At 63.8% G+C, this 112,974-nt stretch carries 104 protein-coding genes and 1 pseudogene (1 of these 105 only partly in view); 35 read left to right on the top strand and 70 right to left on the bottom strand.

Annotation, left to right across the window (positions count from 1 at the left end):
- From CKW35_RS08755 to rpsB, 9 genes and pseudogenes are all read right to left on the bottom strand, one after another.
- Positions 1 to 235: pseudogene (locus tag CKW35_RS08755) on the bottom strand (outer membrane assembly protein); the annotation flags it as partial.
- Positions 236 to 308: 73 nt separating this feature from the next.
- Positions 309 to 1,661, bottom strand: a complete 1,353-nt coding sequence (gene rseP, locus CKW35_RS08760; protein ID WP_016485213.1) for an RIP metalloprotease RseP — start codon at positions 1,659 to 1,661, stop codon at positions 309 to 311.
- Between the two features lie 70 nt (positions 1,662 to 1,731).
- Complete coding sequence (gene ispC, locus CKW35_RS08765; RefSeq protein ID WP_060517529.1) at positions 1,732 to 2,922, bottom strand: 1-deoxy-D-xylulose-5-phosphate reductoisomerase; 1,191 nt, start codon at positions 2,920 to 2,922, stop codon at positions 1,732 to 1,734.
- Positions 2,919 to 3,734: a phosphatidate cytidylyltransferase gene (locus CKW35_RS08770; protein WP_016485211.1), complete on the bottom strand. Its 816-nt coding sequence runs from the start codon at positions 3,732 to 3,734 to the stop codon at positions 2,919 to 2,921. Before CKW35_RS08770 ends, ispC begins: the two co-directional genes overlap by 4 nt.
- Complete coding sequence (uppS, locus tag CKW35_RS08775; RefSeq protein ID WP_016485210.1) at positions 3,734 to 4,489, bottom strand: polyprenyl diphosphate synthase; 756 nt, start codon at positions 4,487 to 4,489, stop codon at positions 3,734 to 3,736. Before uppS ends, CKW35_RS08770 begins: the two co-directional genes overlap by 1 nt.
- Positions 4,490 to 4,504: 15 nt before the next feature.
- On the bottom strand, positions 4,505 to 5,062 hold the full coding sequence (gene frr, locus CKW35_RS08780; RefSeq protein WP_060517531.1) for a ribosome recycling factor: 558 nt from the start codon (positions 5,060 to 5,062) through the stop codon (positions 4,505 to 4,507).
- The gene (gene pyrH / locus CKW35_RS08785; RefSeq protein ID WP_012270836.1) at positions 5,059 to 5,802 is read right to left on the bottom strand and encodes a UMP kinase; all 744 of its coding nucleotides are present in this window, start codon (positions 5,800 to 5,802) and stop codon (positions 5,059 to 5,061) included. The genes frr and pyrH overlap by 4 nt, the downstream gene beginning before the upstream one ends.
- A gap of 179 nt (positions 5,803 to 5,981) precedes the next feature.
- Positions 5,982 to 6,845 (bottom strand): translation elongation factor Ts, encoded by an 864-nt coding sequence (gene tsf / locus CKW35_RS08790; RefSeq protein WP_016485208.1) that lies wholly within the window; start codon positions 6,843 to 6,845, stop codon positions 5,982 to 5,984.
- Positions 6,846 to 7,030: 185 nt separating this feature from the next.
- The gene (rpsB, locus tag CKW35_RS08795) at positions 7,031 to 7,768 is read right to left on the bottom strand and encodes a 30S ribosomal protein S2 (RefSeq protein WP_016485207.1); all 738 of its coding nucleotides are present in this window, start codon (positions 7,766 to 7,768) and stop codon (positions 7,031 to 7,033) included.
- 345 nt (positions 7,769 to 8,113) lie between these two features.
- On the opposite strand from rpsB, the gene map reads away from it, so the two are divergent.
- The 3 genes from map to dapC are packed head-to-tail and all read left to right on the top strand — an operon-like array spanning position 8,114 to position 12,867.
- A complete protein-coding gene (map, locus tag CKW35_RS08800) occupies positions 8,114 to 8,896 on the top strand; it encodes a type I methionyl aminopeptidase (protein ID WP_016485206.1) in 783 nt (260 codons plus the stop codon).
- A 41-nt stretch (positions 8,897 to 8,937) separates the two neighbouring features.
- Positions 8,938 to 11,640 (top strand): [protein-PII] uridylyltransferase, encoded by a 2,703-nt coding sequence (locus tag CKW35_RS08805; protein WP_016485205.1) that lies wholly within the window; start codon positions 8,938 to 8,940, stop codon positions 11,638 to 11,640.
- Between the two features lie 30 nt (positions 11,641 to 11,670).
- Positions 11,671 to 12,867: a succinyldiaminopimelate transaminase gene (dapC, locus tag CKW35_RS08810; RefSeq protein ID WP_016485204.1), complete on the top strand. Its 1,197-nt coding sequence runs from the start codon at positions 11,671 to 11,673 to the stop codon at positions 12,865 to 12,867.
- Positions 12,868 to 12,986: 119 nt separating this feature from the next.
- Here the strand turns inward: dapC and CKW35_RS08815 are convergent, their stop codons facing one another.
- Positions 12,987 to 14,633 (bottom strand): Na+/H+ antiporter, encoded by a 1,647-nt coding sequence (locus CKW35_RS08815; RefSeq protein ID WP_023047678.1) that lies wholly within the window; start codon positions 14,631 to 14,633, stop codon positions 12,987 to 12,989.
- Positions 14,634 to 14,966: 333 nt separating this feature from the next.
- Here CKW35_RS08815 and CKW35_RS08825 point away from each other — a divergent pair, with 333 nt between their 5' ends.
- The 4 genes from CKW35_RS08825 to CKW35_RS08840 all read left to right on the top strand — a co-directional run bounded on the left by CKW35_RS08825 (position 14,967) and on the right by CKW35_RS08840 (position 18,070).
- Complete coding sequence (locus CKW35_RS08825) at positions 14,967 to 15,314, top strand: ArsC family reductase (RefSeq protein ID WP_031311924.1); 348 nt, start codon at positions 14,967 to 14,969, stop codon at positions 15,312 to 15,314.
- 31 nt (positions 15,315 to 15,345) lie between these two features.
- The gene (dapD, locus tag CKW35_RS08830; RefSeq protein ID WP_016485200.1) at positions 15,346 to 16,380 is read left to right on the top strand and encodes a 2,3,4,5-tetrahydropyridine-2,6-dicarboxylate N-succinyltransferase; all 1,035 of its coding nucleotides are present in this window, start codon (positions 15,346 to 15,348) and stop codon (positions 16,378 to 16,380) included.
- 77 nt (positions 16,381 to 16,457) lie between these two features.
- A complete protein-coding gene (locus CKW35_RS08835) occupies positions 16,458 to 17,663 on the top strand; it encodes a cysteine desulfurase (protein ID WP_095115722.1) in 1,206 nt (401 codons plus the stop codon).
- Positions 17,660 to 18,070, top strand: a complete 411-nt coding sequence (locus CKW35_RS08840; RefSeq protein WP_060517535.1) for a SufE family protein — start codon at positions 17,660 to 17,662, stop codon at positions 18,068 to 18,070. The genes CKW35_RS08835 and CKW35_RS08840 overlap by 4 nt, the downstream gene beginning before the upstream one ends.
- 160 nt (positions 18,071 to 18,230) lie before the next feature.
- Here the strand turns inward: CKW35_RS08840 and tcdA are convergent, their stop codons facing one another.
- Entirely contained in the window at positions 18,231 to 19,040 is an 810-nt protein-coding gene (gene tcdA, locus CKW35_RS08845) for a tRNA cyclic N6-threonylcarbamoyladenosine(37) synthase TcdA (protein ID WP_161775553.1), read from the bottom strand.
- Positions 19,041 to 19,159: 119 nt separating this feature from the next.
- On the opposite strand from tcdA, the gene CKW35_RS08850 reads away from it, so the two are divergent.
- The 4 genes from CKW35_RS08850 to CKW35_RS08865 all read left to right on the top strand — a co-directional run bounded on the left by CKW35_RS08850 (position 19,160) and on the right by CKW35_RS08865 (position 24,311).
- Complete coding sequence (locus CKW35_RS08850; RefSeq protein WP_095115724.1) at positions 19,160 to 21,751, top strand: glycosyltransferase; 2,592 nt, start codon at positions 19,160 to 19,162, stop codon at positions 21,749 to 21,751.
- Positions 21,752 to 21,952: 201 nt separating this feature from the next.
- Positions 21,953 to 23,104, top strand: coding sequence for a succinyl-diaminopimelate desuccinylase (gene dapE, locus CKW35_RS08855; protein ID WP_016485195.1), 1,152 nt, complete (start codon positions 21,953 to 21,955; stop codon positions 23,102 to 23,104).
- Positions 23,104 to 23,916: a putative RNA methyltransferase gene (locus CKW35_RS08860; RefSeq protein WP_060517539.1), complete on the top strand. Its 813-nt coding sequence runs from the start codon at positions 23,104 to 23,106 to the stop codon at positions 23,914 to 23,916. Before dapE ends, CKW35_RS08860 begins: the two co-directional genes overlap by 1 nt.
- Before the next feature lie 17 nt (positions 23,917 to 23,933).
- Positions 23,934 to 24,311, top strand: coding sequence for a hypothetical protein (locus tag CKW35_RS08865; protein WP_095115726.1), 378 nt, complete (start codon positions 23,934 to 23,936; stop codon positions 24,309 to 24,311).
- A 122-nt stretch (positions 24,312 to 24,433) separates the two neighbouring features.
- Here the strand turns inward: CKW35_RS08865 and CKW35_RS08870 are convergent, their stop codons facing one another.
- Positions 24,434 to 24,643 (bottom strand): cold-shock protein, encoded by a 210-nt coding sequence (locus CKW35_RS08870; RefSeq protein ID WP_003252255.1) that lies wholly within the window; start codon positions 24,641 to 24,643, stop codon positions 24,434 to 24,436.
- Between the two features lie 232 nt (positions 24,644 to 24,875).
- On the opposite strand from CKW35_RS08870, the gene plsB reads away from it, so the two are divergent.
- The 3 genes from plsB to CKW35_RS08885 all read left to right on the top strand — a co-directional run bounded on the left by plsB (position 24,876) and on the right by CKW35_RS08885 (position 28,560).
- Entirely contained in the window at positions 24,876 to 27,362 is a 2,487-nt protein-coding gene (gene plsB, locus CKW35_RS08875; RefSeq protein WP_070086573.1) for a glycerol-3-phosphate 1-O-acyltransferase PlsB, read from the top strand.
- Between the two features lie 76 nt (positions 27,363 to 27,438).
- The gene (locus CKW35_RS08880; protein WP_016485191.1) at positions 27,439 to 27,837 is read left to right on the top strand and encodes a YbaY family lipoprotein; all 399 of its coding nucleotides are present in this window, start codon (positions 27,439 to 27,441) and stop codon (positions 27,835 to 27,837) included.
- A 33-nt stretch (positions 27,838 to 27,870) separates the two neighbouring features.
- Positions 27,871 to 28,560 carry a DUF4197 domain-containing protein gene (locus CKW35_RS08885; RefSeq protein WP_016485190.1) on the top strand — a complete coding sequence of 230 codons (690 nt, stop codon included), beginning with the start codon at positions 27,871 to 27,873 and terminating at the stop codon, positions 28,558 to 28,560.
- Between the two features lie 66 nt (positions 28,561 to 28,626).
- Here the strand turns inward: CKW35_RS08885 and CKW35_RS08890 are convergent, their stop codons facing one another.
- A complete protein-coding gene (locus CKW35_RS08890; protein ID WP_016485189.1) occupies positions 28,627 to 31,692 on the bottom strand; it encodes an efflux RND transporter permease subunit in 3,066 nt (1,021 codons plus the stop codon).
- A gap of 6 nt (positions 31,693 to 31,698) precedes the next feature.
- A complete protein-coding gene (locus tag CKW35_RS08895) occupies positions 31,699 to 32,799 on the bottom strand; it encodes an efflux RND transporter periplasmic adaptor subunit (RefSeq protein ID WP_095115728.1) in 1,101 nt (366 codons plus the stop codon).
- A 166-nt stretch (positions 32,800 to 32,965) separates the two neighbouring features.
- Here CKW35_RS08895 and CKW35_RS08900 point away from each other — a divergent pair, with 166 nt between their 5' ends.
- The gene (locus tag CKW35_RS08900; protein WP_024717681.1) at positions 32,966 to 33,607 is read left to right on the top strand and encodes a TetR/AcrR family transcriptional regulator; all 642 of its coding nucleotides are present in this window, start codon (positions 32,966 to 32,968) and stop codon (positions 33,605 to 33,607) included.
- A 194-nt stretch (positions 33,608 to 33,801) separates the two neighbouring features.
- Here the strand turns inward: CKW35_RS08900 and CKW35_RS08905 are convergent, their stop codons facing one another.
- On the bottom strand, positions 33,802 to 34,578 hold the full coding sequence (locus tag CKW35_RS08905) for a class I SAM-dependent methyltransferase (protein WP_016485186.1): 777 nt from the start codon (positions 34,576 to 34,578) through the stop codon (positions 33,802 to 33,804).
- Positions 34,579 to 34,681: 103 nt separating this feature from the next.
- On the opposite strand from CKW35_RS08905, the gene CKW35_RS08910 reads away from it, so the two are divergent.
- A complete protein-coding gene (locus tag CKW35_RS08910; protein ID WP_016485185.1) occupies positions 34,682 to 35,302 on the top strand; it encodes a hypothetical protein in 621 nt (206 codons plus the stop codon).
- A gap of 2 nt (positions 35,303 to 35,304) precedes the next feature.
- On the opposite strand, the gene CKW35_RS08915 is transcribed toward CKW35_RS08910, so the two are convergent.
- The 7 genes from CKW35_RS08915 to ppc form a co-directional block, all read right to left on the bottom strand.
- Positions 35,305 to 35,994, bottom strand: a complete 690-nt coding sequence (locus CKW35_RS08915; protein ID WP_016485184.1) for an extensin family protein — start codon at positions 35,992 to 35,994, stop codon at positions 35,305 to 35,307.
- Positions 35,994 to 36,824 (bottom strand): oxaloacetate decarboxylase, encoded by an 831-nt coding sequence (locus CKW35_RS08920; RefSeq protein WP_016485183.1) that lies wholly within the window; start codon positions 36,822 to 36,824, stop codon positions 35,994 to 35,996. Before CKW35_RS08920 ends, CKW35_RS08915 begins: the two co-directional genes overlap by 1 nt.
- 28 nt (positions 36,825 to 36,852) lie before the next feature.
- Complete coding sequence (locus CKW35_RS08925; RefSeq protein ID WP_023049120.1) at positions 36,853 to 37,722, bottom strand: DUF72 domain-containing protein; 870 nt, start codon at positions 37,720 to 37,722, stop codon at positions 36,853 to 36,855.
- A 3-nt stretch (positions 37,723 to 37,725) separates the two neighbouring features.
- Positions 37,726 to 38,016, bottom strand: coding sequence for a hypothetical protein (locus CKW35_RS08930; protein WP_016485181.1), 291 nt, complete (start codon positions 38,014 to 38,016; stop codon positions 37,726 to 37,728).
- A gap of 131 nt (positions 38,017 to 38,147) precedes the next feature.
- A complete protein-coding gene (gene tsaB / locus CKW35_RS08935) occupies positions 38,148 to 38,822 on the bottom strand; it encodes a tRNA (adenosine(37)-N6)-threonylcarbamoyltransferase complex dimerization subunit type 1 TsaB (RefSeq protein WP_095115730.1) in 675 nt (224 codons plus the stop codon).
- A gap of 210 nt (positions 38,823 to 39,032) precedes the next feature.
- A complete protein-coding gene (adk, locus tag CKW35_RS08940) occupies positions 39,033 to 39,683 on the bottom strand; it encodes an adenylate kinase (RefSeq protein WP_095115731.1) in 651 nt (216 codons plus the stop codon).
- 257 nt (positions 39,684 to 39,940) lie between these two features.
- Entirely contained in the window at positions 39,941 to 42,568 is a 2,628-nt protein-coding gene (gene ppc / locus CKW35_RS08945) for a phosphoenolpyruvate carboxylase (protein WP_095115733.1), read from the bottom strand.
- A 165-nt stretch (positions 42,569 to 42,733) separates the two neighbouring features.
- Here ppc and CKW35_RS08950 point away from each other — a divergent pair, with 165 nt between their 5' ends.
- The 3 genes from CKW35_RS08950 (at position 42,734) to CKW35_RS08960 (ending at position 44,610) form a co-directional block, all read left to right on the top strand.
- Positions 42,734 to 43,078: a type 1 pili tip component gene (locus tag CKW35_RS08950; RefSeq protein WP_016485177.1), complete on the top strand. Its 345-nt coding sequence runs from the start codon at positions 42,734 to 42,736 to the stop codon at positions 43,076 to 43,078.
- Positions 43,079 to 43,354: 276 nt separating this feature from the next.
- Positions 43,355 to 43,768 carry a DUF4398 domain-containing protein gene (locus CKW35_RS08955; RefSeq protein ID WP_014592166.1) on the top strand — a complete coding sequence of 138 codons (414 nt, stop codon included), beginning with the start codon at positions 43,355 to 43,357 and terminating at the stop codon, positions 43,766 to 43,768.
- Positions 43,769 to 43,818: 50 nt separating this feature from the next.
- Positions 43,819 to 44,610, top strand: coding sequence for an OmpA family protein (locus CKW35_RS08960; protein WP_016485176.1), 792 nt, complete (start codon positions 43,819 to 43,821; stop codon positions 44,608 to 44,610).
- Between the two features lie 140 nt (positions 44,611 to 44,750).
- Here the strand turns inward: CKW35_RS08960 and CKW35_RS08965 are convergent, their stop codons facing one another.
- The 15 genes from CKW35_RS08965 to CKW35_RS09035 all read right to left on the bottom strand — a co-directional run bounded on the left by CKW35_RS08965 (position 44,751) and on the right by CKW35_RS09035 (position 61,063).
- Positions 44,751 to 45,077, bottom strand: a complete 327-nt coding sequence (locus CKW35_RS08965) for a hypothetical protein (protein ID WP_016485175.1) — start codon at positions 45,075 to 45,077, stop codon at positions 44,751 to 44,753.
- The gene (locus tag CKW35_RS08970) at positions 45,074 to 45,997 is read right to left on the bottom strand and encodes an alpha/beta hydrolase (RefSeq protein ID WP_060517548.1); all 924 of its coding nucleotides are present in this window, start codon (positions 45,995 to 45,997) and stop codon (positions 45,074 to 45,076) included. The genes CKW35_RS08965 and CKW35_RS08970 overlap by 4 nt, the downstream gene beginning before the upstream one ends.
- Entirely contained in the window at positions 45,969 to 47,246 is a 1,278-nt protein-coding gene (locus CKW35_RS08975) for a flavohemoglobin expression-modulating QEGLA motif protein (RefSeq protein WP_016485173.1), read from the bottom strand. Before CKW35_RS08975 ends, CKW35_RS08970 begins: the two co-directional genes overlap by 29 nt.
- Positions 47,247 to 47,400: 154 nt before the next feature.
- Entirely contained in the window at positions 47,401 to 47,949 is a 549-nt protein-coding gene (locus CKW35_RS08980; RefSeq protein ID WP_016485172.1) for a hypothetical protein, read from the bottom strand.
- A 29-nt stretch (positions 47,950 to 47,978) separates the two neighbouring features.
- Complete coding sequence (locus tag CKW35_RS08985) at positions 47,979 to 48,683, bottom strand: TetR/AcrR family transcriptional regulator (RefSeq protein ID WP_016485171.1); 705 nt, start codon at positions 48,681 to 48,683, stop codon at positions 47,979 to 47,981.
- Positions 48,684 to 48,892: 209 nt separating this feature from the next.
- Complete coding sequence (lysS, locus tag CKW35_RS08990; RefSeq protein WP_012270790.1) at positions 48,893 to 50,395, bottom strand: lysine--tRNA ligase; 1,503 nt, start codon at positions 50,393 to 50,395, stop codon at positions 48,893 to 48,895.
- A gap of 93 nt (positions 50,396 to 50,488) precedes the next feature.
- Positions 50,489 to 51,584 (bottom strand): peptide chain release factor 2 gene (gene prfB, locus CKW35_RS08995; protein WP_096425666.1). Its coding sequence is split into 2 segments (ribosomal slippage): positions 50,489 to 51,511 and positions 51,513 to 51,584, totalling 1,095 coding nucleotides; the frame shifts between segments, so codons are not numbered across the junction.
- Positions 51,585 to 51,707: 123 nt separating this feature from the next.
- Positions 51,708 to 52,712 carry a Wsp signal transduction system regulator diguanylate cyclase WspR gene (gene wspR / locus CKW35_RS09000; protein ID WP_016485169.1) on the bottom strand — a complete coding sequence of 335 codons (1,005 nt, stop codon included), beginning with the start codon at positions 52,710 to 52,712 and terminating at the stop codon, positions 51,708 to 51,710.
- 51 nt (positions 52,713 to 52,763) lie between these two features.
- Positions 52,764 to 53,777: a Wsp signal transduction system protein-glutamate methylesterase WspF gene (gene wspF, locus CKW35_RS09005; protein ID WP_095115735.1), complete on the bottom strand. Its 1,014-nt coding sequence runs from the start codon at positions 53,775 to 53,777 to the stop codon at positions 52,764 to 52,766.
- Positions 53,774 to 56,074: a hybrid sensor histidine kinase/response regulator gene (locus CKW35_RS09010; protein ID WP_016485167.1), complete on the bottom strand. Its 2,301-nt coding sequence runs from the start codon at positions 56,072 to 56,074 to the stop codon at positions 53,774 to 53,776. The genes wspF and CKW35_RS09010 overlap by 4 nt, the downstream gene beginning before the upstream one ends.
- Positions 56,071 to 56,736 carry a chemotaxis protein CheW gene (locus tag CKW35_RS09015; RefSeq protein WP_016485166.1) on the bottom strand — a complete coding sequence of 222 codons (666 nt, stop codon included), beginning with the start codon at positions 56,734 to 56,736 and terminating at the stop codon, positions 56,071 to 56,073. Before CKW35_RS09015 ends, CKW35_RS09010 begins: the two co-directional genes overlap by 4 nt.
- Entirely contained in the window at positions 56,733 to 58,007 is a 1,275-nt protein-coding gene (locus tag CKW35_RS09020; RefSeq protein WP_070086569.1) for a protein-glutamate O-methyltransferase CheR, read from the bottom strand. Before CKW35_RS09020 ends, CKW35_RS09015 begins: the two co-directional genes overlap by 4 nt.
- Positions 58,004 to 58,510: a chemotaxis protein CheW gene (locus CKW35_RS09025; RefSeq protein ID WP_016485164.1), complete on the bottom strand. Its 507-nt coding sequence runs from the start codon at positions 58,508 to 58,510 to the stop codon at positions 58,004 to 58,006. Before CKW35_RS09025 ends, CKW35_RS09020 begins: the two co-directional genes overlap by 4 nt.
- A 5-nt stretch (positions 58,511 to 58,515) precedes the next feature.
- Positions 58,516 to 60,138, bottom strand: coding sequence for a methyl-accepting chemotaxis protein (locus CKW35_RS09030; RefSeq protein WP_016485163.1), 1,623 nt, complete (start codon positions 60,136 to 60,138; stop codon positions 58,516 to 58,518).
- Between the two features lie 241 nt (positions 60,139 to 60,379).
- Entirely contained in the window at positions 60,380 to 61,063 is a 684-nt protein-coding gene (locus tag CKW35_RS09035; RefSeq protein ID WP_060517554.1) for a tellurite resistance TerB family protein, read from the bottom strand.
- 216 nt (positions 61,064 to 61,279) lie between these two features.
- Between CKW35_RS09035 and ydcS the strand changes: the two genes are divergently transcribed.
- The 5 genes from ydcS to CKW35_RS09060 all read left to right on the top strand — a co-directional run bounded on the left by ydcS (position 61,280) and on the right by CKW35_RS09060 (position 66,744).
- Positions 61,280 to 62,431 carry a putative ABC transporter substrate-binding protein YdcS gene (gene ydcS, locus CKW35_RS09040; protein WP_095115737.1) on the top strand — a complete coding sequence of 384 codons (1,152 nt, stop codon included), beginning with the start codon at positions 61,280 to 61,282 and terminating at the stop codon, positions 62,429 to 62,431.
- 130 nt (positions 62,432 to 62,561) lie between these two features.
- The gene (locus CKW35_RS09045) at positions 62,562 to 63,593 is read left to right on the top strand and encodes an ABC transporter ATP-binding protein (RefSeq protein WP_095115739.1); all 1,032 of its coding nucleotides are present in this window, start codon (positions 62,562 to 62,564) and stop codon (positions 63,591 to 63,593) included.
- A 1-nt stretch (position 63,594) separates the two neighbouring features.
- Complete coding sequence (locus tag CKW35_RS09050; RefSeq protein ID WP_095115741.1) at positions 63,595 to 64,506, top strand: ABC transporter permease; 912 nt, start codon at positions 63,595 to 63,597, stop codon at positions 64,504 to 64,506.
- Entirely contained in the window at positions 64,496 to 65,302 is an 807-nt protein-coding gene (locus tag CKW35_RS09055) for an ABC transporter permease (RefSeq protein WP_016485158.1), read from the top strand. The genes CKW35_RS09050 and CKW35_RS09055 overlap by 11 nt, the downstream gene beginning before the upstream one ends.
- Before the next feature lie 17 nt (positions 65,303 to 65,319).
- A complete protein-coding gene (locus tag CKW35_RS09060; RefSeq protein WP_024717678.1) occupies positions 65,320 to 66,744 on the top strand; it encodes a gamma-aminobutyraldehyde dehydrogenase in 1,425 nt (474 codons plus the stop codon).
- Positions 66,745 to 66,860: 116 nt separating this feature from the next.
- Here CKW35_RS09060 and CKW35_RS09065 read toward each other — a convergent pair whose 3' ends face one another.
- The 3 genes from CKW35_RS09065 to CKW35_RS09075 all read right to left on the bottom strand — a co-directional run bounded on the left by CKW35_RS09065 (position 66,861) and on the right by CKW35_RS09075 (position 70,702).
- Complete coding sequence (locus CKW35_RS09065) at positions 66,861 to 67,967, bottom strand: NADH:flavin oxidoreductase/NADH oxidase (RefSeq protein ID WP_016485156.1); 1,107 nt, start codon at positions 67,965 to 67,967, stop codon at positions 66,861 to 66,863.
- A gap of 474 nt (positions 67,968 to 68,441) precedes the next feature.
- Positions 68,442 to 70,151, bottom strand: a complete 1,710-nt coding sequence (gene recJ, locus CKW35_RS09070) for a single-stranded-DNA-specific exonuclease RecJ (RefSeq protein ID WP_095115743.1) — start codon at positions 70,149 to 70,151, stop codon at positions 68,442 to 68,444.
- 8 nt (positions 70,152 to 70,159) lie between these two features.
- Positions 70,160 to 70,702, bottom strand: coding sequence for a YaeQ family protein (locus tag CKW35_RS09075; RefSeq protein ID WP_016485154.1), 543 nt, complete (start codon positions 70,700 to 70,702; stop codon positions 70,160 to 70,162).
- A 131-nt stretch (positions 70,703 to 70,833) separates the two neighbouring features.
- Here CKW35_RS09075 and CKW35_RS09080 point away from each other — a divergent pair, with 131 nt between their 5' ends.
- Entirely contained in the window at positions 70,834 to 72,033 is a 1,200-nt protein-coding gene (locus tag CKW35_RS09080) for a CaiB/BaiF CoA-transferase family protein (protein ID WP_095115745.1), read from the top strand.
- Positions 72,034 to 72,054: 21 nt separating this feature from the next.
- Positions 72,055 to 72,930 (top strand): TIGR02285 family protein, encoded by an 876-nt coding sequence (locus CKW35_RS09085; protein WP_016485152.1) that lies wholly within the window; start codon positions 72,055 to 72,057, stop codon positions 72,928 to 72,930.
- Positions 72,931 to 73,102: 172 nt separating this feature from the next.
- Here the strand turns inward: CKW35_RS09085 and CKW35_RS09090 are convergent, their stop codons facing one another.
- From CKW35_RS09090 to ffh, 12 genes are all read right to left on the bottom strand, one after another.
- Positions 73,103 to 73,384, bottom strand: a complete 282-nt coding sequence (locus tag CKW35_RS09090; protein WP_016485151.1) for a DUF3509 domain-containing protein — start codon at positions 73,382 to 73,384, stop codon at positions 73,103 to 73,105.
- A gap of 78 nt (positions 73,385 to 73,462) precedes the next feature.
- The gene (locus CKW35_RS09095) at positions 73,463 to 73,882 is read right to left on the bottom strand and encodes a response regulator (protein ID WP_095115747.1); all 420 of its coding nucleotides are present in this window, start codon (positions 73,880 to 73,882) and stop codon (positions 73,463 to 73,465) included.
- A 131-nt stretch (positions 73,883 to 74,013) separates the two neighbouring features.
- Positions 74,014 to 75,423, bottom strand: a complete 1,410-nt coding sequence (thrC, locus tag CKW35_RS09100) for a threonine synthase (protein WP_095115749.1) — start codon at positions 75,421 to 75,423, stop codon at positions 74,014 to 74,016.
- A gap of 60 nt (positions 75,424 to 75,483) precedes the next feature.
- Positions 75,484 to 76,788, bottom strand: coding sequence for a homoserine dehydrogenase (locus CKW35_RS09105; protein ID WP_016485148.1), 1,305 nt, complete (start codon positions 76,786 to 76,788; stop codon positions 75,484 to 75,486).
- 83 nt (positions 76,789 to 76,871) lie between these two features.
- Positions 76,872 to 77,615 (bottom strand): thioredoxin fold domain-containing protein, encoded by a 744-nt coding sequence (locus tag CKW35_RS09110; protein ID WP_016485147.1) that lies wholly within the window; start codon positions 77,613 to 77,615, stop codon positions 76,872 to 76,874.
- Positions 77,616 to 77,768: 153 nt separating this feature from the next.
- Positions 77,769 to 78,665: a site-specific tyrosine recombinase XerD gene (xerD, locus tag CKW35_RS09115; protein WP_016485146.1), complete on the bottom strand. Its 897-nt coding sequence runs from the start codon at positions 78,663 to 78,665 to the stop codon at positions 77,769 to 77,771.
- Positions 78,666 to 78,837: 172 nt separating this feature from the next.
- Positions 78,838 to 79,248: an acyl-CoA thioesterase gene (locus CKW35_RS09120; RefSeq protein WP_016485145.1), complete on the bottom strand. Its 411-nt coding sequence runs from the start codon at positions 79,246 to 79,248 to the stop codon at positions 78,838 to 78,840.
- A 128-nt stretch (positions 79,249 to 79,376) separates the two neighbouring features.
- Positions 79,377 to 79,727 (bottom strand): 50S ribosomal protein L19, encoded by a 351-nt coding sequence (gene rplS / locus CKW35_RS09125; RefSeq protein WP_003252148.1) that lies wholly within the window; start codon positions 79,725 to 79,727, stop codon positions 79,377 to 79,379.
- Positions 79,728 to 79,769: 42 nt separating this feature from the next.
- Positions 79,770 to 80,522 (bottom strand): tRNA (guanosine(37)-N1)-methyltransferase TrmD, encoded by a 753-nt coding sequence (gene trmD / locus CKW35_RS09130; RefSeq protein ID WP_003252146.1) that lies wholly within the window; start codon positions 80,520 to 80,522, stop codon positions 79,770 to 79,772.
- A gap of 3 nt (positions 80,523 to 80,525) precedes the next feature.
- Positions 80,526 to 81,062, bottom strand: a complete 537-nt coding sequence (rimM, locus tag CKW35_RS09135) for a ribosome maturation factor RimM (RefSeq protein WP_023047325.1) — start codon at positions 81,060 to 81,062, stop codon at positions 80,526 to 80,528.
- 5 nt (positions 81,063 to 81,067) lie between these two features.
- Positions 81,068 to 81,319: a 30S ribosomal protein S16 gene (gene rpsP, locus CKW35_RS09140; protein WP_008094480.1), complete on the bottom strand. Its 252-nt coding sequence runs from the start codon at positions 81,317 to 81,319 to the stop codon at positions 81,068 to 81,070.
- 246 nt (positions 81,320 to 81,565) lie between these two features.
- The gene (gene ffh, locus CKW35_RS09145) at positions 81,566 to 82,942 is read right to left on the bottom strand and encodes a signal recognition particle protein (protein ID WP_012270758.1); all 1,377 of its coding nucleotides are present in this window, start codon (positions 82,940 to 82,942) and stop codon (positions 81,566 to 81,568) included.
- 312 nt (positions 82,943 to 83,254) lie between these two features.
- Between ffh and CKW35_RS09150 the strand changes: the two genes are divergently transcribed.
- The 3 genes from CKW35_RS09150 to CKW35_RS09160 all read left to right on the top strand — a co-directional run bounded on the left by CKW35_RS09150 (position 83,255) and on the right by CKW35_RS09160 (position 86,851).
- On the top strand, positions 83,255 to 84,064 hold the full coding sequence (locus CKW35_RS09150; RefSeq protein ID WP_016485143.1) for an inner membrane protein YpjD: 810 nt from the start codon (positions 83,255 to 83,257) through the stop codon (positions 84,062 to 84,064).
- A 9-nt stretch (positions 84,065 to 84,073) separates the two neighbouring features.
- A complete protein-coding gene (locus CKW35_RS09155) occupies positions 84,074 to 85,279 on the top strand; it encodes a transporter associated domain-containing protein (protein WP_016485142.1) in 1,206 nt (401 codons plus the stop codon).
- Positions 85,280 to 85,552: 273 nt separating this feature from the next.
- Positions 85,553 to 86,851 (top strand): MFS transporter, encoded by a 1,299-nt coding sequence (locus CKW35_RS09160; protein ID WP_016485141.1) that lies wholly within the window; start codon positions 85,553 to 85,555, stop codon positions 86,849 to 86,851.
- Positions 86,852 to 87,772: 921 nt separating this feature from the next.
- Here CKW35_RS09160 and purT read toward each other — a convergent pair.
- From purT to CKW35_RS09185, 5 genes are all read right to left on the bottom strand, one after another.
- Positions 87,773 to 88,954, bottom strand: coding sequence for a formate-dependent phosphoribosylglycinamide formyltransferase (gene purT / locus CKW35_RS09165; protein WP_016501237.1), 1,182 nt, complete (start codon positions 88,952 to 88,954; stop codon positions 87,773 to 87,775).
- 76 nt (positions 88,955 to 89,030) lie between these two features.
- Positions 89,031 to 89,498 carry a VUT family protein gene (locus CKW35_RS09170; protein WP_010952556.1) on the bottom strand — a complete coding sequence of 156 codons (468 nt, stop codon included), beginning with the start codon at positions 89,496 to 89,498 and terminating at the stop codon, positions 89,031 to 89,033.
- Between the two features lie 89 nt (positions 89,499 to 89,587).
- The gene (locus CKW35_RS09175) at positions 89,588 to 89,785 is read right to left on the bottom strand and encodes a DUF1289 domain-containing protein (RefSeq protein WP_016485139.1); all 198 of its coding nucleotides are present in this window, start codon (positions 89,783 to 89,785) and stop codon (positions 89,588 to 89,590) included.
- Entirely contained in the window at positions 89,775 to 90,299 is a 525-nt protein-coding gene (locus CKW35_RS09180) for a gamma carbonic anhydrase family protein (protein ID WP_016485138.1), read from the bottom strand. The genes CKW35_RS09175 and CKW35_RS09180 overlap by 11 nt, the downstream gene beginning before the upstream one ends.
- A gap of 44 nt (positions 90,300 to 90,343) precedes the next feature.
- Positions 90,344 to 90,943, bottom strand: coding sequence for a CoA pyrophosphatase (locus CKW35_RS09185; protein ID WP_016485137.1), 600 nt, complete (start codon positions 90,941 to 90,943; stop codon positions 90,344 to 90,346).
- A 123-nt stretch (positions 90,944 to 91,066) separates the two neighbouring features.
- Between CKW35_RS09185 and CKW35_RS09190 the strand changes: the two genes are divergently transcribed.
- The 4 genes from CKW35_RS09190 to CKW35_RS09205 all read left to right on the top strand — a co-directional run bounded on the left by CKW35_RS09190 (position 91,067) and on the right by CKW35_RS09205 (position 98,601).
- Positions 91,067 to 91,624 (top strand): NUDIX hydrolase, encoded by a 558-nt coding sequence (locus CKW35_RS09190; protein ID WP_016485135.1) that lies wholly within the window; start codon positions 91,067 to 91,069, stop codon positions 91,622 to 91,624.
- A 25-nt stretch (positions 91,625 to 91,649) separates the two neighbouring features.
- Positions 91,650 to 92,204: a murein L,D-transpeptidase family protein gene (locus CKW35_RS09195; protein ID WP_016485134.1), complete on the top strand. Its 555-nt coding sequence runs from the start codon at positions 91,650 to 91,652 to the stop codon at positions 92,202 to 92,204.
- 160 nt (positions 92,205 to 92,364) lie between these two features.
- Entirely contained in the window at positions 92,365 to 94,047 is a 1,683-nt protein-coding gene (locus CKW35_RS09200) for a ShlB/FhaC/HecB family hemolysin secretion/activation protein (protein ID WP_016485133.1), read from the top strand.
- Between the two features lie 27 nt (positions 94,048 to 94,074).
- Positions 94,075 to 98,601, top strand: coding sequence for a hemagglutinin repeat-containing protein (locus tag CKW35_RS09205; RefSeq protein ID WP_095115751.1), 4,527 nt, complete (start codon positions 94,075 to 94,077; stop codon positions 98,599 to 98,601).
- 85 nt (positions 98,602 to 98,686) lie between these two features.
- Here CKW35_RS09205 and CKW35_RS09210 read toward each other — a convergent pair whose 3' ends face one another.
- The 12 genes from CKW35_RS09210 to CKW35_RS09265 form a co-directional block, all read right to left on the bottom strand.
- Positions 98,687 to 99,346: a hypothetical protein gene (locus CKW35_RS09210; protein WP_060517564.1), complete on the bottom strand. Its 660-nt coding sequence runs from the start codon at positions 99,344 to 99,346 to the stop codon at positions 98,687 to 98,689.
- On the bottom strand, positions 99,343 to 99,729 hold the full coding sequence (gspM, locus tag CKW35_RS09215) for a type II secretion system protein GspM (RefSeq protein ID WP_060517566.1): 387 nt from the start codon (positions 99,727 to 99,729) through the stop codon (positions 99,343 to 99,345). Before gspM ends, CKW35_RS09210 begins: the two co-directional genes overlap by 4 nt.
- A complete protein-coding gene (gspL, locus tag CKW35_RS09220; RefSeq protein ID WP_095115944.1) occupies positions 99,726 to 100,802 on the bottom strand; it encodes a type II secretion system protein GspL in 1,077 nt (358 codons plus the stop codon). The genes gspM and gspL overlap by 4 nt, the downstream gene beginning before the upstream one ends.
- Positions 100,799 to 101,389 carry a type II secretion system protein gene (locus CKW35_RS09225; protein ID WP_016485128.1) on the bottom strand — a complete coding sequence of 197 codons (591 nt, stop codon included), beginning with the start codon at positions 101,387 to 101,389 and terminating at the stop codon, positions 100,799 to 100,801. Before CKW35_RS09225 ends, gspL begins: the two co-directional genes overlap by 4 nt.
- Positions 101,390 to 101,451: 62 nt before the next feature.
- Positions 101,452 to 101,820, bottom strand: a complete 369-nt coding sequence (locus CKW35_RS09230) for a type II secretion system protein GspI (protein ID WP_095115753.1) — start codon at positions 101,818 to 101,820, stop codon at positions 101,452 to 101,454.
- Positions 101,817 to 102,254, bottom strand: coding sequence for a type II secretion system minor pseudopilin GspH (gene gspH / locus CKW35_RS09235; RefSeq protein WP_095115755.1), 438 nt, complete (start codon positions 102,252 to 102,254; stop codon positions 101,817 to 101,819). The genes CKW35_RS09230 and gspH overlap by 4 nt, the downstream gene beginning before the upstream one ends.
- A gap of 2 nt (positions 102,255 to 102,256) precedes the next feature.
- On the bottom strand, positions 102,257 to 102,691 hold the full coding sequence (gene gspG, locus CKW35_RS09240; RefSeq protein ID WP_016485125.1) for a type II secretion system major pseudopilin GspG: 435 nt from the start codon (positions 102,689 to 102,691) through the stop codon (positions 102,257 to 102,259).
- A 17-nt stretch (positions 102,692 to 102,708) separates the two neighbouring features.
- Positions 102,709 to 103,911, bottom strand: a complete 1,203-nt coding sequence (gene gspF / locus CKW35_RS09245; protein ID WP_095115757.1) for a type II secretion system inner membrane protein GspF — start codon at positions 103,909 to 103,911, stop codon at positions 102,709 to 102,711.
- A 3-nt stretch (positions 103,912 to 103,914) separates the two neighbouring features.
- Positions 103,915 to 105,363, bottom strand: a complete 1,449-nt coding sequence (locus CKW35_RS09250) for a GspE/PulE family protein (protein WP_095115759.1) — start codon at positions 105,361 to 105,363, stop codon at positions 103,915 to 103,917.
- Positions 105,363 to 107,129 carry a type II secretion system secretin GspD gene (gene gspD, locus CKW35_RS09255; protein ID WP_177434962.1) on the bottom strand — a complete coding sequence of 589 codons (1,767 nt, stop codon included), beginning with the start codon at positions 107,127 to 107,129 and terminating at the stop codon, positions 105,363 to 105,365. Before gspD ends, CKW35_RS09250 begins: the two co-directional genes overlap by 1 nt.
- A gap of 3 nt (positions 107,130 to 107,132) precedes the next feature.
- A complete protein-coding gene (locus tag CKW35_RS09260) occupies positions 107,133 to 107,558 on the bottom strand; it encodes a pilus assembly protein PilZ (protein ID WP_095115761.1) in 426 nt (141 codons plus the stop codon).
- Positions 107,555 to 109,195 carry a lipoprotein UxpA gene (locus CKW35_RS09265; RefSeq protein ID WP_095115763.1) on the bottom strand — a complete coding sequence of 547 codons (1,641 nt, stop codon included), beginning with the start codon at positions 109,193 to 109,195 and terminating at the stop codon, positions 107,555 to 107,557. The genes CKW35_RS09260 and CKW35_RS09265 overlap by 4 nt, the downstream gene beginning before the upstream one ends.
- A gap of 223 nt (positions 109,196 to 109,418) precedes the next feature.
- Between CKW35_RS09265 and CKW35_RS09270 the strand changes: the two genes are divergently transcribed.
- The gene (locus tag CKW35_RS09270) at positions 109,419 to 111,494 is read left to right on the top strand and encodes a PhoX family phosphatase (RefSeq protein ID WP_095115765.1); all 2,076 of its coding nucleotides are present in this window, start codon (positions 109,419 to 109,421) and stop codon (positions 111,492 to 111,494) included.
- 147 nt (positions 111,495 to 111,641) lie between these two features.
- Here CKW35_RS09270 and gspK read toward each other — a convergent pair whose 3' ends face one another.
- Positions 111,642 to 112,607 carry a type II secretion system minor pseudopilin GspK gene (gspK, locus tag CKW35_RS09275; protein ID WP_070086996.1) on the bottom strand — a complete coding sequence of 322 codons (966 nt, stop codon included), beginning with the start codon at positions 112,605 to 112,607 and terminating at the stop codon, positions 111,642 to 111,644.
- A gap of 145 nt (positions 112,608 to 112,752) precedes the next feature.
- Between gspK and tatA the strand changes: the two genes are divergently transcribed.
- A protein-coding gene (gene tatA, locus CKW35_RS09280) for a twin-arginine translocase TatA/TatE family subunit (protein ID WP_016485117.1) crosses the window boundary here: on the top strand, positions 112,753 to 112,974 show its 5' portion. Its footprint extends 12 nt past the window's final position; 222 of the gene's 234 nt are visible here — the first part of the coding sequence; the start codon lies at positions 112,753 to 112,755; its stop codon lies off the right edge, out of view.

Here is a 112,974-nt window from a genome sequence, read left to right on the forward strand (position 1 = left end):
CGCGGTTCAGCTGGATGTCCTGAAAGAAGCCGGTCTTGAACAGGGAACGGGTCGAGTCCACCAGGCGGCGATCATCGGCCTGGTCGCCGACGTTCAGCGGCAAGGCACCGAAAACACTGCCAGCGGAAACCCGCTGCAGGCCGTTGACGCGAATATCGGAGATGGTGAAGGACTCGGCGTGAACTTCAGCGATCATCAGTGCGGACATGACCGCAGTTAGCAGCAGACGTTTCATGAAGTCCTTTTATTCCAACTGGCAATAAACAACCTGCCGCGAAAAAGCGGCAGGTTCGCAATTGAGCGAAGCTTTATAGTCGACCCAGATCGTTGATCAGGGCGAGCAACATCACCCCTATGACCAAACTGATACCGATCTGGACCCCCCAACCTTGCACCCGATCCGACAGCGGACGACCGCGCGCCCACTCGACCAGGTAAAACAGCAAATGCCCCCCATCCAGTACCGGGATGGGCAGCAAGTTAAGAACCCCCAGGCTTATGCTCAGGTAGGCCAGGAAATTCAGGAAATCCCCCACGCCGGACTGGGCTGAAGCGCCCGCCACTTTAGCAATGGTTATCGGTCCACTCAAGTTTTTTACCGAGAGCTCCCCGAACAGCATTTTCTTCAGCGATTCGAGGGTCAGCACGCTCATGCTCCAGGTGCGTGACAAGCCCTCACCCACCGCTTCAAGCGGGCCGTAGCTGATTTCGCGGAGCATGCTGGCAGGCCATTCGCCACCTTTTACTCCGGCACCCAGATAACCACCGGCAGCCTTGCCCTCCCCCTTGCGCGCCAGGGTTACCCGCACGTCCAGGGCCGCGCCGTCACGCTCGACACGCACTACCACATTGGCAGCCGGGCGGGCACGCACACTGTCGACCACCTGCTGCCATTGCGTCACGGCAACACCGTCGATGCTCAGCAGCTTGTCACCCGTCCTGAGGCCCGCAGCGGCAGCCGGCCCCTTCGGATCGATCTCGGCCAGCACCGGCTCAATCGCCGGGCGCCAAGGGTGCAGCCCCAGGGACTGGATAGGGTCCGGCTCGTCAGCGCCCTTTAGCCAGCTGTCCAGCTTGACCGGCAGTTGGCGCTCGGCGGACGCGCCTTCGTCGCGCACCCCAACCTGCAAGGTGCCGCTCTCGCCAAGGCGACGAACAAGCTGCAAGTTGACCGCCGACCAACCGCTGGTCGGCTTGCCGTCGATAGAGACGATTTCCTGACCTGCGGTCAGCCCGGCCGATGCAGCCAGGCTGCCAGCATCGACCGCACCGATCACCGGCCGCACTTGCTGGGTACCCATCATTGCCAGCACCCAGAAGAACAGGATGGCCAGCAGGAAGTTGGCGATCGGGCCCGCCGCGACGATCGCGATACGCTGCCCCACGGGCTTTCGGTTGAACGACTGATCAGCCAGCGCTGGCGGTACATCACCCTCGCGCTCGTCGAGCATCTTCACGTAGCCACCCAGCGGGATGGCGGCGACCACAAACTCAGTGCCATGGCGATCGTGCCAGCGCAACAGCGGTGTGCCGAAGCCCACCGAGAAGCGCAGCACCTTGACGCCGCAGCGGCGCGCCACCCAGAAGTGGCCGAATTCGTGGAAGGTGACCAGCACACCCAAAGCCACAAGGGTGCCGATAATCATGTAGAGCGCTGTCATGTCCATCTCCGAATGATGTTCAGCGGGCCGGCTGTATGCCAGCCCCCTCAGAAACCTGGGTGGGTTTGCATCAGCGACCGTGACGCCTCAGCCACTCACGGGAAAGCTCCCGGGCACGCTGGTCGGCGGCGAACACCGCGTCCAGCGACGGCAGCGGCACGACGGGCTCCTGATCGAGCACCTGTTCGATCATACCCGCGATCTCCGGAAAGCGGATACGCCGCTCAAGAAATGCTTCGACCGCCACCTCATTGGCTGCATTGAGTACGGCGGGTGCGCTGTTGCCCGCCTCGGCAGCCTGCCGCGCCAGGCGCAGGCAAGGGAAGCGCTGTTCGTCGGGCGCATGGAAATCCAGACGGGCGATGGCGAACAGGTCGAGCGGGGCCACCCCGGAATCGATACGTTCAGGCCACGCCAGGGCATTGGCGATCGGCGTACGCATGTCCGGATTACCCAGCTGCGCCAGCACCGAACCGTCCACGTAATCGACCAGGGAGTGAATGACACTCTGTGGGTGCACCACCACCTCGACCTTGGCCGGAGGGGCATCGAACAACCAGCAGGCCTCGATCAGCTCGAGCCCCTTGTTCATCATGCTGGCCGAATCCACGGAAATCTTGCGCCCCATCGACCAGTTGGGATGCGCACAGGCCTGCTCCGGCGTCACATCCAGCAAAGCTTCGACCGGCGTTTCACGGAACGGGCCACCGGAAGCCGTCAGCAGTATCCGGCGCACGCCAACCGCGCTCAGGCCACGCGCGTAGTCGCCGGGCATGCACTGGAAGATCGCGTTGTGCTCGCTATCGATCGGCAACAGCACGGCACCGCTGCGCCGCACGGCCTCGATGAACAGCGCACCGGACATTACCAAGGCTTCCTTGTTGGCCAGCAGCACCTTCTTGCCCGCCTCGACGGCAGCCAAGGTGGGGCGCAGGCCGGCAGCGCCGACAATCGCTGCCATCACCGCATCCACTTCCGCTGCCGAAGCCACCTGACAAAGCCCGGCCTCGCCTTCCAGCACCTCGGTGGTGCAGCCGGCAGCCGCCAGGTTTTCGCGCAGTCGCACAGCTGCTTCGGCACTCGGCACTACAGCGAAGGCCGGGCGATGGCGCATGCACAGGGCCAGCAACTCGTCGATGCGCGAATAACCGCTGAGGGCGAACACCTGATAGCGATCGGGGTGGCGCGCGATCACATCCAGCGTGCTCAGACCGATGGAGCCGGTGGCCCCGAGTACGGTAATACGTTGCGGACGGCTCACATCACACCCCATTCGGCAGCCCACAACAACACGGCAAAAATCGGGATCGCCGCAGTAAGGCTGTCAATGCGGTCGAGTACACCACCATGGCCGGGCAGCAGATTACTGCTGTCCTTGATACCGGAGCGGCGTTTGAACATGCTCTCTGTCAGGTCACCGACCACCGAGGACATGACCAGCAGCGCGGCACCCAGCAGGCCCAGCAGGATCTGACCGAAACCCCAGTCACGGCTGATGCCAACCGCCAACGTAATCGCAAGGCTCACCGCCAGGCCGCCATACACGCCTTCCCAGCTCTTGCCTGGGCTGACCTGCGGGGCCAGCTTGCGCTTGCCGAAGGCCCTGCCAGAGAAGTAAGCGCCAATGTCGGCGGCCCACACCAGCACCATGACCGACAGGATCAGCCAATTGCCCAGCGGCCAGTGCTTGAGCAACACCAGCCCCTGCCAGGCAGGCAGCAATACCAGCAGGCCGATCAGCAACCGGCAGGCGGCACTGGCCCACAGCTCGCTGCTACGCGGGTAGGTAAGCACCAGCCAGGTGGCCAGCCCCCACCAGATCACTGCAGCACCCAGCACCCAGGGCGCCAGCTCCGGAAGGATGTACAGCAACATCAGCGCTCCGGCGACCACCGCGGCATAGGCGATACGCAGCGGCTGGGCCATCAACCCGGCCAGACGTGCCCACTCCCAGGCGCCAAGGGTCACCACGAAGCCGATGAACAGGGCGAAATCCCCGCCGTTGAGCAGGAAGAAGCCACCCAGCGCGATCGGCAGCAGGATCAGCGCAGTCATGATGCGTTGTTTAAGCATTAAGCACGAGCTCCAGCCTCGACCTGCTCGCTGGTCTTACCGAAGCGGCGCTGGCGCGAAGCGAAATCGGCCAGGGCATTGCGCATGGCCTCGTGTTTGAAGTCCGGCCAGTACAGGTCGGAGAAATACAGCTCGGCGTAGGCCAGCTGCCACAACAGGAAATTGCTGATGCGGTGCTCGCCACCGGTGCGAATGCACAGGTCCGGCAGCGGTAGCTCGCCGGTTGCCAGGCAGGTCTGCAGCAGGCCCGGGGTAATGTCTTCCGGGCGCAGGTGCCCGGCTTGCACTTCCCGCGCCAGCCGCTGAGCGGCCTGAGCGATGTCCCACTGGCCACCGTAGTTGGCCGCAATCTGCAGGATGAAGCGGTTGTTGCCGGCGGTCAGCGCCTCGGCCTCGCGCATGGCAGCTTGCAGTTCGGGATGGAAACGCGAACGGTCACCGATGATGCGCAAGCTGATGTTGTTCTCGTTGAGGCGCTTCGCCTCGCGGCGCAGGGCCGAGAAGAACAGCTCCATCAGCGCACCGACCTCTTCGGCGGGGCGCTGCCAGTTTTCGCTGGAGAACGCGAACAGGGTCAGTACCTCGACCCCGGACTTGGCACACACTTCGATGACCGCGCGAACGGCGTCTACACCCGCCTTGTGCCCGGCAACGCCGGGCAGCAGGCGTTTTTTCGCCCAGCGGTTGTTGCCATCCATGATGATCGCGACGTGACGCGGCACCGAGGACGGCGCCACTGGCTTGGTCTTTTCCATTAAGAAACCCCGGCCTTAGACGGCCATCAGGTCCTTTTCCTTGGCTTTGAAGGCAGCATCGACTTCGGCAACGAACTTGTCGGTCAGCTTCTGGATCTCGTCAGCGGCGCGACGTTCTTCGTCTTCGCTGATTTCCTTGTCCTTGGTCAGCTTCTTCAGGTCGGCAAGGGCGTCGCGGCGTACGTTGCGCACGGCAACCTTGGCATCCTCGCACACGCCACTGGCCTGCTTGGTATAGTTCTTGCGGGTTTCCTCGGTCAGGGCTGGCATTGGCACACGAATGGTAGTGCCGGCGCTGGACGGGTTCAGGCCCAGGTCAGAGGTAAGAATGGCCTTTTCGATGGCAGCGCTGAGGTTTTTGTCATGAGCGACAATTTTCAGGGTGCGGGCATCTTCGACGCTGATCGCAGCCACCTGGTTCAGCGGCATTTCGCTGCCCCAGGCAGTGACCTTGACGCTATCCAGGATGCTTGGGTGGGCACGACCGGTGCGGATCGCCGCCAGGTTACGGCTCAGGGCCTCAAGGGACTTGGTCATGCGCTCCTGCGCGTCTTTCTTGATGTCGTTGATCATGCTTGGCCTTCCTCGATCAGAGTACCTTCAGCGCCACCCACCACGATGTTCAGCAGGGCGCCAGGCTTGTTCATGTTGAATACCCGCAATGGCATCCCGTGGTCGCGGCACAGGACGATTGCGGTCAGGTCCATCACACCCAGCTTGCGATCCAGGACCTCATCGTAGGTCAGGTGATCGAACTTCTCGGCGTGTGGGTCCTTGAATGGATCGGCAGTGTACACACCATCGACCTTGGTCGCCTTCAGCACGACGTCGGCATCGATTTCGATGGCGCGCAGGCAAGCGGCGGAGTCGGTGGTGAAGAACGGGTTGCCGGTACCGGCGGAGAAAATTACCACATCCCCGGAGTTGAGGTGGCGAATAGCTTTGCGGCGATCATAATGATCGGTGACGCCGACCATGGAGATGGCGGACATGACCAGGGCCGGGATGTTCGAGCGCTCCAGCGCATCGCGCATGGCCAGGCCGTTCATCACGGTGGCCAGCATACCCATGTGGTCACCGGTGACGCGGTCCATGCCGGCTGCGCTGAGTGCAGCGCCACGGAACAGGTTGCCACCGCCAATCACCAGGCCGACCTGGACACCAATCCCTACCAACTGGCCAACTTCAAGGGCCATGCGATCCAGCACCTTCGGGTCGATCCCGAAGTCTTCCGAGCCCATCAGGGCCTCGCCGCTAAGTTTGAGCAAAATGCGTTTATAGCGAGGTTGGCGACCACTCACCTGCTGAGCCATTGCGAGTCTCTCCTGCGGCGTACTTTAGAAAATTCGTGCGGGCTGTTTTCAGCCTGCTAACTGTAGCGTGGCACCGCTTTGGTGCCAGCGGCGGCGGGTTTCATAAACCCTTCGCCGTTTTGACAAAGAGGCTGCGCGCGTGAGCGGGCAGCCTCTTTGGGGCGACAGACGGGGCTGTCTTACTGCTTGGCGGCAGCTACCTGAGCGGCAACTTCAGCAGCGAAGTCGTCGACTGGCTTCTCGATGCCTTCGCCTACTTTGAAGTAGGTGAAGGAAACGATTTCAGCGCCGGCTTTCTTGGCCAGCTCGCCAACCTTGACTTCTGGGTTCATGACGAAGGCCTGCTCTTTCAGCGAAGCTTCAGCCTTGAACTTGGTGATACGGCCGTTGATCATGTTCTCAACGATGTTTTCCGGCTTGCCGGCAATCTTGTCGGCGTTCAGCTGCAGGAAGACATTCTTCTCGCGCTCGATGGCCTCGGCGGAGATTTCCGACGAATCCAGGAACTCAGGGTTCGACGCTGCAACGTGCATGGCGATGTTCTTCGCCAGCTCGACGTCACCGCCTTTCAGAACGACGACTGCGCCGATCTTGTTGCCGTGCAGGTAGGCACCGACAACGTCACCTTCAACGCGCACCAGGCGACGGATGTTGACGTTCTCGCCACACTTGGCAACCAGGGCTTCACGAGCTGCTTCACGCGAGGCGATCAGCGGAGCGGCGTCGGTCAGTTTCTGGGCGAAGGCTTCTTCAAGGCTTTCGGCAACGAAGTTCTTGAAGTCGTCTTGCAGGGCCAGGAAGTCGGTCTGCGAGTTCACTTCCAGCAGAACGGCGGATTTACCGTCGGTCTTGACGGCGATAGCGCCTTCAGCAGCGACGTTGCCAGCCTTTTTGGCGGCCTTGATGGCGCCCGAGGCACGCATGTCGTCAATGGCTTTCTCGATGTCGCCGCCAGCCTTTTCCAGGGCTTTCTTGCAATCCATCATGCCTTCGCCAGTACGCTCGCGCAGTTCTTTTACCAGCGCTGCAGTAATTGCTGCCATTTCAAAATCCTCTTGGAAAGTTTTTCAACCATTCCACCCGTTCGTCACGGGCGTTAAATTCTGCGAATCCGCTGTTGTTATCTCAGCCAACCCATAATGCGGGGCCCTTGCTGACAGCAGGATTTCAAGGTGGCAAAAAGGGGGCAAAGCCCCCTTTTTGCGTGCCAAGTAGACGCTAGCGCCTATTACTCAGCAGCAGGTGCAGCCGCTTCTTCAACATAGACTTCGGTGCCGCCAGCAACGTTGTTGCGGCCGCGGATGATGGCGTCAGCCATCGAAGTCATGTACAGCTCGATGGCGCGGATGGCGTCGTCGTTGCCTGGGATGATGTAGTCAACACCTTCCGGGCTGCTGTTGGTATCGACAACGCCGATAACCGGGATGCCCAGCTTGTTAGCTTCGGTGATAGCAATGCGCTCGTGGTCAACGTCGATCACGAACAGGGCATCAGGCAGACCGCCCATGTCCTTGATACCACCCAGGCTGCGGTCCAGCTTTTCCAGATCGCGCGAACGCATCAGGGCTTCTTTCTTGGTCAGCTTGGCAAAGGTGCCGTCTTCGGCCTGGGCTTCCAGGTCGCGCAGACGCTTGATCGAAGCGCGGATGGTCTTGTAGTTGGTCAGCATGCCGCCCAACCAGCGGTGGTCAACGTATGGCGAACCGGCACGAGCAGCTTGCTCGGCGACGATCTTGCCGGCGGAACGCTTGGTGCCGACGAACATGATCTTGTTCTTGCCCTGAGCCAGACGCTCTACGAACGCCAGGGCGTCGTTGAACATTGGCAGGGTTTTTTCCAGGTTGATGATGTGGATCTTGTTACGCGCGCCGAAAATGTACTTGCCCATTTTCGGGTTCCAGTAACGGGTCTGGTGGCCGAAGTGCACACCGGCCTTCAGCATATCGCGCATATTGACTTGGGACATGATAGTTCCTTGGTAAGTCGGGTTGGGCCTCCACGCGTCCCAATGACCAACCCGCAAATTCGAGAATCCGGGGCACCCAGGTCATCGTGTCGACACGTGTGTGGGTTTAGGCTTACGGGGTCGTCCCCGAAAGCGGCGCATGTTATACCACAGACCGCCAGCGAACGAAACCCGAATGAGGTTGCGTCTGTCAGCGGTTTTTGCAGCGCCCCGCCAAACAGGCCAGAATGCCTCCTGTAGACAGCAGCATGGCCGCCTTTATCCCGACAGAATGCCGCCCTGCTCTGCTAGAATCCGGCCTTTCCCGTTTGTTCGCGCCGCGTGCGGCGCCGTAGAGAGCCTGTAATGACCGTCAACATCAAGACCGCAGAAGACATCGAGAAGATGCGCATCGCCGGCCGCCTGGCCGCCGAGGTGCTGGAAATGATCGAGGAGCACGTCAAGCCCGGTGTTACCACCGAAGAGCTCGACCGCTTGTGCCACGACTATATCGTCAACGTCCAGCAGGCCATCCCGGCGCCGCTCAACTACAAGGGCTACCCGAAGTCGATCTGCACCTCGATCAACCATGTGGTCTGCCACGGCATCCCCAACGACAAGCCGCTCAAGGACGGTGACACGCTCAACATCGACGTCACCGTGATCAAGGACGGCTACCACGGCGATACCAGCCGCATGTTCCACGTGGGCAACGTGCCGGTGTGGGCCGAGCGCCTGTCCAAGGTTACCCAGGAGTGCATGTACAAGGCCATCGAGCTGGTCAAGCCGGGCTGCCGCCTGGGCGATATCGGCGAAGTGATCCAGAAGCACGCGGAAAAGAACGGCTTCTCGGTGGTACGCGAGTTCTGCGGCCACGGCATCGGCAAGGTGTTCCACGAAGAACCGCAGATCCTGCACTACGGCCGCGCCGGCACCGGCATGGAGCTTAAAGAAGGCATGACCTTCACCATCGAGCCGATGATCAACCAGGGCAAGGCCGACACCAAGGTGCTGGGCGACGGCTGGACCGCCATCACCAAGGACCGCAAGCTCTCGGCCCAGTGGGAACACACCCTGGTGGTGACCGCGACCGGTTATGAGATCTTCACCCTGCGCAAGGACGACACCATCCCGCGCACCTCGGCCTGACCGCACTCCCACAGGCCACCCGACGACAGGAACGTGACGCGATGCCCCAGGTGGACCCCGAGCTGTTCGACCGCGGCCAGTTCCAGGCGGAACTGGCCCTCAAGGCGAGCCCCATCGCCGCCTTCAAGAAAGCCATCCGCCAGGCCGGCGAGGTGCTCGACAAGCGTTTCCGCAGTGGCGACGATATCCGTCCACTGATCGAAGCCCGCGCCTGGCTCGTCGACAATATCCTGCAACAGGCGTGGAACCAGTTCGACTGGGGCGACCAGAATGGCATCGCCCTGGTCGCGGTGGGTGGCTACGGGCGCGGTGAGCTGCACCCGCATTCAGACATCGACCTGCTGATTTTGCTGGGCGCCGCCGAGCACGAACAATACCGCGACGCCATCGAACGCTTTCTCACCCTGCTGTGGGACATCGGCCTGGAAGTGGGCCAGAGCGTGCGCACCGTCGACGAGTGCGCCGAACAGGCCCGCGCGGACCTGACGGTGATTACCAACCTGATGGAAAGCCGCACCATCGCCGGCCCCGAGGCCCTGCGCCAGCGCATGCTGGAGGTGACCAGCACCGCGCACATGTGGCCGAGCAAAGACTTCTTCCTGGCCAAACGCGCCGAACTCAAGGCCCGTCACCACAAGTACAACGACACCGAGTACAACCTCGAACCTAACGTCAAGGGCTCGCCCGGCGGCCTGCGCGACATCCAGACCGTGCTGTGGGTGGCCCGCCGCCAGTACGGCACCCTGAACCTGCACGCGCTGGCCGGCGAGGGTTTCTTGCTGGAAAGCGAGAACGAACTGCTGGCCTCGTCCCAGGATTTTCTGTGGAAGGTACGTTACGCCCTGCACATGCTGGCCGGTCGCGCCGAGGACCGCCTGCTGTTCGACCACCAGCGCAGCCTCGCCGCGCTGCTTGGGTACAGCGACGACAACCCCAAGCGGGCAATCGAGCAGTTCATGCAGCAGTACTACCGGGTGGTGATGAGCATCAGCCAGCTGTGCGACCTGATCATCCAGCACTTCGAAGAGGTCATCCTCGCCGACGAAGACAGCGGCACCACCCAACCGCTGAATGCACGCTTTCGCCTGCACGACGGCTATATCGAGGCCACCCACCCGAACGTGTTCAAGCGCACACCGTTCGCCATGCTGGAAATCTTCGTGCTGATGGCCCAGCACCCGGAAATCAAGGGCGTGCGCGCCGATACGGTGCGCCTGCTGCGTGAGCACCGCCACCTGATCGACGACACTTTCCGCACCGATATCCGCAACACCAGCCTGTTCATCGAGCTGTTCAAGTGCGAAATCGGCATCCACCGCAACCTGCGGCGGATGAACCGCTACGGCATCCTTGGCCGCTACCTGCCGGAGTTCGGCCTGATCGTCGGGCAGATGCAGCATGACCTGTTCCACATCTATACGGTCGATGCACACACCCTCAACCTCATCAAGCACCTGCGCAAGCTGCAGTACACACCGGTGTCCGAGAAATTCCCGCTGGCCAGCAAGCTGATGGGGCGCCTGCCCAAGCCCGAGCTGATCTACCTTGCCGGCCTTTACCACGACATCGGCAAAGGTCGCCAGGGCGACCATTCCGAGCTGGGCGCGGTGGATGCGAAGAAGTTCTGCGAGCGACACCAGTTGCCGGCCTGGGACAGCCGGTTGATCGTCTGGCTGGTGCAGAACCACCTGGTGATGTCGACCACAGCCCAGCGCAAGGACTTGTCCGACCCGCAGGTAATCAACGACTTTGCCCTGCACGTGGGCGACGAGACGCGCCTGGACTACCTGTACGTGCTGACCGTGGCCGACATCAATGCCACCAACCCCAGCCTGTGGAACTCGTGGCGGGCCAGTCTGTTGCGCCAGCTCTACAGCGAGACCAAGCGCGCCCTGCGCCGCGGCCTGGAAAACCCGCTGGACCGCGAAGAGCAGATCCGCCAGACGCAGTCCTCAGCACTGGATATTCTGGTGCGCGAGGGTACCGACCCGGACGACGTCGAGCAGCTGTGGTCGCAACTGGGTGATGACTACTTCCTCAAGCACACCGCCGCCGACGTAGCCTGGCATACGGATGCGATCCTGCAGCAACCGGCTGATGGCGGGCCCCTGGTGCTGATCAAGGAAACCACCCAGCGGGAGTTCGAAGGCGGCACGCAGATCTTCATCTACGCCCCCGATCAGCACGATTTCTTTGCCGTGACGGTGGCGGCCATGTCGCAGCTGAACCTGAACATCCATGACGCGCGGATCATCACGTCGAGCAGCCAGTTCACCCTCGACACCTACATTGTGCTGGACAACGACGGCGGCTCGATCGGCGACAACCCGCAGCGGGTCAAGCAGATTCGCGATGGCCTGACCGAAGCGCTGCGCAACCCTGAAGACTACCCGACCATCATCCAGCGCCGGGTGCCGCGCCAGCTCAAGCACTTCGACTTCCCGCCGCAGGTGACCATCCTCAACGATGCCCAGCGGCCAGTGACCATCCTCGAAATCACCGCACCCGACCGCCCGGGCCTGCTGGCCCGGCTGGGGCGCATTTTCCTGGAGTTCGACCTGTCGCTGCAGAACGCCAAGATCGCCACTCTGGGCGAACGGGTGGAAGACGTGTTCTTCATCACTGATGCCGACAACCAGCCGCTGTCCGACCCGCAGCTGTGCAGCCGCCTGCAGGAGGCCATCGTGCAGCAGCTACAAGCCGGCCAAGGTAGCGACACCAGCCCGACCCGCGTGACCATTTAACGATTAGACGATTGACGAGACCTTGCGCCGATGAACCATGCCTTGACCCAGCTTCAGCCCTACCCGTTCGAAAAGCTCCGCGCCCTGCTGGGCAGCGTGAAGCCTGCGGCGGACAAACGCGCCATCGCCCTGTCGATCGGTGAGCCGAAGCACGAATCGCCGGCGTTCGTGGCCCAGGCCATGGCCGACAACCTTGACAAGCTGGCGGTGTACCCCAGCACCATCGGCGTGCCGGCCCTGCGCCAGGCCATCGGCCAGTGGTGCGAGCAGCGTTTTGGTGTGCCGGCCGGCTGGCTGGATGCCGAGCAGCACATCCTGCCGGTCAATGGCACCCGTGAAGCGCTGTTTGCCTTCACCCAGGCGGTGGTCAACCGTGCAGATGACGGCCTGGTAATCAGCCCAAACCCGTTCTACCAGATCTACGAAGGCGCAGCACTGCTGGCCGGGGCTACACCGCACTACCTGCCCTGCTTGGAAAGCAACGGTTTCAACCCCGATTTCGATGCCGTAACGGCGGACGTGTGGAAGCGCTGCCAGATCCTGTTCCTGTGCTCGCCGGGCAACCCCACCGGTGCATTGGTGCCGATGGACACCCTGAAAAAGCTGATTGCCCTGGCTGACGAACACGACTTCGTGATCGCCGCCGACGAGTGCTACAGCGAGCTGTACTTCGACGAAGATGCGCCACCACCGGGCCTGCTGACCGCCTGCGCCGAGCTTGGCCGTAGTGATTTTGCCCGCTGCGTGGTGTTCCATAGCCTGTCCAAGCGCTCCAACCTGCCGGGCCTGCGTTCGGGCTTTGTGGCTGGCGACGCCAAGATCATCAAGCCGTTCCTGCTGTACCGCACCTACCACGGCTGTGCCATGCCGGTGCAAACCCAGCTGGCCAGCATTGCCGCGTGGCAGGACGAGGCGCATGTGCGCGAGAACCGTGACCAGTACCGCGCCAAATACGATGCCGTGCTGGACATCCTGCAGCCGGTGCTGGACGTGCAGCGCCCGGATGGCAGCTTCTACCTGTGGGCCAAGGTGCCGGGCTGCGATGCCGAATTCACCCGCGACCTGTTCGAAGCCCAGCATGTGACCGTGGTACCAGGCTCGTACCTGTCGCGTGAAGTGGAGGGTGTGAACCCAGGCGCCGGGCGCGTACGCATGGCGCTGGTTGCACCGCTGGCCGAGTGCATCGAGGCGGCAGAGCGGATTCGTGCCTTCCTGCAAAACCGCTAATTGAGCTGGGGGCGCTGTGCGCCCCATTCGCGGGACAAGCCCGCGCCCACAGGCCTCCAGCAACCTCAAATGGAGGACCTGTGGGAGCGGGCTTGTCCCGCGAATGGCAACAAGGAGATCTACTTGACCTGCCCCAGGTTGGCCTCACTCATATCCAGCTCCCCAAGCACCTGCCGCACCACCTCATCGCCCACCTGGTGCTGGCGATGCAGGTTATACAGCTCCAGCCGCTGCGCCCTCAGCGCACGCAAGCGCAAACGCCGCTCCAGCAAGTCCATCTGTTCGGCCAGGGCCTTGGCCTCGGCACTGTCGTTGTAGCTGTCCAGTTCATCCCGATACTCAGCCATCAACCGTGCCTTCAGCTCGGTCGCCAGGGTCGCCTGCGCAGCATCTTGCGGGGCATTGGCGTCGATCACCTCCTCTGCTTCCAGGGCATGAATCGCTGCCTCGGCCGTGCGCCGCCAGGCTTCCTGCACCTCTTGGTGCAAGCGTTCGTCCGGGCTCTTGGTCACCCCGCGCAGCAATATCGGCAGCGCGATGCAGGCGCTGATCAACGACAGCAGGATCACCCCGGCGGCAATGAAAATCAGCAAATCACGCTCAGGGAAGGCCTTGCCCGCCCCCATCAGCAACGGCACCGACATCACACCCGCCAGGGTCACCGCCCCGCGCACGCCGCCCAAGGTCAGCAGCCAGCAGGAGCGCGCCGTAGGCATCAGCACCAGCGCCGGTTTGCCGCGCCAGCGGCGCACCACGCCGATCGACCGCCAGATGCTCTGCACCCAGATGAACCGCAGCAGGATCAGTGCAGCAAAGATCGCCACCACGTCCAGGCAGCGGTAGGCCAGGGTCGGCCACACGGTGGCTTCGTGGCTGACCACCGCCTTGATGATGTCTGGCAACTGCAGGCCCAACAGCAGGAAGATCAGGCCATTGAAGGCGAACTCCAGCAACGACCAGACGCTCCGGTTAAGCAGGCGGGTGCTGGTCTGGCGTGGCAGCAGGTCGAGCCAGCTTTGCATCATGCCGGCCGCTACCGCCGAAAGGATGCCCGAAACGCCCAGGCGCTCGGCCAGCACGTAGGCCGCGAACGGCAGCAGCAGCATGAACACCACGTGGGTGGCCGGGTCGTCCCAGCCGCGGGCGATCATCCAGGCGCGCAGGCGGCCGACCAGCCAGCTCAGGCCCACCCCCACCGCCAGACCGCCAAGCGCGACCAGCACAAAGCTGAAGCTGGCATCGGCCAGCGAAAACACCCCGGTGATCGCCGCCGCAAGGGCGAACTTGAAGGTCACCAGGCCCGATGCATCGTTCATCAGGGCCTCCCCCTGCAGCATGTGCATCAGCGGGGTGGGCAGGCGGTCCTGGGCGATGGCCGAAACCGCCACGGCATCGGTCGGCGACAGCACCGCCGCCAAGGCGAAAGCCACCGGCAGGGGGATGCTCGGCAGCAGCCAGTGAATGAAATAGCCGGCCCCGACCACAGTGAACAGCACCAACCCTACGGCCAGCGCCACCACTGGCCCGCGAATGCGCCACAACTCACGCTTGGGGATGCGCCAACCGTCGGCAAAGAGCAGGGGCGGCAAAAACAGGAACAGGAACAACTCGGGGTCCAGGGCCACATGCAGCCCCAGTGTCGGCAGGGCCAGCAAGGCACCGGCAGCGATCTGCACCAGCGGCAAGGGCAGCGGGATCATGCGGCCGACCAGCTTCGACAGGCTGACCAGCGTCAGCAGGATGAGGACGGTGTAGGCGGACTGCATCCGGGAAAGCTTCCTTTGTGAACCAGAAACGGTAGCAAGGCGAACCATCGCCATTGAAACAATATGTTAGCGGCGACCGACGGTTCGGGGCCGCTGCACGATAGTCGCAGGTGACGGCGGAATATGTAACATGATGATACTTCAGAAGGTGCAGGCCTTGATTCTTGCAGCGCCCATGAGATCGAGCACCGCCCGCGCGGCGCTCGATCTCATGGGCGCTGCAAGGCTCAAGGCAAGTACACCCGTGGCGCTCACTGTTTCGTTCCCGCATAATCCCGCGACTGACATCGAAAGACGGAGAGATTGGGGCGACTTGTAACCCCAATGTACACAATGACCTACACGCTCTACGGCATCAAAGCCTGTGACACCATGAAAAAAGCGCGTACCTGGCTCGAAGACAAAGCCATCGCCTACGAATTTCACGATTACAAGACCCAAGGCATCGACCGCGACCGCCTGAACCGCTGGTGCGACGAACACGGCTGGGAAGTCATCCTCAACCGTGCCGGCACCACCTTCCGCAAGCTGGACGACGCCAGCAAGGCAGACCTCGACCAGGCCAAGGCCGTCGAGCTGATGCTGGCCCAGCCGTCGATGATCAAACGCCCGGTGCTGGACCTTGGCGCGCGCACCCTGGTCGGCTTCAAGCCGGACCTGTACGCCGCTGCCCTGGCCTGAGCCCCCACCCTATTTCGCACGAGGTAATCACATGTCCAATACCCTGTTCAGCCTGGCCTTCGGTGTCGGCTCCCAGAACCGCCAGGGCGCCTGGCTGGAAGTGTTCTACGCGCAACCGCTGCTCAACCCGAGCGCCGAGCTGGTTGCCGCTGTAGCCCCTGTTCTCGGTTACGAAGGTGGCAACCAGGCCATCGCCTTCAGCAACGGCCAGGCCTTGAAATTGGCCGAAGCCCTGAAAGGCGTGGATGCGGCCCAGGCCGCCCTGCTGACCCGCCTGGCCGAAAGCCACAAGCCGCTGGTCGCTACCCTGCTGGCCGAAGACGCTGCCCTGACCTCCACCCCAGAGGCCTACCTCAAGCTGCACCTGTTGTCGCACCGCCTGGTCAAGCCACACGGCCTGAGCCTGGCTGGCATCTTCCCGCTGCTGCCGAACGTAGCCTGGACCAACCAGGGCGCGGTCGACCTGGCCGAACTGGCCGAGCTGCAACTGGAAGCGCGCCTGAAGGGCGAGCTGCTGGAAGTGTTCTCGGTGGACAAGTTCCCGAAGATGACCGACTACGTGGTCCCGGCCGGCGTGCGCATCGCCGATACCGCCCGTGTGCGCCTGGGCGCCTACATCGGCGAAGGCACCACCATCATGCACGAAGGCTTCGTCAACTTTAACGCGGGCACCGAAGGCCCGGGCATGATCGAAGGCCGCGTGTCCGCCGGCGTATTCGTTGGCAAAGGTTCCGACCTGGGCGGCGGTTGCTCGACCATGGGTACCCTGTCCGGTGGCGGCAACATCGTCATCAAGGTGGGCGAAGGCTGCCTGATCGGCGCCAACGCTGGTATCGGCATTCCGCTGGGCGACCGCAACACCGTTGAAGCCGGCCTGTACATCACCGCTGGCACCAAGGTGAACCTGCTGGACGAGAACAACGAGCTGGTCAAGGTGGTCAAGGCCCGCGACCTGGCCGGCCAGACCGACCTGCTGTTCCGCCGCAACTCGCTGAATGGCGCGGTAGAATGCAAGACCCACAAGTCGGCCATCGAGCTGAACGAGGCGCTGCACGCTCACAACTGAGCATGCTTGGCGTTTGAAATGTTAAGATCGGGTCTGGCACCACGCCAGACCCGATTTTCATTCCAGGCCCCGTGAACATGTTCCAGCCCTCCCCCTGGCGTGCCGACTTCCCCGCCATCGCCGCCCTGCAACGGCAGCACCAGACCTACCTGGACAGCGCCGCTACCACCCAAAAGCCGCAAGCCCTGATCGATGCCTTGAGCCATTACTACAGCCATGGCGCGGCCAACGTACACCGTGCCCAGCACCTGCCCGGTGCACTGGCGACCCAGGCTTTCGAAACCAGCCGAGACAAGGTCGCCGCCTGGTTGAATGCTGCGGACTCACGGCAGATCGTGTTCACCCACGGTGCCACCTCGGCCTTGAACCTGCTGGCCTACGGCCTTGAGCACCGCTTCGAAGCCGGTGACGAAATTGCCATCAGCGCGCTGGAGCACCATGCCAACCTGCTGCCCTGGCAACAGCTGGCACGCCGGCGCAACCTGCGCCTGGTGATACTGCCGCTGGATGCCTTTGGCCGCATCGACCTGAACCAGGCACTGCAACTGATAGGCCCGCGCACCCGGGTGCTCGCCGTCAGCCAGCTGTCCAACGTACTGGGTACCTGGCAACCGCTGCCGGCCCTGCTTTCCCATGCCCGCGCACAAGGCGCGCTGACCGTGGTCGACGGTGCCCAGGGCGTGGTGCATGGTCGCCACGATGTGCAGCAACTGGGCTGCGACTTCTATGTGTTCTCCAGCCACAAGTTGTACGGCCCGGATGGGGTTGGCGTGCTGTACGGCCACACTCGGGCGCTGGAGCTGCTGCGCCATTGGCAGTTCGGTGGCGAGATGGTGCAACTGGCCGAGTACCAGAGCGCCAGCTTTCGCCCTGCACCGCTGGGGTTCGAGGCGGGTACGCCGCCAATCGCCGGGGTGATAGGCCTGGGGGCGACCCTGGATTATTTGGCCAGCCTCGACGTCCAGGCTGTCGAAGCCCACGAAACCAGCCTGCACCAGCGCCTGCTGCGCGGCCTGGCTGACCGTGAGGGCGTGCGGGTATTGGGGGCACCGCAGACGGCGCTGGCCAGCTTCGTCATCGAGGGCGTGCACAACGCAGATATCGCCCACCTGCTCACCGAGCAAGGGATAGCCGTGCGTGCCGGACACCACTGCGCCATGCCGCTCTTGCAAGGGCTGGGGCTGGAGGGCGCAATCCGCGTATCGCTGGGCTTGTACAACGACAGCGACGACTTGCAGCGCTTCTTCGCTGCGCTTGATCAGGGCCTGGAGTTGCTGCGATGAGCATGCCGGAACAGGCGCGCCAGGCGCTGGAAGCGTTTGAACAGGGCAAGGGCTGGGAACAGCGCGCCCGGCTGCTGATGCAGTGGGGCGACCGCCTGGAGCCGCTGGCCGAGACTGACAAGACCGAAGCCAACCGGGTGCATGGCTGCGAAAGCCTGGTGTGGCTGATGGCCGAACTCGTCGATGGGCAGTGGCGGTTCAAGGCCAGCAGCGATGCACGCTTGTTGCGCGGGCTGCTGGCGTTGTTGCTGGTGCGGGTGCAGGGGTTGACCAGTGAACAGCTGGCCGGCCTTGATCTGCGTGGGTGGTTCACCCAACTGGGCCTGGAGCGCCAACTGTCGCCGTCGCGCAGCAATGGGTTGCATGCGGTGTTGCAGCGAATGGCGGAGTTGGCGTCCAACCACTAAATCCAAGGCATACGCTGCTCCCTGTAGGAGTGGCCTTGTGCCGCGAAAGGGCCGCCCAGCGGCCCCAGCAATCTTCGTGGAGAGGCTGAAATGGGGCCGCTACGCGCCCCTTTCGCGGCACAAGGCCGCTCCTACAAGGAGCGAGTTGGCCTGTGAATGATTACTCAGGCTTGATCCGCTCCGAAGGCCGCCGCGCACCCGCCACCAATTTCTCGATCGCCTTGCTCGCCGCCACCATGCCAAAGGTCGCGGTCACCATCATCACTGCACCAAAGCCACCCGAGCAGTCCAGCCTTACCCCCTCCCCTACAAAGCTTTTTTGCAGGCAAACGCTGCCATCACCCTTGGGATAACGCAGCTGTTCGCTTGAGAACACGCACGGCACACCATAGTTGCGGCTGACATTGCGCGAGAAGTTGTAATCGCGGCGCAAGGTGGAGCGCACCCGCGAGGCCAGTGGGTCGTTGAAGGTCTTGTTCAGGTCGGCGATCTGGATCTGGGTCGGGTCGATCTGCCCACCAGCGCCACCCGTGGTAACGATGGCAATCTTTCGCCGCCGGCACCAGGCAATCAACGCCGCCTTGGCCATGACGCTGTCGATGCAGTCGATCACACAGTCCAGGTGCTCGTGGATATGCTCGGCCATGGTTTCACGGGTAACGAAGTCCGCTACCGCATGCACCGTGCATGCCGGGTTGATCGCACGCAAGCGTTCAGCCATGACGTCGACCTTGGGCCGCCCCACCTGGCCTTCCAGGGCATGGGCCTGGCGGTTAGTGTTGCTGACGCAGACGTCGTCCAGGTCAAACAGGCTGATTTCGCCCACGCCACTGCGGGCCAGCGCTTCAGCCACCCAGGACCCTACCCCGCCAATACCGACCACAGCCACATGGGCCTGCCCCAGGCGCTGCAGCCCCTGGTCGCCATACAGCCGGGCAACGCCGGCGAAGCGTGGATCTTCTGTGCTCATGTTCATACCCCAAAAAACCGGCGCGCATTATATGCCAGCGGGCCCATGGCCTGCATCGTTAGGAAAGAGACTACTAACCCTGCTTTAATGTCCTATCACTTCGACACAAATGGACGACAATGTCTTCACGTAAATTCGGCCTGAACCTGGTTGTGGTGCTGGCCATCGCCGCGTTGTTCACCGGGTTCTGGGCACTGATCAACCGCCCGGTCTCCGCCCCTGCCTGGCCAGAACAGATCTCTGGCTTTTCGTATTCGCCGTTCCGCCTGGGTGAAAGCCCGCAGAAGGGCCAGTACCCCACTGACGACGAGATGCGCCAGGACCTGGAGCAGTTGAGCAAACTGACCGACAGCATCCGAATCTATACCGTGGAGGGCACCCAGGCCGACATCCCGCGCCTGGCCGAGGAGTTTGGCTTGCGGGTGACGCTGGGGATCTGGATCAGCCCGGACCTGGAACGCAACGAGCGCGAAATCGCCACGGCCATCCAGTTGGCCAACACCTCGCGCAGCGTGGTGCGGGTAGTGGTCGGCAACGAGGCGCTGTTCCGTGAAGAAGTCACCCCGGAAAACCTGATCAAATACCTGGACCGGGTACGCGCAGCCGTCAAGGTACCGGTGACCACCAGTGAACAATGGCACATCTGGAAGGAAAACCCGGAGATCGCCAAGCACGTCGACCTGATTGCCGCGCACATCCTGCCCTACTGGGAATTCGTCCCGATGAAGGATTCGGTCGAGTTCGTGCTCGACCGCGCCCGGGAGCTGAAGCACCAGTTCCCGCGCAAACCCCTGCTGTTGTCCGAGGTCGGCTGGCCGAGCAACGGCCGCATGCGCGGTGGTGCCGATGCCAGCCAGGCCGACCAGGCCATCTACCTGCGCACCTTGGTCAATACCCTCAACCGCCGTGGCTACAACTACTTTGTCATCGAAGCCTATGACCAGCCGTGGAAGGCTAGCGACGAAGGCTCGGTAGGCGCCTATTGGGGCGTGTACAACGCCGAGCGTCAGCAAAAATTCAACTTCGATGGGCCCGTGGTGGCGATCCCGCAGTGGCGAGCCCTGGCGGTGGCCTCGGTGGTGCTGGCGATGATTGCGCTGATGGTGCTGTTCATCGACGGCTCGGCCCTGCGCCAGCGCGGCCGCACATTCCTGACCTTCATCACCTTTTTGTGCGGGTCGGTACTGGTGTGGATTGCCTACGACTACAGCCAGCAGTACAGCACCTGGTTCAGCCTGACCGTGGGCGTACTGCTTGCTCTTGGCGCGCTGGGCGTGTTCATCGTGCTGCTTACCGAGGCCCATGAACTGGCCGAGGCCGTATGGATACACAAGCGCCGACGCGAGTTCCTGCCGGTACAGGCCGACAGCGCCTACCGGCCCAAGGTATCGGTGCATGTGCCGTGCTACAACGAGCCACCTGAGATGGTGAAGCAGACCCTCGACGCCCTGGCCGCGCTGGACTACCCCGACTACGAAGTGCTGGTGATCGACAACAACACCAAGGACCCGGCCGTGTGGGAGCCGCTGAAGGCTCACTGCGAGAAGCTCGGCGAGCGCTTCAAGTTTTTCCACGTCGCGCCACTGGCCGGCTTCAAGGGCGGCGCGCTCAACTACCTGATCCCGCACACGGCCAAGGACGCTGAGGTGATTGCGGTGATCGACTCGGACTACTGCGTCGACCGCAACTGGCTCAAGCACATGGTGCCGCACTTCGCCGATCCGAAAATTGCCGTGGTGCAGTCGCCGCAGGACTACCGCGACCAGCACGAAAGCGCCTTCAAGAAGCTGTGCTACAGCGAGTACAAGGGCTTCTTCCACATCGGCATGGTCACCCGCAACGACCGTGACGCAATCATCCAGCACGGCACCATGACCATGACCCGGCGCACGGTACTGGAAGAGCTGGGCTGGGCCGAATGGTGCATCTGCGAGGACGCCGAGCTGGGCCTGCGCGTGTTCGAGAAAGGCCTGTCGGCCGCCTACGCCCACAACAGCTACGGCAAGGGCCTGATGCCTGACACCTTCATCGATTTCAAGAAGCAGCGCTTCCGCTGGGCCTACGGCGCCATTCAGATCATCAAACACCACGCCAGTGCCCTGTTGCGCGGCAAGGGCAGCGAGCTGACCCGTGGCCAGCGCTACCACTTCCTGGCCGGCTGGCTGCCGTGGGTCGCCGACGGCATGAATATCTTCTTTACTATCGGTGCGCTGCTGTGGTCAGCGGCAATGATCATCGTGCCGCACCGCGTCGACCCGCCGCTGATGATCTTCGCCATCCCGCCGCTGGCGCTGTTCTTCTTCAAGGTCGGCAAGATCATTTTCCTTTACCGCCGTGCGGTGGGGGTCAACCTCAAGGACGCCTTCGCCGCAGCGCTGGCCGGCCTGGCGCTGTCGCATACCATTGCCAAGGCGGTGCTTTACGGCTTTTTCACCAGCAGCATGCCGTTTTTCCGCACGCCCAAGAATGCCGACAGCCATGGGCTGTTGGTGGCACTTTCCGAAGCGCGCGAAGAGCTGTTCATCATGTTGCTGCTGTGGGGCGCGGCGTTGGGTATCTACCTGGTGCAAGGGCTGCCGAGTTCGGACATGCGCTTCTGGGTGGCGATGTTGCTGGTGCAGTCGTTGCCTTATGTGGCAGCGCTGGTGATGGCGTTGCTGTCTTCGCTGCCCAAGCCAGTGGAGAAGGCTGCCGAGCCGCAACAGGCTTGAGATTGCCGGGGCTGCTTTGCAGCCCTGTCGCGGCACAAGGCCGCTCCCACAAGGATGACCGCAGCCCATCAGGCATGTGCATGACCTGTGGGAGCGGCCTTGTGCCGCGAATGGGCCGCAACGCGGCCCCACTGCCACATCGGTTTGATATAAGATAACGCCCCTCAGATTTCCCCGCCTTGCCTTGCCCCGGAGTCCCCCATGACGGCCCCTGCCGAGCTCTCGCCTACCCTTCAACTGGCCTGCGACCTGATCCGTCGCCCCTCGGTCACCCCTGTCGACGCCGACTGCCAGGCGCAGATGATGAAGCGCCTGGGCGCCGTGGGCTTCGCGCTCGAGCCGATGCGCATTGAAGACGTAGACAACTTCTGGGCCACCCACGGCAGCCAGGACGGCCCGGTGCTGTGCTTTGCCGGCCACACCGACGTGGTGCCCACCGGCCCGGTGCAGCAATGGCAGCACGAACCATTCGAAGCGCTGATCGACGCTGACGGCATGCTCTGCGGCCGTGGCGCCGCCGACATGAAAGGCAGCCTGGCCTCCATGGTGATCGCCAGCGAGCGCTTCGTGCACGACTACCCGAACCACCGCGGCAAGGTCGCCTTCCTGATCACCAGCGACGAGGAAGGCCCGGCCCACCACGGCACCAAGGCAGTGGTCGAGCGCCTCAAAGCACGCAACGAACGCCTGGACTGGTGCATCGTCGGCGAACCCTCCAGCACCACCCTGCTGGGTGACGTGGTCAAGAACGGCCGCCGTGGTTCGCTGGGTGCCAAGCTGACCGTGCGCGGCAAGCAGGGCCACGTGGCCTACCCGCACCTGGCACGCAACCCGATCCACCTGGCCGCCCCGGCCCTGGCGGAACTGGCAGCCGAGCACTGGGACGAAGGCAACGCGTTCTTCCCGCCGACCAGTTTCCAGATCTCCAACCTCAATTCCGGCACCGGCGCCACCAACGTGGTACCGGGCGAGCTGACCGCGCTGTTCAACTTCCGCTTCTCCACCGAGTCGACCGTCGAAGGCCTGCAGGCGCGAGTGTCGGCGATTCTCGACAAGCATGAACTGGACTGGTCGATCGACTGGGCGCTTTCAGGCCTGCCGTTCCTCACTGAACCGGGCGAACTGCTCGACGCGGTGGCACACAGCATCAAGGGCGTCACCGGCCGCGACACCCAGCCGTCTACCAGCGGGGGTACCTCCGATGGCCGCTTCATCGCCACCATGGGTACCCAGGTGGTCGAGCTTGGCCCGGTCAACGCCACCATTCACCAGGTGGACGAGCGGATTCTGGCCAGCGACCTCGACCTGCTGACCGAAATCTACTACCAGACCCTGGTTCGGTTGCTCGCCTGATGCTCGCCTGCCCTCTTTGCCAGGCGCCGCTGAGCCGGCTCGACAACAGTGTGGTGTGCCCGGCCGGTCACCGCTTCGACCGAGCGCGCCAAGGTTACCTGAACCTGCTGCCGGTGCAGCACAAGAACAGCCGCGACCCGGGTGACAACCAGGCCATGGTCGAGGCCCGCCGCGACTTTCTCGACGCGGGCCACTACGCCCCTGTCGCCCACCGGCTGGCCGAGCTTGCCGCCGAGCGCCGGCCCGGCGCCTGGCTGGACATCGGCTGCGGCGAGGGCTACTACACCGCGCTGCTCGCCCAGGCGCTGCCAGCTGCCGAGGGCTATGCCTTGGACATCTCCCGCGAGGCGGTCAAGCGTGCCTGCCGCCGCGCGCCACAGGTCACCTGGATGGTCGCCAGCATGGCCCGGGTGCCGCTGGCTGACGCCAGTTGCCAGTTCATCGCCAGCGTGTTCAGCCCGCTGGACTGGGCCGAAGCCAAGCGCCTGCTCAGCCCCGGCGGCGGCCTGATGCGGGTCGGCCCGACCAGCGGCCACCTGATGGAGTTGCGTGAGGTGCTCTACGATGAAGTACGCCCTTACGCCGACGACAAGCACCTGGCCCTCGTCCCCGAAGGCATGGCCCACGCCCATAGCGAAACCCTCGAGTTCCGCTTGAACCTGGCCGTGCCCAAGGCGCGCGCCGACCTGCTCGCCATGACCCCGCACGGCTGGCGCGCCAGCGCCGAAAAACGCGCCCGGGTGATCGACCAGCCCGAGCCGTTCGAGGTTACGGTTTCCATGCGTTATGACTATTTCGTGCGCCAAGACTGAGCACACCCGGAGCCCTTATGCGCCAACCAGATATCGAGATTTACCTGAAGGACGCCGACGTCGACCACAAGCAGATTGCCCAGTGGCTCGCCCAGGCGATTGGCCCATGCAGCGACTGGCAGCAGAAAGGCCAGACATTCAAATGCAAGGTCGGTAACATTCCGGTCACCTGGTTACCCAAGGCTGTAGGGAAATGGAACAGCCTGTACCTGGAAAGCGACCAGACGCCATGGGCCGATGATGTCGCTTGCGCCCGCGCTGCATTTGCCGCACTGGGTGTGGAAGTGCGCTGCGCGCCGGGTGGCTGGGTAGAGGAAGACGGCGAAGAAGATGCCGACCGCTGGGTGCGCATAAGCGCCGACGGTGAAGAGGAAATTACCTGGCGCACAACCTGAAAATACAGCGTTGCTCGTTTCTGTAGGAGTGGGCTTGCCCGCGAACACGGGCCATGCCCGTGGCAGCCACCGTGGTGGCTGCTTCGCGGGCAAGCCCGCTCCTACGGCTTGAAACTAGAGGCTCAGAGCCCTACTACGTCTTCGGCTTGCAGGCCTTTCTGGCCCTGCACGCAGGCGTATTCCACCCGCTGCCCTTCGACCAGGGTACGATGCCCCTCACCGCGGATCGCCCGATAGTGGACGAACACATCCGCACCACCTTCGCGCTGAATGAAGCCATAACCCTTGGCATCGTTGAACCACTTTACATTCCCAGTCTCACGAGACGACATCTGAACTACTCCGGATTTTTATTGTGAAGATCGCCTTGCAGGCACGAGCTCACGGCCCCGTGCCAACGCCGCTTGCTGAAATATCCTGCAAGTGGCAGGCCGAGTATATGACACAGAACAAAAAAAATTGATGACGGTCCCGCAGTTGGCCGATTTTTGCTGAACTTACGCCGATACGGCAGACTAAATTGCTGGATACTCACCTGAAAATCACACCCAGGGCACACACCCCATGACCCGTTCCCCTCTGCGCCGCCTGATCTTCGGCGCCCTGCGTCGCCTGTTGTACCTGTGGGTGCGCTCCGAGACCATCAACCAGTCTTCCATGACCCTCAACCTCGACCGCAGCCGGCCGGTGTTCTATGCGCTGCCCTCCCCCGCGCTCACCGACCTGGCCGTGCTCGACCACGAGTGCACCAAGGCGGGGCTGCCGCGCCCGGTGCTGCCGGTGGCGGTCGGCCAACTGCAGGAGCCGGCCGGGTTCTTCTACCTGACCCCCGACCCTGACTGGCTCGGCCGCCAGGACAAAAGCGGCGCCCCGCCCACACTTGAGCGCCTGGTAGCTGCCGTCAGCCAGCATGCCGAAGAAGATGCGCAGATCATTCCGGTCAGCGTGTTCTGGGGGCAGACCCCGGCCAGCGAATCCAGCCCATGGAAGCTGTTGTTCGCCGACAGCTGGGCGGTGACCGGGCGCCTGCGCCGGCTGCTGACCGTGCTGATCCTGGGGCGCAAGACCCGGGTGCAGTTCTCCGCCCCCATCCACCTGCGCGAACTGGTGCAGCACAACAAGGGCCACGAGCGCACCGTGCGCATGGCCCAGCGCCTGATGCGCGTGCATTTTCGCAACCTCAAGACCGCCGTCATCGGCCCGGACATCTCGCACCGGCGCAACCTGGTCAAAGGCCTGATCCATGCCCCGCAGGTGCGCCAGGCCATCGCCGACGAGGCCCAACGCGAGAACCTGCCGTTGGCCAAGGCCGAAGCCCAGGCACTGCGTTATGGCAACGAGATCGCCTCGGACTACACCTACACGGTCATCCGCTTTCTCGAAGTGGTGCTCAGCTGGTTCTGGAACAAGATCTACGACGGCATCAAGGTCAACCATATCGAACAGGTTCAGGGCATAGCTCCCGGCCACGAAGTGATCTACGTGCCGTGCCACCGCAGCCACATCGATTACCTGCTGTTGTCGTACCTGCTGTTCCGCAACGGCCTTACCCCGCCGCACGTGGCGGCAGGCATCAACCTCAACATGCCGGTGGTGGGTAACCTGCTGCGCCGTGGCGGTGCCTTCTTCATGCGCCGCACGTTCAAGGGCAACCCGCTGTACACCGCCGTGTTCAACGAGTACCTGCATACTCTGTACACCAAAGGTTTTCCGGTCGAGTACTTCGTCGAAGGTGGCCGCTCGCGTACCGGGCGCATGCTGCAGCCGCGTACCGGGATGCTGGCCATTACCTTGCGCAGCTTCCTGCGCTCGTCGCGCACGCCGGTGGTGTTCGTGCCGGTGTACATCGGCTACGAGCGCGTGCTCGAAGGCCGCACCTACCTGGGCGAGTTGCGCGGTGCCAGCAAAAAGAAGGAGTCGGTGTTCGACATCTTCAAGGTGTTTGGCGCGCTCAAGCAGCGCTTTGGCCAGGTCTACGTCAACTTCGGCGAACCGATCCGCCTGGCCGGGTTCCTCGATGAGCAACAGCCCGGCTGGCGTGAACAGGATCACGGCCCCCAGTACCGCCCGGCCTGGCTCAACGACGCCACCACCCGCCTGGGCGAAACCGTGGCCCGTCACCTCAACGAGGCGGCCGCCATCAACCCGGTCAACCTGGTGGCCCTGGCGCTGCTGTCCACCAGCCGCCTGGCCCTGGACGAACGCGCCCTGACCCGTGTACTCGACCTGTACCTGGCCTTGCTGCGCCAGGTGCCGTACTCGCCGCACACCACCCTGCCGGACGGCGACGGCCAGGCACTGATCGAGCACGTGCGCAGCATGAACCTGGTGGCCGAGCAGAAGGACGCCCTGGGCCGCATCCTCTACCTGGATGAAGGCAATGCGGTACTGATGACCTATTACCGCAACAACGTGCTGCACATTTTCGCCCTGCCGGCGCTGCTGGCCAGCTTCTTCCTCAGCAGCTCGCGCATGAGCCGCGAACTGCTGGGCCAGTATGTGCACGCGTTGTACCCGTACCTGCAGGCCGAACTGTTCCTGCGCTGGACGCCAGAGCAACTGGACGAGGTGATCGACCAATGGCTGGCCGCGCTGGTTGAACAAGGCCTGCTACGCCAGGACAACGACATATACGTACGTCCGGCGCCCAGTTCGCGGCAGTTCGTGCTACTGACCCTGCTCGCCCGCACCATCACCCAGACCTTGCAGCGCTTCTACATGGCCACCTCGCTGCTGCTCAACAGCGGACAGAACAGCCTCAGCGCCGAAGGGCTGGAAGACCTGTGCGTGATGATGGCCCAGCGCCTGTCGATCCTGCATGGCCTGAATGCCCCAGAGTTTTTCGACAAGACGCTGTTCCGCCACTTCATCCAGACCCTGCTCCAGCAAGGCGTGCTGCATGCCGACGGGCAAGGCAAGCTGGGTTATCACGACAAGCTCGGCGAGCTGGCCGAGGGCGTGGCCAAGCGTGTGCTGTCGGCCGAACTGCGGCTGTCGATCCGCCAGGTGGCCCTGCACCGTGACGACGGCCTGGAAACTTCGACCCTCTGACGGTTCATCACGGGGGAAAATCCGCTAAAGTCCCTGGGGTTGGCCACAAGCCAGCCCCAAGGACACCGGAGATTCCATGAAAAAGCTCTTTATGCTGTGTTGCGCATCCCTGCTTGCAGCCTGTTCCAGCCAAACCCCATCCAACCAGGCCAGCCTGGACGGTGAAGTCTTCTACCTGCAGCGTATCGCCCTGCCGCCTGCCGCTACCCTGAGCGTGGAGCTGCAGGACGTTTCGCTGATGGACGCCCCCGCCGTGACCCTGGCCCGCCAGGCCGGCCCGGTCAAAGGCAACGTACCGCTGCCATTCCACCTCATTTACGACCCCGCCCAGGTCAAACCCGGCCACCGCTATGCGGTGAGCGCGCGCATCGAGCTGGAGGGCAAGCTGCTGTTCATCAATACCGAACACCATGGTGTCATGCTCGACGGCAGTGACCCGAAATCTGTACGCATCAAGGTCGACCAGGTTCGCTGACACCCGTATTCATCTGTTTACAAGGAAAGCTTCATGATCCGCACTTCCCTGCGTTTTTCCACCCTGTGCGCCGGCCTGCTGCTATCGGCCAGCGCACTGGCCCTGTCGCTGGGCGACCTGAGCCAGAAAGACGCCACTGGCGGCCTGAAAGATACCCTGACCCAGGGCGCGCAGCTCGCCGTCAAGCAGTTGAGCGCCCCGGGTGGCTTCAGCAACAACCCGGACGTGCGCATCGAATTGCCGGGCAAGCTGGGCAAGGCGGCCAAGGCCATGAAAATGTTCGGCAAAGGTGAACAGGTCGATGCCCTGGAAGCCAGCATGAACAAGGCCGCTGAAGCCGCCGTGCCGCAGGCACAGGCGATTTTGGTCGATGCCGTGAAGAACATGAGCGTGACCGATGCCAAAGGCATCCTCGCCGGCGGTGACGACTCGGCCACCCAGTACCTGAACAAGAGCAGCCGCGAGCAGATCCGCGCCAAGTTCCTGCCGATCGTCAAACAGGCTACCGACAAGGTTGGCCTGGCCCAGCAGTACAACAACTTCGCCGGGCAGGCGGTGGCACTGGGCGTGGTCGACGCCAAGAGCGCCAGCATCGAGAACTACGTGACCGAGAAGGCGCTGGACGGCCTGTTCGAGATGATTGGCAAGCAGGAGCAGAGCATTCGCCAGAACCCGGCGCAGGCCGCTACCAGCCTGGCCAAGAAGGTCTTCGGCGCCCTCTGATCCGCAACGCGGCCGCAGTACCCTCGTAGGCGCAGCCTTGTGCTGCGAAGAGGCCGGTGAGGTCAGTCAGGTTTTCTTCACCCTGAACCACGCCGCATACAACGCCGGCAGGAACAACAGCGTCAACGCCGTAGCCACGATCAACCCCCCCATGATCGCCACCGCCATCGGCCCGTAGAACACGCTGCGTGACAACGGGATCATCGCCAGCACCGCCGCCAGCGCAGTCAGCACGATTGGCCGGAAGCGCCGCACCGTGGCTTCGATGATCGCCTGCCAGCGCTCCATCCCCGCTGCAATATCTTGCTCGATCTGGTCCACCAGAATCACCGAGTTGCGCATGATCATGCCCGCCAGGGCAATGGTGCCCAGCATGGCGACAAAGCCAAACGGCTGGCGGAACACCAGCAGGAACAGGGTCACGCCAATCAGCCCCAGCGGTGCGGTGAGGAACACCATGACCGTGCGCGAGAAGCTGCGCAGCTGGATCATCAGCAGGCTCAGCACCACCACCACGAACAGCGGCATGCCAGCGTTCACCGACTTCTGCCCACGCTCGGAGTCTTCAACCGTACCGCCCACTTCCAGCAGGTAGCCATCCGGCAGCTTGGCGCGTATCTCGTGCAGGGTCGGCTCGATCTGTTTCACCAGCGTGGCCGGTTGCTCCTTGTCGTAGATATCGGCGCGCACGGTCACCGTCGGCAGGCGGTTGCGGTGCCAGATGATGCCTTCCTCGAAGCCGTACTCCAGGGTCGCTACCTGCGACAGCGCCACGCTCTGGCCGTTGTCGGTCGGCAGTGCCAGGCTGCCGAGGTTACCCAGATCACCGCGCTCCTGCTGGGTGCCGCGCAGCAGGATCTCGATCAGCTCGTTGTCCTCGCGGTACTGGCTGACTGTGGTACCGGTCAACGAGCTTTGCAGGAAGCTGGCCAGGTGCGCGGTGCTCACGCCCAGGGCGCGGGCGCGGTCCTGGTCGATTTGGAGGAACACGGCCTTGCTGGGCTCTTCCCAATCCAGGTGCACGTTCACCACATGCGGGTTCTCGCGCACCTTGTCGGCCACTTGGCGGGCCAGCGCACGGGCCTGCTCGATGTGCTCGCCGGTGACCCGGAACTGCACCGGGTAACCCACGGGTGGGCCGTTTTCCAGGCGCGTGACCCGGGCACGCAGGTCAGGGAACTGCTGGTCTACAGTGCTGATCAGCCAGCTGCGCAGGCGCTCGCGGTCCTCCATCGACTTGGCCAGGACCACGAACTGGGCAAAGCTGGCTGCCGGCAGTTGCTGGTCCAGCGGCAGGTAGAAGCGTGGCGAACCGGTGCCCACATAGGCCACATAGTTATCGATGCCGTCCTGCTGCTTGAGCAGTGCCTCCAATTGCTTGACCCGCTCGGCAGTATTGGCCAGCGAGGCACCTTCGGCCAGCTTCAGGTCAACCATCAGCTCTGGGCGCCCGGAGGCCGGGAAGAACTGCTGGGGCACGAAGCGGAACAGCAGGATGCTGCCGACAAAGGCCGCGATGGTCAGCAGGATCACCGTCTTGCGTCGCCGTACGCACCACTCCACCACCCGCCGCACGCGCTGGTAGAACGGCGTGGCGTAAGGGTCGGGTGCGTGGCCGTCCTTGCCATGGCGCGCAGCATGCAGCTTGGCCAGGTCTGGCAGCAGGCGCTCGCCCAGATAGGGCACGAACACCACGGCCACCACCCATGAGGTCAGCAGGGCGATGGTCACCACCTGGAAGATCGAGCGGGTGTATTCGCCGGTACTGGAGGCCGCAGTGGCGATAGGTAAAAAGCCTGCCGCAGTGATCAGGGTACCGGTCAGCATCGGGAACGCAGTGCTAGTCCAGGCATAGCTGGCCGCCTTGAGCCGGTCATAACCCTGCTCCATCTTGATCGCCATCATCTCCACGGCAATGATCGCGTCGTCCACCAGCAGGCCCAGCGCCAGCACCAGGGCCCCAAGGGAAATCTTGTGCAAGCCGATGCCGAAGTAATGCATGGCAGCGAAGGTCATGGCCAGCACCAGCGGAATGGCCAACGCCACCACCAGGCCGGTGCGCAAGCCCAGCGAGAAGAAGCTCACCAGCAGCACGATGACCAGCGCCTCGACCAGCACCTGGACAAACTCGCCCACACCGGCCTTGACCGCCGCAGGCTGGTCCGAGACCTTGCGCAGCTCCATGCCGGCTGGCAGGGTGCGCGCCACGCGCTCGAACTCGTCTTCCAGGGCTTTGCCCAGGACCAGGATGTCGCCGCCGTCCTTCATCGACACGGCGAGGCCAATGGCATCTTCGCCCATGAAGCGCATGCGCGGGGCGGGTGGGTCGTTGAAGCCACGGTGCACTTCGGCCACATCGCCGATGCGGAACGTGCGGTCACCCACGCGAATGGGGAACTGGCGAATCTGCTCGACACTGTCGAAGCGCCCGCTCACCCGCAGTTGCAGGCGCTCGCTGGGCGTCTCGAAGAAGCCGGCGGTGCTTACCGCATTCTGCTCTTGCAGGGCCTGCTGCACGGCCTCGAGGGGTACGCCAAGGGTGGCCAGCTTGAGGTTGGACAGCTCGATCCAGATTTTTTCGTCCTGCAGGCCCACCAGCTCGACCTTGCCCACATCCTTGACCCGCTGCAGCCGGATCTGGATACGGTCGGCGTAGTCCTTCAGCACCGCGTAATCGAAGCCCTTGCCGGTCAGCGCATAGATATTGCCGAAGGTGGTGCCGAACTCATCGTTGAAGAACGGGCCCTGGATCTCCGGTGGCAGGGTGTGGCGAATGTCCGCGACCTTCTTGCGGATCTGGTACCACAATTCAGGTATGTCCCTGGAATGCAGCGAATCGCGAGCCATGAAGGTGACCTGCGACTCACCGGGGCGAGAGAACGAGACAATCCTCTCGTACTCGCCGGTTTCCATCAGCTTCTTTTCGATACGCTCGGTGACCTGCCGCGACACTTCCTCGGCGCTGGCGCCCGGCCACAGGGTACGGATGACCATGGCTTTGAAGGTGAATGGCGGATCCTCGCTCTGGCCGAGCTTGGTGTAGGACATGGCGCCAATGGCCGCCAGCAGGATCATCAGGAACAGGACGATCTGGCGGTTGCGCAGCGCCCAGGCAGAAAGGTTGAAACCCATCGGGACTTACTCCTTGGCCGTCAGGTTCACTACACGGTTGCTGCGGTCCACAGGGCGGATTTCCTGGCCCTCACGCAGTACATGGCCACCGGCGGCGACCACCCAGTCCTCTGGGGCAAGGCCTTCGAGTACGGGCACACTGTCGCTGCCATACGCCCCCAGGCGCACCACGGCCCGCTCCAGGCAGCTGTCCTTGTTGACCCGCCACACATAGGCTTGGCCGTTTTCCGCAGTCACCGCTGACAGTGGCACCGCCAACGGGATCACGCCCTCATGCGCGATGAACACCCGGGCGCTCTGGCCCAGCTCCGCCGGCGTGGCGGCCGAGGTGAAGGCAATGCGCGCAGCGAAGGTGCGCGAGCGTGGGTCGGCGGCCGGTGACAGCTCGCGGATACGCCCCTCGAAGCGCGCTTGCGGATGTGACCACAGCTCCACACTGACCGATTGCCCCACGGCAAAGCGGGCGAACTGCTGCTCCGGCAGGCTGATGAGCACTTCTCGCTCGCCATCCGTGGCCAGGGTGAACACGGTTTGCCCGGCGGCAACCACCTGGCCTACTTCAACCTGACGCTTGGCCACCACCCCGGCCTGGGGCGCACGCAGTACGGCATAGTCGGCCTGGTTACCCGCCACATCGAACTCGGCCTTGGCCTGCTTCAGCCGGGCAAGGCCGGCGCGGTAGAGGTTTTCAGCATTGTCGAACTGCGAGTGGCTGACCATCTGCCGCTCCAGCAGCTTCTGGTAGCGATCACGCTCGGCGCGCACCAACGCCAGGTTCGCCTCGGCACCCGCCAGCTGGGCACGGTTGGCTTCAAGCTGCAGACGCACGTCCTGCGGGTCCAGCTCGGCCAGCGGCTGGTCGGCCTTGACCCGCTGCCCCTCCTCCACCAGGCGCTTGCTGACCTTGCCGCCAATGCGGAAGGCCAGCTCCGGCTCGAAGCGCGCACGCACTTCACCAGGGTAACTGTCGGCAGCGGCTTCGGCCGGCTGCGGCTGCACCACCAGCGCCGGGCGCGGCGCGGCAGGCGGGGTGGCTTCCTGACCGCATGCCGTCAGTAACAACGCGGCAACGGCGGGCAAGGCGATGGACAAGGCATGGCGCAACATGATGAATCCTTTCGCGGTGGGCACTTCGAATATGTGTACTGACGGGTATATTAAGTCACGGAACTGCTGCCGAGAAGCCAGCATCGATAAGAAATTCACTTAAACGATGGCGACGATCACTGCTGTCTACCTCTCCAGCCGGTAAGATGGGAGCTTGATCAACCAGATGCAGACCACAATGTCCAACGACGCACCCATCGGCCCGGGCCGGCCCAAGGACCTGGCCAAGCGCGAGGCGATTCTCGAAGCGGCAAAGTCGCTGTTCCTCAGCCTTGGTTATGCCAACACCAGCATGGATGCGGTCGCTGCGGCGGCAGGTGTTTCAAAACTCACCGTGTACAGCCACTTCACCGACAAGCAGACCCTGTTCTGCTCGGCGGTCATGGCCACTTGTCAGCTACAGCTGCCCGACCTGTTGTTCGAGTACCCCGAAGGGGCGCCGGTGGAGGAGGTACTGCTGACCATTGCCCGTGGTTTCCAGGCATTGATCAGTAGCGATGAGGCGGTGAAGCTCAGCCGCCTGATCATGGCCCAAGGCAGCCTGGACCCAAGCTTTGGCGAATACTTTTACGAAGCCGGGCCCAAGCGCGTGCTGGCAGCGATGGAAGCGCTGCTGCGGGGTGCAGATGAGCGGGGGTTGTTGCGCATCGACAACCCGCTGCATGCGGCCGAGCACTTCTTTTGCCTGGTCAAGGGAGCGCCGGATTACCGCTTGCTGCTGGGGTGCGCGGCGCCGCTGGAGGGGGACGAAGCCGAGGCGCATGTGCGCGAGGTGGTGGGGGTGTTCTTGCGGGCGTTCAAACCCTGAGCGCTGCCAGGCAGAGAACAGTGGTCATTGTGAGAGCGGGCTTGGCCCGCGAATGGGGCCACGCGGTGCATGGCACCGGCTTCGCCGGTGTTCGCGGGACAAGCCCGCTCCCACAGTAATCGCGCAACGTTTCAATATTCAAGCAAGCCAGTTGCTCTCACAATGACCGCGCTAGCCGGCCAGTTGGGGGAAAATCAGGCCTTCAAGGCTTTCTTCGGGTAAATGTCATACCGGCTCGACTTGCCTTCCAGGCTATGGCTGGGCTTGGGCCCGTCGATGATCGGTGCCTTGCGCGGGCGCTTCACCACCACCCGGTGGCTGGCCAGCGCCAGGGCAGCTTCGAGTAGCGCTGGGGCATCCAGGTCGTCGCCCACCAAAGGCCGGAACACGCGCATTTCCTTTTTCACCAGTGCGCTCTTGTCGCGGTGCGGGAACATCGGGTCGAGGTAAATCACCTGCGGCGCCTCGCCTTCCCAGGTGTGCATGCGCTCGATGGCATTGCCGGTCAGCAGGCGCATGCGCCCGACAATCGGGCCCACTTCGTCGTCCGAACGCGCCCGCGCCAGGCCATCTTCCAGCAGCGCAGCAATCAGCGGCTGGCGTTCGATCAGGGTCATCTGGCAGCCCAGGCTGGCCAGCACGAACGCATCTTTGCCAAGGCCTGCCGTGGCATCCAGCACTTGTGGCCGCACGCCTTGGGCAATGCCCACGGCCTTGGCGATCATCTGCCCGTTGCCACCCCCAAACTGGCGCCGGTGGGCGGCCTGGCCCTCGACAAAGTCCACCCGCACCGGCCCCGGTGCCTGCGGCCCCAGCTGCTGGATCTGCAAACCCTCGGCGCCCACCTGCACGGCGAAGCCGGCGCTCTCGTCCTGTAGCGGCAGGCTCAGGCGTTCAGCCCACACCTTGGCCTGCTCCGCATACTCAGCCGACATCGCCTCGACCCTGATACCCGTGCCTTGCTCTTCCATCGTCCACACCTAAAAAATCAAACCAAGCCTTAATGAATCAGCAGCCACGGCCGATACAGGCAATATCCCGCTATTCTGCCAGAGCACAACGCGCGCGACTGCCATGTCAGATACTCTTCCTATCGGCTTGACCTATTTGTCGCCTGTCGGCAACTACAGTCAGCACAACACCCAGGCACTCGGGGGCGTCAGCCACCTGTGGCAGGATTTCTTTGCCCGGGCCATGGCCGAGCAGCAGGAAGAGCCCGCAGACAGCGTCAGCCAATCGTTCGTGCAGTACGACCAGGACAGCGGCGAACCCATCGGCGGCGCTCGAGCACTGGCGCTGATCGACGCCCAGCGCGCCTGCCCGGTGCACGACACCGAGGTAGCACCGCCCGAGCCGCTGTTTCTGCCCAAGGCCGAGCTTGAAGCCAACCTGCTGCCGCCTGCGCCTGAGCCGTTCAGTGCCATGGAGCTGATCGAACAACAGCGCCAGCTCGACACCAGCAACAGCTGGATGCGCCCGGTGGTGATGAACCAGGGCCAACCGATTCCAGAGCCCGGCCCAGGCCCTGCCCCGCGCTCGTTGTTCCTGCCCATTGCCGAGTTCGAGACCAACCTGCTGGACCCGGCCCCGGAGCCGTTCGACGACGCCACCTTGGCCAGGCAGCAGAATGACCTGGAATTCGACATCCACTGGGCACGCCCGGTGGTGCTGAACAACGTGCGCGCTCACGCCTGAGGTTAGCGGCACACCTGCCAGCGGCCCATGTCCAGATGAAAGTGATTGTGGTGTGCTGCATTGTAGGCCGGCCCCAGTACTGTGCTGAAGCTCTCGCAAGCCGCCTGCTGCACCTGCCGCAAGAACTCGGCCTTCTGCCCACCCGCCTGCCAGTCACGCGCCAGGACGATACGCTGGCCGTCCTGCATGCGAAAACCGCTGATGTCCAGCGCATTGGCGGTCGCGTGCTGACTCAGGCGGCCCTGCTTGCGGTGATAGACATTGCGGCAGGCGAAGCTGCCCAAGTGATCGACCTGCGCAACGGGTTGGCCCAGCACCCGCTGCGCCACGGGCTGCAAACCATGGTTTTCGAACAGTGCATAGGCTACCGCCAGCGGGCAACTGGCCAGAAAACTGCTGCTTAGCCGTGCCTGGCCGCCCTCGATACGCCAAACGTTGCGCAACGGGCAGTTGGCCGAAGCCGGGCTGTCGGCTTGCGCCCGGTAGCGCAGCTGGCTGGTTTCCAGTGCCTGACGGCACAAGGCCGGGTCATCGCGCAGGCGTGAAAGCTTGTACGGCGTCAGCAGGTTGGGCGGCTGGCGTACGTCCAGCGGCGCCCAAGGGTTCCACACGGCAGGCAGGCGCCAGCCGAAGTGCCAGGCCAGACCGGCCAGCACCAATAGGCTGGCCAGCAGCGCCAGCATTGCCCGCATCAGCGGCGGAACAGGTCGTTGAGCTGGGCAAACGGCAGTGCCTGCTCACCGTAGCCGAACGTACCCTCGTTGCGAATTTCCAGCGCGGCACGGTGGAACGCCCCCAGCGCAGCACGGGCCAGCGACGAGCCGACGCTGATGCGGCGCACGCCCAAGTCCTGCAACTGGTTCACGCTCAGCGGCACCCCCGCCATGCCCATCAGCACATTCACCGGCCGCGGTGCGACCGCCTGCACCACCGCACGCACTTCCTCTACGGTGCGCAGCCCCGGCGCATACAGCACATCGGCGCCGGCCTCGGCATAGGCTTGCAGGCGCAGGATGGTGTCGTCCAGGTCCATGCGGCCGTGCAGCAGGTTTTCTGCCCGGGCGCACAAGGTGAACGGGAACGGCAGGCTACGCGCAGCCTGCACGGCGGCGCGCACGCGCTCCACGGCCAGCCCGAGGTCATAGATGGGCGCATCACTGCGGCCACTGGCATCTTCGATGGAGCCACCTACCAGGCCGATTTCGGCAGCACGCAAGATGGTCTGGGCACAATCTTCAGGCATGTCACCGAAGCCGTTCTCAAGGTCCGCGGCCACCGGCAAGGCAGTGGCATCGACGATCTCGCCGGCATTGTCCAGGGTATCGTCCAGGCTCAAGGCGCCTTCGGCGTCTGGCCGGCCCAGGCTGAAGGCCAGGCCGGCACTGGTGGTGGCCAGCGCCTCGAAACCCAGGCTGGCAAGCAGCTTGGCGGAGCCGGCATCCCACGGGTTGGGGATGACGAACGCGCCTTCGCGCTCGTGTAAAGCCTTGAAGGCTTCGGCTCGCAGGGTTTGCACATCCATGGTTCAACCTCCGGCAGTCAGGGAAAGGTCAGAGTAAGCCCAGTTGTTCGACCTCGGGCGCGCGCGGCAATTCCGGCAAAGGTGCAAGACCTGGCAAGCGTGCCATCAGGCGTTGATGGAAATGCTGGGCCAACGCCGCAGCCAGGCGATTGTCCGAGGTGTGCAGGAAAATGTAGGGGCTGCGCCCTTCTTCGATCCAGCCGGCGACTTTCTCTACCCAGGGGCTGAGGAAGGTGTGATTGGCCTCCAGCTGCGGATGGCCGATGAAGCGAACCTGTGGGTGCTGGCTGAAGGCCGCCGGGCGCGGTGGTACCTTGGGCTTCTTGGATTGCGCGTGCAGCACGGCAGGGTCGCGCGAGGTGCAGCTGAACAACGCACGCGGGTCCAGGCAAATACGCTCCACGCCGCGTTCGTGCAGCAGGCGGTTGAGCAGGCGTTCTTCTTCACCCTTGGCGAAAAAGGCCTGGTTGCGCACCTCCACGGCCACCGGCAGCCCGATTTGGTCGAGGAAGTGGCAAAGCTCGCCCAAGCGCGCCGGGCCGAACTGGGCCGGCAATTGCAGCCAGTACGGTGATACGCGCTGGCCCAGCGGGGCCATCAGCCGCGTGAAGTCGAAGGCAGGCTCAAGCTGATCACGCAGGTCACCCTCATGGCTGATGTCGCGAGGAAACTTGGCGGTGAAGCGGAAATGCTGGGGCATCACCTGCGCCCAGCGGGCAATGGTGCCGGGGGCGGGGCGTGCGTAGAACGTGGTGTTGCCCTCGACGGCATTGAACACCTGGCTGTAGAAGCCAAGCATTTCATTGCTGCTGGCGTCGGCGGGATACAGGTACTCACGCCAGGCGTTTTCGCTCCAGGACGGGCAACCGAGGAAATAAGGCAGTGGTGGTGGACTCATCCACTAAATGTACAGGTCGAGCCCCAGTACTTCCATGTCCCAGTCAGTGAAACCGGCGGTGCTCAGGTAGCTGGCCAATGCGGTGGCGGTGCGGCGGTCACGGGCGCGGGGGAAGATCATGTCTTGCTGGCGGGCTGGCAGGCCACCGCTGCGTCGGCGGGCGGTGGCTTCCACGGGCGCGGGCTGGCTGTCTTCTATCAGCTCGGCATCATCGATGGCCTCGTCACGCGCCGGTGCCTTGCGCGGGGTGCGCTTGACCGGGTAGGACTGCGATGAGAAACCGTCGATACGCATGGCATGAGCACTCAGGACCAATGATGGCAATTTAGCAGCATCAGAGATCCGTCGCTAATGCTTGAGTGATAACTGGACCACAGATCGCGCAAAAGGTTTTAGAGTGAACGGCGATAACCGACGAACAGCACTCAGTGCTTCTTGGGCGTGGCTACATTATCGCGCAGATAAACCGGTTGCGCCTGTTCGGCAGCAATTGCCTCACCTCGGGCCCAGGCGAAGGTGGCCAGGCTGAGAATGTCGAGGGCACTGGGCAAGGCGCCAGGGTTACTGGCCGCCACCTTTACCGCCAGGCGCTCGGCGTAGCCCCAGCCGGTACCGGCACCGAACCACTCGCCGTTGCTGCCGGCCGGCAGCGCTACCTGCTCGGGCGGCAACACCGCTTCGCGGCCGACCAGGCGCATTTCGCCTGCCGTGGCTTGGTAGCAGCCCCAGTACACTTCGTCCATGCGCGCATCGATGGCAGCCGCCACCTGCTGCACGCCCTGCTCGCGCAAGGCCCCCTGGGCCAGCGCGGCCAGGTTGGACACCGGCAGCACCGGGCGCTCCAGCGCGAAGGCCAGGCCCTGGACCACACCAATGGCAATGCGCACGCCAGTGAATGCACCCGGGCCTCGGCCGAAGGCGATGGCATCCAGTGCATTCAGCGCAACGCCGGATTCGGCCAGCAACTGCTTGATCATCGGCAGCAACTTCTGCGCGTGCTGACGTGGGATCACCTCGTAATGGCTGGTTACCTCGCCGTCATGCAGCAGCGCGACGGAACAGGCTTCGGTGGCGGTATCCAGGGCCAGCAGGGTGGTCATCGAACGGGTATCCAGGTGCGAATGAAAAGAGCGGCAGTATAGAGCAGCGGCGGCGTTGTGTCCCGAGGGGGCGCTGTGCGGCCTTTGCAGGTGGCCTGTACAACATGGCCTTGACGCAATCCCTGTAGGAGCGGGCCAGGCCCCGTGGGTTGCAGCCCTGGAACGACAACGGCCCGCTAGCGGGCCGTTGTCGGGGGCGTCAGGCGCTGATCAGCTCAGGGCTGCCAGGACCTTGGCGGTGATGGTGTCGACCGAACCGACACCTTCGATGTGGCTGTACTTCGGCTTGCCGGCATTGGCGGCCGACAGCTTTTGGTAGAACTCTACCAGCGGCTTGGTCTGGGTGTGGTAGACCGACAGGCGATGACGAACGGTTTCTTCCTTGTCGTCGTCGCGCTGGATCAGGTCTTCGCCCGTCACGTCGTCCTTGCCTTCCACTTTCGGCGGATTGTACTGAATGTGGTAGGTGCGGCCCGAGGCCAGGTGCACGCGGCGGCCCGCCATGCGGCCGACGATTTCTTCGTCGTCTACGGCGATTTCGACCACGGCGTCGATGTCGACACCCGCCGCGACCATGGCTTCTGCTTGCGGGATGGTGCGTGGGAAGCCGTCGAACAGGCAGCCATTGGCGCAATCAGGCTGGGCGATGCGCTCCTTGACCAGGCTGATGATCAGCTCGTCGGAGACCAGCTGGCCGGCATCCATGACTTTTTTCAGCTCCAGGCCCAGTGGGGTACCTGCCTTGACGGCGGCACGCAGCATGTCACCGGTGGAGATTTGTGGAATACCGAACTTTTCGGTGATGAACTTTGCCTGAGTACCTTTACCGGCCCCGGGAGCTCCCAGCAGAATTACGCGCATCTCGTGCTCCTCAAATTTTTTTATGAAATTCAATGGATTCGGCAACCAGGGCCAAGTCCGGAAAATCGGGTATGACCATAAAACGGTCAGAAGGCTGCTCAAGATACACAGCGCCCGGCAGCCATACAAGCGTCCCAAAGTTGCAGGAAAGCGCCACTTGTGGCCGACCGGGCAGGTGGTTGCGCCAGGCGCAACCAGCCACGCCTCACCCGTGCATGGCCTGCATGCCATTAACCCCGACAGGCCTGGATAACCTCTTAGCCGGTATTGCGCAGCCCGGCAGCAATACCCGCTACGGTCACCAGCAAGGCCTGCTCCAACGGGCTGTCCAGAGCGGCTTCGCGGCCGCGCGAGCGGGCCAGCAACTCCGCCTGCAGGCGGTGCAGCGGGTCCAGATAGGTGTTGCGCAGGCTGATGAATTCCAGCGTCTCGGGGCTGTGCGCCAGTAGCACCTGCTGCCCGGTCAGGCCCAGCACCACCTGGCAAGACTGCGACAATAGGTCGCGCAGGTGCGCACCTAAAGGAAGCAGGTGCGGTTGCACCAGACGTTCGTCGTAGGCCTCGGCAATTTGCGCATCGGCCTTGGCCAGCACCATTTCCAGCATGTCGATGCGGGTGCGGAAGAACGGCCATTGCTCGCGCATCTGCGCCAGCAACTCACCCTGGCCACGGGCCAAGGCGTTGCTCAGCGCGGTTTCCCAGCCCAGCCAGGCCGGCAGCATCAACCGGGTCTGGGTCCAGCCAAATATCCACGGGATGGCCCGCAGGCTCTCGATCCCCCCGGCGCGGCGCTTGGCCGGGCGGCTGCCCAGCGGCAGGCGCCCCAGTTCCTGTTCTGGCGTCGACTGGCGGAAATACTCGACGAAATCGGGGTTGTCGCGCACTACGCTGCGGTAAGCCTTGACGCCATCGGCAGCCAGCTGGTCCATCACCTCGCGCCAGGCCGGCTGCGGGGGCGGTGGTGGCAACAGCGTGGCTTCGAGCACAGCGGCCAGGTACAGGTTCAGGTTTTGCTCGGCGATGCCCGGCAAACCGAACTTGAAGCGGATCATTTCGCCCTGCTCGGTGGTGCGGAACCGCCCCGCCACCGAACCCGGTGGCTGCGACAGGATCGCTGCGTGGGCCGGACCACCGCCGCGCCCTACTGTTCCGCCCCGGCCGTGGAACAGCAGCAGTTCGACCTGGTGTTCGGCGCAGATGCGCACCAGGTTTTCCTGGGCCCGGTACTGCGCCCAGGCCGCCGCCGTGGTGCCGGCATCCTTGGCCGAGTCGGAGTAGCCGATCATCACTTCCTGCGGGCCGCGCAGCCCGGCCCGGTAACCCGGCAGGCCGAGCAGGCGCTGCATTACCGGGCCGGCATTGTCCAGGTCGGCCAAGGTTTCGAACAGCGGTACCACACGCATGGGGCGGGTCAGGCCGGCTTCCTTGAGCAGCAGCTGCACCGCCAGCACATCCGAAGCGGCACCGGCCATGGAAATGACATAGGAGCCCAGCGAGGCCGCTGGCGCGGCGGCAACTTCACGGCAGGTTGCCAGCACCTCGGCGGTATCTGCCTGTGGCTTGAAGTACGCGGGCAACAGCGGCCGGCGGTTTTTAAGCTCGGCCTGAAGGAATTCGATGCGGCGATCTTCATCCCAGTCGGCATAGCGCCCCAGGCCCAGGTAGTCGGTGATTTCGGTCAGCGCATCACGGTGGCGGGCAGCGTCCTGGCGCACGTCCAGGCGGCCGAGGAAAAGCCCGAAGGTGACGGCGCGGCGCAGGCAGTCGAGCAACGGGCCTTCGGCGATAACGCCCATGCCACACGCGTGCAGCGACTGGTAGCAGAGTTCCAGCGGCGCAATCAGGTCGCGGTTATCCACCAGTACTTCAGCGCTGGCCGGTTGGCTGCCGGTTAACGCCGAATGTGCCCAGGCACGCGTCGCCCGCAGGCGGTCGCGCAATTGCTTGAGCACGGCGCGGTAGGGTTCGGCACTGTCCCCTACCCGTTCGCGCAAGGCGTCGCTGGCCTGCTGCATGGACAACTCGGCGGCCAGTGCATCAATGTCGCGCAGGAACAGGTCAGCAGCCATCCAGCGCGCCAGCAACAGCACTTCCCGGGTGACAGCGGCGGTCACATTGGGGTTGCCATCACGGTCACCGCCCATCCACGAGGCAAAGCGGATCGGCGCGGCTTCCAGCGGCAGGCGCAGGCCGGTGGCTTCCAGCAGGGCTTTGTCGACTTTGCGCAGGTGGCTGGGGATAGCGTGCCACAGCGAATGTTCGATTACCGCGAAGCCCCACTTGGCTTCGTCTACCGGGGTAGGCCGGGTGCGACGGATTTCTTCGGTGTGCCAGGCCTCGGCGATCAGCCGGCGCAGGCGTTCACGTACCTGCTGGCGTTCGTCCGGGGTCAGGTCGCGGTGGTCCTGGGCAGCGAGCTGGCCGGCGATGGCGTCGTACTTCTGGATCAAGGTGCGGCGCGCCACCTCGGTGGGGTGCGCGGTGAGCACCAGTTGGATGTCGAGCTTGGCCAGTTGCCGGGCCAGGGCATCGTTGCTGTGGCCGGCCAGCTTAAGGCGCGCCAGCAGCTCGGGTAACACCCGCGCCTCGAAAGGTTCGGCTTGATCGGCGTCGCGGCGGCGGATCAACTGGTACTGTTCGGCCATATTGGCCAGGTTGAGGAACTGGTTGAAAGCCCTGGCCACCGGCAGCAGATCGTCTTCGGCAAGGTCGGCCAGGGTAGAGGTCAGTTGCTCGCCAGGGCCACGGCGGTCGGCCTTGGCGCTGTGGCGAATGTCCTCGATTTTCTGCAAGAACGCATCGCCATGCTGCTGGCGAATGGTTTCGCCGAGCAGCTCACCCAACACATGGACATCTTCACGCAAACGCACATCGATATCGGTCATTGGCCCTCTCTTTGGCGCGGCACTGGCGCACTCCTGTATACAGCTCTACCGAAGAGTGCCCCCAGCCGAGCGGCAATGGCAAGCCGAGATCAGCCAAAGCAAACTAAAGTGAAAGCACAGCACTCCCATGCAATGCAGCCTGTAAAGGCGTCAACAGAGGTCATCATGAAAATCCGTGAACTCGCCCAGCACTGGGAACAAAATGCCGCCGGTACGCTCAGCCCCACGGGCCATGTGTTGCATCTGGACCTGGAGTCCGAGGCGCGCCTGGCCGCGCTGATCGACATGTACCCCAAGCGCACCGCCGAAGAACTGCTCGGCGAACTGGTGGCGGCCGCTCTTGAAGAGCTTGAAGCAAGCTTCCCCTACGTGCAGGGTCGCCAGGTCATTGCCACCGATGAAGAAGGCGACCCGCTGTACGAAGATATCGGCTCTACGCCACGTTTTCTGTCCCTCTCGCGACAGCACCTGCATAGCCTGAGCACCCACGGCGACGACAGCGAAAAATAACCACCTGCCCCAACGTTCCGGGCCTCGCCAAGGCCCGGAATACCGCTCCAGCCCGCGAAAGTTCACACCATCCCTCACTGACCAATCAGTCAGAAATAATTCCTCGTTTAGCGCACTTTTTTCTGAACCATTCTGAAAACGTTCGAGTCGGAGCCAATAGCCATCACGCTAAAACCCTGCACACTGCCATCGTGCACCGTTCAGCTGAAGCGCACGGTTTTGTCAGGGATTGAGCGATGGACTGCTACGGACATCGTCGTTATCAGGAGTGATCCAATGGAGCTGACCACCATGAAGACCCGCACTAGCAAACTGTCATCTACTCATGTGCGCGGGTTCAAGCTGGCCGCGCTGGCCCTGGGCAGTAGCCTGGTCCTGGCCGGCTGTGCGGGCAACCCGCCCACCGAGCAGTATGCCGTTACCCAGTCCGCCGTGAACTCTGCCGTCAGCGCGGGGGGCACCGAGTTCGCCGCCGTGGAAATGAAAGCGGCCCAGGACAAGTTCAAGCAAGCCGAAATCGCCATGCACGACAAGAAGTACGACGAGGCCAAGCGCCTGGCCCAACAGGCCGAGTGGGACGCACGCCTCGCCGAACGCAAGGCCCAGGCGGCCAAGGCCCAGAAGGCCGTGCAGGATGCCCGCCAGGGCGTTCAGGACGTACGTGAGGAAGGCCTGCGCAGCGCTCAGTGAGCCCTGCCCCGCCAACCTTAGCCTTCGCACTCGATCAAAGGATGAACACTATGCGCAAACACGTCATGATTCCCGCCCTGCTGGCCCTCAGCGTCGGTCTTGCTGCCTGCTCGCACGACCCGAATGCCAATCTGGAAGCGGCCCGTACCAACTTCTCCTCGCTGCAGAGCGACCCGCAAGCAAGCAAAGTCGCCGCACTGGAGACCAAAGATGCCCAGGATTGGCTGAACAAAGCCGACAAGGCTTACATGGACCGTGAAGACGAGAAGAAGGTCGACCAACTGGCCTATCTGACCAACCAACGTGTCGAAGTGGCCAAGCAGACCATTGCCCTGCGTACTGCCGAAGGTGAGTTGAAGAACGCCTCGGCCCAGCGCGCCCAGGCCAAGCTGGACGCCCGCGACGCGCAGATCGCCAAGCTTCAGGACAGCCTGAATGCCAAGCAGACCGACCGCGGTACGCTGGTGACCTTCGGCGACGTGCTGTTCGACTTCAACAAGGCCGAACTCAAGAGCAACGCCTACCCGAACATCACCAAACTGGCCCAGTTCCTTCAGGAAAACCCGGAGCGCAAGGTGATCGTAGAGGGCTACACCGACAGCGTCGGCTCGGCCAACTACAACCAGAGCCTGTCCGAGCGCCGTGCCAACAGCGTGCGCATGGCACTGGTACGTGCAGGCGTAGACCCGGCGCGCATCGTCGCCCAGGGCTATGGCAAGGAGTACCCGGTCGCGGACAACGGCAGCAATTCGGGCCGCGCGCAAAACCGTCGGGTGGAGGTGACCATCTCCAACGACAACCAGCCAGTGGCACCGCGCTCGATGAGCCAGGTTCAGCGTTAAGGCTGGCTAGCTGAACAGAAAGCCCCGCGATCGACGCGGGGTTTTTCTTTGTCCGCCGATGGCGTTCTGGCGCCTGCGAGATCGAGCGCCGCCCGCGCGGTGCTCGATCTCGCAGGCGCCCAAAATGCTGCGCCGAACACTCACTTCACCTGCTTCGGGGTTTCCTCGCCCATGCAGCGCACCGCACGCTTGCGGTTGTCCACCAGCACCCCGGTCAGGCCTTTCTGCTCGGTGTCGAACAATACCAGCACGCCATCGACGCACTGGGCCACTTGCGGTGCCGGGTCCAGCGAAACCTTGTAGTCCTCGCCCGGAATCGTCTTGAGCATGGTGAAGTCCTGCAACAACAGGGCATCCTCCGGTTTGGCAAAATGCAGGTAACCGTAGTACCACAAGGCCCCCACCGTCACGATGATGCTGCCGACGCCGGTCAGGATCAGCGGGATGGCGTTGCGTTCTTCACTCATTGCTTGTTGTTCTCGTCAGGGTAATTGGGCACTTCGGCCAGGCGCCGCAGGCCGTTGAAATGGCTGGGGTCATCAAGAAAACGCAGCATCACCTGGCGCCACGTGGGGTCGGCGAAGGTCTGTACGTGGCCACCACGGGTCAATTGCAGCACCCGCGGCGGTGGCGCGTGCTGGTACAGGCGGATGCCGTTGTCCATCGGCACCAGGTTATCGTCAATGCTGTGGAAGAACAGCTTGGGCGGGCTGCTGAGCTGCTCGATCGAACGGATTGCGCTGTCGCCGTCCGGCACCAGCCACGACAGCGGCACCTGTAACGGCCAGGTCATCCACGAGGTGCTGAGGGCAAAACGCCCGACTGAACGGTAACTGGCTGGCACCCCATCAAACACCAGCGCACTGAACCGCTGACGCTGCTCGGGATGGGCCGCCAGGTAGTGAATGGCCATGGCCCCACCTAGGCTTTGCCCCAGCAGCACCAGTGGCTTGCCCTTTACCTCGGGGGCCTGGTCCAGCCAGGCCATGGCAGCGGCAATATCTTCGTACACGTCTGGCAGGCTCGGCGTGCCCTGCGACAAGCCGTACCCGCGGTAATCGATCATCAGCACCTGGTAACCCTGCTCCGGCAGCCAGTAGCTGCCCCCCAGGTGCCCGGGCAGGTTGCCGCCGTTGCCGTGCAAATGCAGCACCGTACCCTTGACCTCGACGCCGGCCTTGGCCGGCAACCACCAGCCATGCAGCCGCAGGCCGTCCGACGTCACAAGGGTGACATCGCGGTAGGCGAGTTTGGCGCGCTCGGGGGTAAACGCCTGACCGCGCTCGGGGTAGAACAGCAAGCTGCTGCAGCCACTCAGCCCCAACAGCAGCAAGCCAAGCGCCAGCAGGCGGCAGCGGTCAGAGAATGTTCGCGTAGTCGGCTTCAATACGGTCCAGGCTCAGGTGGTTGAGGAAGTTGGAGAAGCACATCCAGGCCGACAGCGCGTTAAGGTCGCGGAACTGCTCGGGCAGGTACTTGGGCGGCTCGACCAGGCCCTCCTCCACCAGTTGGCGCAGGGTGCGCATGTCTTCCAGGGTGGTCTTGCCACAGAACAGCAACGGGATCTGTTCGAGCTTGCCTTTTTTCACGGCCAACTGAATGTAGTTGTAAACCATGATGAAGCCCTTGAGGTAGGACAAATCCTTGGTGAATGGCAGGCCATTGGGCACCGAACCGCGGAACACCCGGCTGGCATTGCTGTAGCTCTGCGCGATCTCGAAGCCTTGCTCACGGAAGAAATCGAACACCTGGAGGAAATCGGCGCCCTCCTCGACCATGTGGATGGCGCGGGTGCGGTTGGTGAGCTTGCGCAGACGGCTAGGGTAGGAAGCAAAGGCAATCACCTCCATGAGGATGGCCAGGCCTTCCTGGGTAACCGTCGACGAGGGCGGCCCCTTGGCCAGGAAGGTGCAGATCGGCTGGTTCAGGCCATTGAGCGTGGTGCCGACATGCACCAGCCCTTCGTGTACCTCCAGGGCGCGCACGTCGCGCGCGTTGAACATGGCATCGGCGCGCACCTTGATGTAGTCGGCCCCGGCCGCCGCATCGGCGACGATACCGTCGGACTCGAACACGCGGATGGTTCCCTCGGCCTCGCCGAACACCTTGTTCAGCCGGTGCTGGAGGATCTCCACGGCCTCCTTGGCGGTGAGGTTTTTCGGTTCGTCCTTCAGGTCGCCACGGCCATCGATGTTGTTCAGGTAGTCCGACAGCATCAGGCCGAGGTCGGCCAGGGTCGGGTCACCGGCATGGAAGGCATCGGAGGCAGCACCATACAGCTCCTGGGAGATAAGGCCAAAGTCCTCGGTACCGCGCGCTTCGAGCATACGCACCACCATGCGGTATTCGCGGCACATGCGCTTCATGATCTGCCCGACCGGGTTGAACTGGCCAAGCTGGCGGATGATGTCGCGCTCGATGCCCTGGAACTCGGCCTTGACCGCGCCGGAGTCGAACGACAGCGGGCGCGACTGGTAATAGGCACGGTCGACGGCCGGCGGCTCCTTGCCCTTGCCCTTGAGGAAGCCCTGACGAATGTTGTCGTCCCACTTCACCGCGTCCAGCACCCGGATCGGGGTCTGTGCCGCCACGATGCGGTCAGACAGGGCACGGATGGTTTGCTGGTATTCGTCCACTGGGGACTCCTTATTGCAACAATGAGCCAAGCCTTGTGTTGCCTGTGCTGGCCTCTTCGCGGCTAAAGCCGCTCCCACGGGGACCGCACAGGTCTCAAGCCTGATGCAGTGCCTGTGGGAGCGGCTTTAGCCGCGAAGAGGCCGGCACAGGTCGCTACTTGCCAGTACGCTGGAACCGCGCCACTTCGACGAACAAATCGGAATTGGCCGGGTCGTCCAGGTAGGCCAGCACACGCGCCGACGGGCTGTCGATCAGCACGCCGTCACCGTTGTCTTCCGGCACCTCGGTACTGCGCCCGGTCAGTTCCTTTTTGTCCACCGCCTGCTGCACCTGCTCGACATCCAGGTTGTAGACCACCAGCTCCTTGCCCTCGACGATGTCGAAACCGCCGATCAGGAAGTTGCCCCCCAGGCGCTTGGGCACGCCTGCCGACAGGTACCAGCGGTTACCGTGGCGCGAAACGGTGAACACGTATTCCTCAGGCGCCTTGCCCTTGGCCGTGGCCACCGCCTTGTAGGCACCGCCGCCGCTGCGGCTGATGGTCAGCTTCAACGGCTCGCCCCAGGCGTCCTTGCTGCTCCACTTGCCGAGCAGGGCCTTGGGCGCCGCCTGGTTGCTGGGCAAAGGCTCATGGAAGGTCACCAGACAACCGCCCAGCAGCAGGAATGACAGAGTCAACAACACCACACGCCAGGCTTTCATCAGGTTCTCCTTGAAAAATCGGTCTCGGCTCAGGCCGATGCCAGCACCAGCTGCAGGTATCGGGTAAGCATAGCGAGCATCTGCCCATCGGCTTGCGCGTTCGCATCCTTGAGCAGGCCCTGATATTCCATCTGCTCGATAATCGCCGTCAACATCTGGGCGTCCTGTTCCGGTTGCCGCGATCCCACCACCTGCAACAATTGCCGAGTGCCGTGCAGCAGGATCTGCTCGTGGGCACGTACCAGCTCAGCCAGGCGTGGACACAGCAGCGCTTCCTGGCGAAAGGCCTGTTCGGCCATCAGGAAATCGCGGCGGTTCAGCAGTTGCCGCTGCACATAGTCGGCAGTCATGCGCGCCACTTCGTCAGCCAGCCGCGCCCGTGCCTGCGGGCTGCCGTCGCCCTGGGCCAGCAACTGGCGCAACACCACCTCGGTGTTGGCCCACAGTTTGGCCATGTAGGCGGCACTGCGCTCGACATATTGGGCGAAGGTGTCGGTGAGCAGGTCCTCGATGTCCTTGAAGTAGTAGGTGGTGGCCGACAGCGGCACAGCGGCCTCGGCGGCCACCGCACGGTGGCGCACACCGCGAACCCCATCGCGCACAACGATGCGCATGGCGGCGTCGAGGATCAGCTGGCGGCGCTGTTCGCTGCCTTGGCGGGCAGTCTTGCGACCTTGGTATTGCACGTTTTCGGCGACGGCGGTAGCGATGCCGGCGGCGCCTTGATCAGGCATGGCGGGTGTCACGGGGATACCTCACGGTTCAAGTCATCTGCGGCCTGCGCTGGCCTCATCGCCGGCACGCCAGCCCCCACAGGCCCGCACAATCGTCAGGACCTATGCAGTACCTGTGGGCGCTGGCTTGCCGGCGATAGAGCCAGTACAGCCAACATAAAGCTTCAGGCAAGAAAAAGCCGCCTCGAAAGGCGGCTTGTTCAATTCACTCAGGCCTGTGGACGCATGTGCGGGAACAGGATCACGTCGCGGATCGACGGCGAGTTGGTCAACAGCATCACCAGCCGGTCGATACCGATGCCTTCACCGGCGGTCGGCGGCATGCCGTATTCCAGCGCACGCACGAAGTCGGCATCGTAGTGCATGGCTTCGTCGTCACCGGCGTCCTTCTCGGCCACCTGGGCCAGGAAGCGCTCGGCCTGGTCCTCGGCATCGTTGAGCTCGGAGTAGGCGTTGGCGATTTCGCGGCCACCGATGAACAGCTCGAAGCGGTCGGTGACAGCCGGATTGTCGTCGTTACGACGGGCCAGCGGCGACACTTCGAACGGGTACTCGGTGATGAAGTGCGGCTGCTCCAGCTTGTGCTCGACCAGCTCTTCGAAAATCATCACCTGCAGCTTGCCCAGGCCTTCGTGGCCCAGCACCTTGGCACCGGCCTTCTTGGCGATGTCGCGGGCGCGGTCAACGTCCTGCAGGTCGGCAGCGGTCAGTTCCGGGTTGTACTTGAGGATCGAGTCGAACACCGACAGGCGCACGAACGGCTCGCCGAAGTGGAACACCTTGTCGCCGTACGGCACGTCGGTAGAGCCCAGTACAAGCTGTGCCAGCTCGCGGAACAGTTCCTCGGTGAGGTCCATGTTGTCGCGGTAATCGGCGTAGGCCTGGTAGAACTCGAGCATGGTGAATTCAGGGTTGTGACGCGTCGAAACACCTTCGTTACGGAAGTTGCGGTTGATCTCGAACACCTTTTCAAAGCCACCGACCACCAGGCGCTTGAGGTACAGCTCCGGCGCGATACGCAGGAACATGGCCATGTCCAGGGCGTTGTGGTGGGTTTCGAACGGCTTGGCCGCCGCGCCGCCCGGGATGGTCTGCAGCATTGGCGTTTCAACTTCGAGGAAGTCACGCTCGATGAGGAACTTGCGAATGTGCGAGATCACCTGCGAACGCACACGGAACGTGTGGCGGGTTTCTTCGTTGACCATCAGGTCGACGTAACGCTGGCGGTAGCGCTGCTCGGTGTCGGTCAGGCCATGGTGCTTGTCGGGCAGCGGGCGCAGCGACTTGGTCAGCAGACGCACGTTGGTCATTTCGACGTACAGGTCGCCCTTGCCGGAACGGGCCAGTGTGCCTTCGGCGCTGATGATGTCGCCCAGGTCCCAGGTCTTGACTGCGGCCAGGGTTTCTTCTGGCAGGGTCTTGCGGTTGACGTAGACCTGGATACGACCGGTCATGTCCTGGATCACCATGAACGAGCCACGGTTGAGCATGATACGGCCGGCAACCTTGACCGGGATCGCGGCTGCTTCCAGCTCTTCCTTGGTCTTGTCCGCGTACTGTTTCTGCAGGTCGTTGCAGTAGCTGTCGCGACGGAAGTCGTTGGGGAAGGCGTTGCCTTTGGCGCGCTCGGCGGCAAGTTTTTCCTTGCGCAGGGCGATCAGGGCATTTTCTTCCTGTTGCAGGTCTTGCGATTCGGTCTTGAGGTCGCTCATGTCGTCATTCTTTCCATCAGGTATTCGTTGCCCTATTCGGGCAGGGCACGCGATACCGGCGGGTAGCCAGGTATCGCGGCAGTGGAGTGCGGCTTACAGCCCTTGCTTGAGGCTTGCTTCCAGGTACTGGTCGAGGTCACCGTCCAGCACTTTCTGGCAGTCGCTGCGCTCTACGCCTGTGCGCAGGTCTTTGATGCGCGAGTCATCCAGTACGTAGGAACGGATCTGGTGGCCCCAGCCGATGTCCGACTTGCTGTCTTCCAGCGCCTGCGAAGCAGCATTGCGCTTCTGCATTTCCAGCTCGTACAACTTGGCCCGCAGCATTTTCATGGCGGTGTCTTTGTTGGCGTGCTGGGAGCGTTCGTTCTGACAGGCCACCACGGTGTTGGTCGGCACGTGGGTAATACGTACGGCCGAGTCGGTGGTGTTCACGTGCTGACCACCGGCACCGGAGGAACGGTAGGTGTCGATGCGCAGGTCGGACGGGTTGATCTCGATCTCGACCTTGTCGTCGATTTCGGGCGACACGAATACCGCCGAGAACGAGGTGTGGCGACGGGCACCGGAGTCGAACGGGCTCTTGCGCACCAGGCGGTGCACACCGATTTCGGTACGCAGCCAGCCGAAGGCATACTCGCCCTTGATGTGCACGGTGGCGCCCTTGATGCCGGCGACTTCACCTTCGGAAAGCTCGATGATGGTGGCGTCAAAACCACGCTTGTCGGCCCAGCGCAGGTACATGCGCAGCAGGATGTTGGCCCAGTCCTGCGCCTCGGTACCGCCGGAGCCGGCCTGGATATCCAGGTAGGCGTTGTTCATGTCCATTTCGCCGCTGAACATGCGACGGAACTCAAGCTGCGCCAGGGACTCTTCCAGGCCCTGCAGCTCGGTCTCGACGTCGCTGACAGCGCTTTCGTCCTCTTCCTCGACAGCCATGTCGAGCAGGTCCTTGCAGTCGGACAGGCCATTGGACAGCTTGTCCAGGGTCTCGACGACCTGTGCCAGCATGGCACGCTCGCGGCCCAGGGCCTGGGCGTACTCGGGCTTGTTCCAGACGTTGGGGTCTTCCAGCTCGCGGTTGACTTCGATCAGGCGGTCATGCTTGTGATCGTAGTCAAAGATACCCCCGAATGGACTGGGAACGCTCGGTGAGGTCCTTGATGGTGTTCAGGATCGGTTGGATTTCCATGGGCTGGCTACTCGTGCGAATTCGGTGAAAAGCCTGCGAGTATAACCGAGTCCGCTGCACGACGGCAGACCCGCCGGGCGACCGGAGCGCCGTATTTACCCCATGGCAGCGGCGTACCTGCCGTCAGGCAATGCCAACCTGGTTACGCCCGCTGTTCTTGGCCTGGTACAAGCCTTTGTCCGCCGCCGAGATCAACAGCCGGCAGTGGCTGCCGACGGCCGGGGTCTGGGTGGCCAGGCCAATGCTCACGGTCAGGCGGGCATCGGCAGCCGGAGCGGTGTGCGGGATGCCCAGGGCCAGCACGGTCTGGCGCAGCTTCTCGGCCACCAGGCGTGCCCCGCCGGGCGACGTATTGGGCAGCACCAGCGCAAACTCCTCGCCACCATAGCGGGCCGGCAGGTCGGTCGGCCGCGAGCACGAGCCACGGATCGCCTCGGCTACCTGACGCAAAGCCTCGTCGCCGGCAAGGTGACCGAAGCTGTCGTTGTAGGCCTTGAAATAATCCACATCGATCATCAGCAACGACAGCTGCTGCTGTTCCCGCATGGCGCGGCGCCATTCCAGCTCCAGGTACTCGTCGAAGTGGCGGCGATTGGACAGCCCGGTCAGGCCATCGGAGTTCATCAGCCGCTGCAGCATCAGGTTGGAATCGAGCAGCTGCTGCTGGCTGACGCGCAAGGCGCGGTAGGCCTCGTCGCGTTGCAACAGCGTGAGGTAGGAGCGTGAGTGGTAGCGAATACGCGCGACCAGTTCGATGGTATCCGGCAGCTTGACCAGATAGTCGTTGGCCCCGGCGGCAAACGCCGCGCTCTTCACCAGCGGGTCTTCCTTGGTCGACAGGACGATGATCGGGATGTCCTGAGTGGCCGGGTTGTTGCGGTATTCGCGCACCAGGGTCAGACCGTCAAGACCAGGCATGATCAGGTCCTGGAGGATTACCGTGGGCTTGATGCGCATGGCCTGTAGCACCGCCTGGTGCGGATCGGCACAGAAGTGGAAGTCGATGTTGTCTTCATTGGCCAGCCCCCGCCGCACCGCCTCGCCGATCATGGCCTGGTCGTCGACCAGCAGCACCATCGCCGAGTTCTCGTTGGTGGTGGGAAAACCCTCGATCGGTAATTCATTCATACCTGTTCACCCGATCACTGCCGGCCTGGCGGCGTGATTCATTACATTTCGTCATTTTGCGAAAAAGTCCGTCAAGCGCCCGGCGATGCGTTCAAGCGGGCGAATTTCCACCGCGGCATCAATGGCCGCAGCAGCCTTGGGCATGCCGTACACTGCGCTGCTGGCCTGGTCCTGGGCAATGGTCAGAAAGCCCTGCTGACGCATCAGCTTCAGGCCCTGGGCGCCGTCGCGGCCCATACCGGTGAGCAGCACGCCCACCGCATCGCCATTCCAGTAACGTGCCACGCTTTCGAAGAACACATCGATCGATGGCCGATAGATTTCATTGACAGGCTCGGCAGTGTAGGCCAGTTGGCCATTCTGTAGCAGGCGAATGTGGTGGTTGGTGCCTGCCAGCAACACCTGGCCCGGCTGCGGCGGCTCGCCTTCGCGGGCCAGGCGCACCGGCAGGCCTGCTGCGCTGCTGAGCCATTCGGCCATCCCTGCGGCAAACACCTGGTCCACATGCTGGACCAGCACGATGGCCGCCGGAAACGCTGCCGGCAAACCCTTGAGCAGCACTTCGAGGGCCGCCGGGCCACCCGCAGACGAGCCGATCGCCACCAGCCCGCGACGCTGGGAAGCCTCGCGCACGGGCGCGGCAACCGGCTTTGCGGCAGGGCTGCGTTGCTGGCCGACCAACCAGCCGATATTGAGGATCTTGCGCAGCAGCGGTGCCGCCGCTTCGCGGGCATCGCCAGCGCCCAGCGCCGGGGTATCGACCACGTCGAGGGCACCATGTCCCATGGCCTCGAACACCCTGTGCACATTCTGTTTGCGGTCAACCGTGACGATGACGATGGCGCACGGGGTTTCGGCCATGATTCGCCGGGTGGCCTCCACGCCGTCCATTACCGGCATGATCAGGTCCATCAGGATCAGGTCCGGCAATTGCTCGGCGCAGCGCTGCACCGCCTCGGCGCCGTTGCTGGCCACCCACACCACCTGGTGAGCAGGCTCCAGGGCGACCGCCCGGCGCAGCGCCTCGACGGCCATGGGCATGTCATTGACGATGGCGATCTTCATCCCTGAGCACCTCCGATCAGCTCCACCACAGCATCCAGCAACGCATCGTCGTGGAAACTGGCCTTTGCCAAATAGTAGTCGGCGCCTGCATCCAGGCCACGCCGTCGGTCTTCCTCACGGTCTTTATAGGACACCACCATTACCGGCAGCGACTGCAGGCGCTGGTCGCGGCGAACCAGGGTGACCAGCTCGATGCCGTCCATGCGCGGCATGTCGATATCGGTGATCAGCAGATCGAAGTCCTCGCCGCGCAGGGCGTTCCAGCCGTCCATGCCATCTACCGCCACCGCCACATCGTAGCCGCGGTTGCCCAGCAGCTTGCGCTGCAGCTCGCGCACGGTCAGCGAGTCGTCGACCACCAGGATGCGTTTACGGACCACGCCGCGGGCACCGCTGCTGCCGCGCTCGACGCGTTCAAGGCTGCCGGTGCTGAGCAGTTTTTCCACCGAGCGCAGCAAGTCTTCGACATCGACGATCAGTACCACCGAGCCATCATCGAGCAAAGCGCCAGAGGAAATGTCCTGCACCTTGCCCAGCCGTGGGTCGAGTGGCATCACCACCAGCACCCGCTCGCCCACCAGCCGCTCCACGGCCACGCCATACAGTTGCTCGCGCTCGCGGATCACCACCACGCGCAGGCTGGCTTCGTCGCTTTGCCCGGCCGGGCGGTTGAGCAACTGGCTGGCTGCCACCAGGCCGATATGCCGGCCTTCATGCCAGAAATGCTGGCGCCCTTCGATCTGTACGATCTGCTCGGCGGTCACCTCCAGCGTGCGTTCGATATGGGCCAGCGGGAAGGCGTAGGCTTCACCGCCCACCTCGACAACCAGGCTACGTACCACCGACAAGGTCAGCGGTACCTGAAGGTGGAAGCGGCAGCCCTGCCCCGCCACCTGGGTCAGTTCTATCGAGCCGCGCAGCTCGCGGATCATGTGCTGCACCGCATCCAGCCCCACACCGCGCCCGGACACCTCGGTGACCGTGTCGCGCAGGCTGAAACCAGGCAGGAACAGGAACGTCAGCAGTTCCGCCTCGCTCATGCGCGCCACAGTGTCGGCGGGCGACAGGGCACGCTCGACGATGCTGCTGCGCAGGCGCTCCAGGTCGATACCGGCGCCATCGTCGATCAGCTCCAGGCTGAGCATGCCGGCCTGGTGCGAAGCCCGCAGGCGGATCACGCCTTCGTCGGGCTTGCCCGCCAGCAGGCGCCGCTGGGGCAATTCGATGCCGTGGTCGACGGCATTGCGCAACAGGTGCGTCAGCGGTGCTTCGAGCTTTTCCAGCACATCGCGATCGACCTGGGTTTTCTCCCCTTCCACCACCAACCGCACCGGCTTGCCCAGCGAACGGCCCAGGTCGCGGACCATGCGGCTCTGCCCGGTCAGCACGTCGGCAAACGGCCGCATGCGGCAAGCCAGGGCCGTGTCATACAGCAACTGCGCACGCTGGCTGGCCTGCCAGCCGAACTCGTCCAGGTCGGCCGCCTGCTGCTGCAGGATCTGCTGGGTTTCCGCCAGCAGACGCTGGGTTTGCGCCAGGGCTTCGAGCACCTCGCTGCTCTGGCCACTGTCCTCGAGTTGCAGGCGCAAGCCGTCGAGCGCCTGCATGCCTTGGCCGTGCATGCGTTTGAGGCGTTGCAGGGTGGCCAGGTAAGGCTTGAGCCGCTGGGTTTCCACCAGCGACTTGCTGGACAGGTCGAGCAGACTATTGAGGCGGTCGGCGGTGACACGCAGTACCCGCTCGGCACCTTCGCCTGCGCGCTTGCCAGCCTTGCGCTGCAGAATCGGCTCGGGCTCTGCCTCTGACTCCGGCGGTTCGGCTGGCAATACCGGGGGGGCAGACGGCAAGCTTGCCAACGGCGGCTCTGGGACCACGGGTGCAGCCAGCGGCGGTGCAGGCATCGCAGCGCCCGGGTCGAGCAGGCTGGCCATCTGCGCAAGAAACACCGGCAAGGTCGCCTGCGCCGCGGCATCGCCTGGCGTGGCGATACGCATCAGCAGGTCGGTCCCCTGCAACAGTGTGTCAATGTGCTCGGCGGTCAGCCGCAGCCGACCTTCCTGCGCCGCCACCAGGCAATCTTCCATGACGTGGGCAACGCTGACACCAGCATCCACCCCGACGATGCGCGCGGCCCCCTTGAGCGAGTGAGCGGCACGCATGCACGCCTCAAGCTGGTCGGCCTGGGTGGGGTTGCGTTCCAGTGCCATCAAGCCAGCACTCAGCACCTGGGTCTGCGCCTCGGCCTCCAGGCTGAACAGTTCGAGCAACGATGCGTCGCGCATTTGCTCTGGGGTCATGACAGGCTCCGCTGCACGGCAGACAGTAGGTGTTGATCGTCCAGCACCCGCACGCTGCGGCCGCGCCACTGCAGGACAGCAGCGGTGAAGCGTGAGGCGTCCTGGCCGCTGCCCAGCAGCAATGGGTCGAGCCGGTGGATACCGTCGATTTCCTCGACGGCCATCACTACAGGCCCACCTGCGGCAGCCAGAATCAGCATGCGGGGCATGGCCCGACCGCTCCGTTGCTCGGCGGTGCCGGCCTGCACACCCAGCAAATCAGCCAGCGACAGGCATGGGACCAACGCACCGCGGACATTGGCAACCCCCTGCAGCAGCCGCGAGCGCTGGTGCGGCAGCGAATGCACAGCCTGCAGCGGGGCGATTTCGGCCAGGCTGGCAGTGGCCAGCGCCAGCCATTCTTCGCCCAGTCGAAATAGCAGCATGGAGCGGCCGGTGTTTTCTTCGACCTGTTGTACCGCTGCTGCCTGGTGATCCGGCATCAGCGCATAGCGGTCGAGCAAACGCGTAGCCGCAGCGGCATACACCTCGCAATTGCGGCAATGAACATGCCGCTCCAGCAGCGGGCACTGCTTGTCGCCGTGCACGCCAATACGGTTCCAGCAGTCGTCGATGTGCGCGTCATCCTCGGCGAGCAATTGCAACGCGGATTCAGTGTTCATCGTTCAGGCTCCCGACCAGCCCGCACTGCGCGATCCTGCAGGCGCCGGGCGCCGGCCAGATCGCCCTGGGCCGCCAGCAAGGCGGCCAGGTGCACCAGCGCTTCGGGGTGCTGTGGTTCCAGGTACAGGGCCTTGCGATAGTGGGTCAGCGCCTGCTGCGCATCGCCCTCGGTATCACTGAGCAGCCCCAGCCAGTAGTACACCTGGGCGGACGGCGGATACTGCTTCAGGTAGCGCTGGCATTCTTCACGCGCCTGTTCGCTGGCGCCGGCATTGGCCAGCCGGGCAATGCTGGCCAGCAACTCGCTGGCGGCCTCGGGCTTGTGCTCACGGGCTGGCGCAGGACGGGTCACCGCCGGCAGCACCCGCAGCGGGCGCCGCATCGGCACGCCGGGCGGCGGATAACCTGATGCGGGTAAAGTCGCCAGCGTCCGCCTCGCGGGCTGGGCGGGTGTCGCCGGCAACGGGGTGCTGTTACCTTGCTGGCGCACATAGGCAAACGACTGGGCGATCCCTAGCGGACGCATGCCCAGGCGTGCCAACAAGCTGCCTTCGGCCGGGCCGATGAACAGCACACCCTGTGGATGCAGCAGGCGCTTGAGCACTTCGAACACACGCTGTTGGGTAGGCACGTCGAAATAGATCAACAGATTGCGGCAGAACACGAAGTCATACAGCCCATCGCGGCTGGCCAACGCCGGGTCAAGCACATTGCCCACCTGCAGGCTGACCTGCTGACGTACCCGTTCATGCAGGCGGTGGCCTTCGTCCAGCGCATCGAAATAGCGTTCGCGAAAGCCCAGTTCGCTGCCACGGAAAGCATTGCGGCCATACACAGCCTGCCCGGCCTTGGCTACCGAGTTGGGGCTGATGTCCATGCCATCAATGATGAATGCGCCCGGCGCCATGCCGGCGTCGAGCAAGGCCATGGCCAGCGAATAAGGTTCCTCGCCGGTTGAGCAAGGCAGGCTGAGCAATCGCAGTGGCCGCGCGCCCGCCAGTTGGGCCTGGCGTTTGTGGGCCAGGCTGCCCAGTGCCGTGAAGGATTCGGGATATCGGAAAAACCAGGTTTCCGGGACGATCACCGCTTCGATCAGCGCTTGTTGCTCATCCGTCGACTGCTGCAGACGCAGCCAGTAATCTTCCAGGTCCGCCGCGCCCACGGCAACGCAACGCTGGCGCAGTGCGCGTTCGACCATGGGCGCGCCCACCGACTCCACGTCCAGGCCGATACGCTCACGCAGGAAGCGGAAAAAACGCTGCTCGTTCATGTAAGCATCCCTGTCGGGTCTTGCGTGTACAGCAATTGGTGCACGGCGTCGGTCAGCAGGTCATTGACTTCGATGCGCTGCAGCAGGCCCAGAGCATCCTGGCGCACCGGGCCCAGATATGGCGCTTCGCCCGTGTCCACGCCATAGGGCTGGAACTCGTCGGGTTGGCAACGCAGGGTTTCAGTGGCCTGTTCCAGGATCAGGCCAAGCTGCAGGCTGCCACGGTAGTGCACCAGCACCAGGCGCGTACTGGTGCGTTGCGCCGCAGGTTGGCCAAAACTCAGCGCGGCAAGGTCGATCACCGGGACCAGTTGGCCGCGATGGGCGAGGATGCCCGCGACCCAGGCAGGTGCCTGGGCAATCGGCTTGAGCGGCTGGCGCGGCAGCACCTCGATCACCTCGTGCACGCTCAGGGCAAAGCGCTGCTCCCTGAGGCGAAACTGCAGGTACAACTCACCCTTGACGTTGTGCACGGGTGCGGCGCGCGGTTGCAAGTCGTTCATCGCGGTCAGACTTTGAAACGCGACACGCCGCCACGCAGGCCGGCGGCCACCTGGCTCAGTTCATCAATGGCAAAACTGGCCTGGCGCAGCGACTCGACGGTCTGGGTACTGGCATCGCTGAGCTGGGCCAGCGCCTGGTTGATCTGCTCGGCACCGGTGGCCTGGGCCTGCATGCCTTCGTTGACCATCAGCACGCGCGGCGCCAAGGCCTGCACCTGATGAATGATCTGGCTGAGCTGCTCGCCCACCTGCTGCACTTCGAACATGCCACGGCGTACTTCTTCGGAGAACTTGTCCATGCCCATGACCCCGGCCGATACCGCCGACTGGATTTCACGCACCATCTGCTCGATGTCGTAGGTGGCCACGGCGGTCTGGTCGGCAAGGCGGCGCACTTCGGTGGCCACCACAGCAAAGCCACGGCCGTACTCGCCGGCCTTTTCCGCTTCGATGGCGGCGTTCAGCGACAGCAGGTTGGTCTGGTCGGCAACCTTGACGATGGTTACCACCATCTGAGTGATGTTGCTGGCCTTCTCGTTGAGGATACCGAGCTTGGCGTTGACCAGGTCGGCGGCGCCCATCACCTGATGCATGGTCTCTTCCATGCGCGCCAGCCCCTGCTGGCCGGAGCCGGCCAGGCTGGAAGCCTGATCAGCGGCGGAGGTGACTTCGGTCATGGTCCGCACCAGATCACGTGAAGTGGCCGCAATTTCCCGCGAGGTGGCGCCGATTTCGGTGGTAGTAGCTGCCGTTTCGGTGGCAGTGGCCTGCTGTTGCTTGGACGTGGCGGCAATTTCGGTAACCGACGTGGTCACCTGCACCGACGAACGCTGTGCCTGTGCCACCAGGTTGGCCAGTGCCTCGGCCATTTCGTTGAACCCGCTTTCGATGGCGCCGAACTCGTCCTTGCGGTCCAGGCTCAGGCGCATGCTCAGGTCACCCGAGCGCAACCTGTCGAGCGCATGGACAATGCGCTGCATGGGAGCGGTGATGGCACGCATCAGCAACAGGCCACAAATGGCGGCCGCGACGATGGCCAGCAGCAGCGAAACCACCATGCTGCCTTTGGCCGTGCTCACGGCGCTGACAATCTCGCTGGTGGCGGAGGCGGCAGACGCCCGATTGAATTCGATCACTTCATTAAGGTGCTTGCGCCCTTCCACCCAGGCCGGCGTCAGCACCTCCATGATCAGCCGTTCAGCTTCGGCGTAGTTGTGCTGGCGATATGCATCCAGCACCTGATTGACGATCCTGAGGTAGTTCTCTTCCAGTTGCACGAAGCTCTCGAAGCGGGTCTGGTCGTCCTTGTCCTGGATGGTAGCCTGGTAGCTGGCCATGTGCTGCTTGAGCCGGTCTTCGAAGCTTTTGAACAGCTCCATGTCGGCTGAAGTGATCTCACGGTGGTTGGACAGCCCCACCAGTTGCTGGCTGGTGACGTAGCTGTCGACCCAGGCGCTGCGGATCATCGAGCTGTAATAGACCCCGGGAATGCTGTCGGTCCCCACCGCCTGTTCGGCAGTTTCGATGGCCACCAACCGCGAGTAGGCGGCCACGATCATCAGCAGCATGATGGCGATGATCACGGCGAAACTTGCCAGGATCCGTTGGCGCAAGGTCCAGTTTTTCACATTCAGCCCTCAGGAATTCACAACGAGCGGGAAAAATCGCCGAAGTATAGCCCAGAGGCCTTACAGATTTGCGGGTGAAGTGAGGGCTAAACAGGCATACCTGCTGATGGACATGTCACTGGGGCTGCTGTGCAGCCCTTCGCGGCCACGCCCGCTCCCACAGGTATCAGCGAAATGTCGAAGGTTGTGATAACCCTGTGGGAGCTGGCTTGCCGGCGATGGGCTGCGACGCAGCCCCCAGTTATTGGCCCGCAGCAAGCCGTACCTGGCTTTCCAGCTCCTGACGCAAGCCTGGGTCCAGGCGCAGTTGGCGGGCCAGTTCGTCGAGGTAGGCACGTTCCATGTAGTTTTCCTGGTCGACCATCATCACGCTGGCCAGGTACATCTCGGCGGCCATTTCCGGCGTTTGCGCGGCGCGGGCCACTTCGGCCGGGTCCAGCGGCTTGTTCAGCTCGGCGTGCAGCCAGTGCTGCAGCTCGCGGTCGCTGTCCAGGCGGGTGAACTCGCCCTCGATCAGCGCCCGTTCGCGCTCGTCGATATGGCCATCGGACTTGGCCGCCGCCACCAGCGCCCGCAGCACCGCCTGGCTGTGCTGCTCGACCTGTGCAGGCGGCAGGCGGTCGACGGTTTGCGGCTCGGCTGCGGCCCCGCGCTGATTGGCCTGCCAGTTGCCGTAGGCTTTGTAGGCGAGCACTCCCAGCGCGGCCAGGCCACCATAGGTCAGGGCTTTGCCGCCGTATTTTCGGGCTTTCTTGCTGCCCAGCAACAAGCCCAGAGCGCCGCCACCCAACAGGCCGCCACCGGCACCGGACAACAGCCCGCCAAGCCCACCGCCAGCGCTGCTGGACGTGTTGGCGCCCCCCTGTTTTTCGAGCATCTGCTGGCCGGATTTGAGGAGTTGATCAAGCAAGCCCCGAGTGTTCATTCATGTGTCTCCACGCAAGAAGATTCAACCGCCAGAGTAAGGCTTGCCCGAACGCACGCCATCGCGGATTTGCTTCCGGATGTTGCATTGGCTGGCAAAAAGCCAACTAGACTCGATATCGCCAATACCTCGCGCGATCGCACTACGCTGATAACAATTGCTTCACGGCTTGCTTGATGACTGCCCCGAACAAGATCTCCAAAAAGAGGGAACACCATGTCAGTGCACAAGACCGCATTGCTCGGCGCCATGACCGGTGCCGTGCTGGCCAGCGCCAGCCTGCAGGCTGCCGAACCGCCCAAGGCCCTGGGGCCTGGCGAGGGGCGCCTGGATATCGTCGCCTGGCCCGGCTATATCGAGCGCGGTGAAAGCGACAAGGCCTATGACTGGGTGACCGGCTTCGAGAAGGAAACCGGCTGCAAGGTCAGTGTGAAGACCGCCGCCACCTCGGACGAGATGGTCAGCCTGATGACCAAGGGCGGTTATGACCTGGTCACCGCCTCGGGCGATGCCTCGCTGCGGCTGATCGTGGGCAAGCGCGTGCAGCCGATCAACACCGCCCTGATCCCCAACTGGAAGAACATCGACCCGCGCCTGCAGAACGGTGGCTGGTACGTGGTCGACAAGCAGGTGTACGGCACCCCGTATCAGTGGGGGCCGAACGTGCTGCTTTACAACACCAATACCTTCAAGCAGGCCCCCACCAGCTGGGGTGTGGTGTTCGAGCCGCAGAACCTGCCCGACGGCAAGCCCAACAAGGGCCGCGTGCAGGCCTACGACGGGCCGATCTATATCGCCGACGCGGCGCTGTACCTGAAGTCCACCAAGCCCGAACTGGGCATCAAGGACCCCTACGAGCTGAACGAGGAGCAATACAAGGCCGTGCTGGAACTGCTGCGCCAGCAGCAACCGCTGATCCATCGTTACTGGCATGACGCCACGGTGCAGATGAGTGATGTGAAGAACGAAGGCGTTGTCGCCTCCAGCTCCTGGGGTTACATGGTCAATGGCCTGAAGGGCGAAAACCAGCCGGTGGCCTCGACCATTCCCAAGGAAGGCGCGACCGGCTGGGCCGACACCACCATGCTGCACAGCGAAGCCAAGCACCCCAACTGCGCCTACAAGTGGATGGATTGGTCATTGCAGCCGAAGGTGCAAGGTGATGTGGCGGCCTGGTTCGGCTCGTTGCCGGCGGTGCCGGCGGCATGCACCGGCAGCGAACTGTTGGGGGCCGAAGGTTGCAAGACCAACGGTTTCGACAATTTCGACAAGATTGCCTTCTGGAAGACCCCGCAGGCCCAGGGGGGCAAGTTCGTGCCGTATAGCCGCTGGACCCAGGATTACATTGCGATCATGGGTGGGCGCTGAGGTTGCCTGAATGCCTGTACTGGCCCCTTCGCGGGCAAGCCCGCTCCCACAGGCTGATCACCGCCTGTAGGAGCGGGCTTGCCCGCGAAGAGGCCGGAACAGGAGAAACATCGATGTCCGGAGCCCACGCATGCCCCTAGCCGTCCAGTTCACCCAGGTTTGCCGCACCTTCGGCGAGGTCAAGGCCGTCGACCAGGTCAGCATCGACATCATCGATGGCGAGTTCTTCTCCATGCTCGGCCCTTCAGGTTCGGGCAAGACCACCTGCCTGCGCCTGATCGCCGGCTTCGAGCAACCCACCAGCGGCTCGATCCGCATCCACGGTGTCGAGGCCGCTGGGGTGCCGCCCTACCTGCGCGACGTCAACACTGTGTTCCAGGACTACGCCCTGTTCCCGCACATGAATGTCCTGGACAACATCGCCTACGGCCTGAAGGTAAAAGGCGTGGCCAAGGCCGAACGCCACAACCGCGCCGAAGAAGCATTGGCCATGGTGGCCCTGGCCGGCTATGGCTCGCGCAAGCCAGCGCAGCTGTCTGGCGGCCAGCGCCAGCGCGTGGCCCTGGCCCGCGCCCTGGTCAACCGCCCACGGGTATTGCTGCTGGATGAGCCGCTGGGCGCACTGGACCTTAAGTTGCGCGAACAGATGCAGGGCGAGCTGAAAAAGCTGCAACGCCAGCTGGGCATCACCTTCATCTTTGTCACCCACGACCAGACCGAGGCCCTGTCGATGTCCGACCGGGTCGCGGTGTTCAACCGCGGCCGTATCGAACAGGTCGACACACCGCGCAATCTGTACATGAAGCCCGCCACCCCCTTCGTCGCAGAATTCGTCGGCACGTCCAACGTAGTGCGTGGCGAGCTGGCCATGCAGCTCAACGGCAGCCCGGCGCCCTTCTCCATCCGCCCCGAGCACATCCGCCTGGGCGACCTTGTGGTGACCAGCCACGAAGTGCAGGTAAGCGGCCTGTTGCGCGATATCCAGTACCAGGGCAGCGCCACCCGCTACGAGCTGCAACTGGACAGTGGCCAGCTGTTGGCGGTAAGCCAGGCCAACGACCGCTGGCAAGCACAAGCCCACCCCTGGCAGCCCGGGCAACGGGTGCGGGCACACTGGCCCCGCGAGGCCATGACGGTGCTGCAGGAAAACGAGGCCCACTGAAATGAGCACACTGCGCAGCCTGGCCAACCTGCTGTACCGGCGCCCAAACCTTTACCTGGCACTGCTGCTCATACCCCCGCTGACCTGGTTCGGCGCAATCTACCTGGGCTCGTTGCTGAACTTGCTGTGGCAAGGCTTCTATACCTTCGACGACTTCACCATGGCGGTGACCCCGGACCTGACCCTGGGCAACTTCGCCGCGCTGTTCAACCCGTCGAACTTCGACATCATTCTGCGCACCCTGGGCATGGCGGTGGCAGTGTCGCTGGCCAGCGCGGTACTGGCCTTCCCCATCGCCTATTACATGGCGCGCTATACCAGCGGCAAGACCAAGGCATTTTTCTACATCGCGGTGATGATGCCGCTGTGGGCCAGCTACATCGTCAAGACCTACGCCTGGACCCTGCTGCTGGCCAAGGGCGGCGTGGCCCAGTGGTTTGTCCAGCAGTTGCACCTGGATGGCCTGCTGCAAGCGCTGCTGGCCGTGCCCGGTGTGGGCGGCAGCACGCTGTCGACCTCCCACCTGGGGCGCTTCATGGTATTCGTGTACATCTGGCTGCCGTTCATGATCCTGCCGATCCAGGCCGCGCTGGAGCGCCTGCCGCCTTCGCTGCTGCAAGCCTCGGCAGACCTTGGCGCACGGCCTGGGCAAACCTTTTTGCAAGTGATCCTGCCGCTGTCGATCCCGGGCATCGCCGCCGGCTCGATCTTCACCTTCTCGCTAACCCTGGGTGACTTCATCGTGCCGCAGCTGGTCGGCCCGCCCGGCTACTTCATCGGCAGCATGGTCTATGCCCAGCAAGGGGCGATCGGCAACATGCCGATGGCCGCCGCGTTCACCCTGGTGCCCATCGTGCTGATTGCGGTGTACCTGTCCATCGTCAAGCGCCTGGGGGCCTTCGATGCACTCTGAAAAAGCGTCTACAGGGCTGCGCCTGGCGGCCTGGGGCGGGCTGCTGTTCCTGCATTTCCCGATCCTGATCATCTTCCTGTACGCCTTCAACACCGAAGACGCGGCATTCAGCTTCCCGCCCAAGGGCTTCACCCTGAAATGGATTGGTGTGGCCTTCGCCCGGCCCGATGTGCTGGAGGCGATCAAGCTGTCGCTGCAGGTGGCCTGCTTGGCCACGCTGATTGCCCTGGTGCTCGGCACATTGGCGTCAGTCGCACTGTATCGGCGCAACTTCTTCGGCAAAGAGAGCATTTCGCTGATGCTGATCCTGCCCATTGCCTTGCCCGGCATCATCACCGGCATCGCCCTGCTCTCGGCGTTCAAGACCTTGGGGATAGAGCCCGGGGTGTTCACCATCGTGGTCGGCCACGCCACGTTCTGCGTGGTGATTGTCTACAACAACGTGATCGCCCGCCTGCGGCGCACCTCGCAAAACCTGATCGAAGCGTCGATGGACCTGGGCGCCGATGGCTGGCAGACCTTCCGCTACATCATCCTGCCCAACCTCGGCTCGGCGCTGCTGGCCGGCGGCATGCTGGCTTTTGCCCTGTCGTTCGATGAAATCATCGTCACCACCTTCACCGCCGGCCACGAACGCACCCTGCCGATCTGGCTGCTCAACCAGCTGAGCCGACCGCGCGACGTGCCGGTGACCAACGTGGTCGCCATGCTGGTGATGCTGGTGACCATGCTGCCAATCCTTGGCGCCTATTACCTGACCCGCGGCGGCGAGAGCGTCGCGGGCAGTGGCAAATGACACTGGAGGAGCCCCCGATGCAAACGCAGATGCTGATCAATGGCCAGCTGGTCGCAGGTCAAGGCCCGGCCTGGACCGTACTCAACCCGGCGCTGGGTACGGCCCTGGCGCAAATCAACGAAGCCACCGAGGCCCAGGTGGACAGCGCCGTGCGCGCCGCCGACCAAGCCTTCGACAGCTGGTCGCAAACCAGCCCCAAGGATCGCTCGCAAACCTTGCTGGCGCTGGCGGACGCCATCGAAGCCCATGGCGATGAACTGGCCCGGCTGGAATCGCAGAACTGCGGCAAGCCCCTCAGCGCGGCGCTGAACGACGAAATCCCGGCGATTGCCGATGTGTTCCGCTACTTTGCCGGTGCGGCGCGCTGCCTGGGCGGCTCGGCGGCCGGCGAATATCTGCCGGGCCACACCTCGATGATCCGTCGCGACCCGTTGGGTGTGGTGGCCTCCATCGCACCCTGGAACTACCCGTTGATGATGCTGGCCTGGAAGATCGCGCCGGCCTTGGCAGCCGGCAACACGGTGGTGATCAAACCCTCCGAACTGACCCCGCTGACCGCCTTGCGACTGGGTGAACTGGCCCAGGACCTGCTGCCGCCGGGCGTGCTGAACATTCTCTTTGGCCGCGGCCAGACCGTCGGCAACCCGCTGGTCAGCCATCCCAAGGTGCGCATGGTGTCGCTGACAGGCTCCATCCCCACGGGCGCGCACATCATCAGCGCCACCGCCGACAGCGTGAAACGCATGCACATGGAGCTGGGTGGCAAGGCGCCTGTGCTGGTGTTTGATGATGCTGACATCGACGCCGCCATCGACGGCATCCGCACGTTCGGCTTCTACAACGCCGGCCAGGACTGCACCGCAGCCTGTCGCCTTTATGTGCAGGACGGTATCTACGACCGCTTCGTCGAGGGCCTGGGTGCAGCAGTAGCGAGCCTGAAACCTGGCCTGCAGGAGGCCGAGGACACCGAACTGGGGCCGCTGATCAGTGCCCAGCACCGCGACAAGGTCGCCGGGCTGGTGCAGCGGGCCATCGCCCAACCGCACATTCGCCTGGTGACGGGTGGCAAGGCGATTGAGGGCAATGGTTTCTACTTCGAGCCGACCGTGCTGGCCGACGCCCTGCAGGACGACGAGATCGTGCGCAACGAAGTATTCGGCCCAGTGGTCTCGGTCACGCGCTTTAAAGACGAAGCGCAGGCGCTGGAATGGGCCAACGACTCCAACTACGGCCTTGCCTCATCGGTGTGGACCCGCGACACCGGCCGCGCCCACCGCCTGGCGGCGCGCTTGCAGTACGGCTGCACCTGGGTGAATACCCACTTCATGCTGGTCAGCGAAATGCCCCATGGCGGGCAGAAGCATTCAGGGTATGGGAAGGATATGTCGATGTATGGGCTGGAGGACTACACCTGCGTGCGGCATGTGATGATCAAGCATTGAGGAAAGCGTTGGAGTCTGTCGTTAGAGTTGTGGCGCGTACGAGATCGAGCGCCGCGCGGGCGGCGCTCGATTTCTGCCCTGCACAAAATTTCGCAAATCACCCGCAGGCCGGTACGCTAGTCGCGCAAATCGGACTCGTGAATCGGGTTGGCGCGGCTGGTCGCGCGCTGGTACTGCGCAGGCCAGGTGGCCTTGTTGCCGCCCAGGTCGTCGTCGGCGTGCAGTGGCCAGTACGGGTCGCGCAGCAGTTCGCGGGCGAGGAAGATGAGGTCGGCCTGGCCAGTGCGCAGAATGTGTTCGGCCTGGGCCGGTTCGGTGATCATGCCCACGGTGCCGGTGGCAATTTCCGATTCCTTGCGCACACGTTCGGCGAAGCGGGTCTGGTAGCCGGGGCCGGTGGGGATCTCGGCGTTTACCGAGGTACCGCCAGAGGACACATCGATCAGGTCCACACCCAACCCTCGCAGGCGACGAGCCAGTTCGACGGTTTCATCCGGGTTCCAGCCATCCTCGACCCAATCGGTTGCCGAAACCCGCACCAATAGCGGCAATTCGGCAGGCCACACCGTGCGCACGGCCTCGACCACCTGCAGGGTCAGGCGGATACGGTTTTCAAAGCAACTGCCGTACTCGTCGCGGCGCTGGTTGCTCAACGGTGACAGGAACTGATGCAGCAGGTAACCATGGGCGGCGTGTATTTCGACCACCTTGAAACCGGCCTTCAAGGCGCGCTCAGTCGAGGCGACAAAGGCCGCGATTACGCCCTGGATCTCGTCCTGGGTCAGCTCGTGTGGCGCTGTGTGTTGCGGGTCGAAGGCGATCTTCGATGGGCCTACTGGCTGCCAGCCTCCCTCTTCGACTTTCACACTGCCCTGTTTGCCCAGCCATGGGCGGTAGGTACTGGCCTTGCGCCCGGCGTGCGCCAATTGTATGCCCGGCACGGCCCCCTGGGCGGTAATGAAACGGGTGATGCGTTGCAGCGGTGCAATCTGGGCATCGTCCCACAGGCCGAGGTCTTCGGCGGTGATGCGGCCATCGGCAGTAACCGCCACGGCTTCCGTGATCACCAAACCCGCGCCACCCACCGCACGGCTGCCTAAATGGACAAGGTGCCAGTCGTTGGCCAGGCCATCGATGGCGGAATACTGGCACATCGGCGATACGGCGATGCGGTTGGGCAGGGTCAGCTGACGCAGGGTGTAAGGCTCGAGCAGCAGGCTCATGAGGGCACCTCCCAAGAACTCCAATGGTGATCCGGCCCGGGCACTCAATTGCACGTCCCTGGCCCAGGTCCGGTCATAACTTCAGACTAGACCAGAATGGGTGGGGGGGAGGTTCCATGGGATTTTGGGTGGGGTGCGGGTGGGGTGCGGGTGTCAGGCTCGAAAGTGATGTCGCCGGTGAGATCGAGCGCCGCCCGCGCGGCGCATCGCGACGCAAGGCCGCTCCCACATTTGTTGCAACGTGGCCATGTCTGTGAGGCCATGGTTGTCAGCCTTGGCGCATGACGGAAGGCTGGTGGAGCGATAACAGCGTCAGCGCACAGGCATCGTCAGATCAACAAGGCGCGCAACCATGGCCTTGCAGGTTTGGCACGTTGCAACAAATGTGGGAGCGGCCTTGCGTCGCGATGCGCCGCGCGGGCGGCGCTCGATTTTCGCCACACCAAACAACTCAAGGCAAGCCCAGCGACCCCGTCAGCGCGGCTCCATGTGGGCAATCATCAACTGCACACTTTCGTTGCCACGAAACTCGTTCACATCCAGCTTGTACGCCAGTTCGACCCAGCGCACGGTCGGGTTCGGCCACACTTCGCGGTCGACGCCAAAAGCAATGCCATCCAGTCGCACCGAACCACACTCGCTCTTGAGCACCACCTTCAGGTGCCGCTCGCCCACCACGCGCTGCTCCACCAGCTGGAACACGCCGTGGAACAGCGGCTCGGGGAAATGCTGGCCCCAAGGCCCGGCATGGCGCAGGGCCTTGGCCAGGTCGAGGTGAAATTCCTCCACGGCCAGGCTGCCATCTGACAACAGCCGACCTGTCAGGTCTTCCTCACGCAGCTGGCGACGCACTTCTTCGTCAAACGCCTCGGCAAAGGCCGGGAAATTACCCTCAGGCAACGATAAGCCCGCAGCCATGGCGTGGCCGCCGAACTTGCTGATCAGTTGTGGGTGGCGCGCCGCCACGGCATCCAGTGCATCGCGGATGTGGAAGCCTGGTACCGACCGCGCCGACCCTTTGAGCATGCCTTCACCGGCATCGGCGAAGGCGATGGTAGGCCGGTGGTAACGCTCTTTCAGCCGCGAAGCCAGAATACCGATCACGCCCTGGTGCCAGTCGGCATCGAACAGGCACAACCCATACGGCATGGACTCCACCGGCAGGTCCTTGAGCTGGGCCAGGGCCTCGCGTTGCATGCCCTGCTCGATGGACTTGCGGTCCTGGTTCAACCCGTCAAGCTGCTGGGCCATGTCCTGGGCCAGCGCCGCGTCTTCGCACAGCAGGCACTCGATGCCCAGGCTCATGTCGTCCAGGCGACCGGCGGCGTTCAGCCGCGGGCCCAGGATGAAGCCAAGGTCAGTCGAGGTGATACGCCGGTGATCGCGGCGGGCCACTTCGAGAATTGCTTTAAGCCCTGGGCGGGCGCGACCGGCGCGGATGCGCTCAAGGCCCTGATGCACCAGGATGCGGTTGTTGGCATCCAGCGGCACCACGTCGGCAACGCTGCCCAACGCGACCAGGTCGAGCAGCTCGCCGATGTTCGGCTGTGCTTGCGTCTCATAGCGCCCCAGGCTGCGCAGGCGCGCGCGCAGGGCCATCAGCACATAGAAGATCACCCCTACCCCGGCCAGCGCCTTGCTCGGGAACGTACAGCCAGGCTGGTTGGGGTTGATGATAGCGTCGGCATCGGGCAGTTGCTGGCCTGGCAGGTGGTGGTCAGTGACCAGCACCTTGAGCCCGGCGGCCTTGGCTGCCGCCACACCCTCGACGCTGGAAATACCATTGTCCACGGTGATCAGCAGTTGCGGCTGACGCTGCAGCGCCACCTCGACGATTTCCGGGGTCAGGCCATAGCCGTATTCGAAGCGGTTGGGCACCAGGTAATCGACGTGGGCCGCACCCAGCAGCCGCAGGCCCAGCACCCCGACGGTGCTTGCCGTGGCGCCATCGGCATCGAAATCGCCAACGATAAGAATGCGCTGGCGCTGGTCCAGCGCCTCGACCAGCAGGTCGACACCGGCCTCGATGCCCTTGAGTTGCTGGTACGGCAGCAGGCGCGCCAGGCTTTTGTCGAGCTCGGCCTCGCACTGTACGCCGCGCGCGGCGTACAGACGGGTCAGCAAGGGTGGCAAGTTACCCAGAAATGGCAGTGTCGGCGGCAGGGGGCGAGGTTCAATACGCATAGGTCGCTTCAGCCACGCTCACCGAGCAGCCACTGCAGTTGCACCTCGTGCTGGCCACGGTCATCGGTCACGAACACCGTACCTTCACTGATCATCACGTCCCACTTGATGCTGCGCGGCATGTCGGTAGCCAGCGTCTCCAGCACCTCCTGAGGCACGGCAGCGATGTTCAGGTTTTTCAGGTTCTTCACGGCACCTACCACCTTGCCTTCCCACACACGCAGGCTGCCATAGGCCAGCAGGCTGGTGCGTTCGGTACGGCGCGAGCACCAGGTCAGGCGGTCGGCGTCTGGCTGGCCAACTTCGATCCAGTGCAACACGCGATCATCCAGGCTCTTTTCCCACAGCGCCGGCTCATCGACATCCGAAAGACCGCGGCCAAACGACAAGTTCTCGTTGTACCAGAGCGCGTACGCCAACAGACGAACCGCCATACGCTCTTCCGTTTCCGAAGGATGGCGGGCAATGGTCTGCTTGACGCTTTCGTAGACATTGCGATCAAGGTCGGTCAGATTCAATTCGAACTTGTAGGTGGTGGACGGCTGGGCCATGGTCGACGGGCTTCGTGCAAAAGAAAAGTGGCACAGTCTAACCCATCCGCTCCCTCCATGCGCCGCAGCAGTACCCGGCGAAACCGACGTGTGATAAAACCACGGCTCTGCCCAGCTGCCACGGATACCCCATGTCGACGCCCAGCAAACCCCTCGCCGGCCTCAAAGTTGTCGAACTTGGCACCCTGATTGCCGGGCCGTTTGCCTCGCGCATCTGTGCCGAATTCGGCGCCGAGGTGATCAAGGTCGAATCCCCCGACGGCGGCGACCCGTTGCGCAAGTGGCGCAAGCTGTACGAGGGCACTTCGCTGTGGTGGTTCGTGCAGGCGCGCAACAAGCAATCGCTCACCCTCAACCTCAAGCACCCCGAGGGCCGCGAGATTCTGAAGCGCCTGCTGGCCGACGCCGACATCCTGATCGAGAACTTCCGCCCGGGCGTGCTGGAAAAGCTCGGCCTGGGCTGGGATGTGCTGCATGCGCTGAACCCGGGCCTGGTGATGGTGCGCCTTTCGGGCTTTGGCCAGACCGGGCCGATGAAAGACCAGCCGGGCTTTGGCGCCGTGGGCGAGTCGATGGGCGGTTTGCGCTACATCACCGGCTTCGACGACCGCCCGCCGGTGCGCACGGGCATTTCCATCGGTGACTCGATTGCCGCCTTGTGGGGGGTAATCGGCGCGCTGATGGCGCTGCGCCACCGTGAAGTCAATGGCGGCCAGGGCCAGGTGGTGGACGTGGCGCTGTACGAGGCGATTTTCGCCATGATGGAAAGCATGGTCCCGGAATTCGATGTGTTCGGCTTTATCCGCGAGCGCACCGGCAACATCATGCCGGGTATCACGCCCTCCTCGATCCATACCAGCGCCGACGGCAAGCACGTGCAGATCGGCGCCAACGGCGATGCAATCTTCAAGCGCTTCATGCAGGCCATCGGCCGTGCCGACCTGGCAGAAGACCCGACCTTGGCCAGCAACGATGGCCGTGACCTGCGCCGAGACGAACTGTACGGGGTGATCGACCGCTGGGCCAACAGCCTGCCCCAGGAGCAATTGATGCAGGTACTGACCACGGCCGAAGTGCCCGCCAGCCGTATCTATTCGGCCGAGGACATGTTCAAGGACCCGCAGTACCTGGCGCGGGAGATGTTCTTGCAAGCCAAGCTGCCGGACGGCAAGCCGTTCCGCATGCCGGGCATCGTGCCCAAGCTGTCGGATACGCCTGGTTCCACCGAGTGGGTCGGCCCGGCGCTGGGCGAACATACCGAAGCACTGCTTACCCGCCTGGGCTATGACGCGGCGGCCATTGCCGGCCTGCGCGAAGCCGGCGCGGTCTGACGCCTGCCGCCGCCCTCGCCCATGCGCGCTGCCCGCGGGTTACGCCACCTGATCCTGCTGTGCGGGCTACTGCCCGCATTGCTCCTGCAGCCAGTCAGTGCCAAAGAACGCATCGTCTGGCTGGTACGTGACCTGCCGCCCTTCACCATTTTTCACGGCACGGAAAAAGGCCAAGGGGTAATCGACCAGTTGTTGCCGCTGCTCATCGGGCAGATGCCTGAATACGACCACAGCATCGTACGGGTCAACCGCGCCCGCGGCATCCAGATGCTGCAAGACCGCAACAGCTTCACCTGCGACCCGACACTGCTATGGACCGCGGAACGTGCCGAATATGTGCGCTTTTCCATGCCATCGCTGGGCGTGCTCAGCGGTGGCCTGGTGCTGCGCCAGGAAAACCAGGCGCTGGTGGCACCCTACCTCGACGGGCAGCAGGTAGACCTGCATGGCCTGCTGAGCAACGACTCGCTGAAGCTCGGAATTGTTGCCGAGCGCAGCTACGGCACCCAGATTGACGCCATCCTGCGCCAGTTGCCCGACAGCGTGCTCAGCCGCCATTACGGCAATGATGCCACCGCCAACCTGCTGCAGATGCAACAGCTGGGGCGCCTGCGCATGGTGCTCGGGTACTGGCCGGAAGTGCGTTATCTGATTCAGCAGCAAGGGGGCTCACTGGCGGATTACCAGTTTCATCCTGTGCAGGGGGTGGCGCGCTACCAGTTTTTGCATGTAGGTTGCTCGGACAGCCCGCTAGGGCGCGCAGCGATCGCGCATATCGACCAGCTCTTGCCTGCACTGCGCCGGAATGTGTTGCCACAGTGGTATGCGCGCTGGCTGGACCCGGCGCTGCATGAAGACTACCTGGAAGAAAGCAAGCACTTCTTCGAAGACCAATAGCCGGTTGATCAGCATGCCTGGGCCCTGTAAAAGCCTGCCCGGAAAAAAGAAACCCCGGACGCTGGGGAAGACGCCCGGGGCCAAGCGAAAGCCATTGAGGCTTCCCGAGGTAGCATTGCCAGCACCGGAGCAAAGCACTGGCTGGCTACCCTTACACTGTCTGATGAGCTACTCAGGCAAAGGTTCCCCTCGGTTCCTGACGCTGCTGCAGCGCCGCGATCACACAGGGCTGCAAACGCCCTTCGGCGATCTGCAAGTCACGGTGCAGGCCATCTACCAGATCGATCAACAGGCGCTGCTCTTGCAACTGACGCTCGCTGACCGTGCGCCGTAGCGTAATGCCGGCGACACGGTCGTGCAGGGTCAATTGGCGATTACCGCTGGCATCAGCAACGCCGAGCTGGGCCTGGTAAGGCGTCAGGGCTTCGTTGAGCAGTTTGCAGATTCTTTCCATCCGGGTCACTCGCTGCGTGGTGGGATCTAAAGGAACTGACCAACAAGCGCAGCGCAAAGTTCGTCATGCCGCGCAGTTTCAGTGAGCATGCGTGGCAGACGTGACAGTTTGAATACGCCGCCACGGGCGGGCTTGCAGCGCTTGCAAGGCACGCTGCAGGCGTGTGGTAGAAAGCGGCCAGGGGAGTTCGGCGAGCACCCAAAGGCCCCGATTTCTTGCCGCCTGGGCAAGGTCCTGGTGTTTGGGAGTGGCTTGGCCGACGAACAACAGCGCACGTGCTCGATGCTGCCGTGCGAGCAAGGCAAGGCCCGCCCGGGTTGGCATGGCATGGTCAAGAATCAGCAGATCGGGCCCACGTTCAGCGGCCAGGCAGGCGTCCAGGTCGGTTGCGTTTGCGCTGATGCGCACGTTGAACATGCCTTGGGCATTGAGGGCCTGGTGCAGGATGATCTGGTGTGATGGGCGAGCCTGGTGGATCAACACGTAGGGCTGGTGCATATGCCGCTCCTGGTGAGAGGACCGGCTAATTTAGGCTACGCGTTGAGGCGCCTGAATAGGACTATTCTGAAACGCTTGAGGGAAGATTCCGAGCTTCTGGAGCCGCGTTGCGGCCCCAGAAGACAACGCAGTTACAGCGGCTTGCCGCGGTTACCGTGCTGGCTGACAAAGCCCTGGACTGCTTTCAGGTCATTGGCCAGCACCGTGCAACGCTCTTCACGGCTGAACAGGTCGCTGAGGTGCGCCGGCAGTTCCAGCGCCTTGCCTACACCCGCCTTCTCTACCGCTTCCGGGAACTTGACCGGGTGCGCGGTACCCAGCACCACCATTGGCGTATCCAGGCTACGGCGGCACTCACGGGCAGCCTTGACCCCGATCGCGGTATGCGGGTCGAGCACTTCACCGGTGGCGGCGAAGACCTCGGCAATGGTCTCGCAAGTCTGCTCGTCACTCACGGCCAGCGAGTCGAACAGCTTGCGGGCTTCGGTCCAGCGGCCTTGCTCGACGCTGAAGCCGCCACCTTGTTTGAAGCTGTCCATCAGCTCGGCAATCGCCCCACCGTTGCGACCGTGCAGGTCGAACAGCAGGCGCTCGAAGTTGGACGAGACCATGATGTCCATCGACGGCGACAGGGTCGCGTGCAGGGTTTCCTTGACGTACTGATTGCCGCTCATGAAGCGGTGCAGGATGTCGTTGCGGTTGGTGGCGACGATCAGCTGGCTGACCGGCAGGCCCATGTTGCGCGCCAGGTAACCGGCGAAGATATCGCCGAAGTTGCCGGTTGGCACCGAGAATGCCACCGAACGCGCCGGGCCACCCAACTGCAGGGCTGCATGGAAGTAGTAGACGATCTGGGCCATGATGCGCGCCCAGTTGATCGAGTTGACTGCCACCAGGCGGGTGCCCTTGAGGAACGACTGGTCAGCGAAGCTGGCCTTGACCATTTCCTGGCAGTCATCGAAGTTGCCTTCGATGGCGATGTTGTGGATGTTGTCGCCGAAGAGGGTGGTCATTTGGCGGCGCTGCACTTCAGACACGCGCTGGTGCGGGTGCAGGATGAAGATGTCGACGTTGTCGCAACGGCGGCAGCCTTCGATGGCGGCGGAACCGGTATCACCGCTGGTGGCACCGATGATCACTACGCGCTCGTTACGCTTGGCCAACACGTGGTCAAGCAGACGGCCAAGCAGTTGCAGGGCGAAGTCCTTGAACGCCAGGGTCGGGCCGTGGAACAGCTCCAGCACCCACTCGTTGCTGTTCAGCTGACGCAGCGGGGCGACCGCAGCGTGAGCGAACTCGCCGTAGGTTTCTTCGAGGATCTTCTTGAAGTCGGCGTCGGCGATGCTGCCTTCAACAAACGGGCGCATCACACGGAAGGCCAGCTCGTGGTACGGCAGGCCAGCCCACGAGGCGATTTCTTCCTGGGTAAAGCGTGGCAGGTTCTCGGGGACGTACAGGCCGCCGTCACTGGCCAGGCCAGCCAGCAGCACGTCTTCGAAATTCAGGGCCGGTGCCTGGCCGCGGGTACTGATATAGCGCATGGGTGCAAACCTTCAATGCTGGGGCCGGGGCCGCACTGGCGGCCCGACGGCACTCGTTTGTTAGTTGAGCTGTTCGACGCGGATGCGCACGACCTTGCCGACCACGTCCTGCAGGGCTTCCAGGGCGACGATGGCGTCGTTGATGCTCTGCTCGACCACGCCGTGGGTCAGGAGGATCATTGGCACCAGGCCGTCCTGCTCCTCGGCTTCCTTCTGCATGATCGACTCGATGTTGATGCCACGCTCCGACAGGATGCTGGCCACCTGGGCCAGTACGCCTGGGTGATCCTTGGCCTGGATGCGCAGGTAGTAGGCGCTTTTGCAGGCTTCGATCGGCAGGATCGGGTGGGCCGACAGCGAGTCTGGCTGGAAGGCCAGGTGCGGTACGCGGTTTTCCGGGTCGGAGGTCATGGCGCGGACCACATCGACCAAGTCGCCGACCACCGACGAAGCGGTGGGCTCCATGCCGGCGCCAGCACCGTAATACAAGGTGGAACCGGCAGCATCACCGTTGACCATGACGGCGTTCATCACACCGTTGACGTTGGCGATCAGGCGGTCGGCCGGGATCAGCGTCGGGTGCACGCGCAGCTCGATGCCTTCGGCGGTGCGGCGCGCCACGCCCAGGTGCTTGATGCGGTAACCCAGGGCCTCGGCGTAGTTCACGTCAGCGGTGGTCAGCTGGGTGATGCCTTCGGTGTAGGCCTTGTCAAACTGCAGCGGAATGCCGAAAGCGATCGACGCCAGGATGGTCAGCTTGTGCGCGGCATCGATGCCTTCGACGTCGAAGGTCGGGTCGGCTTCGGCGTAACCCAGCGCCTGGGCTTCGGCCAGCACGTCCGGGAAGGCACGGCCCTTCTCACGCATTTCGGTGAGGATGAAGTTGCCGGTGCCGTTGATGATGCCGGCCAGCCAGTTGATACGGTTGGCCGACAGGCCTTCGCGGATAGCCTTGATCACCGGGATGCCACCCGCCACGGCCGCTTCGAAGGCGACGATCACGCCCTTTTCGCGGGCCTTGGCAAAAATTTCGTTACCATGCACGGCAATCAGCGCCTTGTTGGCGGTGACCACATGCTTGCCGTTTTCGATGGCCTTGAGCACCAGATCGCGGGCGATGGTGTAGCCACCGATCAGCTCGATGACGATATCGATCTCCGGGTTGCTCGCAACTTCGAACACGTCAGCGGTAATGGGGGTACCGGTAATCTGGCAGTTCGGGTTCTGCGAGCGCATGGCGATCTGGGCCACTTCAATACCGCGCCCGGCACGGCGGGCAATCTCCTCGGCGTTGCGCTGAAGTACATTGAAGGTTCCGCCACCGACGGTCCCCAACCCACAGATGCCTACTTTGACCGGTTTCACTGTGAACTCCCCATTGAACGGCCGACACCTTCGCCGACCGTGAAACATGCCGTCACCCCATGACGACGGCGTACTGAATTGGATTACTTGGCAAGTGCCAGCTTGGCGACCTGCGGTGCCGGCTGGTAGCCCGGAATGACCTGGCCGCTTTCGAGGACGATAGCCGGCGTGCCGTTGACGCCGATCGACTGGCCCAGCTGGAATTGCTTGCCGACCGGGTTGGCGCACTTGGCGGCCTTGATCTCTTCACCTTCGACCATCTTGTCCATCGCCCCGCGGCGGTCACTGGAGCACCACACCGCCTGCAACTGCTGGTCACCCGGCGAGCCGAGCCCTTGGCGCGGGAAGGCGACATAGCGCACTTCGATACCGCGACGGTTCAACTCGGGCACTTCGGCGTGCAATTTGTGGCAATACGGGCAGGTGGTGTCGGTGAACACGGTGATGTGCGACTTGGTCTCGCCTTTGGCAGGATAAACCACCATCTCGGCGGCTGGAATGCCGTTGATGAGTTTGGCAACCCCTTGGCGTTCGGTCTTCTCGGTGAGGTTGACCGGCTTGCCGTCCTGGATCTGGAACAGGTAGCCCTGCATCACGAACTGGCCGTCGGCGCTGGCATACAACACGCGGCCGCCCTGCAGCTTGACTTCATACAGGCCGTTGAGCGGGCTGCTGGCCACGCTTTCTACTGGTACTTCCAGCTCGAGGTTCTGCAGCGATTTGCGGATGGCCTGCTCGGCCACGGCATTGCTGTCGGTTGCCGCGGCAACGGCAAAGGTACTGGCCAGCGCCAACGCGGCGGCGGCGAAAAACTGGGTCACGCGCATGGGAACTCCTGAAGGCGGACAGGGGCCGGAGGGCGCCACCTGCGGAAAATACGCGGTGGCCGTGCGGCCCTTGGTGCAAACCGCCCAAGCCTACCACATCACACCACCGGTGAAGGGGCTTGCAAGGACCAGTCGGCGGAACATGAAAAACATTCATCCACGTGGGTGGTGCTGTGCATGCAACTGCTGCAGGCGGGCTTTGGCCACGTGGGTGTAGATCTGAGTGGTCGAGAGGTCGCTGTGGCCGAGCAGCATCTGGACCACGCGCAGGTCGGCCCCATGGTTGAGCAGGTGAGTGGCAAAGGCATGGCGCAGCGTGTGTGGCGACAGCGGTTTGTCGATACCTGCCACCCGGGCATGGTGCTTGATGCGGTGCCAGAAGGTCTGGCGGGTCATCTGTTCGCCGCGCTGGCTGGGGAACAGCACGTCGCTGGGGCGGCCATTGAGCAACTCGGCGCGGCCATCGCGCTGGTAGCGCTCCAGCCACACTACTGCCTCTTCGCCCATGGGCACCAGGCGCTCTTTGCTGCCCTTGCCCATCACCCGAAGCACACCTTGGCGCAGGTTGATCTGGTCAAGGGTCAGGCTGACCAGTTCGGTGACGCGCAGACCGCAGGCATACAGCACTTCGAGCATGGCGCGGTCACGCTGGCCGATGGCTTCACCCAGGTCCGGGGCCTGCAGCAAGGCTTCAACGTCAGCTTCGGACAACGACTTGGGCAGCGGCTTGCCCAGTTGCGGCATCTCGACCTGCAGGGTCGGGTCAATCGCCACCAGCTTCTCGCGCAGCAGGTAGCGGAAGAAACCCCGCAGGCCGGACAGAAAGCGCGCCGTGGAGCGTGGCTTATAGCCCTGATCGAGGCGCCAGGCGAGGTGGTCGAGGATCAGGTCACGGCCGGCGTCGGGCAGGGAAACCGAATGCTCCTGCAGCCAGCCGTTAAACAGCGCCAGATCGCTGCGATAAGACACGCGGGTGTTGTCGGACAGGCCTTTTTCAAGCCACAGGGCGTCGAGAAACTGGTCGATCAGGGGGTGGTCTAGGGCGGGCATTCGGGGCTGCTGGGTGTTGGACGTTGGCCTAGTGTTTCACAGCAGCTGACAGGTTGTCTGTACTGGCCTCCTCGCGGCTAAAGCCGCTCCCACAGGGTTTGCCACAAGATCAGGAATTGTTTTACCCCTGTGGGAGCGGCTTCAGCCGCGAAGAGGCCGGTGCAGGAAAAGCTCAGGCCTGGGGCAAAACGGGCACAGGGCGCTTGTCCTCATCGATGGCGACGAAGCTGAAGACACCGTGAATCGCCCGCTCGCGGCCGTCCAGGTACATGTTCTCGACAAACACGTCCACCTGCACCTGCAGGCTGGTATTGCCAACCTTGACCACCGAGCCCACCAGTTCAACGATAGAGCCCGCCGGGATCGGGTGCTTGAAGTCGATGCGGTCGGTGGACACGGTCACCAGCGGCAGGCGGCAGAAACGCGTGGCGGCGATGAACGACACTTCGTCCATCCAGGCCAGGGCGGTACCGCCGAACAGTGTGTTGTGATGGTTGGTGGTGTTGGGGAACACCGCCTTGGTCACGCGGGTCACCGACAACTCGGTGCGGCGCTGGATTTCCTGGTCTCGGGTAGTGCTCATGGGTTACTCCATCATACAGCGGGCGGGCCATTGCGCGCCCTTCGCGGGTAAACCCGCTCCCACAAAAAAAGCAGCCCGAAGGCTGCTTTTTTCTCGCTAGGCGGCCTTGGCCACCGGGCAAACTGTACTCAGGACAGTTTTTCCTTGATGCGAGCGGCTTTGCCGGACAGGTCGCGCAGGTAGTACAGCTTGGCTTTACGCACGTCACCACGACGTTTCACGGCCAGGCTGTCGATTTGCGGGCTGTAGGTCTGGAAGGTACGCTCTACGCCAACGCCGCTGGAGATCTTGCGCACGGTGAAGGCGCTGTTCAGACCGCGGTTACGCTTGGCGATAACAACGCCTTCGAACGCCTGCAGACGGGAACGCTCACCTTCCTTCACTTTAACCTGGACAACAACTGTGTCGCCTGGTGCGAAGGTCGGGATTTCCTTGCTCATCTGCTCGGCTTCGAGCTGCTGGATGATCTTGTTGGTCATGCTGTGCTCCTAAGATGGATACGCGATCCACCATCGATACGTTTAACTATCGTCCCGCTCGCGGAGGTATTCCTCGAGCAGCTTCTTCTCTTCTCCAGAAAGCGAGCGACTTTCCAGAAGATCGGCGCGTCGTTCGAAGGTCCTACCAAGGGACTGCTTCATCCTCCAACGCCGGATATGTGCATGGTTGCCACTTAGCAACACGTCGGGAACACGCTGATCCGCATACACCTCAGGTCGGGTGTAGTGCGGGCAATCCAGCAGACCGTCGGTGAAGGAGTCTTCTTCCGCCGAGTCCACATGCCCTAAAGCTCCGGGCAGCAGCCGTGTAACCGCATCGATCAGTACCATGGCCGGCAGCTCGCCACCGGAAAGCACATAGTCACCAATCGACCACTCCTCATCGACATGAGCCTCGATAAAGCGCTCGTCGATGCCTTCATAACGACCGGCGATCAGGATCAACGATTCCTGTTCGGCCAGGCCTTTGACCGCCTGCTGAGTCAGCTTGCGGCCTTGTGGCGAGAGGTAGATCACCTTCGCCGCAGCTCCGGTCGCTTGCCTGGCGCTAACCAGGGCGTCTTCCAGAGGCTTGATTTTCATCACCATGCCCGGACCACCGCCAAACGGCCGATCATCTACCGTGTGGTGACGATCTGTGGTGTAGTCCCGCGGGTTCCAGCAAGTTACCTGAAGCAACCCCTGTTTCACCGCGCGGCTGGTAATGCCGTACTCCGTGATGGCCGAGAACATCTCGGGGAACAACGTGATGACGTCTACGCGAAGGTTACCCATCGTTTAGAAGTCCGCGTCCCATTCGACCCGCATCACGCCTGCTTCCAGGTCGACGTTGAGCACGCATTGCGCCGTGTAGGGCAACAGACGCTCGCGATCATCCAGGCTGCCTGCGCAGGGCTTGACCACCATTACATCGTTCGCACCGGTCTCCAACAGGTGATCGACCTTGCCGAACAGCTGTTCGTCCTGGTTGATGACCTTCAGACCTACCAACTGGTACCAGTAGTACTCGTCGGCAGCCAGGTTGGGCAAAAGGCTCCGCGCAATGCAGATTTCGTAACCGCTCAGAAGACGGGCTTCATCACGATCATCGAGGCCTTTCAACTTCACGACCAGGCCCTTTTGGGAGCCACGACCGCTGACCAGCTCGACCTGCTTTACCTTGCCTTCATGCCGAAGCGTCCAGCCGGGATAATCCAACAGGTTTTCAATCGGATCGGTAAAGGAATACACCTTCACCTCGCCGCGAACGCCGTGAACCGAAAAAATCTTGCCAACGACGATGAGGTCGTCAGCCTTTTCTGGCGTCGCGTTCATACTGTTCAGGCAGCGGCCTTGGCAGCGTCCTTCAGCAGCTGAGCAACACGCTCAGACGGCTGTGCGCCCTGGCTCAGCCAGTAGGTGACGCGCTCTTGGTTGACCGACAGCTTGACTTCGGCGCCCGATGCGATCGGGTTGAAGAAGCCAACGCGCTCAACGAAACGGCCGTCACGGGCGTTACGCGAGTTGGTCACGGTCAGGTGGTAGAATGGGCGCTTTTTCGAGCCGCCACGGGCCAGACGAATGGTTACCATGTGAACATCGTTCCTATAGTCGGTGTTGCAGTTTGTACTGCAAATCTGAATGCCAAATAGGCACACGGGTGCCCAAAAGGCCGCATATTCTCGGGGAATACACGGACATTTGCAAATGACTTTTTCGGCAAGGCATTGCCCCACCGTCCAGATTTGCCGATTTAGCCGCTAAATCAACGGCAGTTGCCCCGCCAGGCGGGGGTTCTGGAAGCCTGCCCCGCTAAAGGCGGGCTCCCGGAATAGGGATTACAGCTTCGGCATGCCGCCGCCTGGCAGCATCCCGCCCAAGCCGCGCATCATCTTGGCCATGCCGCCTTTGGCGGAGAATTTCTTCATCATCTTCTGCATTTGCTTGTGCTGCTTGATCAGCCGGCCGATGTCCTGCACCTGCGTGCCGGAACCCAAGGCGATACGGCGCTTGCGCGAACCACTGATCAGGTCAGGGTCGCGGCGCTCGGCCGGGGTCATGGAGTTGATGATCGCTTCCATCTGCTTGAACTGTTTCTCGGCCGCGCCCTGGGCGTTGCCCATCTGCGACAGGTTGACCCCACCGATGCTCGGCAGCTTGTCCATCAGGCCGCCCAGGCCGCCCATGTTCTTCATCTGTTGCAGCTGGTCGCGGAAGTCTTCGAGGTCGAAGCCCTTGCCCTTCTTCAGCTTCTTGGCCAGCTTGTCGGCCTTGGCCTTGTCGATGGTCTGCTCGGCTTGCTCGATCAGGCTGAGCACGTCACCCATGCCGAGGATGCGCGAAGCGACGCGGTCAGGGTGGAACGGCTCGAGGGCCTCGGTCTTCTCACCCATACCGATGAACTTGATCGGCTTGCCGGTAATGGCGCGCACCGACAGTGCAGCACCGCCACGGGCATCACCGTCCACCTTGGTCAGCACCACGCCGGTGAGTGGCAGGGCCTCGCCAAAGGCCTTGGCAGTGTTGGCGGCGTCCTGGCCGGTCATGGCGTCGACCACGAACAGGGTCTCGATCGGCTTGACTGCAGCGTGCAGCGCCTTGATCTCGTCCATCATGTCGGCGTCGATGTGCAGACGGCCGGCGGTGTCGACGATGACCACGTCGATGAACTTCAGCTTGGCTTCGCGGATGGCCGCTTCGGCAATGGCCACCGGCTTCTGGCTGATGTCGGACGGGAAGAAGGTGACGCCGATGTCGTTGGCCAGGGTTTCCAGCTGCTTGATCGCCGCCGGACGGTAGACGTCGGCGGACACCACCATCACGCTCTTTTTCTTGCGCTCTTTAAGGAAGCGCGCGAGCTTGCCGGCAGTGGTGGTCTTACCGGCGCCCTGCAGGCCGGCCATCAGTACAACGGCAGGCGGTGCGGCGTTCAGGGCAAGGTCTTCGTTGGCCGCGCCCATCAGGCTTTCCAGCTCGGCCTGGACGATCTTCACGAACGCCTGGCCCGGGGTCAGGCTGCGCGACACTTCGGTGCCGACCGCACGCTCCTTGACGCTATTGACGAAATCCTTGACCACCGGCAGGGCAACGTCGGCCTCAAGCAGGGCCATGCGCACTTCGCGCAGCGTGTCCTTGATGTTGTCTTCGGTCAGCTTGGCCTTGCCGGTGACATGGCGCAGCGTCTGTGACAGGCGGTCGGTCAGGTTTTCGAACATGGTGATCCTTTCAGGCCCAGTAAAAGCCGAGGTTTGTCAGGCACCCTGGGGGAAATACACACCCGCCGGGCACAGCAAGGCGGCGATTATAGCGAAGTGCAGCGGCGGCGCACACCTTGGGAGACATTCGGTGGCTGCAGTGCCCCCTTCGCGGACACGCCCGCTCCCACCGGATCCCCACCCTATTGCGACCTGCGCTGGACCTGTGGGAGCGGGCGAGCCCGCGAATGCCCTGACACAAGCCTTCAGTCTTCCTTGATCAGCGGAATCTATGCCAAACTCCGTCTCTTTAAGGCTCGCCAACCAGGACTTATGGTTTCCTCTCCCAGCCTCATCCCCAACCTGATCGCTGCCGGCCTTTATATAGCGGCGGCCATCTACCAGGGTTCGCACCTGGCCCAGGGCCGCAAGTCCGACAAGCGCCTGCTTGCCCTGCTGGGTACTTTTGCGGTGCTCGCCCAGGCCGGTGCACTGTACTTCCAGCTGATCACCCCGCTGGGCCTGAGCCTGGACTTCTTCAGCGCCGCCAGCCTGATCGCCGTGGCCGTCATCGCCCTGACCCTGGTGGCCTGCCTGCGCATACCGGTGGAAAACCTGCTGGTGCTGCTGTTCCCGCTGGGTGCGGTGACTGCACTGCTGGCGCAGTTCGCGCCACCTGGCACAGTGCCGCTGATCAACGAAGAGCCGGGCATCCTCGCGCATATCCTGCTGTCGATCCTGGCGTACGGGCTGTTTACCATCGCGGTGTTCCAGTCGCTGCTGTTGCTGCTGCAGGACCACCAGTTGAAGCACAAGCACCCGTCCGGGCTGATCCGGAATTTCCCGCCCCTGCAAACCATGGAAAGCCTGCTGTTCGGCTTCCTCTGGGCCGGCTGGTGCCTGCTGTCGCTGTCGCTGATCTCCGGCTGGCTGTTCCTCGACAACCTGTTCGCCCAGCACCTGGTACACAAGACCTTGCTGGCCTGTGTCGCCTGGGTGGTGTTCAGCGTACTGCTGTGGGGCCGCACCCGCCTGGGCTGGCGTGGCCACAAGGCCATCCGCTGGACGCTGGCCGGTTTCTGCCTGCTGATGCTGGCCTATTTCGGCAGCAAGCTGGTTCGCGAATTCATCCTGCATATCTGACGGCCGCTCATGGACACACTGCCGTACGCACCGCTATTCGGCACTTTGGCACTGGCGCTGCTGTGGTCGGCGCTGTTCACCACGGTGGAAGCCGCCCGACTGCAGCTCAATGGCACCCTGCGCGCCCACGAGGACGGCCAGCCCGTGCTCCCGGCACAGGCCCTGGTGCTGTGCGCCAGCCTGGGCAAGCTGCTGGTGTTGGGCCTGGCCTGCCTGGTGGGCCAGCGCCATAGCGGCGAGCACGGCTTCTGGCTGGCAGGGCTGGCCGCAACCCTCACCTTGCTGGTGTTTGCCGAGTACCTGCCGCGGCGCCTGGCCCGGCGCAACCCACAGGCATGTGTCAACCTCGGTACCAGCCTGCTGAAAGTGCCCCTCGCCCTGCTGCAGCCACTGGCCTGCCTGCTGGACGGTTTCGCCAAGCTGCTGCTGCGCCCGTTCCGCGTGCAACCCACGGCCGTGGCCCTGCACCCGCAGGAAGCCGACGACTTCGACGAAGACGAGGAGCACGAAACACCCCGCCATGGTCTGCTCGATGGCCTGCAGGCGCTGGACAAGATCACCGTCAACGACATTCTGGTACCGCGCAACGAAGTGGACGGCATCAACCTCGACGAGCCGATCGAGCGCATCATCGAGCAGTTGATCGTCAGCCGCCATACCCGCTTGCCGGTCTACCACAACGACATCAATCAGGTCGAAGCAATCCTCAACACCAAGCTGATCAGCCACCTGCTACCCAAGGCCGACCTGACCCTGGAGGCACTGCACGGCGCCTGCTACGAACCCTATTTCGTGCCGGAAAGCACGCCCTTGCAAATGCAGCTGCTGAACTTCCACAAGCAACAGCGCCGGTTGGGTGTGGTGGTGGACGAGTACGGCGAGGTGCAGGGCATCGTCACCCTGGAAGACATCCTCGAAGAGATCGTTGGCGAGTTCGAGGACGAACAGAGCCTGGAAAACCCCCATGTACACCCGCAATCCGATGGCACCTTCGTCATCGACGGCAACGCCTCGCTGCGCGAGATCAACCGCACCCTGGGCTGGCACCTGCCCTGCGACGGCGGGCCGAAAACCCTCAACGGGCTGGTGACCGAAGCGTTGGAAAGCATCCCGGAAACCGCCGTTTGCCTGAAGATCGGCCGCTATCGCCTGGAAATCCTCGAAACAGAGGACAATTGTGCCAGCAAGGTACTGGTGTGGACGGTGACCCGATAGCTATACTCGGGTCACGCTTACCCAGCCCCGCCGCCACGCCTGCTACCCGCACCCGGCGTTCCACGGCCAGTCCGCTCCACTGACACGCCCTGCGGTCCTGCTTCAACACCCCGAACAGTGCCCGCGCCGCCCCTACCCCCCTTGGGCTATCGTCAGTCGTGCGCACACAACAACAAAACGCTCCGGCGCCCGCGCAACCGTGCCTGCCTTTTTTCGGCACGCCGCTGCGGGCCATGCCCATGGAGCCGGACCAGACTGTCAGGGACCTATTCAATGACAAGCAGCACCTATGCCGAAGCGCCTGACGCGCCGGTCAACTCGCCCGCGCGGGTCGCCACTGCCAGCTTCATCGGCACCGCCATCGAGTTCTACGATTTCTATGTCTACGCCACCGCTGCAGCCCTGGTGATCGGCCCGGTGTTCTTCCCGTCCGGGTCGGGCACCGCGCAAATGCTGGCAGCCTTCCTCACCTTTGGCATCGCCTTTCTCGCCCGCCCGCTGGGTTCGGCGCTGTTCGGCCACTTTGGCGACCGCATCGGCCGCAAGTCGACCTTGGTTGCCTCGCTGCTGCTGATGGGCGTCTCTACCACGGCCATCGGCGTGCTGCCTGGCTATGACAGTATTGGCGTGTGGGCGCCGATCATTCTTTGCCTGCTGCGCTTTGGCCAAGGACTGGGCCTGGGCGGTGAATGGGGTGGCGCGGCGTTGCTGGCCACCGAGAACGCCCCGGAGGGCAAGCGCGCCTGGTTCGGCATGTTCCCGCAGCTGGGCCCTTCGATCGGCTTTTTGGCCGCCAACGGCCTGTTCCTGACCCTGGCCCTGACGCTCAGCGACGAGCAGTTCCGTGAATGGGGCTGGCGTATTCCGTTCTTGCTCAGTGCCGCGCTGGTACTGGTGGGCCTGTATGTGCGCCTGAAGCTTGAAGAAAGCCCGGTCTTCGCCAAGGCTGTCGCCCGCCATGAGCGGGTGAAAATGCCAGTGTTCGAGCTGTTTTCCAACTATTGGGTGCCCACCCTGCTGGGCGCTGCAGCGATGGTGGTGTGCTATGCGCTGTTCTATATCTCCACGGTGTTCTCGCTGAGCTATGGCGTGACCACGCTGGGTTACAGCCGCGAGACATTCCTTGGCCTGCTGTGCTTCGCGGTGGTGTTCATGGCCTTGGCGACGCCGCTGTCGGCCTGGCTCAGCGACCGTTATGGGCGCAAGCCGGTGCTTATCGTCGGCGGCCTGCTGGCGGTAGCCTCAGGCTTTACCATGGAGCCGCTGCTGACTTCGGGGTCGACGGCCGGTGTGGCGCTGTTCCTGGCGATCGAGCTGTTCCTGATGGGCGTGACCTTTGCGCCGATGGGGGCACTGCTGCCTGAACTGTTCCCGACCCACGTGCGTTATACCGGGGCTTCGGCGGCGTACAACCTGGGCGGCATTGTCGGCGCCTCGGCGGCACCGTTCTTTGCCCAGAAGCTGGTCAGCATGGGCGGGTTGAGCTGGGTGGGGGGATATGTATCGGTCGCGGCGGTGATCAGCTTGATTGCCGTGCTGTGCCTGAAAGAGACCCGTAATACCGCACTTTGAGTGGACCGGGGCTGCTTTGCAGCCCCTTCGCGGGACAAGCCCGCTCCCACAGGATTGCCACAGGCCTCAGGCATTGCGAGTGGTCTGTGGGAGGCCATTCGCGGGGCAAGCCTGCCCCCACAGGATTCTCACAGGCTGCAGGCATTGCGATTGATCTGTGGGAGGCCATTCGCGGGACAAGCCTGCCCCCACAGGATTATCACAGGCTGCTGGCATTGCGATTGATCTGTGGGAGGTCATTCGCGGGACAAGCCCGCTCCCACAGGATTATCACAGGCTGCTGGCATTGCGATTGATCTGTGGGAGGTCATTCGCGGGACAAGCCTGCCCCCAAAGGATTATCACAGGCTGCAGGCATTGCGATTGATCTGTGAGAGGCCATTCGCGGGACAAGCCCGCTCCCACAGGATTATCACAGGCCGCTGGCATTGCGAGTGATCTGTGGGAGGCCATTCGCGGGACAAGCCTGCCCCCACAGGATTATCACAGGCTGCAGGCATTGCGAGTGATCTGTGGGAGGCCATTCGCGGGACAAGCCCGCTCCCACAGGATTATCACAGGCCGGTGGCATTGCGAGTGGTCTGTGGGAGGCCATTCGCGGGACAAGCCTGCCCCACAGGATTATCACAGGCCGCTGGCATTGCGAGTGGTCTGTGGGAGGCCATTCGCGGGACAAGCCCGCTCCCACAGGATTATCACAGGCCGCTGGCATTGCGATTGATCTGTGGGAGGTCATTCGCGGGACAAGCCTGCCCCCACAGGATCATCACAGGCTGCAGGCATTGCGAGTGATCTGTGGGAGGCCATTCGCGGGACAAGCCTGCCCCACAGGATTATCACAGGCCGCTGGCATTGCGAGTGGTCTGTGGGAGCGGGCTTGTCCCGCGAATGGGCCGCAACGCGGCCCCATACGGTCTCAGATCAGAACTCGACCTTGACCGCCTGGGAAGCGCGGGTCGCCTTGGCCCGTGCCAGCTCCACCGACTCGTCACGCGCCAGGCACACGCCCATGCGGCGAGTACCGTTGATTTCCGGTTTGCCGAACAGGCGAATGGCCGTGTCCGGCTCGCTCAGTGCTGCGCCCAGGTTAGCGAAGCTGGTCTGTTGCGACTGCCCTTCTGGCAGAATCACCGCCGACGCCGACGGGCCAAACTGACGCACCACCGGAATCGGCAGGCCGAGAATGGCACGGGCATGCAGCGCGAACTGCGACAGGTCCTGGGAAATCAGGGTTACCAGGCCGGTATCATGCGGGCGCGGCGACACTTCGCTGAACCACACCTGGTCGCCCTTCACGAACAGTTCCACACCAAACAGCCCGCGACCGCCAAGGGCATCGGTGACTGCCTTGGCCACGCGCTGCGACTCGGCCAGCGCTTTCGGGCTCATGGCCTGCGGCTGCCACGATTCCTGATAATCGCCCTTCTCCTGGCGGTGGCCAACCGGCTCCAGGAAGGTGGTACCGCCAACGTGGCGCACGGTCAGCAGGGTGATTTCGTATTCGAAGTCGATGAAGCCCTCGACGATCACCCGCCCCTTGCCGGCGCGGCCACCTTCCTGGGCGTAGTCCCACGACTTCTGCAGGTCGGCATCGCTGCGCAGCAGGCTCTGGCCCTTGCCGGACGAGCTCATCACCGGCTTGACCACGCACGGGTAACCCACATCGGCCACGGCCTTGGCGTAGTCTTCATAGGTGTCGGCGAAGTGGTACGGCGAAGTCGGCAGGTCCAGCTCTTCGGCGGCCAGACGGCGGATGCCTTCACGGTTCATGGTCAGCTGCGTGGCGCGGGCGGTCGGCACCACGTTGAAACCTTCATTTTCCAGCTCGACCAGGGTGGCGGTGGCGATGGCTTCGATTTCAGGGACGATATAGTGCGGCTTTTCGGCCTCGATCACCGCGCGCAGGGCAACGCCATCGAGCATGTTGACCACGTGGCTGCGATGCGCGACCTGCATGGCCGGGGCATTGGCGTAGCGGTCGACGGCGATCACTTCGACGCCCAGGCGCTGCAGCTCGATCACCACTTCCTTGCCCAACTCGCCACAGCCGCAAAGCAGTACACGGGTCGCGGTGGGCGACAAGGGGGTTCCGATACGGGTCATTTCAGGTCCTCGAAGGCGTCCGGGGCCGCGCCAGGCTTTGCGCCGCCCGCTGAAAAAGGACCGCTATTCTACACCATCAACCGGCGACGGCGGCCCGTCGGGCGCGAAATGCCATGGCCAGCCACACGGCAGTGACACCGGCGAACTTTGACGCCATCGCGGTGCCAATCACCGCCGGGGTCAGGGCGCCGATCATGCCGAAAAAGATGAAGGTATCCACCGGAATGCTCAGCGCCGAGCTTAGCCACAGGCGGTCACGCAGTGGCCGGCGGGTAATGCTGAACACCAGCCAGTCGATCAGCTCGGAAATGAAGAACGCGGTGGCGCTGGCCAAGGCAATGGCCGGCTCCGAGGTGACATAGGACAGCACCAGGGCCACCAGCATGGCAACCAGGGCACCATGGCCGAAGCGGGTCTGCACCATGTCGCGCAGGATGAACACCAGGCCGCCCCAGGCGGACCAGATGATGTCCAGGTGCGGGGCGCTGGAAAAGGCGTAGTTGATCAGCACTACGCTGCTGATGTAGGCAATCAGATAGAACATGGCGGGTCGTCTGTGGGCAAGCCGAACAGATTACCGCTGGCGCCCCCGACAGGCAACGCCGTCCCTGTAGCAGCAGCCTTGTGTCGCGCCTACAGGATGAGGCCAGCCTCTACTGCCCGTTCATGGCAAAGCTTGAGCACCGCCCGGCGCTCATCATTGTCCATCCGCCCCCAGCGGCCAATCTCCGCCACGGTACGCTGGCAGCCCGTGCAGATATCCTGCTCGTCCAGTGCACAAATGCTCACGCACGGCGAAGCTACCGGCCGCTCTGCAACATCACTCATCATCAACCACCAGCTCCTGAGCATAACGCTGGGCATTGTGCACGTAATGCGCGGCACTGGCTTCAAGCATGCGTTTCTGCTGTTCTGTCAGTTCACGGACTACCTTGCCGGGCGAGCCCATCACCAGCGAACCGTCCGGGATTTCCTTGCCCTCGGCGATCAGCGCATTGGCGCCGATGATGCAGTGCTTGCCAATGCGCGCGCCGTTGAGGATCACGGCATTGATACCGACCAGGCTGTAGTCGCCCACCGTGCAGCCATGCAGCATGGCGTTATGACCAACGGTAACGCCCTTGCCCAAGGTCAGCGGCGAGCCCATGTCGGTATGCATCACCGTGCCGTCCTGCACGTTGCTGCCTTCGCCAATATCAATGAGCTCGTTATCGCCGCGCAGCACCGCGCCAAACCACACGCTGGCATTGGCCTGCAGGCGCACGTTGCCGATCAGCGTGGCGTTGGGTGCAGCCCAACTGGTGGGGTGGCTTTCGACCCGCAGGTCGCCCAGGCGGTATTTCATGCATGCTCCTCAGGCTGGAACGCAGACGGCGGGGTGAGCCCCGCTCAGGTTTCGATGTAACGCTCTGGTGGCTGGTGCAGGCTGATGCCGGCATCAAACAGCACGTTGACCAGTTCGACGATCATGATCGCCGACAAGCCCCAGATCTTGTATTCGCCATAGCGGTAGCTGGGCACGTACCAGCTGCGCCCCTGATAATCGATACGGTGGGTATGGTCGCGCGGGTCCTGGCGGAAGAATTCCAGCGGCACGGTGAATACTGCCGCGATTTCGGCATCGTTGGCACGGTATTCGACGAAGTCGGGAATAAGCCCGACGAATGGCGTCACTTTAAGGCCGTGCAGCGAAACAAGCGGGCTGAGCGGGCCTATCACTTCCACCAGCCCAGGCGGCAGGCCGATCTCTTCCTCGGCCTCGCGCAGGGCGGTAAACACCAGGTCGGGGTCTTCCGGGTCGCGTCGGCCACCGGGAAAGGCCACTTCGCCACCATGGGTGGACAAGCCCTTGGCGCGCAGGGTCAGGACCAGCTCGGGCGCTTCGCTGCGGGTAATGGGCAAAAGGACCGCCGCTTCAGGGAACCGCCGGTCGGTTTCCAGTGATGCGGGTTGGTGGTTGCTCATTCGGCGAAGTAGCTCGTCCAGCATTGCGCACGCTCGTATCCAAGGCCTGCCTTGCATGATGCACCAAAGCCGCGAAGCACCCAAGCCCCTGCGCTTGCGGCAGACCTGCCTGCACGCCAAGATAGCCCTGAACAAAAGGAACCTCACATGAAATTCTGCAGCGCGTGCGGCCAGCCGGTCACTCAGCGGATTCCCGAGGGCGATAGCCGCCTGCGGTATGTCTGCGAGTCTTGCCAGACCATCCACTACCAGAACCCCAACATCGTCGCTGGCGTACTACCGACCTGGGGCAGCCAGGTGCTGCTGTGCCGGCGCGCCATCGAGCCACGCCGTGGCTTCTGGACCCTGCCTGCCGGGTTCATGGAGAACGGCGAAACCATCGACCAGGCCGCCCGTCGCGAAACCGTCGAGGAAGCCTGCGCCCGGGTCGGACCCATGAGCCTGTACCAGCTCTTCGATTTGCCGCACATCAACCAGGTGCATGTGTTCTTCCGCGCAGAACTCGCAGACCTGGCGTTTGATGTGGGTATCGAAAGCCTGGAAGTGCGGTTGTTCGAACAACATGAGATTCCGTGGGGCGAGCTGGCTTTCCGCACCGTCACGCGCACACTAGAATGCTACTATCGCGACCGCATCGGGGCGCACTACCCCATAGGCCATGAGTACCTGCCCCCGATGAACGTCTCGACCTCGACCTCTACTTAGAAGAAGCCTTCAGGGATACCGTTCCATGCGCTGGTTGCTTGCCCTTTTCTGCCTTTGCGTTACCTCGGTGTCCCAGGCGGCCTTCACCGAGACCATCATCCGCAAGCCTGTGCCGGCAGCGCAAACGCCGTCGCCTTCGCAGCAGGCCATGCAACCGCTGATCGACAAGGTGCTGGTGATCAAGTCCGAGCGTCGCTTGCAACTGATCAGCCGTGGCGAGCCGCTGAAAACCTACCGCATTTCCCTGGGCAAGCAGCCCAAGGGCGCCAAGCAACGCGAAGGCGATAAAAAAACCCCTGAAGGCCTGTACTGGCTGGACTGGCGCAAGCAGAGCGACCGCTTCAACCTGGCCATGCACATCAACTACCCGAACGTGAGCGATGCCGCCCGCGCCACGCGCGAAGGGGTGAGTGCCGGCAGCATGATCATGATTCACGGCACGCCGATCAACGACGAGTACCCGGAGTGGTACTTCCATACCCTGGACTGGACCGACGGGTGTATTGCCATGCGTAACCGTGACATGCAGGAGGTCTGGGACCTGGTACGTGATGGCACGTTGATCGAGATCAGGCCCTGATATAGGGCCTTCCGGCAAAGGTTGTAGGAACCTTCCCACCACTTTACGCGACCTTGCCTCACAGTTGCTTAGGCAAGGTACTGCATCCAGGCGAATGCCTTAATTTTTAGCATCCACGCAGACGAGTACGAAGACCGTACATCATTTGCGGGGTGTATCAATGCCGTGCCTGTTTTACCGCATCGCCCGTTGGCTGCCAGCCAGTTGCCTGTCAGGCCTGTTGTCCATCGCCCAGGCGCTGGCCGACGACCCGGCCAGCCAGCAACTGCGCGATCAACAGCATGGGCTGCGGCAGCTGGAGCAACAGCAGCGCCTGGAACGCTGGCAGCGTGCGCCCGCCGCAGCTCAACCCACCGACAGCACGCCTCGCCCCCCCCACGACGCCCGCTGCTGGGCAGTCGATGGCGTGCGCGTGGCGGGCAACCACCAGCTTTCAGACACGGCGCTGGCGCCAATCATCCGCGCCCTCACCCCTGCCTGCATGGGCATCGCCGACATAAACCGGCTGCTCCAGGCCATCACCCGGCGCTACGTGCAAGCCGGCTATCCGACCAGCCGACCTTACCTGCGGCAAGCACCAGAGAACGGCGCACCGTTGGACATCGTCATACTCGAAGGCTTTGTCGAATCCATCGAACTGGCGGGCCCCGACCTGCCCTTGTCCCTCTCCAGCGCATTCCCGGGCCTGCTTGGGCGGCCACTGTACCTGCCAGACCTTGAACAAGGTCTGGACCAGCTCAACCGCCTGCGCGCCTACGAGCTGACCGCCACCCTGCTGCCCGGCGAACTGCAGGGCGGCTCGCGCGTGGTGGTGCAGCCAGACAAGGTCGCGTCACGATGGCACCTGGACAGCCGCTTCGACAACCGTGGCAGCGAGCTGACCGGTCGTCACCGCGTCAACCTTGGCATTGGCCTGGACAGCCCCTTGGGCCTCAATGATGACCTGCGCCTGTCGCTGACCAGCACCGTGCTCGATACCCCTGGAAAAAGCCAAGGTCTATCGCTGTACTACAGCATCCCCTATGGCGCCTGGTCGCTGTCGCTCAGCGCCAGCGAACTGCGCTACCAGGCGCCGCTGCCCGGCAGCGACAAGGCTGCCGACGGCAGCAGCAGCTATCAGGGCCTGGGTATCGAACGGGTATTGTGGCGCAACGCGCAAGGCATGCTCAGTGCCAGCGTGCGGCTGGACCGCAAGCAATTGGTCAACCGCAGCGCTGGCGCTGTCATCGTCCAGCAAAGCCCGACACTTACTACGGTGGAAGCCGGTATCAACCTGCTCTGGCTGGAGGGTGGTTTGTGGAACGGCTACCTCGGGGTTGCCCAGGGCATTGACGCATTCGGTGCCGACCAATCGCCACTGGGTGCGCAGCGCCTGCGCCCGGACTTTCGCAAGTACCGCGCCAGCCTGCTGCACCTGCGCCAGGGCCCGGCCCGTAACCCATGGCGCTGGCAGAGCGAGCTGGGGCTGCAGTACAGCGGCGATCAGTTACCTGCCGTCGAGCAGTTACTGGTCAGTGACGACTCTGCCGTGCGGGGGTTTCGTCTGCGCACTTACTCCGGCGCCAGCAGCGCCGTCTGGCGCAACACGTTCAGCCAACCGCTGCCCCTCCCCTGGGCTTCTCCCGTCCAGGTTCGCCCGTACATCGGCCTGGATCTGGGCTGGACCCGTACCGCCCAAGGCAACCCGTCACAACGCCTGGCAGGGGCGGCCGCCGGGCTGGAGCTGAGCCTGCCCGGCAGCCGCCTGCGCCTGGACTACCAACGCGCCTTGAACGCCAGCGACCTGCCCCGCCCGCTGCTGGAACCGGGGTTTTGGGTACTGGACTGGACCCTGAGCATCTGATTCACCCACAACAAAGAGAACGAGAAAATGCAAACACTCTCGCAGTTACCGCCCATTCGCCCGAACACCCTGCGCTGGGCCATCTTCCTCGCCTTGCTCGGCTCCAGCGCCGCACTGGCAGACAGTGCGCTGGAGGCAGCCAGCGGACCGGGTGGCATGCCGGTCATCCACAACGGCCACGGAATACCGGTGATCGACATCGTGCCGCCCAATGCCAGCGGGTTGTCCCACAACCAGTTCATCAACTACAACGTTGGCAACCCTGGCCTGGTGTTGAACAACGCCACCGGAGCCGGGCAGTCGCAACTGGCCGGCGCCTTGGCCGCCAACCCGCAGTTTCAGGGCCAGGCCGCTTCAACCATCCTCAACGAGGTAGTCAGCCGCAACGCTTCAATGATCGAAGGGCCGCAGGAGATCTTCGGGCGCCCGGCCGACTACATCCTGGCCAACCCCAATGGCATCACCCTCAATGGCGCAAGCTTCATCAACACCACGCGCGCAGGCCTGGTGGTTGGCACCCCGGAATTCGAGCAGGAGCAACTGCGCTACCTCGACACGCTCAACGCCAGCGGCTCTCTGCAGGTACTGGAGCAGGGGCTGAGCAATACCGCTGGCGCCATTGAGCTGATTGCGCCGCGCGTGGACAGCAAAGGCCTGCTGATGGCCAGCGAAGCGCTCGACATCACGGTCGGGCGCAACCGTATCGACAGCCGCAGTGGCGAGGTGGTCGAACACCTGCCCAGCCCCTCGTCGAGCATTGATGCCAGCCTGTTCGGTGCAATGCGCGCTGGGCGGATCCGCGTGGTGAGCACGGCCGAGGGCGCAGGCGTGCGGGTGGGCACATCACAGATTCTGGGCACGGAGGGGGTGGAAATACGCTCGGCGGGGCGTCTGCATGTCAGCGGCGAGGCCGACACCCCCGCCGAGCTGCGCAGCGAGCACGGTACACTGAAACTCACCGCTGCCGATGACCTGACGCTGGAAGCGGTCGACGGCCAGGCCCCGCGAATCGAAGCCAAGGCCGGCAAGAAGCTGACGCTGGATGCCAAGACCCGCGAGCGCATCGAACACGACACTGACAGCTGGAACAAAAAGTTCTTGTTCATCACCCGCGAAACCTACAACCGCAAAACCACCACCACCAAGCAGCAGCAACAGGGCAGCCAATTGCTGGGCAGTGACAGCGTGCTGCTGCAGTCCGGTGACGACATGCGCATGACCGCCGCGAACGTGGTGGCAGGCAACACGCTGACGGTAGACAGCAGCGCCGGCCTGGACATCGTGGCCGGCATCGACAGCCAGCGCGTCGAAGAGCAGGTGCGCCATCGCAAGGACTTGTGGCGCGGTGACCGGGATACCGATCAGCTGAAGGAAACCGCAAACGGCAGCACTCTCGGCGCCACGCACATGACGATCAAGGCAAGCGGCAACCTCAATGTTCAAGGCAGCAGCTTGCAAAGCCGCGGCGATATGGCCATCCATGCGAAACAGGCTGATATCGGCACCACCACCCTGCAAGAACGCGGAACCGGGCGTAACTACCGTGGCGACCTGGTATCAGGCACCTTCTTTGCCGACCGCGAAGGGAACGACAGCGAGGGCCAGGCCATTGCCGGCAGCACAGTTGCCAGCGATGGCAAGCTTACCGTGACAGCCGAACAGGTCGCCATCAAAGGCAGTACCGTGCACGGCAAACAGGACGCGGTGCTTTACAGCGACAAAGGGGCGCTGGCCATCGAGGCTGACCACAGCCGCAGCACTTCCACCCACCGTACCCAGGACAGCAAGCTGTTCGGCCTGATTGGCAATGAGCATGAAAGCACGGACCGTAAACAGCAGGTACTGGTCAGCGACGTCAGCTCGGCCAGCAACCTGCGCCTGGCCAGCGCCGCCGATTTACGCATCCAGGGCGCCAAGATCGAAGCTGGCAAGCACTTGCAGGTCGAGGCTAAAGGCGATCTGCGGGTGGGCAGCGCGCAATCGGTCGATGAGCGCGAAACCCGCGACCAGCATCGCGGCTTCACAGCCAGCGCCAGGCAAACCCAGGAAGCCGAGGATGGCAAACCCGAGTCCCGCCAGTACGCAGCTGGCGTGGCGTACGAGGTGGCTACCAGCACCAGCAGGCAACGCACGACCGGCCAGGTCGCCAGTGAACTCAAGGCTGCCTCGGTGGGCATGAACAGTGGCGCACACCTGCAGGTCAACGCCAGCAAGGTCCAGGCCACTGCCGGTGGCCTTGATGTACAGGCGCGTAAAACGACGCTGGGCGCAGCCCGCAATGACCGCGACGCGACCACCAGTACCACCCACAGTGGTGGCGGTTTGACGGTAACCGGCGGCATCGACCGGCTGGGCAGCGCGTTCGAAGGCCATCACAACCGCGAGGTGCGGACTGAGCGCGAAAGCAAGGTGCAGCGCAGCGAGTTGCAAGCCAGCGGCGATCTTGAATTGCGCAGCGACGACCTGGTCACCGAGGCCGCACGCGTCAAGGCCGGCAACACCTTGCAGGTGACCGCAAAACGCATCGACAACCGCGCGGTGCAGGATACCCAGGCGCATGAGCAGCGCCGTGACGACTGGTCGGGCAGCCTGGGCGCGAGTGTCGAGTACCGCGACCTGACCCGCCCCATCGAACGCCTGGTACTGGGTGAGGAAGCCGCTCGCTTCCAGCAGGCCTCGCCCGAAGATGCCATGGCGCTGCCCAGCGCAGGTGCCGACATGACCGTCGAGCACCTCAAGCGCCTGGAAAACCAGCGCCGTGGTTTTGCCCAGGTGAGCGAGCTGTCAGGGGCCAAGGCCGAGGTCAAGGCCGACGCCCTTGCAGACCAGGGCACCCAATGGCGGGCCACTGCCGGCTCGCTGAAGATCGAGGCGCAGCAACATGATTTGCGCGCCGCCAGGAACAGTGAGGAAACCAGCGTACAACGTCTGGCCTATAGCGGCGACGCACGCCTGGACACCAGCACCGGCAAGGACCTGAATGTGCGCGTGGCAGGCAAAGGCGGGTCGCTGGATAAAAAGGATAGCGCCAGCACGGCTGTGCCGGGCAGCCTCTACGGGCAACAGGGTATCCAGGTCCAGCTGGGGAGCGATGGCCGCTACGAAGGCGCCCGCATCGATGGCGGTGAAGGCAGCGTGGTCATGCACAGTGCCGGCTCGCTGGCCCTGCTGCAGGCGACCGACCAGGCCGAACAGCAGTCACGCCAGCTCGACGGCAATGCCTGGACCAAAGTCGGCAATCGACCAGGCAGCACCGGTGTCGATGGCCGTGGCTATCTCGACCACGGCCAACAGCTGAGCACGCAGACCAAGGCCCAAGTGGCGCAAATCGACGCCAAAGGCGAGGTGCAGCTGACCAGCACAGGCGACCTGATGCTCGAAGGCACCCGCATTGGCAGCCGAGCGGCCAAGACCGGCGACATTCTGGTGCAGAGTGGTGGCCAGCTGCAGGTCAAGGCCGCCAGCAATACCCAGCAAGCCACCGGCGCCAAGCTGGGCGGCGGCCTGGAACTGGCGGTGAAGGCAGGCGAGACCAAGGGGGGCGCCATAGGCGGCCACTTCAGCCACGGCAAGCAGAACGAAAAGGCGCGGCAGGCGGTCGATGCCCAGTTTGCAAGCAACGGCACACTGACCCTGAGCAGCAACGCCCGCGAGGACGTCGCCCTGCACCTGCAAGGCCTGCAGGCCACGGCCGGGCAGATCAGCCTCGAGGCCCCGAATGGCGGCATGCGGGTGGAGGCCTCCTCCAACCAGGAGCAACGCGACAACCTTGACATCACCGCCGGTGCCGGTTTCAACATCGCCCAGGGCGCACTCGACACACGCGGCGTACATGGTCGCCTGAAGGTGGCACTCGACAAGCGCGACAACCTCACCTGGAATGCCAGTGACCTGCGCGCCGAGCGCATCGACCTGAAAAGCCTCAGCGACACCCGGATCGAGGGCACAAGCCTGGAAGCGGGGCACATCGGTGGCGCGATCGACGGTGACCTGTACATCGCCAGCCGCAAGGACAGCGTCGATACCCTGAGCGTGAACGGCGATGCCAGGCTCAGCCAGGAGAAAAACCCGCAGGGCTATGTCAACGCAGCCACTTCGATGGCAGGGCCGCTGGCGAGCAAGGTCGAGAAAAAGGCCGGTCCGGCCCTGAGCAAGGCTGAGCCTGGGTTCTCGCCAACCTTCAGCCTTGACGTGTCGCATGTGCAGCGCGACGGCGTGGCCCATCAGGCCGTGCTCAAGGGCCGCGACGGTATCGACCTGCAGGTCGGTGGCAATGCCCGGTTGCTGGGGGCACGCGTGCAGTCGGCCAAGGGCGACGTGGTGCTCGACGCCGACGCGGTCACCCGGGAAACGCTGAGCGGTAGTGACTATCGCCGGGACGTGTCGCTCAATGCATCCAACTCGCCAGTGGACCTGGGCACGGCCATCGCCGAGATGGCCAAGGGCAAAGGGGCTGCGGAGGGGGAAAATGCGCTGGACCTGGGTGTATTGAGGACCAGTGGCTACAGCCGCAGCGAGCAATGGGCTTCGAGTGTGCAGGGTAAGAAAAACTGAAGCACACGCGCAGGCCGCGCAAGACCAAGTCGAGCGGCCCCGGCAGGAGCAACCGCCCCTGCCGGGGGCCGCGTCAGGTTGCGTTTTACCAGCGTAGGTCTCGCTGCCCCGCCAGCGCCTGGGGCCCGAGCCATTGGGCGCCCCGCAACAATGGCGTCAGTGCCGCCTCTGGTTGCAGCTCGAATACCACCTCTGCCCGGCGCGCCCCGAGGTCGGCATCCACGTCCAATTGATGCTGCCCCTGCTGCGCCAGTTGCCCACGAAGCCGCCACCCACTGTGGCAGTCCATCTCCAGCCAGCCCTGCCCCAAGCCCAGTGACCATGGCTCGCTCAGGGCCAGGTCGGTTACCGTTACGCGGCCTTCGCTGGCTCGGCATAGCCGCCCTGCCCCCTGCACCTTCAACGCGCCCTGCCACTGACCCGCCAGACGATAATCCGTGGACACCGTCGCCTCGGCGCCCCGTGCGGTAACCTCCATCTGCCAGCGCCATGGCCAGCCCGCGATGTGCAACTGCCAGCCCTGCCCCTGGACGCCAAACTGCGCATCCGCCTGCAAGTGCCAAGGCTGCACCACCCAGCGCAGCGGCCCGACTGGCCCTAACTGATGTGCCTGGCCTTGCCAAAGGCTCCCGCTCACCTCACGCATTGGCAGGCCGGACGCACGCACCAGCCAATTGGCCGGCAGCTCAACCAGCAGCGTCAGCACGAAGACCAGCAGAACCCACACCATCGCTCTGCGGTTCATGGCTGCACCCGCACATCGAACCGTAATCCCTTGCCATCCAGCTCCAGCCCCCATTGCAGCGGCTGTGCGCCTTCTGCGCGCAGGCTTTGCAACCAGCCTTGCAGGGCCCGCTCATCAGCCACCCGGCCCTGCAGTTGCCAGGTGTTGCCCTGCACATCGACCTCGGCCAGTTCGATCTGCCGGGCCTGGGCCGACTGGCGTAGCCGTTCCAGGTTCAGCCCGGGGCCGCCATGCAGGTTGGCGGCTTGTTCTGCCAGCCCCCGCCACTGACTGAGCTCGCGCCATTGCGCCAAGCCCTCGCGCACCGCCAGGAAGGTCAGCAACACGGCAATCAGCAACCAGGCGAATTTCAGCCGATGGCGCTGCATCCAGGCCCGGTTCATGCGGCCACCCCCAAGTCGAAGACCACTTCACCACCCTGTACCTGTACGGCAGCACCGGCAGCGTTGGCCATGCCCTGCCAGGGTGGCGCGGCGCCGTCGCCCTCTAGCCGCAAGTGCCAGCGCTGGCCGTCGAAACGCACCGCTTGCAGGCGCCAGCCGGGGTGATCCTGCAGCCAGGCCTGTAACGCTGCCTGCAGGTCTTCAAGCTGGCGGGTGCGTACCTGCTGCTGAAGCTCGCTTTCGCGCAGGCGCTTGAGGGCCTGCGCGGCGTGGCGTGGGCTGGCCTGCTCGCCCGTCACGGCAATGACCTGAGCGCGCCAAAGTTGTGCCTGGCGCCATTGCTGGCTCAACCACAGCCCGCCCCAGACTGCCGCCAGTACCAGGCAGGCTGCCAACAGTCGTTGCTGCGGGCGTGAAACGTCGGGCAACGAAGGGGCCTTGCGTGCACGCTCGAACAGGCCGGGTATCGTGTCGAGCGGCGCAAGCGCGCCTGGCCAGTTTCCACTCAGCGGCACGCTTTGCAGATGTGCCCACGGTTGCTGCGGCGTCTCACCCAGTGCTTGCGGCCATGCCAGCCAATGCTCCTGCCCGTCCTCGGCCAGCCCTTTGTACAAGGACATGCCGGGCGTGCGCTGCCAATGCCAGGCGGTGCCTGCCTCAGGCCCCGGCAGCAACTGCAACTCCGCCCAGCAACGCTCTACCTGCCAGCCCCATGCGGCACACTGCCCGCGCCAGCCGTCCAGTTGCTCACGCGCCACCACCAGCAAGCGAAGGTGCCCCGGCGCACGGGCCAGGCACGCGCAGCTGACTTCGTCCGGCGGTTGCAGCAAGCGGTCTTCGAGCAACAACGGCCACTCCTCACGCTTGAGCCCGGGTGGGGCGGGCACGTGGAAGAGGCTGCAGGCCTCGGCAGGCAGAATCAGGGCAACCCGGGCTTGCAGGTTCGCCGGTGGCTCACCCTGCCCCTGGCTTTGCACGGTGCCACCGTCCGCCAGCGCCCAGTGCCAGACATCACCCGGGCGCAGCAGCAACCAGGGCTGAGCAAATCTGCGCTGTCGCCATTCAAATTTCATGAGCGCCCCCACGGGAGGGCGAAGGTGCAGACATAAGGTGCTCCATCACGCTGCAGTTCCAGGCGCACGCCACGGCCGGGGTGCGCAGGCTGGTCAGAAGGCCAGGCCAGCCAACGGCCGCCCTGGTAATAAAGGATATTCATGGCACCGACCCGGTCGAGCCGCTCACGCTGTACCCAGTGCGGTGCGGCGGCGGCGTACAGGTCGGCCGAGCTTTCCAGCAGCAGGCGCTGCTCACGGGGCTCGAAGCGCAAGCGCTGGCGTTGCAGGCGCGAGCCGCCTTCGGCTTGCGGCAGGCCGGTGGTGGCAACCCACTGCAACTGGTTGCTTGCCGGTTGCCAGTCCAGCCAGCGGCTGGCCAGCGGCAGACGCTGGTCGTAGACGCGGCGCAGCACCGGGCTGTCGAAACGCCGCTCAAGGGCCAGGCAAAAGTCCAGCACCGAGGTTTCCTGGGTGGTCACCTGCAGGCGCTCGCGCACTTTCAGCCAGCCATTGACCAACGCAGCGAGCATGATGCCGAGCAGGACGGTCAGGGCCAGGGCGACCATCAGTTCGATCAGGGTAAGGCCTGCCTGGCGGCGCTTCATGTATTGATGCTCGGGTTCAATGCCTGCACAGAACCTTTGTAGGAGCAGTGGTGGCGAGCTTGTCATGGGTGCTCCAGAAACACGGTGTACTGGCCCAGTGGCACGCGTTGGTCGCGGTCGGCGAACAGTTGCAGCTCGCCACGGCGCAGGTCGCGCACACCAGTGCGGCGCAGTTGCAGTTGCCAATGACACGGCTGGCCACCCTGGCTCAGTTCACCCCTCACCGGGTTGGCGGCAGGCCAGAATTGCTCGACGGCGAAGCGTGTTTGCAGTTCGCGGGCACACAACAGGCCAAGGCGGTGTTGTTGCAGGTTGTGCTGCACGGCCAGGCGCTGACGCAGGACCTGGCTGGTGATCACCGCCAGCACAGCGGCGATCGCCAAGGCCACAGTGACCTCCAGCAAGGTGAAGCCACGCTGGCGTCGCTTCATGGTGCAACCGCTACCTGTAAACGGCCATCGCGGCTCCAGGCCCATTGCTGGCTGCCATCGGCCCAGCGCCAGCGCACGCTGCCCGGCTGTGCCCAGCCATGCGGGGTAAACAGCAAGTGGGGCTGCGGGCTGGCGGGCCAGTCCGGGTGCAGGCCCTTGGGCCAGTCGCCAAGCCCGACCGCTTCGACCACCCAGGCATTCCCCTCACGCCGCACGAACTCCGGGCGTCGGCCATTCCAGCGCAGGCCCCGCAGTTGCCCGGCATGCCGGGCCAGCGCGGCCTGGGCGCGAGTTTCGCTGGCCAGGCGTTGCAGGGCCTGATCGACACGGGCCTGGCCACCGCCGAGGCCGGCCACTGCCAGGCCTGTCATCAGCCCGGCGATGGCCAGCACCACCAGCAATTCGATCAGGCTGAAGCCCCGCTGACGGCGCACCCTTACAGCGCCCAGTTACCCAGGTCGGCATCCTGGCCTTCGCCGCCTGGCTGGCCATCGGCACCCAGCGAGTACACATCAACCCGGCCATGTTCACCGGGCATGCGGTACTGGTACGGGGTGCCCCACGGGTCTTGCGGCAGGCGTCGCACATAGCCGTCGCTGCGCCAGGCCCGCGGCAGCGGTTCCTGGCTAGGTTTTTTCACCAGTGCGGCCAGGCCCTGCTCGCTGCTGGGGAAGCGCAGGTTGTCCAGCCGGTACATGTCCAGCGCCTGCTCCAGGGTGGCCAGGTCGGCCATTACCTTCTGCTTCATGGCCTTGTCCTGGTTGCCCAGCACGCTGGGTGCAACCACGGCGATCAGCAGGCCGATGATGAAGATCACCACCATGATTTCCATGAGGGTGAAACCGCGCTGGCGGTTACGTCGATGCTGCATGGCAGTGCTCCTTGTATTCACAGTTGCAGGCCCTGGTTGAGTTGCATGATCGGCAGCAGCACCGCCAGCACGATGAACAGCACCACGGCGCCCATCACCAGGATCATCAGGGGTTCGAACAGCGCCATGGCGGTATCCACCTGGCGCGCAAAGCCACGCTCCTGGTCGTCGGCCACACGCTCGAGCATGTCGGCCAGGGTGCCGCTGGCCTCGCCGCTGCCGACCATGTTCACCAGCAGCGGCGGGAATTGCTGGCTGGCATCCAGGGCACGGTGCAGGCTGGTGCCGCCCTGCACTTGCTGGCGCACCTGCTCCATGGCCAGGCGTATGCGCCGGTTGCCGACGGTTTCGGTGGCCACTTGCAAGGCTTCGAGCAGGGCCACGCCACTGCCGCTGAGAATCGCCAGGCTGCGCGCCAGGCGTGCGCTTTCCAGCACCTGCAACAGGCTGCCGATACGCGGCAAGCGCAGCAGCAACTGGTCACGGCGCAGGCACCAGTGCGGCTTGCGCAGCAGCCAGGTGCCAAGCCCACCCGTCAATAGCGCCACCCCCATCAACCAGGGCCCGGCGTGCACCAGCCCCTGGCTCAGGCCGATCAGCAACGCGGTAATCAGCGGCAGGCTTTGCCCGGCGTGGGCAAACTGTTCGGTGAGCTTGGGCACGACAAAGGTCATCAGGCCGATGACCACGGCAAGCGATACGCCCATCAATACGGTGGGGTAGATCAGCGCAGTACGCGCCTTGTGTTGTTGCCGTTGCACCTGTTCCAGGTGGTCGGCCAGCCGGGTCAGCACCTGTGCCAGGCGCCCGGAGCGTTCGCCGGCCTCGACCAACGCGCAGTACAAGCCAGTGAACGGCGCCCCCTGGCGGGCCAGGCTGCGGGCCAGGCCCAGGCCTTCGGCGAGAGCGCCGCGCAGGGCCACCAGCACACTGTGCAGGGCCGGCTGGCGCAGTTGGCGTTCAAGGGTGGCCAAGGCATCGACCAAGGGGATGCCGGCACCGGTCAGCGTCGCCAATTGACGGGTTAGCTCACACAGTTGGGGCTGGCTCAGACGCTGGCGCCGGGGTTGCCGGTTGCTGATGTCCTGGCGCTGCAACTGGCGGGCAAACAGGCCCTGCTCGCGCAGCAACTGGCGCGCATGGCGTTCGCTGTCAGCCTGCAGGCTGGCCTTGCGGGTCTTGCCGGTGAGGTCCACGGCCAGGTAGCGATAGGTCGGCATGGGTTAGCCCTGCACCACGCGCAGCACTTCGGCCAGGCTGGTCTCGCCACGGGCCAGGCAGTCGCTGGCCATCGCGACCAGGCTCTGCCGGCGTTCGGCCAGGTAATCCTGCATGGCCAGTTCACTGGCGCCGTCATACAGCAAGCCGATCAGCCCGGCATCCAGCTCGATGAATTCGTACAGGCCCACGCGCCCGACATAGCCGCTGCCCTGGCACAGCTCGCAGCCCACCGGGTGGTAGCTGCTACCCAGCGCCGCCAGTTCCGGCCACAGGCCACGCTCGGCATGTTGCAGCGGCTGCGCTACGGCGCAACTGCACAGGCGCCGCACCAGGCGCTGGGCCAGCACCCCACGCAGGCACGAGGCAATCAGGAACGGTTCGATGCCCATGTCGCGCAGGCGGGTCACCGCGCCCACGGCACTGTTGGTGTGCAGGGTGGACAGCACCAGGTGGCCGGTCAGGCTGGCCTGCACGGCGATCTGCGCGGTTTCCTGGTCACGGATTTCGCCGAGCATGATCACGTCCGGGTCCTGGCGCAGAATCGCACGCAGGCCACTGGCAAAGGTCAGCCCCGCACGCGGGTTGATAGCGGTCTGGCCGATGCCGGCGATGGCGTATTCCACCGGGTCCTCGACAGTGAGGATGTTGCGGCTGCCATCGTTGAGGCTGTTGAGGCCGGCGTACAGGGTGGTGGTCTTGCCTGAACCGGTCGGGCCGGTGGACAGCACGATGCCATTGGGGCGGGCCAGGCAGCTGCGCAGGCCTTGCAATACCGAGGGCGGCATACCCAGGTTGCCCAGCGCCAGCAAGCTGGCCTGCTTGTCGAGCACACGCATGACCACGCGCTCGCCATGAATGCCGGGCAGGGTCGAAACCCGCACATCCACCTCACGCCCTGCCGCGCGCAGGGTAATACGGCCGTCCTGGGGCTGGCGCTTCTCGGCGATATCCAGGCGTGCCATGACTTTGATCCGCGACACCAGCATGGCCGACAGCGCACGTGGCGGGCGCAACACTTCGCGCAGGTGGCCATCGACCCGCAGGCGCACCACCAGGCTTTGCTCGAAGGTTTCGATATGGATATCCGAGGCACGCAGGCGCAGGGCCTGGCCGAACAGACCATTGATCAGGCGGATTACCGGGGCTTCGTCATCGCTTTCCAGCAGGTCTTCGATCTGCGGCATCTCGCTCATCAGGCTGTCCAGGTCGACCTGGTCGCCAATGCCTTCGATCAACGCTTCAGTGGCGCCATCGCCAGCCTGGTACAGCTGGCCGAGGCGCTCATCGAACACGGCAGGTTCCAGGTATTCGAGCCTGCACGGCTGGCCATGCACCCGCAGCAGCTCCTGCACCTGGGCACTGTCGGCGTCGGGCCGCAGCCACAGCTGCCAGCCCTGTTCCGTGGTGGTCATGGCCACCCCGCTCTGCCGCGCCTGGCGATAGGGCAGCATCACCAGGCACCGCCTTCGAGGCGCGCGCGGCTGGAGGGGAATACCTGCAACAGCGGCGTACCCTCGGCAAGGTCCGGCAGTTGCAATGGCGTGGTCTGCTGCAAGGTGCGGTATTTTTCTTCGCTGAGCCCGGCCAGGCTCGGCCCGTCCCGCAGAATGCGCGGGCGGATGAACACCATCAGGTTCTGCTTGGTGTTTTTGCTGGCATCGGAGCGGAACAGCCGGCCCAGGTAAGGGATGTCACCGAGCAGCGGCACGCGCTGGTTGCTGGTGCTCAACTCGTCGCTGATCAGGCCGCCGAGAATGACCAGGCCATTGTCTTCCACCATGACTTTGGTCTTGATCTCGCGCTTGTTGGTGATCACGTCACTGGCCGCGCTGGACTCGGCGATCGACGACACTTCCTGGACAATGTCCAGGCGCACGCTGTTGTCGATGTTGATCTGCGGCTTGATGCGCAGCTTCACCCCGACTTCTTTGCGCTCGATGGTCTGGTAGGGGTTGGCGTTGTTTTGCGTCACCGAGCCGGTAACGAACGGCACTTCCTGGCCGACCAGGATCGATGCTTCGGCATTGTCCAGGGTCAACAGGGTAGGCGTGGACAGCAGGTTGAAGCCGCTCTTGCCCTTCAGCGCATTGACCAGCATGGCAAAGTTGAACCCGCCGCCGAAATGGCCGATGCCCGCCGTGGCGCCGGTAGTCGCGGACAACAGGTCGCCAAGGGCCTGGTTGTCACCGCCGGCAGCAGCCCCGGCAATGTTGGCGATGTTTACCCCATTGCTGCCGAAATTGACGATGCCGGCCCCGAATTTTTCGTCGGCAAACAGCCATTGCACGCCCAACTCCTGGGCGCTGCTATCGGACACCTCGGCGATGATGGCCTCCACTACGACCTGGGCGCGGCGGATGTCCAGCTGTTCAACGATGGTGCGGTAGGCGGCCAGCTCGCTGTCGGGGCCGACCATGACCACGGCGTTGGTGCCTTCTTCGTACTCCAGACGGATGCCCGGGGCACCGGCAGCGGCCATCACCGGCCTGTCCTTGGCCTCGCCTGCGCCCGTGCCTTCAGCCGGCGCCATGCCTTCCTGACCAAGCCCGCGCAGCACCTTGACCACTTCACCTGCGTTGGCGTGCCGCAGGTAGATGACTTGGGTACTGCCGCTGCCGGGTGCTTCCTGAGGGCGGTCAAGCTGGCGCAGCAAGCTGGCGATACGGTCCAGGTTGCTGCGCCAGTCGGTTACCACCAACTGGTGCGCCGCCGGGTACGGGGTGATCACCCCCACCCGTGGGTCGATCAGCGGTTTGAGGATACCCAGCACCTGCTCGCTGGCGGCGTTGCGCACATTGAATACCCGAGTTGCCACGCTGTCACTGCCCTCGCCCTGCTGCCCACCCGCCTCCACCGGCACCGGCTCCAGGCGCGCGGCCTGGTCGGGGACAATCTTCACGCTGCCGTTGGGCAGGTCGACGGTGGCGTAGCCCTGGGCGCGCAACTGCGCCAGGAAGATGTCGTAGATGGCATCGGCGTCGTGCAGGTCAACGGTGCGCACGGTGACCTTGCCCTTGACCCGGGGGTCGACGATGAAGGTGGTGCCGGTGATGCGCGACACGCTGTCGATGAATTCGCCCAGTTCGGTGTCGACGAAGTTCACCTCGTACATCGGCGTACCATTTTCATCGAACACTGGCTCTTCGGCGCGTGCCTCAGGCAGGCCTGTGGCCAGGGCCAGGCTCAACACGGCGGCCACGCAGTATCTAACAGGCATCGTTCATCCTTGCCGCTTGAAGCCGGTCACGGCGGGGCGTGGCGGCCAGGGCAAGCGTTCACGCCGCCCCTGGTTGTTGAAAATCAGGCCATCGGTGTCGATGTCCTGCAGTACGATCCCCGGCGCCAGGCGCTGACCGCGGGCCAGGGTGCGCACCTGCTGGCCGTAGCGCAGCACCACTACGCTGGAAGACAGCGGCTGCGCCCTGAGGCCGCCGAGGTAGTGCAATGGCAGGCGGGTAATGGCGATGGCGCCATCGTCGATGGGCGCTTGCCAGTGCCCGACCATCAGCCCGGGCAGCGGGTTGGCGGCGGCCACCGGCGCGATGGCCGGTTGCGGCTGGCGGCTCAGTTGCAGCACGCACTGGGCGGCTAGCCAACCGGCCAGGGTCAGGCCAGCGCCGGTGAAAACGCGCGAGGCCAGCGTCACGAGGCCAACTGCCGTGGGTGCCAGCCCGGATGCCCCTGCACGTAACGCACTTCGGGCAGTTGCAGCGGTGCCAGCTGCCAGTCGCCACGCTGCCGGGCGAGCCAGGCTTCGACCCGTTGCCACAGGGGTTCGCCAGCCTGGCTTTCAAACTGCAGGCCGAAGGTGCGGCACAGGCCCTGCACTGGCTCCAGCCCAGTGACGCGCTTGCCTTGCGGGCTGTAGCTGACGCGCCAAGCCTGGCTCTGCCAGCGGGGCAGATCCTGGCTGTTGTCCAGCAACAGCGGGTCACCAAACAGCTGCTCTGCCGCGTTCTCCAGCACGTGCTCCACTTGCCGGGCCGGCGCTTCGACCACCGGCGCCGGGTAGCCACCGGTGAGGCTGATCAGGTGTTCGCGTGTGATCGATGCACCTGCGGGCAGCGGGTAGTCGTAACGCAGGCCCGGCAACAGCACGGGCATGCTGCTGTCATCGGCCAAGGCTTGATGCAGCAGGCGGTCCCAGCTACCGCCACGGGTATCGCGGCGCCACAAGGCCTGAGGCGCACGGGCCAGCGGTTGGTCGAGCCACGCCGCATGGCCGGCACGTTGCTGGCGCAGCTCTGCCTGCAATGGCGCGACGCGCAGCTGCGCGGCAGGCGCCAGTTGTTGTTCAAAGGCCGGGAAAAAACGCCCGTCGAAGTGCCACTGCCCGGCCACACGCTGGCAGCGCAGGCGGAACGCACCGCTGCCCCGGCAACCGGCGAACAGCACCGGTACCCGGCGACCACTGGCTTGGGTTACCTCGACGGGCGCCGGCCACAGGTCCTGGCCACGGGCGCACAACAGCACATCGATGTGGGGCACACGCTCGGCCAGCCAAAGGCCGGGGCCGGTGCCGACATCGGCCATGGCCACCACCAGGTCGGCCTCGCGCCGGGCCTGCTCGAAGACCGGCTGAAGTGACTGGTACCACTGTTTGAGAGAGGCTTTCTGGTCTTGGGCGTAGGGGTCGGTCACGCCGACCACGGCAACCCGGGCGCCGCCGCGCTCGAAGACGTGCAAGGCTTCCAGGCCCAGGGCCTGGCGTTGCCCGTCCGCCAGGCCGGCGCCGAGGCTAACTGCACCCGCCTGGCGATACAGCCCTGTGCTGCGTTGTGGCCACAGCACACGCTCGTCACTGCTGACCCGCGCTTCGATACCCAGCAGTTGGCTGCCCTGCACCCCGCTCTCGCCCTGGGTCAGGTAGGCCAGCCCACTGCCGTTCCAGCCCTGGCCATTCTCCAGGGTCAGGCTGTTGCCTGCGCCGGCCTCGCCGCGCAGTTGCTCCAGCAGGGCCGCCAGCACCGCATAGCCGCCGAGCTGGGCTGATGTTGCCTGGCTGGCATCGAGCAGCGGCGCCAGCTGCGGGTAGGCCAGGCTGGCGCTGCTACCGGTCATCCACGGCGCGCGGCCCAGGTGGCTGACCGGCCCCAGGCGGGTGGCTGGCACCACGGCCTGGCCGGGTTGGCGGGCATCGAGGGTATCGGCCACGTACAGCACGTCGAGCCGGGCGTTGCCGCCCTGCTGCCCAGGGAAGGCGGAACAGGCGCCGAGCAGCGGTGCCAATGCCCCGACACCCATCCAGCCGATCACTTCGCGCCTGTGCACACTGCTCGCCATCGCACCCGCCATCCTTTTTCGCACCATTCAGGGCCCCGGATGTTGCGGCGTTGGCATTACAGTTTGATGGCAGAAATCCGACAGCAATTCCAAATTGATCTGTAAGCGTAATTTCTAAGAGCGCGCCGTTTTAAAAGCCCCTTAACATTTCTGCCAATCAATCATCATATTTCCCCCCTAAAGTCGCGGGTTCCTCTAACTCAGCCACTACAAGGACACCCTGATGAGTCGAGATACCGGCGACAACCTGGACCGGAACCACAGCGGCAACATGCCGATGGCCAATGTCATGGACGCCTACCTGAGCCGCCGCAGCGTGATGCGCGGCAGCCTGGGCGCCGCCATCGCCATGATCGCCGGTACCGGCCTGACAGGCTGCTTCGACGGTGGTGGTTCCGATCACGATGATCCGGTCACCGAACCACCGGTGACCGAGCCGCCTGTCACCGAGCCAGAGGTGCCGAAACTGGCACTGGGCTTCCAGTCCATCCCCGGCTCGCGTACCGACGCCTGCGTGGTTGCCGCCGGCTACAGCGCCTACGTGCTGGCGCCCTGGGGCACGCCACTGAACAGCAACGCCAACCCATGGAAGCCCGACGGCAGCAACACCTCGACCGACCAGGCCAACGCCATGGGCATGCACCATGACGGCATGCACTTCTTCCCTATCAACGGCAGCTCGGAAGACGGCCTGCTGGCGATCAACTTCGAGTACATCGACACCGCCGCCCTGCACCCGGCCGGCCCGACCACCGATGTCAACGGCAAGCGCCCGGTCGAGGAGGTGCGCAAGGAAATCAATGCCCACGGGGCTGGCGTGGTGCGCCTGCAGAAAATCAGCGGCCGCTGGCAAGTGGTCGACAACGACCCGCTGAACCGCCGCTTCACCACGGCTTCGCGCATGGAAATCACCGGCCCGCTGCGCGGCACCGACCACGTCAAGACCAAATACTCCACCGCCGGTACCCACTGCCGCGGTACCAACAACAACTGCGGCAACGGCTATACCCCGTGGGGCACCTACCTGACCTGTGAAGAGAACTGGCCGGGCATCTTCGTCAACAAGGGCACCCGCCCCGAAGACCAGCGCCGCATTGGCGTAGGCACCTCCAGCGGCCAGTACAAGTGGGAAAGCGCTGCCGGTGACAGCACTGAAGTGGCTGACGAATTCGCCCGTTTCGATGTGACCGTCAAGGGCGCCAGCGCTACCGACGACTACCGCAACGAAGCCAGCACCTACGGCTATATCGTCGAGATCGACCCGTACAACAGCAGCACCCTGGCCACCAAGCGCACCGCCCTGGGCCGTTTCCGCCACGAGGGCTGCGCACCAGGCCTGCCTGTCGCCGGCAAGCCGCTGGTGTGGTACATGGGTGACGACTCGAACAACGAGTACCTGTACAAGTGGGTGTCCACCGCCGTGTGGGATGCCGCCGACGCCACTCCGGCGGACCGCCTGGCCACCGGCGCCAAGTACCTGGACCAGGGCAAACTCTACGTGGCCCGCTTCAATGCCGATGGCACCGGTGTATGGCTGCTGCTGGATGTGGCCACTGCCACCACGGGCGGTAGCACCTTGGGTGCGCTGTATGGTGACCTGCCGGGCATCATCCTCAACACCCGGGGTGCCGGCGATGCCGTGGGTGCAACACCGATGGACCGCCCGGAATGGACCACGGTCAACCCGCTGAATGGCGATGTGTACCTGACCCTGACCAACAACAGCGCGCGCACCCCGGAGAAGGTCGATGCGGCCAACCCGCGCGGCCCGAACCGCCACGGCCATATCATTCGCTGGCATGACAGCGACGACCAGTTGAGCTTTACCTGGGACATCTTCGTGTTCGGCGCCAACGCGGCCGGTACCGCCGACATCAACCGCTCCGGCCTGACCGAACTGAACCAGTTCGCCAGCCCCGACGGCATGAGTTTCGATAGCCGTGGCGTGTTGTGGTTCGAGACCGACAACGGCGAGAGCACCCTCACCGATTACACCAACGACCAACTGCTGGCGGTGATCCCTACCGACCTGGTGGACGCCACCGGCAAGCAGGTGCCGGTGAACGCACAGAACCAGGTGGACCTGCGCCGCTTCTTCGTTGGGCCGAATGACTGCGAAGTGACCGGGATTGCCTTTACCCCGGACAACAAGACCTTGTTCGTGAACATTCAGCACCCGGGGAACTGGCCGTATACCGACAAGGCAACCGATGCTACGCCGGCCGGAGCCAAGGTAAGGCCGCGGGCTTCGACGGTGGTGATTCAGCGGATTGATGGCGGGGAGATCGGGACTGCCTGATCGAGCTGTTTACGGGGGCCGCTTTGCGGCCCTTTCGGCGGCAAGCCAGCTCCCACAGGGATATCACAGGCCATGAATGCCTTGGTTTCCTGGGGGAGCTGGCTTGCCGGCGAAAGGACTGCAAAGCAGCCCCGGCAATATCGAGCCCTACCAGGCCATCGGCTCCCGGCTACGCACCCGCACCTGCTGCGCCGGCACCCGGGCATGCCATTGCACCACTCCCAGCGCCTCTACCTGAAACTCGCTGCGTATCACCCGCCCCTCTTCCTCGAACGACAGCTGCAGCAGGAAGTACCCGCTGTTGAGCAGCAAACCCTCACTCAGCCGTTCAAACGTTTCGTCATCCACCGCCCCTAGCGCCTGGCGCAACGCGGCCGCATCCACATACCCCGACGCCGGCCGCCCGCTGATGATGCGGCTGAGCAGCGACCGCGAATAGCGCCCTTCGTACAGCGCTTCCAGCAACGGGAGGTGCTCCAGCCCGAGCGCATTGGCGTTCAGACGCCAGCCGGTGATCTCGGGCAAGGCGCACAGCATCGGATAACGCGCTTGGCGGCTGGCGTCCGGCTCCAGCAACAGGTTCAGTTCGCTGGTGTCGAGCATCGGCTGGTTGGCCGCCAGGCGCGGCGGTTGCTGGCGCAGGTACTGGGCACTTTCGGCGCCCTGCAGGCGGGTGTCGCTGTCGGCGTCGAGCCAGTCGGCCAGCGCATCGACCAGGCGTTCGGCGGCCATGTCGTCGCCCAGCAGGTGACGCAATTGGCGCTCGGCGCGCTCGCCATCGGCACCCAGCAGCGCATTGACGTTGAAGCAGGTGTGCTGGTCGCGCACCCGCAGCTGCGCCTGCCCGGCGCCAAAGTCGTAATTCAGCGGCTGCCCCCGCAAGGCCTGCCAGAACAGCGGGCTAAGCCGCCAGGCGGGGTCGCGCAGAGCCTGCTCGGCATAGGCCAGGCCGGCCTGCTCCATAGCCCGCACCTGTATGCGCTGGTGCAGCAGGCGCACTTCATCCACCTGGCGCCGGCCATCTTCCACCAACCAGGCCATGCCCGCCGCCAGCATTGCCAGCACCACCATCACCATCAGCAGGGCCGCACCCTGCTGTTGCCTGCCACCCATCCGTGCGTGCCTCGCTCGCAGAATAAAGACGCCAGTCAACACGCGGTGTGTTGCAGGTAGATGGCAATGCCAGTCCGTCATCTGCGCGTCATCTGCACGAGGCAGGATTGCCCTTCCTTTTCATGACCTTACAGGAGTGGTGGCAATGGGTGGCATTGGAATCTGGCAACTGGTGATCGTACTGCTGATCGTATTCCTGCTGTTTGGTACCAAGCGCCTCAAGGGCCTGGGCAGCGATGTGGGCGAGGCGATCCAGGGTTTTCGCAAGTCCATGGGCGGCGACACTGACGCCAACGCAACTGGCCAGGCGCAGGTTCAGCAACAGGCCCCGCTGACCGGCCAAGCCGCGCAGCAGCCTCAAGCGGAC

Source organism: Pseudomonas sp. Irchel 3F3, from assembly GCF_900187545.1.
GTDB classification, from domain to species: domain Bacteria; phylum Pseudomonadota; class Gammaproteobacteria; order Pseudomonadales; family Pseudomonadaceae; genus Aquipseudomonas; species Aquipseudomonas fortuita.

Excerpts from the sequence above, each read along its gene's own strand:
- ffh (WP_012270758.1), bottom strand. The coding sequence starts at position 82,942 with ATGTTCGAAAACCTGACCGACCGCCTGTCACAGACGCTGCGCCATGTC.
- CKW35_RS09055 (WP_016485158.1), top strand. The coding sequence starts at position 64,496 with ATGCACTCTGAAAAAGCGTCTACAGGGCTGCGCCTGGCGGCCTGGGGC.
- CKW35_RS09270 (WP_095115765.1), top strand. The coding sequence starts at position 109,419 with ATGAGTCGAGATACCGGCGACAACCTGGACCGGAACCACAGCGGCAAC.
- CKW35_RS08835 (WP_095115722.1), top strand. The coding sequence starts at position 16,458 with ATGTTCCAGCCCTCCCCCTGGCGTGCCGACTTCCCCGCCATCGCCGCC.
- purT (WP_016501237.1), bottom strand. The coding sequence starts at position 88,954 with ATGACCCGTATCGGAACCCCCTTGTCGCCCACCGCGACCCGTGTACTG.
- dapC (WP_016485204.1), top strand. The coding sequence starts at position 11,671 with ATGAACCATGCCTTGACCCAGCTTCAGCCCTACCCGTTCGAAAAGCTC.
- wspR (WP_016485169.1), bottom strand. The coding sequence starts at position 52,712 with ATGAATGAATTACCGATCGAGGGTTTTCCCACCACCAACGAGAACTCG.
- CKW35_RS08770 (WP_016485211.1), bottom strand. The coding sequence starts at position 3,734 with ATGCTTAAACAACGCATCATGACTGCGCTGATCCTGCTGCCGATCGCG.
- CKW35_RS09170 (WP_010952556.1), bottom strand. The coding sequence starts at position 89,498 with ATGTTCTATCTGATTGCCTACATCAGCAGCGTAGTGCTGATCAACTAC.
- CKW35_RS09225 (WP_016485128.1), bottom strand. The coding sequence starts at position 101,389 with ATGAAGCGCCGCCAGGCAGGCCTTACCCTGATCGAACTGATGGTCGCC.
- CKW35_RS08925 (WP_023049120.1), bottom strand. The coding sequence starts at position 37,722 with ATGAGTCCACCACCACTGCCTTATTTCCTCGGTTGCCCGTCCTGGAGC.
- dapE (WP_016485195.1), top strand. The coding sequence starts at position 21,953 with ATGACGGCCCCTGCCGAGCTCTCGCCTACCCTTCAACTGGCCTGCGAC.
- CKW35_RS08825 (WP_031311924.1), top strand. The coding sequence starts at position 14,967 with ATGACCTACACGCTCTACGGCATCAAAGCCTGTGACACCATGAAAAAA.
- CKW35_RS09175 (WP_016485139.1), bottom strand. The coding sequence starts at position 89,785 with ATGATGAGTGATGTTGCAGAGCGGCCGGTAGCTTCGCCGTGCGTGAGC.
- tsaB (WP_095115730.1), bottom strand. The coding sequence starts at position 38,822 with ATGACCACCCTGCTGGCCCTGGATACCGCCACCGAAGCCTGTTCCGTC.
- rplS (WP_003252148.1), bottom strand. The coding sequence starts at position 79,727 with ATGACCAACAAGATCATCCAGCAGCTCGAAGCCGAGCAGATGAGCAAG.
- pyrH (WP_012270836.1), bottom strand. The coding sequence starts at position 5,802 with ATGGCTCAGCAGGTGAGTGGTCGCCAACCTCGCTATAAACGCATTTTG.
- CKW35_RS08920 (WP_016485183.1), bottom strand. The coding sequence starts at position 36,824 with ATGGATGTGCAAACCCTGCGAGCCGAAGCCTTCAAGGCTTTACACGAG.
- CKW35_RS08860 (WP_060517539.1), top strand. The coding sequence starts at position 23,104 with ATGCTCGCCTGCCCTCTTTGCCAGGCGCCGCTGAGCCGGCTCGACAAC.
- CKW35_RS08955 (WP_014592166.1), top strand. The coding sequence starts at position 43,355 with ATGGAGCTGACCACCATGAAGACCCGCACTAGCAAACTGTCATCTACT.
- CKW35_RS08910 (WP_016485185.1), top strand. The coding sequence starts at position 34,682 with ATGTCAGATACTCTTCCTATCGGCTTGACCTATTTGTCGCCTGTCGGC.
- CKW35_RS09230 (WP_095115753.1), bottom strand. The coding sequence starts at position 101,820 with ATGAAGCGACGCCAGCGTGGCTTCACCTTGCTGGAGGTCACTGTGGCC.
- adk (WP_095115731.1), bottom strand. The coding sequence starts at position 39,683 with ATGCGCGTAATTCTGCTGGGAGCTCCCGGGGCCGGTAAAGGTACTCAG.
- CKW35_RS09080 (WP_095115745.1), top strand. The coding sequence starts at position 70,834 with ATGTCGACGCCCAGCAAACCCCTCGCCGGCCTCAAAGTTGTCGAACTT.
- CKW35_RS09035 (WP_060517554.1), bottom strand. The coding sequence starts at position 61,063 with ATGAACACTCGGGGCTTGCTTGATCAACTCCTCAAATCCGGCCAGCAG.
- CKW35_RS09020 (WP_070086569.1), bottom strand. The coding sequence starts at position 58,007 with ATGAACGAGCAGCGTTTTTTCCGCTTCCTGCGTGAGCGTATCGGCCTG.
- lysS (WP_012270790.1), bottom strand. The coding sequence starts at position 50,395 with ATGAGCGACCTCAAGACCGAATCGCAAGACCTGCAACAGGAAGAAAAT.
- map (WP_016485206.1), top strand. The coding sequence starts at position 8,114 with ATGACCGTCAACATCAAGACCGCAGAAGACATCGAGAAGATGCGCATC.
- gspL (WP_095115944.1), bottom strand. The coding sequence starts at position 100,802 with ATGAAATTTGAATGGCGACAGCGCAGATTTGCTCAGCCCTGGTTGCTG.
- CKW35_RS09060 (WP_024717678.1), top strand. The coding sequence starts at position 65,320 with ATGCAAACGCAGATGCTGATCAATGGCCAGCTGGTCGCAGGTCAAGGC.
- CKW35_RS08900 (WP_024717681.1), top strand. The coding sequence starts at position 32,966 with ATGCAGACCACAATGTCCAACGACGCACCCATCGGCCCGGGCCGGCCC.
- gspF (WP_095115757.1), bottom strand. The coding sequence starts at position 103,911 with ATGCCGACCTATCGCTACCTGGCCGTGGACCTCACCGGCAAGACCCGC.
- CKW35_RS09150 (WP_016485143.1), top strand. The coding sequence starts at position 83,255 with ATGGTTTCCTCTCCCAGCCTCATCCCCAACCTGATCGCTGCCGGCCTT.
- ppc (WP_095115733.1), bottom strand. The coding sequence starts at position 42,568 with ATGACCGATATCGATGTGCGTTTGCGTGAAGATGTCCATGTGTTGGGT.
- CKW35_RS09065 (WP_016485156.1), bottom strand. The coding sequence starts at position 67,967 with ATGAGCCTGCTGCTCGAGCCTTACACCCTGCGTCAGCTGACCCTGCCC.
- CKW35_RS09180 (WP_016485138.1), bottom strand. The coding sequence starts at position 90,299 with ATGAAATACCGCCTGGGCGACCTGCGGGTCGAAAGCCACCCCACCAGT.
- xerD (WP_016485146.1), bottom strand. The coding sequence starts at position 78,665 with ATGCCCGCCCTAGACCACCCCCTGATCGACCAGTTTCTCGACGCCCTG.
- tcdA (WP_161775553.1), bottom strand. The coding sequence starts at position 19,040 with ATGAGCACAGAAGATCCACGCTTCGCCGGCGTTGCCCGGCTGTATGGC.
- uppS (WP_016485210.1), bottom strand. The coding sequence starts at position 4,489 with ATGGAAAAGACCAAGCCAGTGGCGCCGTCCTCGGTGCCGCGTCACGTC.
- CKW35_RS08870 (WP_003252255.1), bottom strand. The coding sequence starts at position 24,643 with ATGTCGTCTCGTGAGACTGGGAATGTAAAGTGGTTCAACGATGCCAAG.
- tsf (WP_016485208.1), bottom strand. The coding sequence starts at position 6,845 with ATGGCAGCAATTACTGCAGCGCTGGTAAAAGAACTGCGCGAGCGTACT.
- plsB (WP_070086573.1), top strand. The coding sequence starts at position 24,876 with ATGACCCGTTCCCCTCTGCGCCGCCTGATCTTCGGCGCCCTGCGTCGC.
- CKW35_RS09185 (WP_016485137.1), bottom strand. The coding sequence starts at position 90,943 with ATGCTGGACGAGCTACTTCGCCGAATGAGCAACCACCAACCCGCATCA.
- gspD (WP_177434962.1), bottom strand. The coding sequence starts at position 107,129 with ATGCCTGTTAGATACTGCGTGGCCGCCGTGTTGAGCCTGGCCCTGGCC.
- CKW35_RS08840 (WP_060517535.1), top strand. The coding sequence starts at position 17,660 with ATGAGCATGCCGGAACAGGCGCGCCAGGCGCTGGAAGCGTTTGAACAG.
- wspF (WP_095115735.1), bottom strand. The coding sequence starts at position 53,777 with ATGAAGATCGCCATCGTCAATGACATGCCCATGGCCGTCGAGGCGCTG.
- CKW35_RS09085 (WP_016485152.1), top strand. The coding sequence starts at position 72,055 with ATGCGCGCTGCCCGCGGGTTACGCCACCTGATCCTGCTGTGCGGGCTA.
- CKW35_RS09045 (WP_095115739.1), top strand. The coding sequence starts at position 62,562 with ATGCCCCTAGCCGTCCAGTTCACCCAGGTTTGCCGCACCTTCGGCGAG.
- CKW35_RS08850 (WP_095115724.1), top strand. The coding sequence starts at position 19,160 with ATGTCTTCACGTAAATTCGGCCTGAACCTGGTTGTGGTGCTGGCCATC.
- CKW35_RS09050 (WP_095115741.1), top strand. The coding sequence starts at position 63,595 with ATGAGCACACTGCGCAGCCTGGCCAACCTGCTGTACCGGCGCCCAAAC.
- CKW35_RS09160 (WP_016485141.1), top strand. The coding sequence starts at position 85,553 with ATGACAAGCAGCACCTATGCCGAAGCGCCTGACGCGCCGGTCAACTCG.
- gspM (WP_060517566.1), bottom strand. The coding sequence starts at position 99,729 with ATGAACCGGGCCTGGATGCAGCGCCATCGGCTGAAATTCGCCTGGTTG.
- CKW35_RS09190 (WP_016485135.1), top strand. The coding sequence starts at position 91,067 with ATGAAATTCTGCAGCGCGTGCGGCCAGCCGGTCACTCAGCGGATTCCC.
- CKW35_RS08895 (WP_095115728.1), bottom strand. The coding sequence starts at position 32,799 with ATGTTGCGCCATGCCTTGTCCATCGCCTTGCCCGCCGTTGCCGCGTTG.
- thrC (WP_095115749.1), bottom strand. The coding sequence starts at position 75,423 with ATGCGCTATATCAGTACCCGCGGCCAGGCACCGGCCCTGAATTTCGAA.
- CKW35_RS09110 (WP_016485147.1), bottom strand. The coding sequence starts at position 77,615 with ATGCGCGTGACCCAGTTTTTCGCCGCCGCCGCGTTGGCGCTGGCCAGT.
- CKW35_RS08865 (WP_095115726.1), top strand. The coding sequence starts at position 23,934 with ATGCGCCAACCAGATATCGAGATTTACCTGAAGGACGCCGACGTCGAC.
- CKW35_RS09205 (WP_095115751.1), top strand. The coding sequence starts at position 94,075 with ATGCAAACACTCTCGCAGTTACCGCCCATTCGCCCGAACACCCTGCGC.
- CKW35_RS08960 (WP_016485176.1), top strand. The coding sequence starts at position 43,819 with ATGCGCAAACACGTCATGATTCCCGCCCTGCTGGCCCTCAGCGTCGGT.
- CKW35_RS09015 (WP_016485166.1), bottom strand. The coding sequence starts at position 56,736 with ATGAACACTGAATCCGCGTTGCAATTGCTCGCCGAGGATGACGCGCAC.
- trmD (WP_003252146.1), bottom strand. The coding sequence starts at position 80,522 with ATGGGTAACCTTCGCGTAGACGTCATCACGTTGTTCCCCGAGATGTTC.
- CKW35_RS08805 (WP_016485205.1), top strand. The coding sequence starts at position 8,938 with ATGCCCCAGGTGGACCCCGAGCTGTTCGACCGCGGCCAGTTCCAGGCG.
- CKW35_RS08965 (WP_016485175.1), bottom strand. The coding sequence starts at position 45,077 with ATGAGTGAAGAACGCAACGCCATCCCGCTGATCCTGACCGGCGTCGGC.
- CKW35_RS08980 (WP_016485172.1), bottom strand. The coding sequence starts at position 47,949 with ATGAAAGCCTGGCGTGTGGTGTTGTTGACTCTGTCATTCCTGCTGCTG.
- gspK (WP_070086996.1), bottom strand. The coding sequence starts at position 112,607 with ATGGGTGGCAGGCAACAGCAGGGTGCGGCCCTGCTGATGGTGATGGTG.
- recJ (WP_095115743.1), bottom strand. The coding sequence starts at position 70,151 with ATGCGTATTGAACCTCGCCCCCTGCCGCCGACACTGCCATTTCTGGGT.
- CKW35_RS08905 (WP_016485186.1), bottom strand. The coding sequence starts at position 34,578 with ATGGAAGAGCAAGGCACGGGTATCAGGGTCGAGGCGATGTCGGCTGAG.
- CKW35_RS08890 (WP_016485189.1), bottom strand. The coding sequence starts at position 31,692 with ATGGGTTTCAACCTTTCTGCCTGGGCGCTGCGCAACCGCCAGATCGTC.
- dapD (WP_016485200.1), top strand. The coding sequence starts at position 15,346 with ATGTCCAATACCCTGTTCAGCCTGGCCTTCGGTGTCGGCTCCCAGAAC.
- ydcS (WP_095115737.1), top strand. The coding sequence starts at position 61,280 with ATGTCAGTGCACAAGACCGCATTGCTCGGCGCCATGACCGGTGCCGTG.
- CKW35_RS08880 (WP_016485191.1), top strand. The coding sequence starts at position 27,439 with ATGAAAAAGCTCTTTATGCTGTGTTGCGCATCCCTGCTTGCAGCCTGT.
- CKW35_RS09250 (WP_095115759.1), bottom strand. The coding sequence starts at position 105,363 with ATGCTGCCCTATCGCCAGGCGCGGCAGAGCGGGGTGGCCATGACCACC.
- CKW35_RS08985 (WP_016485171.1), bottom strand. The coding sequence starts at position 48,683 with ATGCCTGATCAAGGCGCCGCCGGCATCGCTACCGCCGTCGCCGAAAAC.
- frr (WP_060517531.1), bottom strand. The coding sequence starts at position 5,062 with ATGATCAACGACATCAAGAAAGACGCGCAGGAGCGCATGACCAAGTCC.
- CKW35_RS09075 (WP_016485154.1), bottom strand. The coding sequence starts at position 70,702 with ATGGCCCAGCCGTCCACCACCTACAAGTTCGAATTGAATCTGACCGAC.
- CKW35_RS09155 (WP_016485142.1), top strand. The coding sequence starts at position 84,074 with ATGGACACACTGCCGTACGCACCGCTATTCGGCACTTTGGCACTGGCG.
- rimM (WP_023047325.1), bottom strand. The coding sequence starts at position 81,062 with ATGAACGCGACGCCAGAAAAGGCTGACGACCTCATCGTCGTTGGCAAG.
- CKW35_RS09120 (WP_016485145.1), bottom strand. The coding sequence starts at position 79,248 with ATGAGCACTACCCGAGACCAGGAAATCCAGCGCCGCACCGAGTTGTCG.
- CKW35_RS08815 (WP_023047678.1), bottom strand. The coding sequence starts at position 14,633 with ATGCAGTCCGCCTACACCGTCCTCATCCTGCTGACGCTGGTCAGCCTG.
- gspG (WP_016485125.1), bottom strand. The coding sequence starts at position 102,691 with ATGCAGCATCGACGTAACCGCCAGCGCGGTTTCACCCTCATGGAAATC.
- CKW35_RS09095 (WP_095115747.1), bottom strand. The coding sequence starts at position 73,882 with ATGCACCAGCCCTACGTGTTGATCCACCAGGCTCGCCCATCACACCAG.
- rseP (WP_016485213.1), bottom strand. The coding sequence starts at position 1,661 with ATGACAGCGCTCTACATGATTATCGGCACCCTTGTGGCTTTGGGTGTG.
- CKW35_RS09210 (WP_060517564.1), bottom strand. The coding sequence starts at position 99,346 with ATGAACCGCAGAGCGATGGTGTGGGTTCTGCTGGTCTTCGTGCTGACG.
- CKW35_RS08885 (WP_016485190.1), top strand. The coding sequence starts at position 27,871 with ATGATCCGCACTTCCCTGCGTTTTTCCACCCTGTGCGCCGGCCTGCTG.
- CKW35_RS09025 (WP_016485164.1), bottom strand. The coding sequence starts at position 58,510 with ATGAACGACTTGCAACCGCGCGCCGCACCCGTGCACAACGTCAAGGGT.
- CKW35_RS08950 (WP_016485177.1), top strand. The coding sequence starts at position 42,734 with ATGAAAATCCGTGAACTCGCCCAGCACTGGGAACAAAATGCCGCCGGT.
- CKW35_RS09090 (WP_016485151.1), bottom strand. The coding sequence starts at position 73,384 with ATGGAAAGAATCTGCAAACTGCTCAACGAAGCCCTGACGCCTTACCAG.
- rpsB (WP_016485207.1), bottom strand. The coding sequence starts at position 7,768 with ATGTCCCAAGTCAATATGCGCGATATGCTGAAGGCCGGTGTGCACTTC.
- CKW35_RS09010 (WP_016485167.1), bottom strand. The coding sequence starts at position 56,074 with ATGACCCCAGAGCAAATGCGCGACGCATCGTTGCTCGAACTGTTCAGC.
- CKW35_RS09195 (WP_016485134.1), top strand. The coding sequence starts at position 91,650 with ATGCGCTGGTTGCTTGCCCTTTTCTGCCTTTGCGTTACCTCGGTGTCC.
- CKW35_RS09200 (WP_016485133.1), top strand. The coding sequence starts at position 92,365 with ATGCCGTGCCTGTTTTACCGCATCGCCCGTTGGCTGCCAGCCAGTTGC.
- CKW35_RS09265 (WP_095115763.1), bottom strand. The coding sequence starts at position 109,195 with ATGGCGAGCAGTGTGCACAGGCGCGAAGTGATCGGCTGGATGGGTGTC.
- CKW35_RS08915 (WP_016485184.1), bottom strand. The coding sequence starts at position 35,994 with ATGCGGGCAATGCTGGCGCTGCTGGCCAGCCTATTGGTGCTGGCCGGT.
- rpsP (WP_008094480.1), bottom strand. The coding sequence starts at position 81,319 with ATGGTAACCATTCGTCTGGCCCGTGGCGGCTCGAAAAAGCGCCCATTC.
- CKW35_RS08930 (WP_016485181.1), bottom strand. The coding sequence starts at position 38,016 with ATGCGTATCGACGGTTTCTCATCGCAGTCCTACCCGGTCAAGCGCACC.